This is a genomic window from Pseudoalteromonas sp. Z1A2 (assembly GCF_011378755.1).
In the GTDB taxonomy this organism is placed as follows: domain Bacteria; phylum Pseudomonadota; class Gammaproteobacteria; order Enterobacterales; family Alteromonadaceae; genus Pseudoalteromonas; species Pseudoalteromonas distincta.
Map to the genome: position 1 here is coordinate 1 of NZ_WTKX01000012.1, position 115,343 is coordinate 115,343.

99 protein-coding genes and 1 other RNA gene (1 of these 100 running past the window's edge) are annotated in these 115,343 nt (G+C 39.8%); 57 read left to right on the forward strand and 43 right to left on the reverse strand.

Features of this window, described 5'->3' with window-relative positions:
* Positions 1 to 111 precede the first annotated feature (111 nt).
* From GQR47_RS10000 to pspF, 7 genes are all read right to left on the reverse strand, one after another.
* Positions 112 to 582, reverse strand: a complete 471-nt coding sequence (locus tag GQR47_RS10000) for a VOC family protein (protein ID WP_024597287.1) — start codon at positions 580 to 582, stop codon at positions 112 to 114.
* Positions 583 to 670: 88 nt separating this feature from the next.
* Positions 671 to 1,432: an ABC transporter ATP-binding protein gene (locus tag GQR47_RS10005; protein ID WP_002958339.1), complete on the reverse strand. Its 762-nt coding sequence runs from the start codon at positions 1,430 to 1,432 to the stop codon at positions 671 to 673.
* Positions 1,432 to 2,424 (reverse strand): oligopeptide/dipeptide ABC transporter ATP-binding protein, encoded by a 993-nt coding sequence (locus tag GQR47_RS10010; protein ID WP_002958338.1) that lies wholly within the window; start codon positions 2,422 to 2,424, stop codon positions 1,432 to 1,434. The genes GQR47_RS10005 and GQR47_RS10010 overlap by 1 nt, the downstream gene beginning before the upstream one ends.
* Positions 2,425 to 3,318, reverse strand: coding sequence for an ABC transporter permease subunit (locus GQR47_RS10015; RefSeq protein ID WP_002958337.1), 894 nt, complete (start codon positions 3,316 to 3,318; stop codon positions 2,425 to 2,427).
* Positions 3,305 to 4,339: an ABC transporter permease gene (locus GQR47_RS10020; protein WP_002958336.1), complete on the reverse strand. Its 1,035-nt coding sequence runs from the start codon at positions 4,337 to 4,339 to the stop codon at positions 3,305 to 3,307. The genes GQR47_RS10015 and GQR47_RS10020 overlap by 14 nt, the downstream gene beginning before the upstream one ends.
* The gene (locus GQR47_RS10025) at positions 4,339 to 5,946 is read right to left on the reverse strand and encodes an ABC transporter substrate-binding protein (RefSeq protein ID WP_024596506.1); all 1,608 of its coding nucleotides are present in this window, start codon (positions 5,944 to 5,946) and stop codon (positions 4,339 to 4,341) included. The genes GQR47_RS10020 and GQR47_RS10025 overlap by 1 nt, the downstream gene beginning before the upstream one ends.
* A gap of 15 nt (positions 5,947 to 5,961) precedes the next feature.
* Positions 5,962 to 7,026: a phage shock protein operon transcriptional activator gene (pspF, locus tag GQR47_RS10030; protein WP_024596505.1), complete on the reverse strand. Its 1,065-nt coding sequence runs from the start codon at positions 7,024 to 7,026 to the stop codon at positions 5,962 to 5,964.
* Between the two features lie 186 nt (positions 7,027 to 7,212).
* On the opposite strand from pspF, the gene pspA reads away from it, so the two are divergent.
* From pspA to GQR47_RS10070, 8 genes are all read left to right on the forward strand, one after another.
* The gene (pspA, locus tag GQR47_RS10035; RefSeq protein WP_007376832.1) at positions 7,213 to 7,872 is read left to right on the forward strand and encodes a phage shock protein PspA; all 660 of its coding nucleotides are present in this window, start codon (positions 7,213 to 7,215) and stop codon (positions 7,870 to 7,872) included.
* Positions 7,873 to 7,944: 72 nt separating this feature from the next.
* A complete protein-coding gene (gene pspB, locus GQR47_RS10040; RefSeq protein ID WP_024596504.1) occupies positions 7,945 to 8,178 on the forward strand; it encodes an envelope stress response membrane protein PspB in 234 nt (77 codons plus the stop codon).
* Positions 8,175 to 8,576, forward strand: a complete 402-nt coding sequence (gene pspC / locus GQR47_RS10045; RefSeq protein ID WP_024596503.1) for an envelope stress response membrane protein PspC — start codon at positions 8,175 to 8,177, stop codon at positions 8,574 to 8,576. Before pspB ends, pspC begins: the two co-directional genes overlap by 4 nt.
* Before the next feature lie 63 nt (positions 8,577 to 8,639).
* Positions 8,640 to 10,058 (forward strand): YcjX family protein, encoded by a 1,419-nt coding sequence (locus GQR47_RS10050; protein WP_024603637.1) that lies wholly within the window; start codon positions 8,640 to 8,642, stop codon positions 10,056 to 10,058.
* Positions 10,055 to 11,080 carry a TIGR01620 family protein gene (locus GQR47_RS10055; protein WP_024603638.1) on the forward strand — a complete coding sequence of 342 codons (1,026 nt, stop codon included), beginning with the start codon at positions 10,055 to 10,057 and terminating at the stop codon, positions 11,078 to 11,080. The genes GQR47_RS10050 and GQR47_RS10055 overlap by 4 nt, the downstream gene beginning before the upstream one ends.
* A 510-nt stretch (positions 11,081 to 11,590) precedes the next feature.
* Entirely contained in the window at positions 11,591 to 12,772 is a 1,182-nt protein-coding gene (gene megL, locus GQR47_RS10060) for a methionine gamma-lyase (protein ID WP_024596502.1), read from the forward strand.
* Positions 12,773 to 13,008: 236 nt separating this feature from the next.
* Positions 13,009 to 13,806: a phenylalanine 4-monooxygenase gene (gene phhA, locus GQR47_RS10065; RefSeq protein WP_024596501.1), complete on the forward strand. Its 798-nt coding sequence runs from the start codon at positions 13,009 to 13,011 to the stop codon at positions 13,804 to 13,806.
* Between the two features lie 37 nt (positions 13,807 to 13,843).
* Positions 13,844 to 14,188 (forward strand): 4a-hydroxytetrahydrobiopterin dehydratase, encoded by a 345-nt coding sequence (locus GQR47_RS10070; protein ID WP_002958326.1) that lies wholly within the window; start codon positions 13,844 to 13,846, stop codon positions 14,186 to 14,188.
* An 83-nt stretch (positions 14,189 to 14,271) separates the two neighbouring features.
* Here the strand turns inward: GQR47_RS10070 and GQR47_RS10075 are convergent, their stop codons facing one another.
* On the reverse strand, positions 14,272 to 16,302 hold the full coding sequence (locus GQR47_RS10075) for a BCCT family transporter (RefSeq protein ID WP_024606267.1): 2,031 nt from the start codon (positions 16,300 to 16,302) through the stop codon (positions 14,272 to 14,274).
* Between the two features lie 161 nt (positions 16,303 to 16,463).
* Between GQR47_RS10075 and GQR47_RS10080 the strand changes: the two genes are divergently transcribed.
* Complete coding sequence (locus GQR47_RS10080; protein ID WP_024596500.1) at positions 16,464 to 17,462, forward strand: DUF2971 domain-containing protein; 999 nt, start codon at positions 16,464 to 16,466, stop codon at positions 17,460 to 17,462.
* 110 nt (positions 17,463 to 17,572) lie between these two features.
* On the opposite strand, the gene dapD is transcribed toward GQR47_RS10080, so the two are convergent.
* Genes dapD through map form a run of 3 tightly spaced genes read right to left on the reverse strand, consistent with a single transcriptional unit; the run spans position 17,573 to position 21,844 of the window.
* The gene (gene dapD, locus GQR47_RS10085; protein ID WP_002958324.1) at positions 17,573 to 18,400 is read right to left on the reverse strand and encodes a 2,3,4,5-tetrahydropyridine-2,6-dicarboxylate N-succinyltransferase; all 828 of its coding nucleotides are present in this window, start codon (positions 18,398 to 18,400) and stop codon (positions 17,573 to 17,575) included.
* Positions 18,401 to 18,409: 9 nt separating this feature from the next.
* On the reverse strand, positions 18,410 to 21,028 hold the full coding sequence (glnD, locus tag GQR47_RS10090) for a [protein-PII] uridylyltransferase (RefSeq protein ID WP_002958323.1): 2,619 nt from the start codon (positions 21,026 to 21,028) through the stop codon (positions 18,410 to 18,412).
* Between the two features lie 30 nt (positions 21,029 to 21,058).
* On the reverse strand, positions 21,059 to 21,844 hold the full coding sequence (map, locus tag GQR47_RS10095; RefSeq protein ID WP_002958322.1) for a type I methionyl aminopeptidase: 786 nt from the start codon (positions 21,842 to 21,844) through the stop codon (positions 21,059 to 21,061).
* Between the two features lie 271 nt (positions 21,845 to 22,115).
* On the opposite strand from map, the gene rpsB reads away from it, so the two are divergent.
* The 14 genes from rpsB to GQR47_RS10165 all read left to right on the forward strand — a co-directional run bounded on the left by rpsB (position 22,116) and on the right by GQR47_RS10165 (position 35,670).
* A complete protein-coding gene (gene rpsB / locus GQR47_RS10100) occupies positions 22,116 to 22,844 on the forward strand; it encodes a 30S ribosomal protein S2 (RefSeq protein ID WP_024596499.1) in 729 nt (242 codons plus the stop codon).
* A gap of 104 nt (positions 22,845 to 22,948) precedes the next feature.
* A complete protein-coding gene (gene tsf / locus GQR47_RS10105; RefSeq protein WP_002958320.1) occupies positions 22,949 to 23,800 on the forward strand; it encodes a translation elongation factor Ts in 852 nt (283 codons plus the stop codon).
* Positions 23,801 to 23,958: 158 nt separating this feature from the next.
* Positions 23,959 to 24,708, forward strand: coding sequence for a UMP kinase (pyrH, locus tag GQR47_RS10110; protein ID WP_024596498.1), 750 nt, complete (start codon positions 23,959 to 23,961; stop codon positions 24,706 to 24,708).
* 13 nt (positions 24,709 to 24,721) lie between these two features.
* A complete protein-coding gene (gene frr, locus GQR47_RS10115) occupies positions 24,722 to 25,279 on the forward strand; it encodes a ribosome recycling factor (protein WP_002958318.1) in 558 nt (185 codons plus the stop codon).
* A 244-nt stretch (positions 25,280 to 25,523) separates the two neighbouring features.
* Positions 25,524 to 26,303, forward strand: coding sequence for an isoprenyl transferase (locus GQR47_RS10120; RefSeq protein ID WP_024596497.1), 780 nt, complete (start codon positions 25,524 to 25,526; stop codon positions 26,301 to 26,303).
* Positions 26,304 to 26,322: 19 nt separating this feature from the next.
* On the forward strand, positions 26,323 to 27,189 hold the full coding sequence (locus tag GQR47_RS10125) for a phosphatidate cytidylyltransferase (protein ID WP_024596496.1): 867 nt from the start codon (positions 26,323 to 26,325) through the stop codon (positions 27,187 to 27,189).
* A complete protein-coding gene (gene ispC, locus GQR47_RS10130) occupies positions 27,186 to 28,391 on the forward strand; it encodes a 1-deoxy-D-xylulose-5-phosphate reductoisomerase (protein ID WP_154903577.1) in 1,206 nt (401 codons plus the stop codon). The genes GQR47_RS10125 and ispC overlap by 4 nt, the downstream gene beginning before the upstream one ends.
* Before the next feature lies 1 nt (position 28,392).
* Positions 28,393 to 29,745, forward strand: coding sequence for a sigma E protease regulator RseP (gene rseP / locus GQR47_RS10135; RefSeq protein WP_002958314.1), 1,353 nt, complete (start codon positions 28,393 to 28,395; stop codon positions 29,743 to 29,745).
* Between the two features lie 100 nt (positions 29,746 to 29,845).
* Positions 29,846 to 32,317, forward strand: a complete 2,472-nt coding sequence (bamA, locus tag GQR47_RS10140; protein ID WP_024596248.1) for an outer membrane protein assembly factor BamA — start codon at positions 29,846 to 29,848, stop codon at positions 32,315 to 32,317.
* An 11-nt stretch (positions 32,318 to 32,328) separates the two neighbouring features.
* Positions 32,329 to 32,847, forward strand: a complete 519-nt coding sequence (locus tag GQR47_RS10145) for an OmpH family outer membrane protein (protein ID WP_002958312.1) — start codon at positions 32,329 to 32,331, stop codon at positions 32,845 to 32,847.
* A 7-nt stretch (positions 32,848 to 32,854) separates the two neighbouring features.
* The gene (gene lpxD / locus GQR47_RS10150) at positions 32,855 to 33,877 is read left to right on the forward strand and encodes a UDP-3-O-(3-hydroxymyristoyl)glucosamine N-acyltransferase (RefSeq protein WP_024596249.1); all 1,023 of its coding nucleotides are present in this window, start codon (positions 32,855 to 32,857) and stop codon (positions 33,875 to 33,877) included.
* A 26-nt stretch (positions 33,878 to 33,903) separates the two neighbouring features.
* Complete coding sequence (fabZ, locus tag GQR47_RS10155) at positions 33,904 to 34,356, forward strand: 3-hydroxyacyl-ACP dehydratase FabZ (protein ID WP_002958310.1); 453 nt, start codon at positions 33,904 to 33,906, stop codon at positions 34,354 to 34,356.
* Positions 34,357 to 34,358: 2 nt separating this feature from the next.
* Complete coding sequence (gene lpxA, locus GQR47_RS10160; protein WP_024596250.1) at positions 34,359 to 35,129, forward strand: acyl-ACP--UDP-N-acetylglucosamine O-acyltransferase; 771 nt, start codon at positions 34,359 to 34,361, stop codon at positions 35,127 to 35,129.
* A gap of 148 nt (positions 35,130 to 35,277) precedes the next feature.
* A complete protein-coding gene (locus GQR47_RS10165) occupies positions 35,278 to 35,670 on the forward strand; it encodes a septal ring lytic transglycosylase RlpA family protein (protein WP_024596251.1) in 393 nt (130 codons plus the stop codon).
* On the opposite strand, the gene cydC is transcribed toward GQR47_RS10165, so the two are convergent.
* Genes cydC through GQR47_RS10190 form a run of 5 tightly spaced genes read right to left on the reverse strand, consistent with a single transcriptional unit; the run spans position 35,653 to position 42,070 of the window.
* Positions 35,653 to 37,398 (reverse strand): thiol reductant ABC exporter subunit CydC, encoded by a 1,746-nt coding sequence (gene cydC / locus GQR47_RS10170; RefSeq protein WP_024596252.1) that lies wholly within the window; start codon positions 37,396 to 37,398, stop codon positions 35,653 to 35,655. The two genes, GQR47_RS10165 and cydC, sit on opposite strands and share 18 nt — an antisense overlap.
* A complete protein-coding gene (cydD, locus tag GQR47_RS10175) occupies positions 37,391 to 39,184 on the reverse strand; it encodes a thiol reductant ABC exporter subunit CydD (RefSeq protein ID WP_024596253.1) in 1,794 nt (597 codons plus the stop codon). Before cydD ends, cydC begins: the two co-directional genes overlap by 8 nt.
* On the reverse strand, positions 39,174 to 39,338 hold the full coding sequence (cydX, locus tag GQR47_RS10180; RefSeq protein ID WP_002958303.1) for a cytochrome bd-I oxidase subunit CydX: 165 nt from the start codon (positions 39,336 to 39,338) through the stop codon (positions 39,174 to 39,176). The genes cydD and cydX overlap by 11 nt, the downstream gene beginning before the upstream one ends.
* A gap of 12 nt (positions 39,339 to 39,350) precedes the next feature.
* Positions 39,351 to 40,490: a cytochrome d ubiquinol oxidase subunit II gene (gene cydB / locus GQR47_RS10185; protein ID WP_002958302.1), complete on the reverse strand. Its 1,140-nt coding sequence runs from the start codon at positions 40,488 to 40,490 to the stop codon at positions 39,351 to 39,353.
* Positions 40,487 to 42,070, reverse strand: coding sequence for a cytochrome ubiquinol oxidase subunit I (locus GQR47_RS10190; protein ID WP_024596255.1), 1,584 nt, complete (start codon positions 42,068 to 42,070; stop codon positions 40,487 to 40,489). The genes cydB and GQR47_RS10190 overlap by 4 nt, the downstream gene beginning before the upstream one ends.
* Positions 42,071 to 42,371: 301 nt before the next feature.
* On the opposite strand from GQR47_RS10190, the gene lpxB reads away from it, so the two are divergent.
* From lpxB to GQR47_RS10220, 6 genes are all read left to right on the forward strand, one after another.
* Entirely contained in the window at positions 42,372 to 43,529 is a 1,158-nt protein-coding gene (gene lpxB, locus GQR47_RS10195) for a lipid-A-disaccharide synthase (RefSeq protein ID WP_024596256.1), read from the forward strand.
* Positions 43,519 to 44,121: a ribonuclease HII gene (rnhB, locus tag GQR47_RS10200; protein ID WP_165723758.1), complete on the forward strand. Its 603-nt coding sequence runs from the start codon at positions 43,519 to 43,521 to the stop codon at positions 44,119 to 44,121. The genes lpxB and rnhB overlap by 11 nt, the downstream gene beginning before the upstream one ends.
* Before the next feature lie 2 nt (positions 44,122 to 44,123).
* Positions 44,124 to 47,615, forward strand: a complete 3,492-nt coding sequence (gene dnaE / locus GQR47_RS10205; protein WP_002958298.1) for a DNA polymerase III subunit alpha — start codon at positions 44,124 to 44,126, stop codon at positions 47,613 to 47,615.
* Positions 47,616 to 47,631: 16 nt separating this feature from the next.
* A complete protein-coding gene (gene accA, locus GQR47_RS10210) occupies positions 47,632 to 48,588 on the forward strand; it encodes an acetyl-CoA carboxylase carboxyl transferase subunit alpha (protein ID WP_002958297.1) in 957 nt (318 codons plus the stop codon).
* 83 nt (positions 48,589 to 48,671) lie between these two features.
* A complete protein-coding gene (gene tilS / locus GQR47_RS10215; protein WP_024596258.1) occupies positions 48,672 to 49,976 on the forward strand; it encodes a tRNA lysidine(34) synthetase TilS in 1,305 nt (434 codons plus the stop codon).
* On the forward strand, positions 49,977 to 50,330 hold the full coding sequence (locus tag GQR47_RS10220; RefSeq protein ID WP_024596259.1) for a hypothetical protein: 354 nt from the start codon (positions 49,977 to 49,979) through the stop codon (positions 50,328 to 50,330).
* Between the two features lie 30 nt (positions 50,331 to 50,360).
* Here GQR47_RS10220 and GQR47_RS10225 read toward each other — a convergent pair whose 3' ends face one another.
* Positions 50,361 to 51,257: a GGDEF domain-containing protein gene (locus tag GQR47_RS10225; RefSeq protein ID WP_024596260.1), complete on the reverse strand. Its 897-nt coding sequence runs from the start codon at positions 51,255 to 51,257 to the stop codon at positions 50,361 to 50,363.
* Positions 51,258 to 51,390: 133 nt separating this feature from the next.
* On the opposite strand from GQR47_RS10225, the gene GQR47_RS10230 reads away from it, so the two are divergent.
* Positions 51,391 to 53,364 (forward strand): monovalent cation:proton antiporter-2 (CPA2) family protein, encoded by a 1,974-nt coding sequence (locus GQR47_RS10230; protein ID WP_024596261.1) that lies wholly within the window; start codon positions 51,391 to 51,393, stop codon positions 53,362 to 53,364.
* A 15-nt stretch (positions 53,365 to 53,379) separates the two neighbouring features.
* Here the strand turns inward: GQR47_RS10230 and GQR47_RS10235 are convergent, their stop codons facing one another.
* The gene (locus GQR47_RS10235) at positions 53,380 to 54,525 is read right to left on the reverse strand and encodes a patatin-like phospholipase family protein (protein WP_002958292.1); all 1,146 of its coding nucleotides are present in this window, start codon (positions 54,523 to 54,525) and stop codon (positions 53,380 to 53,382) included.
* Positions 54,526 to 54,764: 239 nt separating this feature from the next.
* On the opposite strand from GQR47_RS10235, the gene GQR47_RS10240 reads away from it, so the two are divergent.
* The 3 genes from GQR47_RS10240 (at position 54,765) to GQR47_RS10250 (ending at position 59,313) form a co-directional block, all read left to right on the forward strand.
* The gene (locus GQR47_RS10240; RefSeq protein ID WP_024596262.1) at positions 54,765 to 55,640 is read left to right on the forward strand and encodes a DUF3014 domain-containing protein; all 876 of its coding nucleotides are present in this window, start codon (positions 54,765 to 54,767) and stop codon (positions 55,638 to 55,640) included.
* A gap of 139 nt (positions 55,641 to 55,779) precedes the next feature.
* Positions 55,780 to 55,876: signal recognition particle sRNA small type (gene ffs / locus GQR47_RS10245), an RNA gene on the forward strand.
* A gap of 677 nt (positions 55,877 to 56,553) precedes the next feature.
* Positions 56,554 to 59,313 carry a response regulator gene (locus GQR47_RS10250; RefSeq protein WP_165723759.1) on the forward strand — a complete coding sequence of 920 codons (2,760 nt, stop codon included), beginning with the start codon at positions 56,554 to 56,556 and terminating at the stop codon, positions 59,311 to 59,313.
* A gap of 26 nt (positions 59,314 to 59,339) precedes the next feature.
* On the opposite strand, the gene GQR47_RS10255 is transcribed toward GQR47_RS10250, so the two are convergent.
* Both GQR47_RS10255 and zigA read right to left on the reverse strand, forming a co-directional pair.
* Entirely contained in the window at positions 59,340 to 60,029 is a 690-nt protein-coding gene (locus GQR47_RS10255; protein WP_024594779.1) for a DUF1826 domain-containing protein, read from the reverse strand.
* The gene (zigA, locus tag GQR47_RS10260; RefSeq protein WP_165723760.1) at positions 60,029 to 61,228 is read right to left on the reverse strand and encodes a zinc metallochaperone GTPase ZigA; all 1,200 of its coding nucleotides are present in this window, start codon (positions 61,226 to 61,228) and stop codon (positions 60,029 to 60,031) included. Before zigA ends, GQR47_RS10255 begins: the two co-directional genes overlap by 1 nt.
* Positions 61,229 to 61,451: 223 nt before the next feature.
* Here zigA and GQR47_RS10265 point away from each other — a divergent pair, with 223 nt between their 5' ends.
* Positions 61,452 to 63,587, forward strand: coding sequence for a TonB-dependent siderophore receptor (locus GQR47_RS10265; protein ID WP_024595619.1), 2,136 nt, complete (start codon positions 61,452 to 61,454; stop codon positions 63,585 to 63,587).
* A 34-nt stretch (positions 63,588 to 63,621) separates the two neighbouring features.
* Here the strand turns inward: GQR47_RS10265 and GQR47_RS10270 are convergent, their stop codons facing one another.
* The 7 genes from GQR47_RS10270 to GQR47_RS10300 form a co-directional block, all read right to left on the reverse strand.
* Entirely contained in the window at positions 63,622 to 64,716 is a 1,095-nt protein-coding gene (locus GQR47_RS10270; RefSeq protein ID WP_165723761.1) for a mechanosensitive ion channel family protein, read from the reverse strand.
* A gap of 95 nt (positions 64,717 to 64,811) precedes the next feature.
* Entirely contained in the window at positions 64,812 to 65,213 is a 402-nt protein-coding gene (locus tag GQR47_RS10275) for a DUF6691 family protein (RefSeq protein WP_002958285.1), read from the reverse strand.
* A gap of 3 nt (positions 65,214 to 65,216) precedes the next feature.
* Positions 65,217 to 65,630, reverse strand: a complete 414-nt coding sequence (locus GQR47_RS10280; protein WP_076914943.1) for a YeeE/YedE thiosulfate transporter family protein — start codon at positions 65,628 to 65,630, stop codon at positions 65,217 to 65,219.
* 2 nt (positions 65,631 to 65,632) lie between these two features.
* Complete coding sequence (locus GQR47_RS10285; RefSeq protein ID WP_024595186.1) at positions 65,633 to 66,892, reverse strand: outer membrane protein transport protein; 1,260 nt, start codon at positions 66,890 to 66,892, stop codon at positions 65,633 to 65,635.
* 379 nt (positions 66,893 to 67,271) lie between these two features.
* A complete protein-coding gene (locus GQR47_RS10290; protein ID WP_024603633.1) occupies positions 67,272 to 68,702 on the reverse strand; it encodes a sugar porter family MFS transporter in 1,431 nt (476 codons plus the stop codon).
* A gap of 36 nt (positions 68,703 to 68,738) precedes the next feature.
* The gene (locus tag GQR47_RS10295; RefSeq protein ID WP_154903564.1) at positions 68,739 to 69,842 is read right to left on the reverse strand and encodes a FecR domain-containing protein; all 1,104 of its coding nucleotides are present in this window, start codon (positions 69,840 to 69,842) and stop codon (positions 68,739 to 68,741) included.
* Positions 69,835 to 70,407: an RNA polymerase sigma factor gene (locus GQR47_RS10300; RefSeq protein WP_002958279.1), complete on the reverse strand. Its 573-nt coding sequence runs from the start codon at positions 70,405 to 70,407 to the stop codon at positions 69,835 to 69,837. The genes GQR47_RS10295 and GQR47_RS10300 overlap by 8 nt, the downstream gene beginning before the upstream one ends.
* A gap of 346 nt (positions 70,408 to 70,753) precedes the next feature.
* Here GQR47_RS10300 and GQR47_RS10305 point away from each other — a divergent pair, with 346 nt between their 5' ends.
* The 4 genes from GQR47_RS10305 to GQR47_RS10320 all read left to right on the forward strand — a co-directional run bounded on the left by GQR47_RS10305 (position 70,754) and on the right by GQR47_RS10320 (position 77,166).
* Complete coding sequence (locus tag GQR47_RS10305) at positions 70,754 to 74,047, forward strand: TonB-dependent receptor (protein WP_080945051.1); 3,294 nt, start codon at positions 70,754 to 70,756, stop codon at positions 74,045 to 74,047.
* A 71-nt stretch (positions 74,048 to 74,118) separates the two neighbouring features.
* Positions 74,119 to 75,675, forward strand: coding sequence for a tryptophan halogenase family protein (locus tag GQR47_RS10310; protein WP_002958277.1), 1,557 nt, complete (start codon positions 74,119 to 74,121; stop codon positions 75,673 to 75,675).
* Positions 75,676 to 75,713: 38 nt separating this feature from the next.
* Positions 75,714 to 76,454, forward strand: a complete 741-nt coding sequence (locus tag GQR47_RS10315; RefSeq protein WP_024603300.1) for a SapC family protein — start codon at positions 75,714 to 75,716, stop codon at positions 76,452 to 76,454.
* Positions 76,447 to 77,166 carry a DUF6445 family protein gene (locus tag GQR47_RS10320; RefSeq protein ID WP_024595481.1) on the forward strand — a complete coding sequence of 240 codons (720 nt, stop codon included), beginning with the start codon at positions 76,447 to 76,449 and terminating at the stop codon, positions 77,164 to 77,166. The genes GQR47_RS10315 and GQR47_RS10320 overlap by 8 nt, the downstream gene beginning before the upstream one ends.
* Positions 77,167 to 77,174: 8 nt before the next feature.
* On the opposite strand, the gene GQR47_RS10325 is transcribed toward GQR47_RS10320, so the two are convergent.
* Positions 77,175 to 77,669, reverse strand: coding sequence for a dual specificity protein phosphatase family protein (locus tag GQR47_RS10325; protein ID WP_024595482.1), 495 nt, complete (start codon positions 77,667 to 77,669; stop codon positions 77,175 to 77,177).
* An 89-nt stretch (positions 77,670 to 77,758) separates the two neighbouring features.
* Here GQR47_RS10325 and GQR47_RS10330 point away from each other — a divergent pair, with 89 nt between their 5' ends.
* From GQR47_RS10330 to GQR47_RS10340, 3 genes are all read left to right on the forward strand, one after another.
* Positions 77,759 to 79,960, forward strand: a complete 2,202-nt coding sequence (locus GQR47_RS10330) for an exonuclease domain-containing protein (RefSeq protein WP_154903563.1) — start codon at positions 77,759 to 77,761, stop codon at positions 79,958 to 79,960.
* Between the two features lie 131 nt (positions 79,961 to 80,091).
* On the forward strand, positions 80,092 to 80,973 hold the full coding sequence (locus GQR47_RS10335; protein WP_024603447.1) for a hypothetical protein: 882 nt from the start codon (positions 80,092 to 80,094) through the stop codon (positions 80,971 to 80,973).
* 62 nt (positions 80,974 to 81,035) lie between these two features.
* Complete coding sequence (locus GQR47_RS10340) at positions 81,036 to 81,989, forward strand: hypothetical protein (protein WP_165723762.1); 954 nt, start codon at positions 81,036 to 81,038, stop codon at positions 81,987 to 81,989.
* Here the strand turns inward: GQR47_RS10340 and GQR47_RS10345 are convergent.
* Positions 81,973 to 83,319, reverse strand: coding sequence for a S8 family serine peptidase (locus GQR47_RS10345; RefSeq protein ID WP_165723763.1), 1,347 nt, complete (start codon positions 83,317 to 83,319; stop codon positions 81,973 to 81,975). The two genes, GQR47_RS10340 and GQR47_RS10345, sit on opposite strands and share 17 nt — an antisense overlap.
* A 139-nt stretch (positions 83,320 to 83,458) precedes the next feature.
* Between GQR47_RS10345 and GQR47_RS10350 the strand changes: the two genes are divergently transcribed.
* From GQR47_RS10350 to GQR47_RS10360, 3 genes are read left to right on the forward strand one after another with little or no spacing between them, the layout of a single operon-like run.
* The gene (locus GQR47_RS10350; protein ID WP_165723764.1) at positions 83,459 to 83,950 is read left to right on the forward strand and encodes an RNA polymerase sigma factor; all 492 of its coding nucleotides are present in this window, start codon (positions 83,459 to 83,461) and stop codon (positions 83,948 to 83,950) included.
* A complete protein-coding gene (locus tag GQR47_RS10355) occupies positions 83,947 to 84,705 on the forward strand; it encodes a hypothetical protein (RefSeq protein ID WP_165723765.1) in 759 nt (252 codons plus the stop codon). The genes GQR47_RS10350 and GQR47_RS10355 overlap by 4 nt, the downstream gene beginning before the upstream one ends.
* A 3-nt stretch (positions 84,706 to 84,708) precedes the next feature.
* Entirely contained in the window at positions 84,709 to 85,221 is a 513-nt protein-coding gene (locus GQR47_RS10360; protein ID WP_165723766.1) for a hypothetical protein, read from the forward strand.
* A 32-nt stretch (positions 85,222 to 85,253) separates the two neighbouring features.
* Here the strand turns inward: GQR47_RS10360 and GQR47_RS10365 are convergent, their stop codons facing one another.
* Positions 85,254 to 86,138 (reverse strand): DMT family transporter, encoded by an 885-nt coding sequence (locus GQR47_RS10365; RefSeq protein ID WP_165723767.1) that lies wholly within the window; start codon positions 86,136 to 86,138, stop codon positions 85,254 to 85,256.
* 103 nt (positions 86,139 to 86,241) lie between these two features.
* Between GQR47_RS10365 and GQR47_RS10370 the strand changes: the two genes are divergently transcribed.
* Positions 86,242 to 86,766, forward strand: a complete 525-nt coding sequence (locus GQR47_RS10370) for a sel1 repeat family protein (RefSeq protein WP_165723768.1) — start codon at positions 86,242 to 86,244, stop codon at positions 86,764 to 86,766.
* 2 nt (positions 86,767 to 86,768) lie between these two features.
* Here GQR47_RS10370 and GQR47_RS10375 read toward each other — a convergent pair whose 3' ends face one another.
* Genes GQR47_RS10375 through dinG form a run of 6 tightly spaced genes read right to left on the reverse strand, consistent with a single transcriptional unit; the run spans position 86,769 to position 91,606 of the window.
* Entirely contained in the window at positions 86,769 to 86,921 is a 153-nt protein-coding gene (locus GQR47_RS10375) for a DUF2496 domain-containing protein (RefSeq protein WP_076914928.1), read from the reverse strand.
* Complete coding sequence (locus GQR47_RS10380; RefSeq protein WP_002958257.1) at positions 86,905 to 87,186, reverse strand: late competence development ComFB family protein; 282 nt, start codon at positions 87,184 to 87,186, stop codon at positions 86,905 to 86,907. The genes GQR47_RS10375 and GQR47_RS10380 overlap by 17 nt, the downstream gene beginning before the upstream one ends.
* A 51-nt stretch (positions 87,187 to 87,237) precedes the next feature.
* The gene (locus tag GQR47_RS10385; RefSeq protein ID WP_154903561.1) at positions 87,238 to 88,131 is read right to left on the reverse strand and encodes a histone deacetylase; all 894 of its coding nucleotides are present in this window, start codon (positions 88,129 to 88,131) and stop codon (positions 87,238 to 87,240) included.
* 13 nt (positions 88,132 to 88,144) lie between these two features.
* On the reverse strand, positions 88,145 to 88,753 hold the full coding sequence (locus GQR47_RS10390) for a primosomal replication protein (RefSeq protein WP_002958255.1): 609 nt from the start codon (positions 88,751 to 88,753) through the stop codon (positions 88,145 to 88,147).
* A 1-nt stretch (position 88,754) separates the two neighbouring features.
* Positions 88,755 to 89,531, reverse strand: coding sequence for a TSUP family transporter (locus GQR47_RS10395; RefSeq protein WP_002958254.1), 777 nt, complete (start codon positions 89,529 to 89,531; stop codon positions 88,755 to 88,757).
* Positions 89,531 to 91,606 (reverse strand): ATP-dependent DNA helicase DinG, encoded by a 2,076-nt coding sequence (gene dinG / locus GQR47_RS10400; protein ID WP_154903560.1) that lies wholly within the window; start codon positions 91,604 to 91,606, stop codon positions 89,531 to 89,533. Before dinG ends, GQR47_RS10395 begins: the two co-directional genes overlap by 1 nt.
* Positions 91,607 to 91,666: 60 nt before the next feature.
* Here dinG and GQR47_RS10405 point away from each other — a divergent pair, with 60 nt between their 5' ends.
* The 5 genes from GQR47_RS10405 to GQR47_RS10425 all read left to right on the forward strand — a co-directional run bounded on the left by GQR47_RS10405 (position 91,667) and on the right by GQR47_RS10425 (position 101,660).
* Positions 91,667 to 94,021: a DNA polymerase II gene (locus GQR47_RS10405; RefSeq protein ID WP_154903559.1), complete on the forward strand. Its 2,355-nt coding sequence runs from the start codon at positions 91,667 to 91,669 to the stop codon at positions 94,019 to 94,021.
* 405 nt (positions 94,022 to 94,426) lie between these two features.
* Positions 94,427 to 97,081, forward strand: coding sequence for a TonB-dependent receptor (locus tag GQR47_RS10410; RefSeq protein WP_154903558.1), 2,655 nt, complete (start codon positions 94,427 to 94,429; stop codon positions 97,079 to 97,081).
* 125 nt (positions 97,082 to 97,206) lie between these two features.
* Positions 97,207 to 99,147: a S9 family peptidase gene (locus GQR47_RS10415; RefSeq protein ID WP_154903557.1), complete on the forward strand. Its 1,941-nt coding sequence runs from the start codon at positions 97,207 to 97,209 to the stop codon at positions 99,145 to 99,147.
* Between the two features lie 334 nt (positions 99,148 to 99,481).
* Complete coding sequence (locus GQR47_RS10420; protein ID WP_002958250.1) at positions 99,482 to 99,784, forward strand: H-NS histone family protein; 303 nt, start codon at positions 99,482 to 99,484, stop codon at positions 99,782 to 99,784.
* A 124-nt stretch (positions 99,785 to 99,908) separates the two neighbouring features.
* Positions 99,909 to 101,660 (forward strand): DEAD/DEAH box helicase, encoded by a 1,752-nt coding sequence (locus GQR47_RS10425; RefSeq protein ID WP_154903556.1) that lies wholly within the window; start codon positions 99,909 to 99,911, stop codon positions 101,658 to 101,660.
* A gap of 44 nt (positions 101,661 to 101,704) precedes the next feature.
* Here the strand turns inward: GQR47_RS10425 and GQR47_RS10430 are convergent, their stop codons facing one another.
* A complete protein-coding gene (locus tag GQR47_RS10430; protein ID WP_007378192.1) occupies positions 101,705 to 102,040 on the reverse strand; it encodes a ribonuclease E inhibitor RraB in 336 nt (111 codons plus the stop codon).
* 214 nt (positions 102,041 to 102,254) lie between these two features.
* Here GQR47_RS10430 and GQR47_RS10435 point away from each other — a divergent pair, with 214 nt between their 5' ends.
* From GQR47_RS10435 to GQR47_RS10445, 3 genes are read left to right on the forward strand one after another with little or no spacing between them, the layout of a single operon-like run.
* Entirely contained in the window at positions 102,255 to 103,982 is a 1,728-nt protein-coding gene (locus GQR47_RS10435) for an autotransporter assembly complex family protein (protein WP_154903555.1), read from the forward strand.
* Positions 103,982 to 107,671 carry a translocation/assembly module TamB domain-containing protein gene (locus tag GQR47_RS10440; protein WP_154903554.1) on the forward strand — a complete coding sequence of 1,230 codons (3,690 nt, stop codon included), beginning with the start codon at positions 103,982 to 103,984 and terminating at the stop codon, positions 107,669 to 107,671. Before GQR47_RS10435 ends, GQR47_RS10440 begins: the two co-directional genes overlap by 1 nt.
* A 32-nt stretch (positions 107,672 to 107,703) precedes the next feature.
* A complete protein-coding gene (locus GQR47_RS10445; protein WP_154903553.1) occupies positions 107,704 to 108,609 on the forward strand; it encodes a peptidylprolyl isomerase in 906 nt (301 codons plus the stop codon).
* Positions 108,610 to 108,813: 204 nt separating this feature from the next.
* On the opposite strand, the gene queF is transcribed toward GQR47_RS10445, so the two are convergent.
* Positions 108,814 to 109,659 (reverse strand): NADPH-dependent 7-cyano-7-deazaguanine reductase QueF, encoded by an 846-nt coding sequence (queF, locus tag GQR47_RS10450; protein WP_008169292.1) that lies wholly within the window; start codon positions 109,657 to 109,659, stop codon positions 108,814 to 108,816.
* A gap of 59 nt (positions 109,660 to 109,718) precedes the next feature.
* Here queF and syd point away from each other — a divergent pair, with 59 nt between their 5' ends.
* Positions 109,719 to 110,258, forward strand: a complete 540-nt coding sequence (gene syd, locus GQR47_RS10455; protein ID WP_154903552.1) for a SecY-interacting protein — start codon at positions 109,719 to 109,721, stop codon at positions 110,256 to 110,258.
* Between the two features lie 66 nt (positions 110,259 to 110,324).
* Here syd and GQR47_RS10460 read toward each other — a convergent pair whose 3' ends face one another.
* The 3 genes from GQR47_RS10460 to GQR47_RS10470 all read right to left on the reverse strand — a co-directional run bounded on the left by GQR47_RS10460 (position 110,325) and on the right by GQR47_RS10470 (position 111,711).
* A complete protein-coding gene (locus GQR47_RS10460) occupies positions 110,325 to 111,098 on the reverse strand; it encodes a Zn-ribbon-containing protein (RefSeq protein ID WP_002958242.1) in 774 nt (257 codons plus the stop codon).
* Positions 111,099 to 111,111: 13 nt separating this feature from the next.
* On the reverse strand, positions 111,112 to 111,378 hold the full coding sequence (locus GQR47_RS10465; RefSeq protein WP_007378199.1) for a hypothetical protein: 267 nt from the start codon (positions 111,376 to 111,378) through the stop codon (positions 111,112 to 111,114).
* A gap of 96 nt (positions 111,379 to 111,474) precedes the next feature.
* Positions 111,475 to 111,711: a DUF2789 domain-containing protein gene (locus GQR47_RS10470; RefSeq protein WP_002958240.1), complete on the reverse strand. Its 237-nt coding sequence runs from the start codon at positions 111,709 to 111,711 to the stop codon at positions 111,475 to 111,477.
* A gap of 153 nt (positions 111,712 to 111,864) precedes the next feature.
* On the opposite strand from GQR47_RS10470, the gene GQR47_RS10475 reads away from it, so the two are divergent.
* Positions 111,865 to 112,518, forward strand: a complete 654-nt coding sequence (locus GQR47_RS10475; protein ID WP_154903551.1) for a GNAT family N-acetyltransferase — start codon at positions 111,865 to 111,867, stop codon at positions 112,516 to 112,518.
* An 851-nt stretch (positions 112,519 to 113,369) separates the two neighbouring features.
* On the opposite strand, the gene GQR47_RS10480 is transcribed toward GQR47_RS10475, so the two are convergent.
* Complete coding sequence (locus tag GQR47_RS10480) at positions 113,370 to 113,669, reverse strand: DUF3301 domain-containing protein (protein WP_002963032.1); 300 nt, start codon at positions 113,667 to 113,669, stop codon at positions 113,370 to 113,372.
* Positions 113,670 to 114,698 (reverse strand): DUF3549 family protein, encoded by a 1,029-nt coding sequence (locus tag GQR47_RS10485; RefSeq protein ID WP_002963031.1) that lies wholly within the window; start codon positions 114,696 to 114,698, stop codon positions 113,670 to 113,672.
* Between the two features lie 104 nt (positions 114,699 to 114,802).
* Between GQR47_RS10485 and GQR47_RS10490 the strand changes: the two genes are divergently transcribed.
* On the forward strand, positions 114,803 to 115,123 hold the full coding sequence (locus GQR47_RS10490; protein ID WP_002963030.1) for a YqcC family protein: 321 nt from the start codon (positions 114,803 to 114,805) through the stop codon (positions 115,121 to 115,123).
* Positions 115,116 to 115,343 carry the start of a tRNA pseudouridine(65) synthase TruC gene (gene truC / locus GQR47_RS10495; RefSeq protein WP_002963028.1) on the forward strand. It continues 537 nt past the right edge of the window, so 228 of the gene's 765 nt are visible here — the first part of the coding sequence; it begins with the start codon at positions 115,116 to 115,118; its stop codon lies off the right edge, out of view. The genes GQR47_RS10490 and truC overlap by 8 nt, the downstream gene beginning before the upstream one ends.

Below are 115,343 nucleotides of genomic sequence, written 5' to 3' on the forward strand. Positions count from 1 at the left end.
TTTGAAGATCTGATCATGACATTGAGATTTAGTTCAAAAAAATCCCCGCTAATTTCTTAGCAGGGATTTGTGTATAAGAGACAGCTTTTAAAGCGCCTTTTTTATTGTCTTTTAATTACCTCTGGCAATAAACTCAATCCGATTGCCGCTAGGCTCTCTTATCATCATATGTTGGGTTGGGCCGCTACCTAAGTTTTCGGGTGCAAACTCTATAATAATATTATTTTGCATTTTTAAGTGTTCATGTAGCTCGCTTAACTTTTTGATACTTTCAACACTGAGTGCTAAATGGTGTAAGCCCACATTTTCTGCTCGATTAAACTCCACACGTTTTGCATCGTTTTTCACGCGCCATAATGTAATGGTTATTTTATTGTTTGATAAAAAATAAGCAGGATAGACTGGGTCATTCCCTAGCGTTTTAAAGCCAAGTACATCAGTAAAAAATGCTTTGGATGCATCTAAGTTTGATACGGTTAAACCTAAATGATCAACGCCACCAACCCAATTTGTATCAGCAATAGCTGAGGCTGATAGAAGGAGTAATGGGGAAAGGCTAAGTAGTAACTTTTGTTTAAGCATGAGATCTCTTGTTAATTAAATACAATTAACAAGAAGACCTAGTTAAATACGGTTACCTTACAAAAAAGTTAGGTATTTATAATCTGCTTTAGCAGCTTAATAAACGCTGCGTTACTTTTGATTGAGGGTTTTGAAAAACATCTTCAGTAGGACCGTATTCAACCACTTCGCCTTTATCAAGTACAACTACAAAATCACTAATGTGACGTACTAAACTTAAATGATGAGTGATCATCACATACGTAAGGCCTGTATCGCGCTGCAGCTTAAGTAACAAGTTTACTATTTGCGCCCGTATAGAGGGATCTAAAGATGAAACAGCTTCATCAAGTACAATCACCTTAGGATCTAAAATTAATGCACGAGAAAACGCTACACGCTGTAGCTGCCCCACACTAAACATATGCGGGTAGTAGTGTTTATGATCAATTAACAAACCCACCTTAGAAAGCGTTGCATCAATCTTTTCAGTGCGTTCACTAGCATCAAGCTCAGTATTATATTGCAGGCAATCATCAAGCATTTCGCCAATGGTTAACCCCGGGTTGAGCGATGCAGCTGAATCTTGAAAAATCATACGAATATGGCGACATTGATTATCGCGTACGCCATTATCTTCGATAATATTATTCTCGAGCAAAATTTGCCCGCTATCAGCGCTATCAGCTCCTGAAAGTAGTTTTGCCAACGTACTTTTACCTGCGCCTGTTTCGCCAATTATGGCAATGCTTTCACCTTTACCTACGCAAAATGAAATGTTTTTAAGGACTTCAAACTTTTTACGTGAAAAAAGCCCAGCTCGCACATTAAAGGTTTTACAAAGTGCTTGTACTTTTAACAGTGGTTGCATTACTTCATGTCCTTAATTAACGGGAAGTGACACGCATAACTATGGCCATGATGCTTAGTTAGGGCTGGTGTAACCACACAGGCTTTTTGTGCTTGCGGACAACGCGGCCCAAGGCGACAGCCAATGGGCAAATGTTGCAGGGTAGGGATAGTCCCTTTAAGCGCATAAAAAGGTTCTTTATGTGCTAAGCCTTGCTCGTAGTCTGGCAAGCTTTTTAGTAATGCTTGCGTGTATGGATGGCGAGGCTGTTTAAATATTTCATGGGTTGGGCCTGCTTCAACCATTTGCCCGCAATATAAGACATGAATGCCATGCGACCAATGTGCAATCTCTTCCAGTTCATGAGAGATCATCAAAATAGACATGTTTTTAAGTTGATTTAAGCTTTTTAGTAACCTAAATACTTGTGCGCGAGTTGTGCTCTCAAGCGCTGTAGTGGGCTCATCAGCGATTAAAAGTTTAGGCGTGCGAGCAATGGCCATCGCAATCATTACTTTTTGACATACGCCTTCAGAGAGCTCATGAGGGTAACTACTTAGTACCGCTTCGTGGTTTTTAATACCCACCTTATGAATAAGCGCTTTTACTCTGTCTTTTCTCTCTCGGTTGCGTTTTAAAAAGAAACCTTTAGTTGCGACCTCTGGGAGTGTTTCGGCAATTTGGTCAAATATTTTAGCGGTTGGGTCAAGGCAGCGACTTGGGTCTTGATAGATCATCGCTATATCTTGGCTTACTATTTTACGGCGTTTCTCTGGGCTTAAACGCATTAAGTCTACGCCGCGCCAATGAATACGGTCGGCAGTAATATCCCAGCGCTCGTTTAATACACCAATAATCGCTTTTGCTATTAAGCTTTTGCCAGAGCCAGACTCGCCCACAAGCGCATGTACTTCACCTTCTTTTAAGCTAAAGCTCACTCTGTCTACAGCTCTAATTACAGTTTCAGAGGTACGTAGTTCAATTGTTAAGTTACGAACATCGAGTAATTGCATTTAATCAGCCTTACGTGCTTTTAGCACTTGTCGCAGGCCATCGCCTACTAAATTAGTAGATAACACGGCTAAAAATAACAGTACACCAGGTAGCGCTACAGTCCACGGCGCTAAATAAATAAGGCCTAGATTTTCGGCTAATATTGCGCCCCATTCGGTCGTTGGTGGCTGAGCCCCTAATTTTAAAAATCCCAGTGCTGAAATATCTAATATCGCAGTAGAAAGCGCCATCGTGAATATAACCACAATATGCTCATAAATATTAGGGAAAATACCACGCGATATTATATGCCAATTAGATGCGCCATCGAGTCTAAACGCAGTAATGTAATCTTTACTTAATTCATCAACAATTAGGTTGCGCACCGAGTGAATAAATTGCGGTAGTAACGCTAAAATAATTGCCCATACGGTATTCATTAAACCAGGACCGAGTATGGCGATTATTATTATGGCCAATAACAAAGAAGGAATAGAAAGTGTTATATCAAGTAAATGATTTAAAAAGCTTGAACGCAACCCTTTACTAATCCCTGCAAAAGTCCCCACTAATACACCAAACAGGGTCGTGATTAGGGCAGCTACAACAGAAAGTCCAAACGTATATGTTGCACCATTCATTAAGCGCGAGAGTACATCACGGCCTAAATCATCGGTGCCTAAAATAAAGCGTACATCGCCCATTTCTCGCCATGAGGGCGGTATGAGTAGTGCATCACTATGCTGTTGGTTTACGCCATAGGGCGCTAAAAAAGGAGCTGTGGCGGCCAATAATGCAAACGCCATAAATATCCATAAACCAACCAAAGCTGGGTGATTGTTTTTAAATTTGCGCCAAAATCGCGCAAGTGGCGATTTATTCGACTCTTCAGAAAATAAATTAAACTTTGCCATGGGCCTGATTCCGCGAGAGTGGATCGAATAAAGTGTAAGTAAGCTCAGCTGTAATAGAGGCTAAAATAACAAATAAAGACACCGCCATTAATCCGCCTTGAATTGCAGGAAAGTCGCGCTGATAAATACTATCGATTAACCATCGGCCAATACCCGGCCAAGAAAAAATAACTTCAGTAATCATCGCAAGTGTTATCAAGGTGCTAAATTGCAAACCAATTTGCTTAATTACCGGTAGTAGAGCATTACGCAGTGCATGGTGCATGATAAGTTGACGGCGGTTAAGGCCTTTTGCCCTAGCTGTTTTAATAAAGTTTTGATCCATTACCTTAAGCATAGACTCGCGAGTAAAGCGCACTAATACCGTGGTTGGATACATGGCCAATACAATAGTAGGGAGTGTTAAATGACGCAGCGCATCAACAAAGGCCATCCCTTTATATGGAAATCCAGCTAGAGCAATATCAATTAATATAAACCCTGTACTGGCGGGTATTTCGTAAAGGAGGCCCATTCTGCCCGACATAGGAAACCAGCCAAGCTTTAATGAAAAAACCATTATTAACAACAATGCGAGCCAAAACACAGGCATTGAATAACCTACCATAGTGACAGAGTTTATAAGTTTGTCGGGCCAGCGTTTATGATAGCCAGAGCCTAAAATGCCAGTAGGTACACCAATAACAACCGATACAATTAATGCATATACGCTTAGCTCTAAAGTAGCCGGTAGTAAGTCAATAATATGGCTAAACACGCTGTTACCAGAGGCAAATGAAAGCCCCCAATCGCCTTGAAATATTCTCCCTAAAAAGGCAATGTATTGCATAAAGTAATTGCTGTTGTATAAATATTTATCCTCAAGCTCACTATGCTGTGCAAAGTTACCACTTGGTATGCCACTTAAATTACTTAGCGGATCACCGGGAAATAAATACGCCAGTGAAAACGTAAATACGCTGAGCATTAGTATCATAAAAAAGAACAAACCAAGGCGACGTAAAATATAATCTAAGATCATTATTTTTTCCTCGCATTAGCAAGCGAAATAGCACCAAACGGGCCAAGTGTTATGCCTTCCACATCAGCGCTACTTGCTTGAAAGCGCAAGCCATGAGCAATTGGTAATAACGGCAACTCTTTAATAATTAAGCTTTGTGCATCTTCGTAGTATTTTTTACGTTTGTTTAAATCAGTGGTGTCTAGTGCTTTAGTAAGCAATAAATCAAATTGGGGATTACACCAGTTTGCAGGGTTTTTGCCACTAAAAGTAGCGGTGCAACTCAGCAGCGGGCTAAAAAAGTTATCAGGGTCGGGTGTATCTGCGGCCCAACCAAGTAATACACTGTCGTGCCTATGCTCGCCAATACGTTGAATAAACGTATTCCACTCATATTCTACAATACTGACGTTAACGCCTACTTTGCGTAAATCACTTTGCATAAGCTCAGCCATTTTACGTGCGTTGGGATTATAAATACGACTCACAGGCATAGCCCATATCGTCATATCAAAGCCATTAGGCAACCCTGCTTCAATAAGTAATTTTTTAGCAAGTTCTGGATCAAACGTAGGTATATCTTCTTGTGGCTCAAATGCCCAAGAGGTTGGCGGCAAAATAGATTGTGCGCGAGTACCGTTACCGTAATAAACCGCCTGCATTATTTTATCTACATCTATTGCGTGCGCAAGCGCTTGGCGTACGCGTAAGTCGTCAAACGGAGCACGCTCTGTATTAAATGCCCAATAACCTATGTTTAAGTTTGTTTCTTTTTCGACGTTTATATCATCACGTTGCGCTAAAATGCTCAATTGCGCACTACTTGGATGAGCCGTTACATCGCACTCTTTAGTCAGCATTTTTGCTATGCGCGTAGTGCCGTTAGGGGTTATATCGTAAACCAATTGCTCAAGTGCAACGTCATGCTTCCAATAAAGTGGGTTACGGTAAAAGCGCACAAGATGATCTCGGCGGTATTCTTTATAAATATACGGGCCGGTGCCAATAGGGTACTGATCAAATAAGTTCTTTTGATTATTTTTCTTAAGTTTCATGGCGTATTCTTCTGAAAGCACCACGGCAAAGTCGGTAGCCATATTAGCTAAAAAACTACTTTCAGGATTAAACAATTCAAAACGGACTTGGTAGTCAGACACGCGCACAATTTTGCGAATAAGTTGATCAATTCCTACACTTTGAAAATACGGGTAATCGGCATCGCCCACAAAGTGATATGGATTATATACATCGAATAATCGGCTAAAGGTGAATATAACGTCGTCGGCGTTAAAGTCCCGCGATGGGGTAAAATAAGAAGTTGTATGAAACTTTACATCTTTACGCAGGGTAAAGGTAACCGATTTACCATCTTTGCTAATTTTCCAATCGGTCGCCAGCTCACTTTGAAACTCTGCCGTAACAGGGTCAATGCTAATTAAGCGGTCGTATAATTGGTTAGCAATTATATCAATAGTTGAACCGGTGGTCGTGACTTGCGGATTAAACGACACAGGGTTAGCTTCAGCGCAATAAACTAAGCCTTGGTTTTTTTCTTCTATGATTTCTTCTTTGCTATCAAGGCAACCAACTAAAGTGGTGGTAAGCAAAACAAGTAATAATTTATGCACCCGCATAACCTCTGACTATTGTTGATCCAACAAGTTGTATTTTTTAAGATAACCACGTAATTGATGATACGTTAAACCAAGTACTTCTGCAGTTTTCTTTTGATTAAATTGGCTATGTTCGAGTGCTTTATTAATCATATTTATTTCAAAGTCGTTTGAATGCTCTTTTAAGCTGCACGGAAATTGAATATCAACGGCTGAATCATTGCTTGCTTGAGTAACCGGCGGCGTAACAACAATAGGCTCTGCATTAACCGTTTGAGCCGCTACAGGTGCTTTAATACGCGCTTTTGGTCTAAATGGGCTATCGAATGGGTCTAAAATAATCTGGTGAACGGGAATATGTTCACTACCGTGGCGATACAAACTGCGTTCAACCACATTTTTAAGTTCACGAATATTACCAGGCCAATCATAACTAAGCAGTGTTTCTGTTGCGCTTCGGGTAAAGCCGCTAAACAGTTCCCACTCTAAATCGCGCGCCATGTTCATCGCAAACTGCTCAGCAAGAAGCATAATATCGTCTTGGCGTTCGCGCAGTGGTGGTAGGGTAATTACATCAAAGGCAAGGCGATCGAGTAAATCACTTCTAAATTCACCTTGCTCGGCCAAATAAGGAAGATCTTCGTTTGTCGCACACACTAAGCGGGTATCTACTTTTACAGTTTGTTTGCCTCCAACACGTTCAAACTCACCGTATTCTATAACGCGCAGCAGTTTTTCTTGTACCATAGCTGAGGTATTAGCTAATTCATCTAAAAACAGTGTGCCGCTGTTAGCGCGTTCAAAACGACCTTCGTGACGTTTACTTGCCCCCGTAAAAGCACCGCTTTCGTGGCCAAATAACTCACTTTCGAGTAGGTTTTCGTTAAGCGCTGCACAGTTAAGCTTTACGTAGTTTTGATCCCAGCGTTTTGATAAAAAGTGTAAGCGTGCTGCTATTAGCTCTTTACCTGTGCCGCGTTCACCAATAATAAGTACCGGTTTATCTAAATTAGCCAGTTGCGATACCTGATCTAATACAGACAGAAAGCTATCTGATTGGCCGAGTAAATTATCCTGTTGGCGATATTGGCTCATATTTCCTAACTCTTGGTCATTTTTACTAACAGTTAGTGTATTTCATAATTAGGGATAACTAAAGAAATTTGTATATTTAGTTTAACGTAATGAAAATAAAGTGTATTTTAACTTTTAAAAAGTTGGCAAGCATATTGATACTAGTTATAGCAGACTAACTAAGTTTTAATTACAGAGGTAAATGTTATGGGAATTTTTTCACGTTTTGCAGATATTGTTAATTCTAATATCAACGCCATTTTAGATAAAGCAGAAGACCCAGAAAAAATGGTTCGTCTGATTATTCAAGAAATGGAAGATACGCTTGTTGAAGTACGTTCTACATCAGCTAAAACATTGGCTGAGAAAAAAGAAATTGTACGCCGCTTAGATACACTTAAAGCGCAGGTAAGTGATTGGCAAGATAAAGCCGAACTGGCTTTAAGTAAAGACCGCGACGATTTAGCGCGTTCAGCCTTACTTGAAAAGCAAAAGTCGGCAGATGCAGTTGCTTCAGTAGCGAGTGAGCTTGAACATGTAGAGTCTCATATTGAGAAATTACAGCAAGAAGTAACGACGCTACAAGAAAAGCTAGCAGATGCTAAATCTCGTCAAAAAGCGATTATACTTCGCCAACGTTCGGCTGAGTCGCGCCTTGAAGTGAAAAAGACACTTGATAGCTCAAAAGTAGAAGAAGCACTTAACCGCTTTGAACGTTACGAAACCAAAATTGATGGACTAGAATCTCAAATTGAGTCGTACGATTTAGGTAAAAAGACGTTAGCGGATGAAATTGCTAATCTACAAAAAAATGAAAAGATAGATGATGAGCTAGCCGAACTTAAAAAGAAGTTAGCTGATAAATAATTACATATAAAAATATATGGGGCCCTTGTGCCCCAGCTTAAAAACATCAAAACGGATTGTCAGGAGAGGATTATGTTTGATCCAGAGATATTAGTTGCACCATTTATCTTGTTTATGATTTTTGTTGCTCCGCTGTGGCTAATTTTGCACTACCGTAGCAAGAAACAAGTAAGCCAAGGTTTAAGTGAGCACGAACATCGCCAATTACTTGAGCTTGCACACAAAGCTGAAAAAATGGCTGATCGATTAGAAACACTTGAAGCATTGCTTGATCAAGAGTCACCACAATGGAGACGCAAAGTATGAGTGCCAAACGCGAATTATTAAGAGACCCACAACGCGGTAAAATAGCCGGTGTATGTGCGGGATTAAGTGACTACTTTAATATGGAGTTATGGTTAGTTCGCATTATATTTGTTAGTGCGGTACTGCTAACGGGTGGCCCATTATTTGTGGTAGCGTATATTGCAGCCTGGTTCATTTTAGATAAAAAAGAGCCCGCAACAGCGCAAACAAAAAGCTCAACTAAAACTGATGATCCGCTAGAAGTAAAATTTAAAGTATGGCAAAAAGGCGAGCCGCCGCGCCGCGCATTGCAAGATTTAAAAGAGCGTTTAACGCGTGTAGATACTCGCCTTCAAGATATGGAGCGCCATGTAACTTCAAGCGAGTTTACGGTGAGCCGTGAAATTAACAAACTTTAAAGGATTTAATAGCACCTTATTTGCAGCGTGATAAATTACGGCAAATTAGGTGCAAGACACTTTATGAGCCAATCATTTGCAAAAAAGACCTTTAAAAGCATTAAAGGCAAAGCACAAAAAGCCCTTCATCGCAGTTTAGACCAACACGTAAAGCTTGCCGTAACTGGCCTAAGTGGTAGTGGTAAAACTGCCTTTATTACCGCGCTTGTTAAACACTTAACAACCCAAGCGGACGATAAAAACTTACCTTTTTTTGATGTAATGCGCGAGCACCGCCATGTGGCCACTAAAGTTGTGCCGCAAGAGGCGTTAAAAGTCCCTACGTTTAATTACCCTCGAGCACTCAATACTTTATTACCCAGCGATGGGATGCCTACATGGCCTGCATCTACCGAGCGTATTAATACGCTGCGCTTGGCAATAAAGTATCAAAGTAATGCAGGGCTGCGTGGGCACTTTTCGCCGCAATCAACGCTTTATTTAGATATTATTGACTACCCGGGTGAATGGCTCCTTGATTTACCTATGCTTGAGCAAAGCTATTCTCAATGGTGCGAGCAGCAATATCCGTTATTAACTCAGCCTTCGCGCGTAAACACATCAAGTGACTTTTTAGTGGCCGTTGATCAACTTGACTTAAACGCCCCCGTTGATGAAAACGCACTTGCCCATATTGCTCAGCTTTATCAAAGCATGTTAGTCGGGCTTAAAAAAGACACCAAACTTGCCATGTTACAACCTGGGCGCATGCTAATGCCTGGCGACCTACAAGGCGCGCCATTGTTATTGTTTTTTCCGGTATCGGGTGAAATAAACAGTGACGATGTCGTTGCGGGTTCTAATTTAGCGCATTTAATTAAGCGTTTTAACGCCTATATAAAAGAAGTTGTAAAACCATTTTATAATGAGCATTTTAGGCACTTTGATCGCCAAATTGTACTTGTAGATGTACTTAGTGCATTAAACGAAGGGCACGAAACACTCCAAGAGCAAAGCAGTGTAATAAACCAATTACTCGCACATTTTAACTATGGCGAGTCGGGCTTTTTTAAACGTTTATTTAAGCCCAACATAGACAAAATATTATTTGCAGCTAATAAATCAGATCACATAAGTGCTAAGCACCATAAAGATTTAGCACTGCTACTTGATTCGCTCGTGCATGAGCAAAGTAATCATTTAAAGTTTGATGGTGTAAAAATAGAAACCATGGCCATGTCGTCAATTACAGCAACGCAACCGCGCCAAATTACCGACAAAGGCCAAACGCTTGACTGCATTTACGGTAAACCATTACACGAGCCTGATTGGCTTACGTATCTACCGCCGCAACCACCCTCGCGGATGCTTAATAAAAATGAGTGGCCAGCACAGGGATTTGAGTTTTTATCGTTCTCTCCAATGCCGAGCCCCGATAAACAACTAAAACATATTCGATTAGATCATGTCATGCAGTACCTGCTAGGAGACAAATTAACATGAGTGAGTCAAACCAAACATTTCAAGCAGGGCGTCGTATAGATACGCAAAGCATTGAGCAAAACGAACCCGTTTTAGCACCTGCAAAAATTATTCAGCACGGACAAAGTGATTACGAAGAACTTGAAGATGAAGCACTAGAGCCAGAAATAGATCTGGAACCTGTGTACAAAAAGTCAAAGTGGCAAACGCTTAAAGGTGTTTTTGCTATTAGTTTTATAGTACTGGTGCTTTTAGAGTTTGCGTACTCGTTATTATTTGCTTTCGAGCAGTCAATTATTTTAGGCAGTGTTTATTTAACTGCGGTTGTAAGTGGCGTGCTGCTAATTGGGCGCTTATTGTGGCGAGAGTACCGAATGCTGCGCAGTTTAAAGCGGAACCAACTGCACCGAGTTGAAGCCGACAGGCTTTTAAACAGCGAGCAAGTAGGCGGTGCATTACCTTGGCTCGAAAAGCTTAATAAACATCAGGAGCTTGATAACTTTGAAACCTTTAAAAACCAAGTAGCGATGCATCACAGCGACAAAGAAATAATGACGCTGTACGCCAACAGTTTATTAATAACCCAAGACACCAAAGCTAAAAAGCTTATAAATCGTTTTGCGACTGAATCTGCACTGCTAGTTGCCCTAAGCCCGCTTGCGCTGGTGGATATGATGGCTGTGCTTTGGCGTGGTACTAAGTTAATTGAACAAATTGGTAAAATTTACGGCATTGGTTTTGGCTACGCGAGCCGTATAAAGTTATACCGCATGTTGATAAAACAAGTAATGTTTGTTGGCAGTGCAGAGCTTGTATCTGACCTTGCTGCAACTGCACTAAGTGCTGAGCTTTTAGGTAAGCTTTCGGGACGAGCTGCGCAAGGGGTCAGCGCCGGTATTTTTACAGCGCGTATTGGTTACAAAGCAATGGAGCTTAGTCGCCCATTACCACGGCTTGAAAACAAACGCAGCTTACTAAAAGGCACTGTGCAAAGCATCGCAGGTAAAATTATGAGCCGTAAAAAGGCGGAGTCAACGCAGTAAAATACGAGGGCGTGTTTATCTTTGATGGTTGAATTTGCAGCAGTCTGTTTGGTATTTAGGCAAGGCAGAGCCTATGTAGTGTGGTTATTCCCCATAAATAGGTGATAACGTAGCATTAATGCCAAACAGGCGCTGCCCAAAGGGTTCTTCCTAGGGGCTATTTACTCTTTGTTGCCTACATGGATGTAGGTAAGGGGCGTGAGCAGGACGCGGAAGCTTTGCTCGGTTTTACTTATTCTTACATGGATGTAAGCCAGTAGGGTAACGCAGGAGCAGTTACCGAGCCCACTAGGTTACAAACCTCGCGCCGCGATTTAATCTTCCTTGGATTGAACAAATTTCAATCCGCAAAGGTCAACACGCCCTGGTGGCAATATTTGTGTACAAACGTGCGCTGCACGGTTTTTACACAAATAGCCATCTGAGCATCCGGCATGCTTGCTGTTTGTAAGCGCATACGTTTTGATTGTTGAATCGCAAAAACATAATAATCAAAAAAATGAGCCTACAATGAGCAAGCATCATATAAACACCCAGTGTATTCACGGACCACAAAAAGCAAACGACCCGCACGGCGCACTTACTTCTCCTTTGTATCAAACCTCGACCTTTCATTTTGAAAATGCCGCACAAGGTGCTGCGCGTTTTGCAGGCGACGAACCTGGCTATATTTATACGCGTTTAGGAAACCCCACAACCACAGAGCTTGAACAAAAAGTTGCTCAACTAGAGAGTTGTGAAGCAGCAGCTGCAACCGCAACAGGTATGGGGGCTGTATCTGCCTCAGTACTGAGCTTTTTATCGCAAGGAGATCATCTTGTTGCCTCAAGTGCTTTATATGGTTGTACCTTTGCGTTTTTCTCGCATATGTTGCCGCGCTGGGGAATCGAAGTCACTTTTGTTGATATGACCAACGAGGACGAACTACGCGCTGCCATCAAACCTAATTCAAAAATGATATTTGTAGAAACGCCAATCAACCCCACTATGGCGGTTATTGATTTGGCACTTATTGGCGCAGTTGCTAAAGAGCACAACTTAATTAGTGTGGTCGACAACACCTTTTTAACGCCGCTACTGCAATCGCCTAAAAAATACGGTATCGACATTATAATGCACAGTGCGACCAAGTACTTAAACGGCCACGGAGATGTAGTTGCCGGTATTGTATGTGGATCGTTTGAGCACATAACACACATTAAAATGACCGTACTAAAAGATATTGGTGCAACCATAAGCCCACACGATGCATGGCTAATTAATCGAGGCCTAAAAACACTCGCTATTAGAATAGAGCGCCATTGTCAAAGCGCACAAACAATAGCGCAATATCTAGAGGCTCACCCACAAGTAAGCACCGTATATTACCCGGGGCTTAAGTCGCACCCAGGTTATAAGTTTATTGGTAATCAAATGAAAGCCGCTGGTGGTGTTATTGCGTTTGAAATAAAAGGCACGCTACAAGATGGCGCACAATTTATTGATAGTATGAAACTTTGTACACTTGCAGTAAGCCTCGGCGACGCTGAAACACTGATTCAGCATCCTGCATCTATGACTCACTCGCCTTATACGCCAGAGGAGCGAGCTGCCGCTGGAATAAGTGATGGGCTGATCAGACTCTCGGTTGGGCTTGAAGATGTTAACGACATTATTAGTGATTTAGACCAAGCTTTTACTAAAATTGGTTAGGTGTATTTAATTATATACACTAAAAACAAGGTGTAGGCCTTTGTTTAAAGGCCTGTATTTTTAGTGTGCCATAGCTGTAATTTTAACTTTACAATGTAAGTGATCGCGCTAAATACTGATGTTAGCCTATCTATTAAACTTTTCTTCACTTTTGCATAGTATGGGGCCATTCGATATTCATTAGGTTTGAGTATCACACTGACACCGATTTAGGGCTCACACCCAAGAAGGTACTTATGGCTAAAGCAAGTAAATACACATCCAAAACACCAGACGAAAATGGTGTTATACATTGGAGTGATGAAGAAAATAAAATTTGGTCTGAGCTTGTAGCGCGCCAACTTGCATGCATTGAAGGCAAAGCCTGCGATGAGTACATGCAAGGGTTAAAAAAGATTAACCTGCCGCACGACCGCATTCCGCAGTTAAGCGAACTAAACGAAGTGTTACTAGCCACAACCGGTTGGCAAGTTGCACCAGTACCTGCGCTTATCGACTTTGATGAGTTTTTTAGATTACTGGCAAACAAGCAGTTTCCGGTAGCTACATTTATTCGTAGCCGCGAAGAATTTGACTACCTACAAGAGCCTGATATTTTTCATGAAATATTTGGCCATTGCGCCATGCTAACTAACCCTGACTTTGCCGAGTTTACGCATAAGTACGGGCAATTAGGTTACGCAGCGCAGAAAAAAGACCGTGTATACCTTGCGCGTATATACTGGTTTACAGTCGAATTTGGTTTAATGCAAACCGAACACGGTCTGCGTATTTACGGCGGTGGTATTTTATCAAGCCCAGGGGAGACTCAGTACGTATACTCAAACACGCCAGAAATCAGCCCAATGAATGTTCTAGATGTACTGCGTACGCCGTACCGTATTGATATTATGCAACCACAGTACTACACCATAAATTCGATTCATGATCTGTTTGATATATCACAAATGGATATTATGACTTTGGTTGAGCGAGCTAAAGAGCTTGGTTTGCACGACCCAAAATTTCCACCAAAAGAAAAATTAGCCAGTTAAACATTAATGCTACAAAAGCTAAAAGTAAGGATTTAGAATGTCTTCATTAAGTGCACAAAAATGCGAAGCCTGTCATGTAGATGCGCCAAAAGTATCTGACGAAGAGTTAGCACAATTAATTACTAAAATCCCAGATTGGGTACCAGAAGTACGTGACGGCATTATGCAGCTTGAGCGTGTTTATAAATTTAAAAACTTCAAACAGGCTATCGCGTTTACTAACAAAGTAGGCGACATGGCAGAAGACGAAGGCCATCACCCAGGTTTATTAACCGAGTGGGGCAAAGTAACGGTTACATGGTGGAGCCATTCAATTAAAGGCCTACACAAAAACGATTTTATTTGCGCAGCTAAAACAGACGACGTATTTAACGCGCTGTAGTTAAAAATTAATTGAGCGAACTAAAAAGGCACTTTTCAGTGCCTTTTTTATTGCAATAATTGTGTATTAAATACGATGCTTATTTAAGGTTTATCGCTATTTAACATGTCATCGTGTTCGGCCATATCCCAAGGTAGTTCACCTGGGCTGTTACCTAAAAAGTGTAAGTAATTCTCAAATTGATCAAGAATATCCTTCACAATATCATCTTCACTGTAACCATACACATCGTAAGATTGCCCACCACGGCGTAAGAAAACATCAGCCTTGTAATACATTTCGATGTTATCAATCTCAGGTTTCAGCTCAGAATAGGCAAAGCTTGGCATAGGGTGTTCGGTTAGACGAATGTCATACACAAAATCAACATGCTCATGGCGTAGCACAGTTAAATGAGCACGGCCTAAGTCGGTATCAAAATCAACCTCTGCATGCCATTGTCGCGCTTTTAATTCAGCCTGAACGGCTTGCATTGCTTGTACTACCACACTACTAATGAAGGTGTGTACTTTTTCTTTATTGGGGTAATTAACCATGGCGGCTAAACGGCGCTTCCAATGAGATAAGTTAATATTACGGCCATTAAGCGCATGTGCTTGTAAACTAGTATCGCGATGGCCTTCAATGGTGAGTGCTCGCCAAAGCCCAGCGGTGGCAATAAGCATAATAATCGCAAAGGGTAAGGCACTGGCTATAGTCATAGTTTGTAGCGCACTTAACCCACCTGCCACTAATAAAACAGCAGCCACCGCGCCCTCTAGCACAGCCCAAAACACGCGTTGCCATGCGGGTGTATTAATATTACCTCCAGAGGCGAGAGAATCAATAACTAATGATCCTGAGTCAGACGAAGTAACAAAAAAGGTAATGATTAGAATAACGGTAAGTAGCGAAATAATAAATGATAACGGTAACACCTCAAATAACTGAAACAATGCAACAGCTTGGTTTGCTTGAACATCAGTAATTAAAGTATTGAACCCTTCATTCATTATTAGATTTAACGCGGTATCACCAAACACAGAAAACCATAAAAAGGTAAAAATAGTCGGGACTAGCATCACGCCAACAACAAATTGCCTGATGGTTCTGCCGCGGCTAATTTTAGCGATAAACATGCCAACAAAGGGTGCCCAAGCAATAGTCCAGCCAAATATAAATAGGGTCCAGTTACCAATCCAATCACTACGGCTGTACGCCTGTAAATTAAAAGTACGCTCAACAATACCGCTAAGGTAGCTGCCGGTATTTTGTAAAAACGATTCAAGAATATGAATAGTAGGGCCAATAAAAAATACAAAGGCCATTAACGACACTGCAAGAGTCATGTTTACAATAGATAAGCGCTTTACACCTTTATCCATCCCAGCCACTACTGAGAGAGTAGCTGCTGCGGTAATAATGGCAATAGCAGTAATTTGTACTGTGGTATTAATAGGGATACTTGGCCACAAATAATGCAGCCCAGCATTAATTTGGGTAACGGAAAGTCCTAACGTTGTGGCAATGCCAAATAACGTGCCTAATATGGCAAACACATCAACAGTGTGACCAATAGGACCATATATTTTATCACCAATAAGTGGATACAACGCTGAGCGAATCGACAGTGGGAGGCCATGACGAAATGCAAAATACGCAAGGACTAAACCGACAATCCCATAGATTGCCCATATGTGAAAACCCCAATGAAAAAATGCAATTTGCATAGCTTGCTTGGCAGCGTCGACGGTTTCTGCTGCGCCTGCGGGCGGAGATGCATAATGGAGCACGGGCTCTGCTACACCAAAATAAAGTAATGCGACTCCGTAACCGGCCGAAAATAGCATAGCAAACCATTCAGCGAAACTGTATTGCGGCTGCGCATGATCAGGGCCCAGCTTGATATTTCCCCAGCTGGAGGCTGCTACACAAACAATGAAAACTAAGAAAATAGCGACTGATAACATATAAAACCAACCAAAGGTTTCTGTTATCCACTTGAGGGTAACGCTGAATACTTGCCCTGCGAGTTCAGGGTTGCTAATTGTACCAATTACCAAGAGCAGAATAATAACCACTGCAGGTAAAAATACCGGTAGCAAAATAGTTGAGCGTAAAGCAGTTTTTGTCATATTAATCCTTAATATTAATTGCTAACTTTCAATTATACTTTACTACCTTATTATATCTTGGGTGTGTTGGCTAATTCAGTCTCTTGTTTAAGATTATCAAATTTTATTGTTGCCACTTATCAAGGTTAAACTAAAGATTAACATTACTTGGGATTTTAAATATGGAATATGTTTATCATTACACTTCTGCAGATGGTTTAAAGGGAATTTTAGAGAGCAAAAGTTTATGGGCTACTAACGCAGAGTATCTAAATGATTTTAGAGAAATAAAGCAAGGTATTGATAGAATAAAATCACTCAGAGGGAGTTTGTCTGAGTTTTCACAAATCAAACTCGAAGAAATTTATGCCAAACACAAAAATATACCTTTAGATGTTACCCAAAAAGAAATGCGAAGTAAGGACGTGCATCTCGCAAATCATTTTTTAAATTTTCTATGGAATATAATTGATAATAATACCATTGATGAAATTTATACCACTTCATTTACAACTAAGCGTGATAGCCTAAACCACTGGCTAACTTACGGGTCAGAGCAAACTTCATATTGCATAAAGTTTAATAAAGAAAAGCTATTTGATGATGAGTACTTTAGGCAAAGAAAACTTTTGAGTGGCTATGATGATGTTGATTACCAACCAACTGAGGAAATGCTTCATTCTTTAATTGAAGAACACTATCTGCCTGAGGTTTTAAGTTATGTGTTAGATCCAAATTTAAATGGAAATGACCTAAATGAAAAATGTGCTATTGCTGCAATTGAAATTTTTAATGAAGCGATTTTTAAGATTGCTAGCATAAAAGATCAAGCGTTCGAATATGAAGAAGAGTATCGTTTTACTCTTTTTTACCCTGGTTTAGTCTCATTAAATGAAAATACTGAAAAGGGTTATTTTGATTTTATAGACTCCTCTAATATTGATTTTATAGAGCTTGAAAATGGAGTGAAAGAGTTTTTTCCTTTATGCTACAGAACCCTAAAGTCTGGCATTATAGCCCCATATAGAGCGATACCTTTTCCTAAAAATTCAATTGATGAAATTATAATAGGACCATCAGAAAATAATGAGTTAGCTGTTAAAGGCTTAAAGTCTTTTTTGAGTTCATTAAATTTTGATGTAGAAGTGTCTAGTACTAAAACTTCATTTAGAAGAATTTAAAAAAGCTCCAAACCAAAGGGCTTAGAGCTTTCTATATATAATTAAAGTTTAGCTAAAACACTTAACTTCAACGTATCGTTGGGTTTCGTTTCACTCAACCCAATCGACTATTACTCATCAATTGAGCGTAGTAGGGCGTTGATGCCTACTTTTTCACGTGTTTGTTTGTCTACTTTTTTAACGATGATTGCAGCGTAAAGGCTGTGGGTGCCATCTTTTGACGGTAGTGCGCCTGGAACAACTACTGCCCCTGCTGGTACGCGGCCGTAGTGAATTTCGCCGGTTTCGCGGTCATAAATACGAGTGCTTTGGCTGATGTAAACGCCCATTGAAATTACTGCGCCTTCTTCAACAATTACGCCTTCAACAATTTCAGAACGTGCGCCAATAAAGCAGTTGTCTTCAATGATAGTTGGATTAGCTTGTAGAGGCTCTAAAACGCCGCCTATGCCTACGCCACCTGATAAATGTACGTTCTTACCAATTTGTGCACATGAGCCTACAGTCGCCCATGTATCAACCATGGTGCCGTCGTCAACGTATGCGCCAATATTTACGTACGATGGCATAAGTACGACGTTTTTACCTACAAAGCTGCCTTTACGTGCTACTGCGTTTGGTACTACGCGCATACCACCTTGCTGAAATTGCTCTGGCGTGTAGTCGCTAAATTTAAGTGGTACTTTGTCGTAAAACTGGTTTACGCCGTCGTTCATTGGTTGGTTGTCGCGAATACGAAACGACAGTAAAACGGCTTTTTTAAGCCACTGGTGTACAACCCATTCACCTGATATTTTTTCAGCAACGCGTGCTGCGCCGCTATCAAGCAAATCAAGTGCATCAATAATGGCTTGTTTTACGTCGCTTGATACTGTGCTTGGGCTAATACTATCGCGGTTGTCCCATGCGTTTTCGATCATCGTTTTTAAATCTGACATGTGTGTCCTCTATTCTGTTTCGGCGTTGAATTTTTTACGTAATGCCTGATGAATTTTTGCTTGCTCTTCATCAGTCAGCGCTTGGTATTCGTTATTAGATACAACAAAGAAATCCTCTGCACGTTCACCTACCGTTGTAATACGGGCAGCGTGAATGTGTAGTAAATGCGCTTGGAAAACTTCGGCTATTTTGGTTAGTAAACCTTGTATATCGACGGCTTGAATTTCTATTAAGCTACGGTCTTTGCGTGCATGTGGGCGCAACACAATTTTAGGTTTAATATTAAAATCTTTAAAGCGTTGAGAGCGGCTCTTTTTAAAGCGAATTTTTTTACGCGGATCGCTAAGTGCTTGCTCAAGCCCGCGTTTAATTGATTGCGCTCGACCACTTGCAATAGGGTCGCCACTTACTTCAAGTATTACAAAGCTAAACAGGACGTAACCATCTTTTGTGGTCAGTACTTGCGCGTGCTGTATTTGTGCTTTTTTAGAGCCAATTACACTCACTAATCTCGCAAAAAGCGCACCAGAGTAGGGGCTGTATACAAATACTTGTGTACCCCCATGCATTGCTTTGTTAGATACAATGACACTGGGTTGGCTTAAATCGGTGCTAGTTAATAAATGCTCACTTTGCCACGATATTTGCTGTTCGCTAAAGGCGGTAAAGTAGTTGGCTTTAAAGCGACTCCAAATTAAATCAATTTTATTCTCAGGGTAACCTAAGTTGAGTAGACGTTGTTTAGCTTGGTGCTTTTTATCGCGAATTTGGTCGCGCTGATCCATTGGGTTTTCAAGCCCTAAGCGTAATGCGCGCTGCGTGTGCAAGTACAATTCACGCAGTAGGGTGTTTTTCCAATCGTTCCATAAGTTGTCGTTGGTTGCACGGATGTCGGCAACGGTTAAACAATATAAATAGTCGAGTTGGCGCTCTGTTTTAATACGTGTTGCAAAGTCTTTTATTACAGCAGGGTCGTTAATATCTTTACGCTGCGCGGTAACCGACATAAGTAAATGGTTACTTACAAGCCATGCTACTAATTTTGCGTCAGAGGATGAAAAACCATGTAGTTTAGCAAAGGCTATAGCATCAACAGCGCCAAGTTCTGAGTGATCTCCCCCTCGTCCCTTAGCAATGTCGTGAAATATACCGGCTAAATAAAGTAGCTCTGGTTTGTCCATTCGAGTGACTATTTCACTACAAATAGGAAACTCGCTAATGCCAGTTTTATCAAAGTATTCGTAAATATTTTTGATTAATTTGTGAGTATGCTCATCTACGGTGTAGGCGTGAAACAAATCGAACTGCATTTGTCCAAATATATTACGCCACTGCGGTAAGTAGGCGGCAAGCATGCCGTGTTTGTGCATTAACGTAAATGCGCGGCCCATACCATTAGGGTGTTTAACTAAGCGTAAAAAAGCTTCACGACAGGCTGCATAATCTTGTAAATCCCCCAATAAACGGCGGCGTACTTGGCGGATTGTACGAATAGTGCTTGGGTAAATATGCGTTATTGCAGGGTTGTCTGCTATGTGCTCAAACAATACAAAAAGTTGGTCACGTCTAAAAAATACAGATGGATCTTTTACGCGTATTTGATGGCCCACTTGCTCAAAGTTTCTGTCGAGTACTATCACCGTTTTTTCACTACTTTCGGGCATGATACTTTGCTCAAAGTATGAAAGTAGCATTTGGTTAAGTTCGCGCACGCGGCTCATTATTCTAAATAAGCGCTTCATCATACGCTCAACAGAGGCTTTACCGTCGCTACCAAAACCTAAAATTTCGGCGGCTTGTGGTTGATGATCAAACAATAAGCGGTTTTCAGCCCGACCTGCGGCTAGATGCAGTGCAAAGCGAATATTCCATAGGTTCTCTAGGCACTCTGAAAGCTCTTGAAACTCTTCATGGGTTAAGTAGCCGTGACTTATTAACTCTTGCAGGGTTTCGGTTCTAAAGTGCTTTTTTGCGACCCAAATAATGGTTTGCAAGTCGCGCAGGCCACCGGGGTTTTCTTTAATGTTTGGCTCAAGATTATACGCGGTGCCATGGCACTTTTTGTGACGTAAGTTTTGTTCTTGAACTTTGGCAGTAAAAAACTCACCGGAGCGCCATACGGGGGTTTCTAGAATATGCGTTTTGAGTTTTTCAAACTCAATATGATTACCAAAAATAAGGCGGCTTTCGAGTAAACTGGTGGCAAAAGTAACGTCTTCACGTTTTTGCTCAATGGCTTGTTCTATCGTGCGCACGCTGTGGCCAATCTCTAAGTTGAGATCCCATAGCATGGTGACAAACTGGCCTATTTTTTCGCATATTTCTTCGCTTGGTGGTTTAGTTACAAGCAATAAAAAATCGATGTCGGAGTAGGGATGTAGCTCGCCACGTCCGTATCCGCCTACTGCTATTAGTGCTAAATCAGGTTCGCGCGCTAAGTCGTAAACATGAAAAAGCTTAATTAGTAGGCGGTCAATAAACTCAGCCCGGGCATTAATTAAATTCCCAACCGGTTGTTTAGAAAATTCGTTATGTAACCATTTATAAAAATAGCTAGAACAATCGCGATAATCACTAAGTTGCTCTGCATCGCTGAGCAACTTTTTTACTTTGTTGGGTAATGCCACGTGGGCTGGCTCCTAATTTCTTATTTATTATTAGTGTTCTATGATCCTGTCGATAGTATCATCTGATCGTAGCGTTAAAATTTCAACACCATTTTCAGTCACTAATAAAGTATGTTCCCACTGTGCAGACAAGCTGCGGTCGCGAGTTACTACAGTCCAATCATCTTTAAGTAGCTTACATTGGCGTTTACCCGCATTAACCATTGGTTCAATTGTTAAGCACATGCCCGCTTTTAAAGTTTCGCCAGTACCCGCTTTACCGTAGTGCATTACTTGTGGTTCTTCATGAAATCCTGCGCCAATACCGTGGCCGCAATATTCACGAACAATAGAGTAATTAAAACTTTCTGCATATTTTTGAATAGCAGAGCCAATATCACCTAAGCGCACACCTGGTTTTACCATTTTAATAGCAAGGTATAAGCTTTCTTGTGTTACTTCTGCAAGACGCTTAGCTTGGATGTTTGGTGTACCAACGTGGAACATTTTAGAAGTATCGCCGTGGTAGCCATCTTTAATGACAGTTACGTCAATATTTACGCTGTCGCCTTCTTTTAATGCTTTGTCATTTGGAATTCCGTGACAAATAACATGATTAACTGACGTACAAACTGATTTTGGAAAGCCATGATAATTTAACGGAGCAGGGATTGCTTGTTGCACATTAACAATATAATCATGACAAAGTGTATTTAGCTCATCGGTGGTAACACCCGGCACTACATGAGGGCCGATCATTTCAAGTACATCGGCCGCTAAGCGCCCAGCTACGCGCATTTTCTCTATTTCTTCAGGGGTCTTGATAATAGCGCTCATTGAGGCTCCAAAGTTGAGTTTCTAACATTTATCGCCGAACAAATTTTGCACGCGACGTTGAGTATTTAATTTTAATATGGTATAAAGCGCGCCGTCTTTTTACAAATAAATTCTTAAATGATTTTTTGTATTTAAGGCAAACACAATTTTATTTTAACACACACACGTATCGTCACATACACTTGGGTGCATTTGAAGTTTAATTACTTCGGTGTTGGTGCTATGGGATATGTGGAGGCCTAACCCTAAACAACTATAGAGGATCTATAAAATGGCAAACGTTTCAATGCGCGATATGCTTCAAGCTGGTGTTCACTTTGGTCACCAAGCACGTTACTGGAACCCTAAGATGAAGCCTTTCATCTTCGGCACACGTAACCGTGTACATATCATCAACCTTGAGCAAACTGTACCAATGTTCAACGACGCACTTAAGTTTTTATCAAGTGCTGCAGCTAACAAAGGTAAAGTTCTTTTCGTTGGTACTAAGCGCGCAGCAAGCGACGCAGTTAAAGCAGCTGCTTTAGAAAGCGATCAGTTCTTCGTAAATCACCGTTGGTTAGGTGGTATGTTGACTAACTGGAAAACTGTACGTCAATCAATCAAGCGTCTTAAAGACCTTGAAGTACAAAGCCAAGACGGTACTTTCGAGAAATTAACTAAGAAAGAAACGTTAATGCTTAACCGCGAAATGGAAAAGCTTGAAAAGAGCCTTGGTGGTATCAAAAACATGGGCGGTCTTCCAGACGCGCTTTTCGTTATCGATGCTGACCACGAGCACATTGCTATCCGTGAAGCAAACAACCTAGGTATCCCTGTTGTTGCAATCGTTGATACTAACTCTAACCCAGACGGCGTTGATTACATCGTTCCTGGTAACGATGATGCTATCCGTGCTGTAAGCCTTTACACTAGCGCTGTTGCAGCTGCTATCACTGAAGGTCGCGAGAATAACATCGTTGCTCAAGCTGAGAAAGACGATTTCGTTGAAGCTGAGTAATTAGCTATCATCAAGTCTTCATCTTTTTAAGGTGAAGACTTGTTATTCTTGTAGAGCGGGTAACCCGCTTATCTAAACCAGATTTCAGATTTGAGGATTTACTAATGGCTGTAACTACTGCCCTAGTTAAAGAATTACGCGAGCGCACAGGCGCTGGCATGATGGATTGTAAAAAAGCGTTAACTGAGACTGATGGCGACATCGAGTTAGCGATTGAAAACATGCGTAAAAGTGGCGCTGCTAAAGCTGCTAAAAAAGCAGGTAACATTGCTGCTGAAGGTACTATCATCATCAAGCAAAACGCTGGTGTTGCAGTACTAGTAGAAGTTAACTGTCAAACAGACTTCGTTGCAAAAGACGTAAGCTTTTTAGCATTTGCTGATAAAGTTGCTGAAGCTGCAATTGCTGACACTCTTACTATCGAAGACTTACAAGCTAAGTTTGAAGAAGACCGTGTTGAGCTAGTAACTAAAATTGGCGAAAACATCAACGTACGTCGTCTGCAGTACATCGCTGGTGAAAACCTAGTTGAGTACCGTCATGGCGACCGTATCGGTGTTGTTGTTGCAGGTGTTGCTGATGAAGAAACACTTAAGCACGTTGCAATGCACGTTGCTGCTTCACGTCCAGAGTACTTAACTCCTTCTGACGTACCAGCTGACGTTGTAGAAAAAGAAAAGCAAGTACAAATCGAAATCGCGATGAATGAAGGCAAGCCTGCTGAAATCGCTGAGAAGATGGTTGTTGGTCGCATGAAAAAATTCACTGGTGAGGTTTCTCTTACTGGTCAAGCTTTCATCATGGAACCTAAAAAATCTGTTGGCGATATTCTTAAAGAGAAAAATGCAACAGTTACTGGCTTTGTACGTGTAGAAGTTGGTGAAGGTATCGAGAAGAAAGAAGAAGATTTTGCTGCTGAAGTTGCTGCTCAAATTGCAGCTGCTAAAGGTCAGTAAGATTAACTATTTGTGATGCAAAAGGAAATTAGATGCAATTAAAGTACTATTTGGTTTTGCTTCACAGCTAGAAATTCTTTAAAATAACCGCGCTTTTATGTTTAACATAAGCGCGGTTATTTTTTATCCATAATTCAATAAAAGTTGGCCCCTATACTATGACTATCAATCGCAAACCTATTTTCAGACGTGTTCTTCTCAAATTAAGTGGTGAAGCTTTAATGGGAGACGAAGGCTTCGGCATCGACCCTAAAGTTTTAGACCGTATGGCACAAGAAATTAAAGAGCTAGTAGAGCTTGACGTAGAAGTGGGTTTAGTTATTGGTGGAGGTAACTTTTTACGCGGTGGTTCACTTGCAGAAGCAGGTATGAACCGCGTAGTAGGCGACCACATGGGTATGCTTGCAACGGTTATGAATGGCCTTGCAATGCGTGATGCGCTACACCGTGCATTTGTAAACTGTCGCTTAATGTCGGCTATTCCGCTAAATGGTGTATGTGACGCTTATAACTGGGCTGAAGCAATTAGTTTATTGAAAACTGGCCGCGTTGTTATTTTTGCAGCAGGCACCGGTAACCCATTTTTTACTACCGATTCTGCAGCGTGTTTACGCGGTATCGAAATTGAAGCGGATACAGTAATTAAAGCGACTAAAGTGGATGGCGTGTACAGTGATGATCCTGTTAAAAACCCAGAAGCGACGCTTTACAGCCACTTAAGCTACAATGAAATCATTGAAAAAGAATTAAAAGTTATGGATTTAGCGGCATTTACTCTAGCCCGCGATCACAATATGCCATTGAGCGTATTTAATATGAATAAATCAGGCGCGCTAAAACGCGTAATTATGGGTGAAGAAGAAGGAACACTTATTTCTTCACAAGCCTCAGATGAAATAATCAAATAATTAGGATTAAACCGTGATTAACGATATTCAAAAAGACGCGCAAGCGCGCATGCAAAAAAGTGTAACTGCACTAGGTAGCCAATTATCTAAAATTCGTACTGGCCGTGCACATCCTGCAATCCTAGATGGCATTATGGTGTCGTACTACGGTGCACCAACGCCTTTAAACCAAGTTGCTAACGTAACAATTGAAGATTCTCGTACACTTGCTATTGGTGTATTTGATAAGTCTTTAGCGCAAGCTGTTGAAAAAGCAATTATGGCGTCTGACTTAGGTTTAAACCCTATGTCGGCAGGTACTGTTATTCGTGTACCTCTTCCTCCACTTACAGAAGAGCGTCGTAAAGACCTAATCAAAATTGTACGTGGCGAAGTTGAAGGCGGTCGTGTTGCTATTCGTAACATTCGTCGTGATGCTAATGGCGATGTAAAAGGTTTATTAAAAGATAAAGAAATATCTGAAGATGAAGCGCGTCAATCAGATGATGCGATTCAAAAACTTACAGATAAGTTTATCAAAGAAATGGATACTCTATTAGCTGCTAAAGAAGCAGAGTTAATGGAAATCTAAGTAAGTCCCTGTTTATCTTTTGAGGTTAAATTTGCAGTAGTGTGTTTGGCTTTAAGGCAAGGCAGAGCCTACGTAGTGTGGTTATTACTCATTATTAGGCGATAGCAATGCATAAAATCTAAAAACGCGCTGCCCAAAGGGTTCTGCCTAGATTGAATAAATTACAATCCTGAAAGGTCGACAGGACCTATTAAAATTATTAGTTTTGAAACGCCGTCTAGGGTATACTAGGCGGCGTTTTTTTATGGAATACTCGATATTTATGGTTCTAGATGCTGACACAATTTCACAGCAATGTTTACCCAAACATGTTGCTATCATCATGGATGGGAACGGACGTTGGGCACAAGCTAGAAATAGACCTCGTGTGTACGGGCATAAAAAAGGCGTAGACGCAGTTCGTCAATCTGTTCAGTTTTGTACTAAATTAGGGATACAATCGCTAACCTTATTTGCTTTTAGTAGTGAAAACTGGCGCCGCCCTGAAGACGAAGTAAACACTTTAATGGAGCTTTTCTTATTTGTTTTAACAAAGGAAGTTAAAAAGCTTCATAAAAACAATGTAAAACTGACCATTATTGGAGACTTATCACGATTTTCTGAAGGATTACGTAGCAAGGTAGACGCTGCGCATAAGCTGACTGAAAATAATACCGGATTGCGCTTAAATGTTGCAGCTAATTACGGTGGTCGTTGGGATATGGCTAACGCGGCTAAACAACTTGCTTTGCAAGTTGCGCAAGGCACACTCAACGCAGAAGATATTACAGAAGAGCGCTTAGCACAGCATATGAGCATGGCAGATCAGGCAGAACCTGATTTACTTATTCGCACTGGTGGCGATGTTCGTATTAGTAATTTTTTACTATGGCAAGTTGCTTATGCAGAACTTTACTTTACCGAAACACTTTGGCCTGATTTTAATGAAGCAGCATTTGCTGAGGCTATAGCGTGTTACGTTGCCAGAGAGCGACGTTTTGGTTGTACGGGCGAACAAATAAAACAATTACTCGCTCAAACCTAAATAGAATAAGGGTCACATTTTGTTAAAACAACGAATTTTAACCTCACTTGTGCTTGCACCATCGGCATTAGCTTTGGTTTTTTATACACCGCTTACGTTATTTAGTTACTTTGCCGGTGCAATAGTATTATTAGGCGCATGGGAATGGTCTGCGTTTATGGGTTTATGCGATAAGCTCAAACGTGGTGCTTTTGTTGTATTGATTGCAGCCTTACTTGGCCTGCTTAATTTACATTGGCCTATTGAATCACTATGGGAAAGTGGCAAGCTAGTAGGTGATGCGAATTACTTATTTACGCTTTCGTTTGCTTGGTGGATTGTTGCTAGTTATTTAATTTGGCGCTATCCAGAGATGGCTAAAGCGTGGAATGAAGGTCTAGTAATGCGCGGCATTGCAGGTTTATTAACACTTGTGCCGTTATGGCTTGCACTAAATACGCTGCGCAGTGCGCAATATGCTGAATCAACACATTTTGGCTCTGTACTTATTTTAGTCGTATTGGGTATTGTGTGGAGTGCAGACGTTGGTGCTTATTTTTCAGGTAAGAGCTTTGGTAAGCATAAACTTATGCCAAAAGTGAGCCCTAATAAAACAATTGAAGGGTTAGCAGGCGGTGTAGTCGCTTCTATCATTTTTGTTTTAGCATTTTGTCACTTTACCGATGTTGATTTAGGTGTTTGGCCTATCTACGCGATAATGACTGCATTTATTGCATTGTTCTCTGCGGTAGGTGATTTACTTGAAAGCATGTTTAAACGTGAAGCTGGTTTAAAAGATAGCGGCCGTTGTTTACCTGGGCACGGCGGTATTTTAGATCGCATTGACAGCTTAACGGCTGCAGCTCCAATGTTTGTAATGTGCTATGCGTGGACTCTTAGTTTATGAGCCAAAAGCAATTGCTGGTTATTTTAGGCGCAACAGGTTCAATTGGTTTAAGTACACTAGATGTTGTATCGCGCAATAAAGAGTTATTTGATGTTTTTGTTTTAGCTGCAGGGCAAAACGCAAAAAAAATGGCTGAGCTGTGTATTGAACACGAACCACTTTATGCGATTATGGCTACCCAGCAAGCCGCTGAGCAGTTATCTGCTTATTTAGCTAATACACCATGCCAAACGCTTGTTATGCACGGCGAGCAAGCAATGTGCGACTTATGTGCTCACCCAGATGTTGATGTCGTGATGTCGGCAATTGTAGGTGCCGCTGGTTTACTGCCAACATTAAGTGCAGTAGAAGCAGGTAAAAAAGTACTCCTTGCTAATAAAGAATCGTTAGTTATGTCAGGTCAGTTGTTTATTGATAAAGTTAAACAACATAAAGCGACCTTGCTGCCAATTGATAGCGAACATAATGCTATTTTTCAATGTCTACCTTCTTCGTTACAAAGTGCCAAAGGCGATCAAAATTTACAGCAACATGGCGTAAGTAAAATTTTGCTTACCGGTTCTGGTGGCCCGTTTTTAACGCGCGATATAAACACACTAAAAGATGTAACTGTAAGTGAAGCCGTGGCGCATCCTAACTGGTCGATGGGTCAAAAAATATCAGTAGACTCGGCCACTATGATGAATAAAGGCTTAGAGTTTATTGAAGCTAAGTGGTTATTCAATTGCGACACCAGTGATATAGACGTAGTGATTCATCCACAAAGTATTATTCACTCAATGGTGCAATATCATGACGGTTCTATTTTAGCGCAAATGGGTAACCCTGATATGCGCACGCCAATTGCCCATGCACTTGCATACCCTGAGCGAATTAATGCAGGCGTTAAACCGTTAAACTTCTCTGATATATGTGATTTCTCATTCACCAAGCCTGACTTTTCTCGCTATCCAAATTTACAATTAGCGATTGATGCGTGTAGTGCAGGGCAGGGCGCGACTACAACGGTTAATGCTGCAAATGAGATAGCAGTAAGTGCATTCTTAAACGGTAAAATTGGTTTTACTGATATATACAAAATAAATGCACAAACGCTTGAATCTGCAACGTATACCAATGTACAAAGCTTAGATGAAATTTTAGAGTGCGATAAATTAGCGCGTATTAGCGCTTCAGAATTTATAACAAAAGTGGCGCATTAATATGTTTGATTTTTTTTGGAATCTTGGCTCATTTATTTTAGCGCTTGGTATTTTAGTGGCCATACATGAATATGGCCATTTTTGGGTTGCACGAAAAATGGGCGTTAAAGTGCTGCGTTTTTCAATTGGCTTTGGTAAGCCACTATTAAAATGGCACGATAAATATAATACCGAATATGTGATTGCGGCTATTCCATTAGGCGGTTATGTAAAAATGCTTGATGAGCGTGTTGATGACGTGCCGGCAAACCAACGTCATTTATCGTTTAACGCTAAATCTGTACAAGCACGTATTGCCATAGTTGCAGCGGGTCCAATGGCCAACTTTTTGTTTGCCATTTTTGCTCTTGCTGTAATGTATATGGTGGGTGTGCAGTCGGTAAAGCCTGTGGTAGGTAGTATTACCGAGGGTAGCCGAGCAGAGCAAGCGGGCATTATGCCTTCTCAACATATTATAAAAATTGGTGATGATGATATAACGACCTGGCAAGATGCCACGTTTGCACTTATGTCTAATTTAGGTGAAGAAAGCGTTGAAGTGATAGTGCGCGATAAAAACCTTCAACCACGTGTTAAAACGCTTAATTTAGAGGGGTGGAAACTAGATCAGCAAGACGTGCCACCATTAAGCTCGTTAGGTATTGTACCGTTTAGACCTCAAGCAACTTTAACAATTGCCGCCGTAACTAAAGACTCAGCTGCAGAACACGCTAATTTACAAGTTAATGACACAATTTTGGCTGTAAACGGTGAAACAATAAGCAATTGGCAGCAATTAGTTAATCTTATTACGCAATCAGCTAACAAATCTTTACAATTTAGTGTAAAAAGACAAGATACTATAAAAGCCATTACAGTAACCCCTAAAGGGCGCATTGATAATAACGGTATTGAGCAAGGCTTTTTAGGTGTTGCTCCTGTTGTACAGCAATGGCCTGATGGTTATGTAGAGACTAGACATTACGGCCCGCTCGATAGTATCGTGCGAGGCACAAAAGAAACGTGGCGCTTAATTACACTCAGTTTTGACATGATTGGTAATTTAATTACAGGCCAGGTTTCGGTTAAGAATTTAAGTGGCCCTGTGGGCATTGCAGTAGGCGCTGGAACTAGCGTAAGCTATGGGTTAGTGGCCTTTTTAAGCTTTTTAGCCTTAATAAGCGTTAACTTGGGTGTATTTAATTTATTACCCTTACCAGTACTTGATGGTGGACACTTAATGTATTACATAATTGAACTTTTTCGTAAAAAGCCGGTCTCTGAAAAGACACAAGAGTTTGGTTTTAAAGTGGGCGCCTTGTTGCTCATTTTTCTAACATGTTTCGCTTTGTTCAATGATGTATCGCGTTTGTAGTTTTACAGCGTGGCAAATTACTAATTAGAACACGATTGTAAAGCACCACTTTAGTAGGGTGTTATGCGGTAATACAGTTGTAAAGGATAAAGATAATAAAATGGCTATAAAAAAACATTTGGCAGTAACAAGTTTATTGGGTGCAAGTTTTGCAGCCCTAGGCCAAAACTCCTTTATTGTTGAAGACCTGAAAGTTGAAGGTTTACAGCGTGTAGCACTTGGTGCAGCGCTAACACATATTCCTATTAACGTAGGCGATAATGTTGATGACTATACGATTTCAAAAACAATAAAGTCACTTTATCGTTCTGGGCACTTTGATAACATAAAAGCCCTTCGTGATGGCAACAACGTTATTTTTAAAGTAACGGAACGTCCTACCATCAGCTTCATTGAGTTTGAAGGCAATAAAGACATTAAAGACGAGCAGCTTAATGAGTCTCTTGATCAGCAAGATATTCGCCAAGGTGAACCACTTGATAAAACCGTTATCGATAGTATCGAAAAGGGCTTAGTTGAGTTTTTCCACAGTATTGGTAAATACAACGCTAAAGTAGATATCAGTATTACTAAGTTGCCTCGTAACCGCGTTAAACTTAAATTAGAGTTTGATGAAGGTGATGCAGCTTCTATCCGACAAATTAACTTAGTGGGTAATGAACTTTTTTCTAATGAAGAGCTTCTTAAACTTGCTGAATCGCAGCAAGATTTACCTTGGTGGCAGTTTATGGGTAGCGATCGCTACCAAAAGCAAACCATTGAAGGCGATTTAGAAAAAATTCGTAGTTATTATTTAGACCGTGGTTACCTACGTTTTAATATCGATTCAACGCAAGTATCAGTGAGCCCTGAACGTGAATCAGTTTACGTTACAGCTAACTTAACCGAAGGCGTAAAATATACCGTTAAAGGCTTTGACTTTATTGGTGACTTGCTTGGCCGTGAAGACTTAATTAAAAGTGTTATCCCACTTAGAGCGGGTGAGCTTTACAATGGCTCAGTCGTTACTTCGTCAGAAGAATTTATTAAAAGCTACTTAGCACGTTTTGGTTACGCTAATGCTGAAGTGCGTACAATTCCAGAAATTGACGACGAAAAGCAAGAAGTACAACTAACACTATCGGTTAATCCAGGTAAGCGTGTATACGTTCGTCGTATTATTGTTGGTGGTAACCAAAATACAGCTGATGAAGTACTTCGCCGTGAAATGACACAACTTGAAGGCGCCTGGTTATCTAATCAAAACCTTGAGCGTTCAAAACTACAAATTCAACGTTTGCCTTATATGGAAACTGTTGATTTTAACGTAGTGCCTGTACCAGGTGTGGATGACCAAGTAGATGTAGACTTTACTGTAAAAGAGCAATCAGCGGGTAGCTTTAATGCTGGTCTTGCTTATGGTTCTTACTTAGGTCTGCAGTTTAATATTGGTGTAACAGAATCTAACTTTTTAGGCACAGGTAACCAAATTGGTTTAAACCTTAACACGTCTACAGGTTCTGAAAGCTTAAGCTTATCGTACACAGACCCATACTTTACGCCAGATGGTGTATCGCAAGGCAGTAGCATTTTTTACAGAAACTACGATGCAAGTAAATTTAGCCTTGTTGAGTACAAATCAAAAAGTTATGGTTTAGGCACAAATATTGGTTTTCCAATTGATGCTGTAAATCGTGTTAACTTTGGCGCCCGTTGGATTAAAGAAGAGCTTTCGGATATTGCAGAGTACGAGCAAACGCGTGTACTTCGTGAAACATTCTTAGATCCAGACAACCCAGATGCAGGCTTTGACTTTACTAAGTATGAGCTGAGTGTTGGTTGGTCGCGTATTACAGTTAACCGTGGTTTATTCCCAACAGCGGGTTCGCGTCAAACTCTAAACTTAACAGCAACAACGCCTAACTCAGATCTTCAGTACTTTAAACTGAATTACGATTCGCGTTTTTACTGGCCTATATCAAATGACCACCGTTGGGTATTCTCAACGCGTGCAGCGCTTGGTTATGGTAATGGTTATGGTTCTACAAACGGGTATGAGCAAACACTTCCATTCCAAGAGTACTTCCGTATAACGGAAATGGAACTTCGTGGCTTTGACCGTAATACAATATTACCACGTGCTGTATCGCGTATACCGCAGTCTATTCCAGGTACGCCAGGTGCAGACGGTACTACAACCGGTAGCATTGGTGGCGCATCAGAATTTGATATTCTAGTGCCGCAAGGCCGTATTGGTGGTAATGCTAAAGCAGTGGCAGGTATGGAGCTAATTGTTCCTACGCCATTCTTAGATGAAGAAAATACCAGCTCTGTACGTACTAGCTTCTTTGTTGATGCTGCAAACGTATGGGATACTGAGTTTAACGTAGACCGCTATCAAAACTTAGGCGTTGATGAACGTGCTAAATTAGATGACTATTCAGACCCAATGCGCTTTAGGGTTTCAACCGGTCTTTCATTACAATGGATCTCTCCAATGGGTCCAATGCTGATCAGTTTTGCGTATCCATTGCAAAAAGAAGAAGATGACGATACGAAAACCATCAGCTTTAACATTAGTAACACTTTCTAAAGGAGTTTTTTGTGAAAAAATTATTTAAATCAACAGCTGTAGCAGTTTTAGCAACTTTAATGATGGGTACTTCTGTGAATGCATTTGCACACAAAGTAGGTATTGTTGATATGCAGGAAATCTACAAGCAAATTCCTCAAATGGCTAAAATTGAACAGTCTTTACAAACTGAGTTTGCTGAACGTCGTCAAGAGCTTGAAAAGTTACAAGGCGATATTCGTTTTGAAGCTGAAAAATTTAAACGCGAAAGTACAACTATGAGCCAAGCTCAAAAAGATGCACTACGTGATAAAATCCAAGGCATGCAAAAAAATCTTGCTGAACAAGGTCGTCCTTTAGAGCAAGAAATCAAAGCGCGCCAAAACCAAGAACTTGCTAAAGTTCAAGGTGTAATAATCAAAACAATTGAAGAAATTGCTAAAGACGGCGACTTCGACGAAGTTAAAGTAAAAGACACAACAATTTACTTTAATCCTAAAGAAGTAACTGATCTTTCGTCTAAAGTTGTAGCTGCAGTTAGTAAGAAATAATCACTCTATGCAAAATTATACGCTTTCGCAAATTGCGGAACTTCTAGGCGCCGAACTTCAGGGTGATGGCGCTTTAGAAATAAAAAAAATAGCGACACTTGCAAATGCCCATTCTGGGCATATTGCATTTTTAGCGAACTCAAAATATCGCTCGCAACTTGAGACTACTCAAGCTAGCGCTGTAATAGTAAGCCAAGCCGATGCTCAGTACTTTAGTGGTAGCAAAGTTATTGTTGCGAATCCGTATGTAAGTTACGCAAAATTAGCGCAATTTATGGATACAACACCACGCTCAGCCTCGACGGGTATTCATCCAAGTGCCACGGTTCATTCAACAGCGATTGTTAGTGACAGCGCCGCTATAGGGGCTAATGCAGTCATTGAAGCTGATGCGGTGATAGGTGACAATGCGCAAATTGGTCCGAACAGTTTTATCGGAGAACGTGTTAAAATAGGCTCTGGCACTAAGCTTTGGTCTAGTGTGACTATTTATCACGATGTTGAAATTGGTTCAGATTGTTTGTTTCAAGCAAATAGTGTTGTAGGTAGTGATGGGTTTGGCTATGCGAACGAACGCGGGCAATGGGTAAAAATACCTCAGCTTGGTTCAGTGATCATAGGTAACAAAGTTGAAATTGGTGCAAGCACGACAATTGATCGTGGCGCACTGGACAATACCATTATCCATAGCAATGTTATTATCGATAATCAGTGTCAAATAGCGCACAACGTTGAAGTTAATTCAGGCACCGCAATCGCGGGCTGCACCGTACTTGCAGGAAGCGTTACCATTGGCAAAAACTGTCAAATTGGTGGCATGGTTGCAATTAATGGTCACATGTCTGTATGTGATGGTGTTATAATTACCGGCATGAGTATGGTGACAAAATCAATCACCGAACCAGGTATTTACTCATCTGGTATGCCCCATACAACAAACAAAGAATGGCGTAAATCAATAGCTCACTTGCGTAACCTTTCAGACATGAAATCTCGTCTTAAAGCGCTGGAAGCATTGGCTAAGTCATAACGTTGAACACTAATAAGGATGCTATTTTGGCAAACGAATTAAATAGCCTTGATATTCAAGAAATTTTAAGTTTATTACCGCACCGTTACCCGATGCTATTAATTGATCGTGTTATTGATTTTACACCTGGCAAATCTTTACATGCTATTAAAAATGTTTCTATAAACGAACCTATATTTACTGGCCATTTCCCAAATCAGCCAATTTTTCCTGGTGTGCTAATATTAGAATCAATGGCGCAAGCCACGGGTTTATTAGGTTTTAAAACAGTAGAAAATCGTAGTGAAAACGAATTATATTTATTTGCTGCTGTTGATAACGCACGTTTTAAACAGCCAGTGATCCCAGGTGATACAATGCACCTTCATGTTGAGTTTTTAAAAGAACGTCGCAACATTTGGAAGTTTGCAGCAGAAGCTAGAGTCGACGGCAAAGTAGTGTGTAGTGCCGAAATTATGTGTGCGAGAAGAGAGTTTTAATAGTGATCCATTCTACAGCAATAATCGAACCTGGCGCTAAACTAGGTAACAATGTCTCAGTTGGTCCGTATAGTTATATTGGCAATGATGTTGTTATCGGTGATAACTGTATTATTGAGTCTCATGTTGTTGTTAAAGGGCCATCAACTATTGGCTCTGGCAATCATATTTTTCAGTTTGCGTCTGTGGGCGAAGCCTGCCAAGACAAAAAATACAACAACGAGCCAACCACATTAGTCATGGGTGATAACAATGTTATCCGTGAATGTGCCACTATTCACCGTGGTACAATTCAAGACCAAGGCGTTACTAAAATTGGTAGTAATAACTTATTTATGGCTTATACACACGTTGCACATGACGCGGTAATTGGCGATAACGTAATTTTTGCTAACAATGCAAGTGTGGCCGGCCATGTACATGTAGGCGACTGGGTTATCTTAGGTGGTAATTCGGGAGTTCATCAGTTTTGTAAAATTGGTGCACATGCCTTTATTGGTATGTATTCAGGTGTTAACAAAGATGTACCACCTTTTGTTACTACCATTGGTATGCCAGCAGGCCCTGCCGCTATCAATAAAGAAGGCATGAAACGTCGTGGTTTCGAAAGTGATGAAATTATGGCTGTACGACGTGCATACAAAGCGTTTTACCGTAAAAGCTTAGGTGCAGACGAAGCGATTGAATCGCTTAGTGAAGATGCTGAAAAGTACCCTGCTGTGAAATTGATGGTCGACTTTGTTAAAAGCTCAGAGCGCGGCATTGTAAGATAATTCGCGCGTTTTGCTCTAAGCATAAAAAAACCACCCTAGATGATAAATCGAAGGTGGTTTTTTATTGCCCACGGTTTAGACCTAATTCAGTTAATACTCAGCGAGCTCAAGTTAGGATGCATCTAATTTGTATAATAAAAGTCATCCTATGCGTTTACCTAAGTTAGTTGTCACTCTTTTTATTACTTCAGCGTTAGCCGCTTGTAGTAGCCAACCTATTGTTAAATCATCTACTGGAGAGGTTACTCAAGTTGGTAAAGCATCTTTTTATGCTGACAAATATCACGGGAGAACAACTGCCAACGGAGAGCGCTTTAGCCAACAAGCCGCCACAGCAGCCCATTTAGAGTTCGACTTTGGCACTAAGGTCGTTGTTACCAACCTCGCTAATAATAAATCAGTCACGGTAAGAATTAACGATAGAGGCCCGTATGTGCGAGGTCGTATTATTGATTTATCAAAGAGTATGTTTGAAAAGATAGCCGACCCTAAAGTCGGCGTTATTGATGTATCAGTAACGGTTTTAAAACCGGGTAGTTAGCGCAATATAGTCGGGATAAGTGCTACTGAGCTCTTTATGAGAGCCTTGTGCGACTACTTTACCGCCTTCTAACCATACAACATTATCCATTTGAGCAAGTAGAGCGGGATCGTGCGTAATTGTCAGCACGCTGGCGTTATTCATAACATGCATTATTGCTTGCATTACCCCTTGCTTAGATTGATTATCAAGACCTTCTGTTGGTTCATCAAGAACTAAAATAGTAGGGTTTTTAAGTAATGCTTGGGCAATGGCTATACGCCTAGATTGACCTTGCGACACGTTACGCCCGCCAGTGCCTAATCGTGTTTTTAAACCTTCTTTTAGCTCATTAAACCATGGGCTCAATTGAGCTAATGAGAGCGCTTCAATCATTTGCTCTTTAGTTGCATTTGGCGCGGCATAACGTAAGTTTTCACTTAATGTGCCATCAAAAATATGGTGCTGCTGGGCGAGTATATTTATAACATTTGCGCGTATATCATTATTTAACGAATGTAAGTCAACAACGCTATTTTGATTGTTTAGCGTTATGCTGCCTTGTTGCAAAGGCCATAAACCAGTAAGTAAATTTACAAGCGTCGTTTTACCGCTGCCGCTTCTACCTACAATCGCTACTTTTTGCTGAGGCATTAGTTCAAAACTGATATTAGTTAGCGCTGTTTGTTCACCATATTGGTAGCTAATATTGTTAAGTACTAACGTGTGATTTTGCGCGCTAAAGTTTTCATCAATGTCTACATGTTTACTTTTAATTTGCGTACTAGCTGCTTTATCTTCAAGTGTAAACAATCGCTCTGCTGCTTTTAAAACATTTGGAAGCTCTATAAACGCGTTGGGTAGTAGTAATACGCTTTCAAAGCTTGCCAGTACAAATAAACTTAACATAGCAAGTTCTACATTTACCATACTGCTTGCGTAAACCAGCGGCACAATGGTTACTATGCTAGCAAGCATGGCTAATTGAACAACCAACAAGCTTAATCCATCTGAGTTTGCCAGTGCTTTGTGGCAAATAAATAATTGCTGATTGTACTGCTCGCTTAATTCGTCGCACTTATTAAGTTGCTGCGAACGGGCTTGATAAATACTAAGCTCTCTAAGGCCTGTAAGTGTATCTGAAAGCTCAGAGCGAAGTTGTGCACTAAGTTGTGCTTCTTTATGGCTGTTTTTAGTGAGCTTTATGCTGAGTAGGGCAGGTATAACCACACCAATAAGTATAATGCCAGTAAAGCAAATAAGGGCGACGTTGCCATTATAGGCCGACATAAACAGCATGATGATTGGCACACTTAAAAGAGCGACCAGCATAGGAAGTAAAACGTTTAAATAAAATTTGTCGAGTGCGTCTACATCGTTTTGTAATCGGTTAACTAGATCAGCGCTGCGGCTCATTGCTAAATCAACATTGTTAAGCTTGCTTAACGTTGCAAATACATTGGTACGTATTTCACTTAGTAATAAAAACGTGGCGTTATGAGTAACTAGGCGTTCGCCATAGCGCGATGCTGTTCGCACAATAGCTAAAAAACGAATCGTGCCGGCAGGAGTAAAATAATTCATTTGTACGCCCGCAATACCAGCAGCGGCCATTGATGCTAAAAACCAGCCAGATATAGCCAACAGGCCCACATTAGCTAATACCGTAATCGTCGCTAAAAATGTACCCAATAGCATAGCTTTGTAATGAGGAGCACAAAGTTTTAATAAACGAATAAAATTACGCATGCACCACCCCTTGTTCAGCCGTTTTTAGTAAGTCAGCAAATGCACCATTTTGCGCTGCAAGTGTTTCAAAGTGACCTTGCTCAGCTATTTTTCCATCGTGCATCACAATGATATTGCTGGCATGTTTAACGGTATTTAATCTATGGGCAATAACTAATACTAAGTTGTTTTTAGTATATTCATTAATAGCATCTTGAATAAGCAGCTCTGTTTGACTATCAAGGTGCGCAGTGGGCTCATCAAGCACTAAGACTGGTGCTTGTTTTATAAATGCGCGAGCCAGTGCAATACGTTGTTTTTGACCGCCAGAAAGCCCTTCACCTTGCTCACCTATCTGGGTGTTAAAACCATCGGGTAGGGTATTAATAAATTCAAGCACACCAGCTTGTTTTGCCGCGTGTTCAAGCTCTTGCTGTGTGGCAGTGGGTTTGGCCAATTTAATGTTGGCAGCAATGGTGTCGTAAAATAGCGTCGCTTGTTGTGGTATCCATGCAATATTATTTTGCAAGTAAGTAATATCGGTTGTACTTAAACTCTGATCATTAATAGATAGGTTGTTAATCACCTCAGGGTGAAACCCTAATAGACAATCAAACAACGTACTTTTACCTGAGCCACTACTGCCCACAACTGCAATTAAGCCTTTATTTGGCAATGTTAAATTTATATTTTTAATCCCTTCGTTACTACCAGGGTATATAAAATTAAGGTCGGTAATACTTATTGAATTAATTGTATTTAAAGTTAAATTGTTTTCAGGTGCGCTTGTAGTTACTGACGCATTTTCGTCACTTGGCAGTGGGGCATTTAAAATCGCAACCATATCGGCCGCCGCACTAATACCTTGTAAACGTGCATGGTAATGACTACCTAGTTGGCGCAGTGGTAAATAAAATTCAGGCGCTAAAAGTAGCACCACAAAGCCAGTGGCAAAATCAAGAGTGCCAAAAAATAGTCTAAAACCAATAATTACGGCAACGAGTGCCACGCTAATAGTGGCTAAAAACTCAAGTGCAAATGATGATAAAAACGCGATTTTTAAAACATCGAGTGTCGCGTGTCTAAAATCATCTGAAATTTTAGCTATTTGTTTAAGCTCGGTACATGTTGCATTAAATAGTTTTAGCTGAGTTAAACCTTGCACGCGGTCAAAAAAGTAATTGCCCAGTACAGCAAGTTGCTTCCAGCGTTTTTGGTTTAAAGCTTCGGCTTTAGAGCCTACTAAAATCATGAAAAAAGGAATAAGTGGGGCGGTTAATAAAAATATCAGCCCAGCTTTATAATCTGTCGGAAAAATAACTACCAATATTGCCAGCGGAATAAGCGCGCTGTAAGCAACACCTGGCAAGTATTTAGCATAATAGTCGTGAAGTGCTTCAACGCCATTATGCAGGGTATTTAATGTAGCGCCTTGGCCGTGTTGTTCTATATAACTAGGCCCAAGTAAGCTGAGCTTATGGAGAAGTGTTTGGCGCATAGCCGATTTTATTTTAAGCGCAGCAAATGCACTTAAGCGCTCACTTAACGCTAAAAACACCGCGCGCAATAAAATAATGCCTGCTAAGGGCCATAATAAATGAGTGACTTGGGCTAAATTATTACCTTCAAACATTACATTATGAATAGCTTGAGCCAGTAAATAAGCACCTGCAATCATCAGTAATGCGTTAAAAGTACCCAGTGCAATGCTTAACTTTAACCACACTGCAGCGGGTTTACTTTGACGCTTTAAAAAAGCGCGCAGTGATTGCTGCTGCGCGCGGTCTGGTCGGGGGTTAGTCGTCATCTTTTGTGTTGTTAGCATCATTTAATAAATCGTGCATGGCTTGTTCATCATCAGCAATGCTGTTTTTATTTTGATGAAATTCGTACCACATTACATTTATTACACCTAAGGTACAGGCCAAAAGTACACCTAAAATCCAAGCGAAATACCACATTGTTTAGTCTCCTTAGTAGCTACCATGAGTGTTGTTTTCAATTTCTTCTACCGTTACTCTGCGCCACATTTTTACGTAACACCAAGTGGTGTAGGACAATATTAGTGGTACAAAAATACACACTGCAACAAACATTATATTGAGCGTTTTATGGCTCGATACCGCATCCCAAATTGTTAAGCTAATATTAGGGTTATTACTTGATGGCATAATAAATGGGAACAGAGAAACACCGGCCGTCATAATTACGCCAATTAACATTAAGCTTGTTGAAATAAGTCCAAGTGCAGGTTTATTTAATTTTGAAAACACAAGTGCACTTAATGCCATTGCAAAGGCTAAAATAGGGAAGGTCATTGTCCACGGACGAGTGCTGTAATTACTTAACCAAGCACCTTGCGCTGTAGTGACTACTTTAGCTAAAGGGTCTGCATGACTTTGTGTATCAGCCATAGATACAACTTGGTAACCCGTTAAGTTAGCCACCCAAAAACCAGCTGCAGCAAATAACACGATAAACACAATAAGAGAATAGCGACCATATTGACCCGAACGCTCTGCGACCACACTTGCTGTTCTAAGTTGTAACCACATACCCGCATGCGCAACTAACATGGTAATACTCACTAAACCTGCAAGTAATCCAAATGGGTTAAGCAAGCCAAAAAATGATCCTTGGTAGCTTACACGCATAAGGTTATCAATATTAAACGGTACGCCTAAAAATAAATTACCAAACGCAACACCAAATACTAATGCTGGAATTGCGCTGCCTGCAAGCAAGCCCCAATCCCAGTTATTGCGCCAGCGTTTTGAGTCTACTTTACTGCGGTAATCAAATCCAAGTGGTCTAAAAAACAAAGCAAAGAGTACTAGCATCATGGCAAAGTAAAAGCCCGAAAATGCAGCTGCATAAACCATAGGCCACGCCGCAAATAACGCGCCGCCTGCAGTTATAAACCATACTTGGTTACCATCCCAATGCGGGCCAATTGTGTTTATTACTGTGCGGCGCTCTGAATCTGTTTTACCAACGAGGCGGAGCAACATAGCAACGCCCATATCCATACCATCGGTAATAGCAAAACCAATAAGCAGCACACCAATGATCAACCACCAAAGCATTTTTAACGTTTCATAATCAAAAATCATGATTGCTCTCCTTCAGTTTTATCAGCTTTGCTTGGTAATTCAAAATGATACTTACCAGTATGTAGCGAGCTTGGCCCTTGCTTAACAAAGCGGATCATCAGCCAGCCTTCCACAATGGCTAAACCAGTATAGAAAACAATAAACCCAGTTAAGCTAATTAAAATATCGTTTACTGTTAGTGACGACGTGGCTAAAAAGGTCGGCAGTATTTCAGATATAGCCCAAGGTTGACGACCATACTCGGCAACAATCCAGCCAAACTCAATCGCTATCCAAGGTAGTGGAATACTCAATACGGCAGCCCATAACAACCAGCGTTTTTGCTCAATAACGCGGTGTGCGTTGTAGTAAAATGCCAATATAAATACACCTAGCATGGCCACACCACAGGCAACCATAATCCTAAATGACCAAAACATAGGGCCTACTTTAGGAAAAGAGTCTTTAACAGCTTTTTGAATTTGTTCTTCAGTAGCATCTACAACATCAGGTGTGTAGCGCTTAAGTAGCAAGCCATAGCCTAAATCATCTTTTAGAGTATTAAATTTGGCGATATTATCTGGCGTATCTTCACCGTCTCTAAGTTTTGTAAGGTATTCATAAGCAATCATACCGTTGCGAATACGTACTTCATGTTGTTTTTCTAGGTCGTTAATACCCGTTACTTGCTCATCTAGTGAGCGCGTAGCAATTAACCCAAGTGCGTAAGGTATTTTAACCGCCGCATGTGTTACTTGCTCTTCTGAATCAGGAAAACCAAATGCGGTAAACGCAGCCGGAGCTTCTTCTGTGTGCCATTCGGCTTCAATTGTGGCAAGTTTTACTTTTTGGACTTCGCCTACTTCGTAGCCTGATTCGTCACCGAGTAAAATTACACACAAAATTGACGCTAAACCAAAGCCTGATGCGACTGAAAAAGAGCGTTTAGCAAATGCTAAATCACGACCCTTCAATATGTACCAGCTACTAATACCAAGCACAAACATAGACGCTGCTACATAACCTGCCGATACAGTATGAATAAACTTAACTTGGGCTACAGGGTTAAACACAAGCTCTGCAAAACTGGTCATTTCCATGCGCATGGTTTGATAGTTAAATTCAGCGCCTACTGGGTTTTGCATCCAACCGTTGGCAATTAAAATCCACAGCGCCGACATGTTAGTACCAATGGCCATTAAAAAGGTCGCGCCTAAATGTTGGCGTTTAGAAAGCCTGTCCCAGCCTAAAAAGAACATACCCACAAAGGTCGATTCTAAAAAGAATGCCATTAAACCTTCAATAGCCAGGGGAGCCCCAAAAACATCACCTACGTAATGGGAGTAATAAGACCAGTTAGTACCAAACTCAAATTCCATGGTAAGGCCTGTTGCCACACCAATAGCAAAGTTAATACCAAACAATTTTCCCCAAAACTTAGTCATATCACGATAAATTTCGCGACCGGTCATAACATAAACCGATTCCATAATAACTAAAATCCAGGTCATACCTATCGTTAACGGTACGAATAAGAAATGAAAGAGAGCGGTAACAGCAAACTGTAATCGCGATAGATCCACAAAGGTTTCATCTATCATTATTGGCTCCTTGAGAGTGACGGATTAACAGGGCAACATTTTATTGGCAAAGTTAAGATTTAATGAACTTTCAGTAATTACTGAAAGTTTGCAATAGTATTTACGTTTGTGCAATTTTTGTCAACATACATATTAGTAAAACTTAATATATATTTCCTATGCTACATCAGTATTAAAAACAAACAACATAAAGCCTTAACTTACGTGATAAAAAACCAGTTATTTAAAGCGTTTAACCAAACAGTAAAACACGGTAAACTAACAAGCATGAACGCCTGGTTTACTTGTGAAATAAAATCAAATGAATAAAGATAAAAAACAACTACGAATTGGTATTGTGGCAGGTGAACTGTCGGGCGATATTTTAGGTGAAGGCTTAATTAAAGCCCTTAAGAAACACTTTCCGGACGCTATTTTTGAAGGAATAGCAGGACCTAAAATGCAAGCGCAGGGCTGTAAAACACTTTACGACATGGATGAGCTTTCGGTTATGGGGCTTGTTGAGGTGCTAGGGCGTTTACCACGTTTGCTTAAAATACGTAAACAACTCGTGCAGCATTTTGTAGATAACCCACCTGATGTATTTATAGGTATTGATGCACCGGATTTTAACTTACGTGTAGAAAAGCCACTTAAAGATGCGGGTATTAAAACCGTACAGTATGTAAGTCCGTCTGTTTGGGCGTGGCGCGAAAAGCGCATTCATACAATAAGTGCAGCCACTAACTTAGTGTTAGCATTATTACCATTTGAAAAAGAGTTCTACGATAAGCACCAAGTGCCATGTACATTTGTGGGGCATACCTTGGCAGACGACATAGCACTTGAGCACGACGATACTAAAGCACGAGAAGAACTCGGCTTAAGCCTTGATGACAAAGTACTGGCGCTGCTACCTGGTAGTCGAGGCTCTGAAGTTGGTTTGCTAAGCGAGACTTACATTAAAACAGCCGCGGAGCTGCAAGCTAAAAACCCCAATCTTAAAATTGTGGTGCCGTTGGTTAACGAAAAACGCAAAGCGCAGTTTAGTGATATATTAAACGCTACCGCACCAAACCTTAATGTTAACCTGCTTGATGGGCAATCAAAATTAGCGATGCAAGCTGCTGATGCTATTTTATTAGCCTCGGGCACAGCAACACTTGAAGGTATGCTTTATAAAAAACCAATGGTTGTGGGCTATAAAATAAAGCCTTTGAGCTATTGGATTTTTAAAACTTTATTTACGTTTAATATTAAGTACTTTTCGCTGCCTAATTTATTAGCTGACGAAGAGCTAGTGCCTGAGTTTTTACAAACCGAGTGTAATGTGACTAACTTAACAAACGCACTTACCCCTATGCTTGACACAGATAACAAAGAGCTAAAAGCACGCTTTTTAGCTATTCACGAAAAAATTAGATTAAATGCCAGTGAACAAGCAGCCAATGCTGTGGCGGAGTTAATAAATGCAAATTGATAGACCCAATGTATCCTTAATTGCTGGTGTAGATGAAGTAGGGCGCGGCCCGCTTGTTGGTGATGTAGTCACTGCCGCCGTCATTTTAGATCCCACTAAACCAATTGCAGGTTTAGCAGATTCTAAAAAATTAACGGATAAAAAACGCCAAGCACTTGCAGTTGAAATAAAAGAAAAAGCATTGTGCTACGCGTATGGACGCTGCAGTCCAACAGAAATTGATGAGTTAAATATTCTACACGCAACGATGCTTGCCATGACTCGCGCAGTAGAGGCATTAAGCACACAACCTGAATTTGTATTTATAGATGGTAATCGATTGCCAAAACTCACTATGCCAGCACAAGCTGTTGTTAAAGGTGATAGCTTAGTGGCCGAAATTTCAGCAGCGTCTATTTTAGCTAAAGTAGCGCGCGATGACGAAATGCTTGAACTTGATGCACGCCACCCAGAATATGGTTTTGCAGGGCACAAAGGGTATCCCACTAAAGCGCACTTTGCAGCACTTGAACAATACGGTGCAATTGACGAGCATCGTAAAAGCTTTAAACCTGTGCAGCGCGTTTTGGCGCAAGCCAATGGTGAGGGCTAAGCATGGCTGCTCCTGATTTTGTTCATTTAAGAGTTCATTCAGACTTTTCGATGGTTGATGGCCTTGCTAAAACAAAGCCAATCGTCGCAAAAGCGCAAGAGCTGCAAATGCCAGCCATTGCAATTACCGATCAAATGAACTTTTGTGGTTTAGTGCGTTTTTATGGCGCCACGCATAATGCAGGTATTAAACCTATAGTGGGTGCTGACTTTTGGGTTCGTAGCCCAGAGTTTCCTGATGAGCCAAGCCGCTTAACTATATTAGCCAAAGACAACGACGGCTATAAAAATATTACCTTGCTGATATCTAAAGCTTATCAGCGTGGGCATGTATTTCATCGCCCTGTGATTGACCGCGAGTGGTTAGTTGAGCTAAAAGCAGGCTTAATTATTCTCTCAGGCGCTAAAGACGGTGACTTAGGTAAAGCATTATTAAAAAATAATCCGACTGTAATTGAATCGGTTGTTAGTTTTTATAAGCAGCATTTTAGCGATAACTACTACCTAGAGCTTGTTCGCACCAATCGACCGCTTGAAGAAGATTACTTGCACATGGCGGTAGAGCTTGCTGCTAAAGAGCAACTACCGGTTGTAGCGACCAACGAAGTGGTGTTTTTAAAGCCCGAAAACTTTGAAGCGCACGAAATTCGTGTTGCTATTTTTGACGGTTACACGCTCGATGATAAGCGCCGCCCTAAACGGTTCTCTGAAGAACAATATCTAAAAACACCTGAGCAAATGGCTGAGTTGTTTAGCGATATTCCAGAGGCACTACAAAATACCGTAGAAATCGCTAAGCGTTGTAATGTAACTGTGCAATTAGGTACTTACTTTTTACCTGATTACCCAACCGGCTCGCTTAAAATTGAAGACTTTTTAGTTAAAGTGTCACAAGACGGCCTTGAAGAACGACTACAGTTTTTATTCCCCGACGAAGAAGATAGAAAAGTAAAACGTGTTGAATACGATGAGCGTCTTGCAATTGAGCTCGGTGTAATCAACCAAATGGGATTCCCAGGTTACTTCTTAATCGTAATGGAGTTTATTCAGTGGAGTAAAGATAATAATATTCCAGTTGGACCTGGTCGTGGTTCAGGTGCGGGTTCGTTAGTTGCGTACGCGCTTAAAATTACCGACCTTGATCCACTTGAGTTTGACTTACTCTTTGAGCGATTCTTAAACCCTGAACGTGTATCAATGCCCGATTTCGACGTCGATTTTTGTATGGATAGACGAGACGAAGTAATTGATCACGTGTCGGCTTTGTATGGTCGGGATGCGGTTTCGCAAATTATTACCTTTGGTACCATGGCTGCAAAAGCGGTAATACGCGATGTAGGGCGAGTGCTTGGCCATCCTTACGGGTTTGTTGATCGAATTTCAAAATTGATTCCGGGTGACCCCGGTATGACACTTGCCAAAGCGTTTGATGTAGAACCGCGCTTGCAAGAAGCCTACGATGGCGACAATGAGGTAAAAGACTTAATTGACATGTGTCGCATCCTTGAAGGGTGTACACGTAATGCCGGTAAACATGCGGGTGGCGTAGTAATATCGCCAACCACTATTACCGACTTCGCTGCGCTTTATTGCGATGACGAAGGTAAGTTTCCAGTAACACAGTTTGATAAAAACGATGTAGAAACAGCAGGCTTAGTTAAGTTCGATTTCTTGGGTTTACGTACACTGACTATATTGCAGTGGGCGGTCGATATGACCAATGTGCGCATGAAGCGCCAAGGTAAAGACCCCGTTGATATAAACACCATTCCACTGGATGATAAAAAAAGTATTGAGTTGCTACTTCGCGCCGAAACGACCGCTGTATTCCAGCTAGAGTCGCGTGGTATGAAAGACCTAGTACGCCGCCTTAAGCCCGACTGCTTTGAAGATATGATTGCACTTGTGGCCTTGTTCCGACCAGGTCCGCTGCAATCAGGCATGGTAGATAACTTTATCGACCGAAAACTGGGCCGAGAAGAAATCTCATACCCAGATGCGCAGTATCAGCACGAAAGCTTAAAACCAATACTTGATCCAACTTACGGCATTATTTTGTATCAAGAACAAGTAATGCAAATTGCGCAAGTACTGGCAGGTTACACGCTAGGTGGCGCCGACATGCTGCGTCGTGCAATGGGTAAGAAAAAACCCGAAGAAATGGCAAAGCAGCGTTCAACGTTTGAAGATGGTGCAAGAAATAACGGCATTGACGGCGAGCTTGCGATAAAAATCTTCGACTTGGTAGAAAAGTTCGCAGGTTACGGTTTTAACAAATCTCACTCAGCAGCTTACGCACTCGTATCGTATCAAACATTGTGGATGAAAACGCATCATCCTGCAGAGTTTATGGCTGCGGTAATGTCGGCCGATATGGATAACACCGACAAAATAGTTATTTTGGTGGATGAATGTGAAAACATGAAGCTCACCTTATTACCACCAGACGTAAATGCAGGTGAGTTTAAGTTTACAGTAAACCTTGAAGGTGAAATTGTTTACGGCATTGGCGCGATAAAAGGCGTGGGTGAAGCACCGGTTGATGCAATCCTAGAAGCGCGTGCAAAAGGCGGCCCATTTAAAGATTTATTTGATTTTTGTGCCCGTGTTGATTTAAAACGCTTAAATAAACGTGTTACCGAAAAATTAATTTACGCGGGTGCTTTGGATCAATTAGGACCAGAGAAAACCCAATCTGGGCGTGCTACATTACTAGCCAGTTTAAAAGATGCTATGCGTGCGGCCGATCAACACAACAAAGCTGAGCAATTAGGACAAAGTGACTTATTTGGTTTATTAGCCACTGAGCCTGATGAAGTTGAACAAGCTTTTATTAAAGCCACAGGGCTTACTGATAACGAGTGGTTAGATGGCGAAAAAGAGACGCTAGGCCTTTATTTAACTGGGCATCCAATAAATCAGTACCGCCGTGAGCTTAGGCATTACACTAGCGGAAAAATAGTTGATTTACAGCCAACTAATCGTGATGTGTTTGCAACGGCAGCTGGTTTAGTTATTGCTTCTAGAGTATTAATTAATAAAAAAGGAAATCGTTGGGCCTTAGTAACTTTAGATGACAAGAGTGCACGGATTGATGTACGCTTGTATTCAGACGAGTTTGAAAAGTACCAAGATATGCTCCAAGTTAACAATATCTTGGTAATATCTGGACAGGTCAGCTTTGATAACTTCTCCGGTGGTATTACAATGACCGCCAGAGAAATAAACACCATTGCTCAAGCGCGTGAAAAGCGTATTAAAGCGATTAAAATGACGCTGAACATGGTGCAAATCGAGGCAGGTTTCTTCGATAAATTACAAAAAGTACTCGAACCCTATAAAATGGGAACGTGTCCGATCAAGGTTTATTACCAACGTCCAGATGCGTTGGCGCAATTAACTCTTGGGATCGAATGGTGTGTTACGCCAAGTGACGACTTAATCCATAAGTTATCACTAATGGCTGCGCAAGATGTAGAACTAGAATTTAACTAATTAGGTAGTTTAGAGCATGAGCCTCAATTATCTTGATTTTGAGCTTCCAATTGCAGAATTAGAAGCAAAAATTGAAGAATTACAAAGTATCAGCCGCGCTGGCGAATTAGACCTTGAGTTAGAAGAGGAAGTCAGCAAATTAAAAGAAAAAAGTGCCAAACAAAAACAGGAGATTTTTTCTAATTTAGGCGCTTGGCAAGTATCACAGTTAGCACGTCATCCGTTGCGTCCTTACACTCGAGATTATATCGAGCGCATTTTCACGGAATTTGACGAGTTTGCTGGCGATCGTACTTTTGCTAACGATCCAGCTATTTTAGGTGGCATTGCGCGTTTAGATGGCGAACCGGTAATGGTTATTGGCCAACAAAAAGGTCGTGATACTGCTGAAAAAATTAAACGTAACTTTGGTATGCCAAAGCCAGAAGGTTACCGTAAAGCATTACGCTTAATGGAAATGGCTGAGCGTTTTAAAATGCCAATCATGACCTTTATTGACACACCAGGTGCATACCCAGGTGTTGGCGCTGAAGAACGTGGTCAATCTGAAGCAATCGCACGTAACTTAAAAGTAATGGCGTCACTTAAAGTGCCGACAATATGTACGGTTATTGGTGAAGGCGGTTCAGGTGGTGCATTAGCGATTGGTGTTGGCGACAGAGTTAACATGTTGCAGTACAGCACTTATTCTGTAATTTCGCCTGAAGGTTGTGCGTCTATTCTTTGGAAAAGCGCTGACAAAGCACCGCTTGCAGCAGAAGCAATGGGTGTAACCGCAGAGCGCGTTAAAGAGCTAGACTTAATCAACAACTTAGTTGATGAGCCACTAGGTGGTGCACATCGTAATTACGATGCTATGGCACGTAACTTAAAAGTACGCCTTAAGCGTGACCTAGCAGACTTACAAGCACTTACGCTTGAAGAAATGCTTGATCAACGTTACAAACGTTTAATGTCGTTTGGTTATTGCTAAACACATTAATTGTTAAAAAAAAGCCGCTTATGCGGCTTTTTTGCTTTAAAATGTTCAGAGTTTTTATATAAAAGTGCGGCCATATGCATACAACAGCAATTTATCAGCAATTAAAAAAATCACTAAATAGCTATATTGAGCAAGGTAACACTGTTTTTACTGTGGCGCTTTCTGGTGGTGTTGATTCTGTGGTGTTGCTGCATTTAATGCGTGCTTTAAGAGCCGATAACCCTGCAATTGATGTATCGGCTATTTATGTTCACCATGGCTTGAGCCAGTATGCCGATGACTGGCAACGCTTTTGCAAAAATGTATGTATTGAGCTTGATGTGCCTTTTAAAGTCGCAAAAGTTGTAATTGAGCAGCAGTCGCGTACGAGCCTTGAAGCCCAAGCTCGCGATGCACGTTACAAAGCACTTGATGAGCTAAGCCCACAAGGCAGCATTGTTTTATTGGGCCAACATTTAAACGACCAAGTAGAAACGTTTTTACTGCGCTTAAAGCGTGGCTCGGGTTTAAAAGGGCTTGGCGCCATGCACCAAGCGCGTTTGCTGCAAAGTGGCCGTGTATGTTTTAGGCCATTGTTAAACGTAAAGCGAAGCGATATAGAAGCGTTTGCGGCACGCTTTAGTATTAACCACATAACTGATGACTCAAATACAGATGAAAGTTTTGACCGTAACTTTTTACGCTCAAAAATAGTACCTGTGTTAGCCGAGCGTTTTACTGGGTTTGAACAATGTACAGCACGAAGTATTGAGCTACTACAACAACAGCAAACACTACTTGATGAGTACACTCAGCTTGATTTAAATAAGTGTATTAACGAGTACCAAGCACTGTGCATTAGCCAAATAAGCGAATACAGCTCAGCGCGTATTGCAAATATAGTACGTGCGTGGCTTGCATTATTTACACAGGTCATGCCATCGCAAAAGCAGCTTGAGCAAATTATTAATCAAGCAATGTGCGCAAAAAACGACGCGCAAATGCGTATTGATTTGCTCTATGGGCAAATACGTCGTCATCAAGGTTATTTGTATTTTGTAACACCAAGTGAAGTATTAACAGATATTGAGCTAAATCATTCGCAGCTAAAACTTGCAGACGGGCGCTTATTAATTAAAAGCATTGGTTTTGGAGTAAGACCTCCACACTCAAATGAGCAAGTAATAGTGCGCTTTAATTGCAATAGCGCACGTATTAAACCACTTAAAAAGCCTGGTAGTAATACAGTTAAGCATTGGTTTAAAGATGCAAAAATAGCGCCGTGGCTACGCGCCAGTGTGCCACTTATTTTTTATAATGATGAATTAGTTCAAGTGGTTGGTTGTTTTATAAGCGCTAAGCATGTTGATGAAAAAGGTATTTTTTGGGAGTGTAAATAAATGAGTAAACAGCCGCATGTTGGCTTATCGTTAGTAAAAAAAGCGCCAATGGGTATGCTAATAACAGCGCTTATTGCTGTTATCGCTAATGTTTTACTTGAGTTAAATATAGTTACGTTAGGTTATGCAGTCGCTGGTGGGATTGCATCTGCAGTACTTTTATTAGCTTATTGGTTAGGTAAAGGTGGATTGTTTTTTATTTTAGGCGTGAGTCTGCCACTGCTTTTAGTATTATTTACACCGCTTGCGACTATTACTGCATTACTTAATTTAATTAGCGGGTTCTTTTTTGGTTTTTGTGCTGCGTTGTTTATTTATAAATTGGTATGTGCAAAGCCTAGCGGGGGAAGCTAGGCTTTTTTATTTAATGCAGTTAAGTAAAGGCTAATATGCTTTTGCGCAGTTTCTACCTGATGCCTTTGCTTTGTATAAACCTTTATCGGCTCGAGCAAATATCTCAGTTTCGCAATCTTGGCTGTTAGCTAAAGTAAAACCAATACTGGTTGTTACTTTATACTTAGACATTAATGGCGATTTTCTTACTAAGCACATTATACGCTCAGCAATCACTTTATTAGTTGTAAACTCAGGGTCTTCAATAAGTAAAGCAAACTCATCACCACCAAATCTAAATACCGAATCAGTGCCGCGTATACTGCTACACAGTACTTTTGAAAATTCTTTAAGTGTATCGTCACCAATTTTATGGCCGAAGTTGTCGTTAACTTGTTTAAAGTTATCTAAATCAAGCAACATTAAACTAAATGGGCGTTGATAACGGCGACAGTTTTCAAGCTTTTGAAGTAAAAAGTCATTAAATTGACTACGATTATTTAAACCGGTTAACGCATCCTTTGTGGCAAGCTTTAGTACGCGGCTATACATCATCGCATTACGAAGTGGATAAACCAGAGCAGTATGTAATGTATGTAATTTTTTCTCAATTGCGTGACCAAGCGGGAATTTACTAAAATAAATTAGCTGCCCTAAGTGGTCTTTATTAATCGCTAAATCAAAAATATAGGGTGTACTATTTGTATCACTTTGTGATGTTTGAGCAGTACCTAAAGTTGATTGAAACTGCAATCCAGAAAAATTGAGCAATTGTTTTGCAAATTTAGCGTAAATAGCCAGAACATCCTCGATCACTAAGCTTGTTTGTAGCTCTGCGACGAGTTCATGCGTTTCAGTTATTTCATTTGTAGGTGAGTGTTCAGCCGAAAACGGCAAAAAATCACCGCGACCAGACACACGCTGCGTCAAAATATGGACGTTTTCCATTAAATTCTCCCCCGAGGGTGTTACTTTGCAATAACTAAGCTATTTTTGTGCCATATTTTAAAATTGCATGAAAAACATATGGTTGTTATATTTACTTACAAGCTACTAGTTTAATTTAAACGCGAGGCTGCATTTGCAAAGTATTAATGCTCAAATTTTTGGCTTATTAGTCGCGGCAGTTCTTTTTGTGTGGTTTTTTAAGCGCATTGGCTTGCCGCCTATTTTAGCGTACCTAGCAACGGGGGTTTTAGCCGGTAGTCATGGTATTGGCTGGCTTGCACAATCTCACGAAATAGAGTTTGTAGCTGAACTGGGTATTGTGTTTTTGTTATTTAGTTTAGGGCTAGAATTTTCTATTTCTCGACTAATGGCAATGCGCAACCTAGTATTTGGTTTGGGCTCATTACAAGTAGGTATAACCAGTTTACTCTTCATTATTATTCTATATTGCTTAAACTTTTCATTACTCACCAGTTTTACCATCGGCACAATTATGGCGCTTTCTTCAACCGCTGTAGTAGTTAAGCTATTAAAAGAAACGGGGGAGCTCAATCAGCGCCGTGGGCAATTAGCCGTTGGTGTTCTACTTTTTCAAGATATTGCTGTTGTTCCTCTATTAATAATACTTCCTTTATTTGCATCAAGTGACTCTCAAAGTATTGGCTGGGCTTTAGCGTTTGCCCTAAGTAAAGGCGCATTTGTATGTGTGCTTCTTTGGGCAATTGGTAAATGGGTATTGCCCATTGTGTTTAAAGAAATAGCGCAAGTACGAACCGATGAGTTATTTGTACTTACCACCATATTAGTCGCGTTGTTTGCAGGCTTTTTAACGTATATGTTTGGCTTGTCTATGGCGCTAGGTGCTTTTTTAGCCGGAATGATGTTAGGTGAGAGCCATTACAGGCATCAGTTAGAGGCCGATATACGCCCATTTCGCGATATTTTAATGGGGCTATTTTTTGTTACTGTAGGTATGCAGCTAGATATTTTATTTGTACTGGGGCATATCGTAATAATTATTGGCGCCTTGCTGGGTTTACTGGTGTTAAAAATTGCAGTGGTAGCCTTTAGCGCGCGGCTAATGCATGAGCGAAACCAAGATTCACTCGCCTGTGGCATTATGCTGTGGCAAATGGGGGAGTTTGGCTTTGTACTTATTGCACTTGCTGGCCAGCATCAATTATTAAATTCAGAGCAAGCTTCATTTTTAATTGCCCTTGGTGTGCTTTCAATGGCATTTACCCCATTTTTGATTGATAAAACGCCATTTATTTTAAAGCGTTTAGGCATACTCGATCGCCCAAGTTTGGCGCTCGAGAGTGAGCCACAAAGTAGTACGCTTTATAGTGACCATGTTGTTATTTGTGGTTTTTCGCGAGTTGGGCAAACTATAGCGCGTTTTTTAAAGCCCGAAGCAATAGACTATGTTGCGATTGAAAGTAACCCAATTTTAGTACAAGAAGGCAAAGCGGCGGGTGAGCCTGTCATATTTGGCTATGTTAAACAAAAAGATATTTTAAAGTGCGCAGGAGTAGAGCGAGCTCGCTTGGTTATTATTACTTTTACAGAGTTTGATCATGCACAGGTTGTTATTGATGCCATAAAGCAAATAGCACCCAATGTTAAAATACTCATTCGTACCCGTGACGATAGCCAGCTAGATTATTTAAAAGAGCTAGGTGTAACCGAAGTAGTACCTGAGTCGTTAGAGGCAAGCTTAATGCTCGTGTCGCATGTGTTGTCTATGTCGGGCGTACCGATGACGCGTATTGTGCGAAGAGTAAGTAAAGAGCGTCGTAATCGTTATCCGTTAATGCAAAGCTTTTATGCAGGCTATTTTAAAGATAATGAAGATACATCAAGTGACCGGTTAGAGTACTTACATGTGGTTGCTCTGCCTGATAAAGCTTATGCAGTTAATAAAACAATCGAAAATCTAAATTTAGAAAAGCGTCGGGTACTGGTAAAAGCGCTGCGCAGAGAAGGGGCCGAAATAGACACGCCATCAGCACAAACAACCTTATTGGCTAATGACGTTTTAGTGTTACAAGGTAAACCAAGGCGTGTTGAGCGGGTAGAGCACTACCTGCTCGACGGAATAGAATAACGTTTCTGTTTGAGCTTAATCTAGTTCTAAAAACTTGCGTATCTCCGGTAATTTTTTCATACCGTCTTCATAACCAATTTGCATTAAATGCTGGGTGTAGCGTTTTTCAAACAATAGATAACTGGTTAAGCTCGATTGCGAATGTTTTTTAACACCTATGGTACGTAGCAATACTTTTATAGCCCAAGGCATATCATCGTAATACTGCGCTGCAATAGCATTAAAGTTTTGCGATGGGTTAATTACAAAGGTATCTATTTGTTTAAGTTCTTGATGTTTATCACGAGCGGGTAATAGCCCTAATGTGCGGTTAACACGAGCCAAACGCTCTAAATCCGATTGCATAGTGTCGGTAAATACACTGTCTAGTAAATGCCCCGCAACAGCAGATAGTCCAGGATAATGTGGCGAATAACCCGGTGGGTGTAATTCTTTAGGTTGGTCTACCCCAATAATAAATATTTTTTCAGCGCCTAAATGAATCGACGGACTCAGCGGAGAAAGTTGATGTATAGATCCATCACCAAAGTAATGGTTATAAATATTTACACTTGGAAACACCATAGGAATGGCACTTGATGCCATTAAGTGCTCAACATTAATACGAGTTGCGCGGCCTTCGCGTTTAGCACGTTGCCAAGATGTTTGCGTATTAGATTGAAAAAATGCAACCGAGTCACCCGTTGTATAACTTGAGGCTGTAATAGACAGCGCATCTAAATAATTACGGTGTAAATTGCGCTCAATGCGGTGTAAATCTAAAATCTCGTTTAATAAACTACGCAGAGGGCGGTTATTTAGTAAGCTCGCTGGTGGGTGGTTAATATGCTCTGACTGAAAGCTCGTTAAGATATTGCGAGCAATATGACCAAACACGCTTAAAAAGTCACTTTTATAGACCATAGAGGTTGAAAAGTTTTTCCAAACTGATTCGAGCTTTCGTACAGCCAAATGCGCACAAGAAGCGTAACATGCCAATGCAGCAGAGTTAATAGCGCCAGCGGAGGTGCCATTTATTACTCTAAATGGCAATGGAGCAGTACGAGGCATACTATGAGCTAGCGCTTTTAGCACACCGACTTGATAAGCAGCTCGTGCGCCACCACCTGTAAGTAATAAGGCAGTTTTAGGTTTTTGTGGATCAACTTGCTTGATTTTCATATTGGTGGTTAAACTGTTCTACGTCTTTACTTTATTTATTAACTGTAAGTCTTTAAGCTAGAAGAATCAAAGGATAACTGCCCTAATGCTTATTACATTATTTAATCACCCAATTTAGTAGGTAACTTACTTTGCTATAATTGCCGTATTATAAAATGTCATAGTATTTGTGTAAGAATGAATTTAATCCACTTAGCGTACTCTAAGTGATATCGCATTTTAATTTTTATGGAGTTCGTATGTCAGATAAACCAGAAGCATCAGATGTTCAAAAACGTCCACCTAATAACAATATTCTTTTCGCCGTTATTATTTTAATAGTCGTAGCATGTGCGGCCGCCTTCGTATTGCTCACACCAAGTGACGAGCAAGAAACACGCACTGAGGTAGAGCCCGCAGTTAAAGAGCAACCTATGATGGAGCTTAAACCCGAGAACGACCCAGTGGTAGACGCGCCATCTGTAATGCCAGAAAAACCAGCCGAGCTTGAAGTACCAGTACAAAGCCCGAGCGAGCCGGAGCATGAAGTAGAGCCACTACCAACACTTAACGAAAGTGATGCAGTTGTGGTTGCTAAAATGGATGAGTACCTAAGCGACTCAGTAATGAGCCTAATGGTGACCGACGATGTAATTCGCCGTGGTGTTGTATTTGTAGATAACCTAGCTAAAGGTAAGGTAGCTAAAAAGCACACGCCTGTTGTACAGCCAGAAGAGAAATTTAGCGTTAATGAAGGGGATATCCTCACAATTAACCCTAACAGCTACGAGCGTTATACCCCGTATGTGAAAATATTTACCAGTATGAGTGCAGCGCAAGCCGTTCGTATGTACGAAGAGTACAAGCCACTTATTAATAATGCATACAGTGAAATTGGTTATGGCGATGATGAGTTTAATCAAACGCTAACCGATGCAATCGATTTATTACTTGATACGCCAGAGCCTGAAGGTGACTTGCCGTTACTTCGCGATTCAGTGACGTATCAGTATGCGTTTTCGGAGTGGGAGCAATTACCTGCTGCGCAAAAACAGCTTTTACGTATGGGTCCAGAAAACATGAAAAAAGTAAAAGCAGCACTTCGTAATATAAAAGCGCAGTTAGAGAACAATTAATACGCACTAAAACAGCTAAATATGCCGCGATTGTATATGAAGTATGCAATCGCACTTTCTTTTTTGATTATCCCTTGAATAACAGAGTAAAAGTAGAGATAATCCCTCCCGCGCCAACCAAGGCCCTCAATGGTAGTCTTATTGGTCCTCTCGCAACACTAGCAGGCGAACCTGGTCAGGCCCGGAAGGGAGCAGCCACAGTTTGTGACGTGTGTGCCGAGATGTGGCTGGTAAGACTGCCACCCAAATTCCTCATTTGGGTGTTGTTTGAAGTATAAGTTGACATATTTGTACTAAAAGATGGCATAAACCAGAAGCATAAGATGACATAGTTTAGTATTAACCAAATTGTTAAATGGCTCACTCACATTTGCACTTCGGCTTTTTGCCTTTTCCAATAACTTGATAAAGGCTACCACTGACTGTTTTGATTAGCTGGTTCTGAGGTGATATTTCCACTATTCTTGATGTGCTAATATAATCGTTTGTTGTGAATCGGTACGTCATGTCATCGACATAGATATCCCATAAAATTTATCCAATCATTTTCTTCACCATCAAAAATTGAAACTTAACGGTGTTTAAGTCTTAATGAGAAATATCTATTTCTACTAAATTAATCGGAATTTTTTAGCATTAAAAAACTGGCTTTGGTATCAGGAGCTTTTAATTTAAGAAAACCAGTCACTTTATGCCATTTTATGATTCAACTCTATGCCAACTTATACTTCAAGCAACATTGGGTGTATATCGCTAACTCCTTAATATTTATATTTTTTCACTAAATTAATCCATAATACCTAATAGTTTCCAGCTCCTTTTCTCGCTAGACAACTTTTAACTTGTACGCAATAATGTAGCAATTATATTAATTTAACACTGCGTGTTAACAAAGTACTCTAGGGTTGAAGTAATGCCTCAAAGAAGTAAGTGGACACTCGCTGTTTTATTAGGGTTGCTAGGGGGTTTAGTTAACCTCTCGCCGTTATATTTTTTCGACAGTTCTGAGTTTTTATTTGGGCAAGTATTTGTATTATGTAGCTTAGTGTTTATTGGGCTGCGTTATGCGTGCTTAAGCCTTGCGATCGTATCTGGCTTTTTACTTTATAGGTGGGGGCATTGCTGGCCGAGTATTGTTTATTTACTCGAGCTTTTTTGGCTTTACACTTTTTGTTTACGCCGCTCTAAACCCATACTCCCTCTTGGTACTGTTTTTTGGCTGTTAGTTGGTTTACCTATAATTTGGGGAATAGGGCAGTTTCTTATTGGTCTGCCATGGTTAACGCTAGTTGTTGCAATATCAAAGTACCTCATAAATGCGTTAATTAGCTTAGCTTTAGTTGATTTATTTAGTGTATTTGTACCCCACGCCAGCCGTGCCTATCAGGGCAGGCCTCTCGCTCGCATTCTTAGCTATGTTGTAAGCGTTATTATTATATTGGTTATACTGCTTACCAGTGTAATTTTAGTGAACGATCACCACTCTCGGTTAGAGTATGAGGTAGACGCCCAGCTTGAAGAAAAAGCCAAATATATAAGCACTCAATTAAGTGATTATTTAACGTTTCATAAAAATGCTATTGTAATGAGTAGCGACGCCATAAGCGCGGGCACAGATAGTGAGCAGCAGTTAAAAAGGCTAATGAATCTATTTCCTGGGTTTGCTACAAGCTTGTATGCAAACCCTAGCGGCTACGTCGAAATAACGTCGCCTAATAACCTTATAGCGGGGTTAACTAAGGCGCAGCGTAATGTCACTGATCGCGAGTACTTTAATCAGGCTAAGCAATATCCTCTCGGTTATAGCGGTGGTGTGTTTCAAGGACGAGGGCTTGGCAATGAAGCCATTGTTGCGCTGTCGGCACCTATTTATCGTGATGGTGAGTTTTTCGGCGTAGTAGAGGGGTCGTTAAAGCTTGGACGATTAGAGCAGTTTATTCCTAATTTATTTGAAAATACTGGCGAGTTAGTTGTACTGGATGATAAACAAAAAGTGGTTTTTAGCTCGCTTGAGCAGTTTAAAATATTAACCGACTTTAACGAAGATGGTTTTAATACGCCTAATATGGGCGATAAAAATTTATTTCGCTCCAATAATAATGAGGTTTACCATAGTTCTAGATATGTTAATCCGCAGAGCAAATGGCAAGTAATCACTTTTTATAATCGTAAACATTTGAGTATGGCTGTAGCCAAAGCATGGCTGCCAAGTATCTTGCTAGGCGCTATGCTAATTATTATGGTGGTGCTGTTTGTACGCCAACTTGCAAACTTATTAGTGCAGCCAATTAGTGGTTTAACTAATTTAATGCAAAGCTTTAATAAATCAAAAAAACATACTTTTAATACAGATTCAAGTTGGCAAGAAGTATTGCAACTACAACAGCAGTTTGAAATGCTAGCCACTGCGCTGCAGCATTCAATAGAAAACCTGCAAGCGTCAAATATAAAAAACCAAGACCTAAACAAACAACTCAGTGAGTTTAACCAGCAGCTAGAAAAACAAGTTGCTGAGCAAACTAACAAGCTTAAGCAAGCAGTAGAGCGTGCTAATTTAGCTAATGTGGCTAAATCGCAGTTTTTAGCAAATATGAGTCATGAACTACGCACCCCAATGAACGGTATTTTGGGCATGGGTGAAGTATTGCTGCGTGATAGTTCGTTAACCGACGAGCAAAGAGATCTTTTAGATACGCAACAAAAAAGTGCTCAAAACTTATTAAAAATCTTAAACGATATTTTAGATTTTTCTAAAATTGAGGCTAATGCAATGCAAATTAGCCCGCGCCCAACAAACTTAGCGCCGTTTATCGAAAATATTAAATCGTTGTTTTCACCCATTGTAAGCTCTGACGATGTGCAGTTTATAGTTCAGTGTAGTAACACCTTGCCAGATTGTATTAACGTAGATGATTTACGCTTAAGCCAAGTTATTATTAATTTATTATCTAACGCGTATAAGTTTACTGAGCGCGGGTTTGTGCGTTTATCGTTTGATTACAGTGGCCAGCAATTATTTGTGAGTGTGTCTGATAGCGGCATAGGCATAGAAAAAGATCAGCAATCGTTATTGTTTAGTGAGTTTACTCAAGCTGATGTAGGTGTTGCGCGTAAATATGGCGGTACTGGGCTAGGTTTGGCCATTAGCCAAGGGTTAATTAAAAAAATGCAGGGTGAAATATCTTTAAATAGTGAACCCGGTAAAGGCAGCATGCTCAAGTTTTACATTAATGCGCCTAAAGCTGAGTTTATAGAGCCCACAGACGCAGTAAAGTCGCAATCAGTACCTGATCTTGGTAGCAAAAAATTACTATTGGTAGAAGACAACCCCATAAACCGCCAAGTAATTGCAAAAATGTTAGAGCCAACTCATATACAACTTACAATGGCTAACGATGGAATTGAAGCGTTAAAAGTGCTTAAGGGTAACACCTTTGACTTAATTTTAATGGATTGCCAAATGCCAAATATGGATGGTTACGAATGTACACAAACAATACGTGCTAACGAAGCAAACACTAAGGCACATGTGCCCATTATTGCAATTACCGCTAATGCCTACGAAGACGATAAACAGCGCTGTTTAAGTGTGGGCATGGACGATTTTGTATCTAAACCTGTAAATACACAAGGTTTGTACGAAGTAATCGCTAGGGTGATAAACGCGCACTAGCTTAGCGTTTATCACCACAACAAATTTTAGATAAAATCGAGCGTAAGTAATAAGCGTTGCTCGTTTGCAGCCACCGCTGGTGAGCGATGTACAAGCCCTGCACCTTCGTTTTCATCCCAGTACTCGCCTTTAAGCAGGGCAACATCACCTTGCTTGAGTTGATTAATATTATTTAGGCTTTTAAATAAGCCAGACTCTTCATCGGGTTTACCTAAATTACCAGTACCTAGCTTTGAGCGGTTTACATCGCTGTGATTTAACCACTGCGTAGCAACACCTTGATAGGTAGTAACTAGCCGGCACGGAATTTTGTCTACATGAAAACGCGGGCACATGGGTTTATCTAATATTTTTAGCCTTAAACCGGCGCGTTTTAAATCAAACAGGCAGCAAAACATTTCAACCAACAGTGCAATATCTTCACACAGCGCTTTAACTTCATCGCGGTTATTATCTTCTGGCTTAAGCGTTTTTATTAATTGATCAAACGCATCATCGGGCGATACCGCAAGCTCTAGTGGCTTTAAAGCATTTGCGCTAATGAGAGTATTAACTGCATTTGTTAATGTTTGCTCAAGGTCTCTTTGCCAAATAACAATGTTAGTGTCTTGGTTATAAATTTGTGGCAATACATCGGCGTCACACTCTTTAGCTGCTTTTCGGTACAGCGGTTCCGCAGGCTTTATTTGCGCAGTTATTGGGGCTAGGGCATTCATTACTCTTCCTCCCAAATAGGAAACGGGTCGTTATAGGTTCTCCAAAAGTCTTTACCTTTAAGTACGGCATCTTCTGGTAGTAGGCAGTCATCAAGCGCTTTAATCATCGCTTGTTTATTTAATGATTGACCAATAAACACAAGCTCTTGGCGCATGTCACCAAAGGGTTCTACCCATTTATTATTTATGTCAGCAAGCAGTTCAGGCTCTGTAGGCCAGTCTTTTTGGGGGATGGCTTTAAAAAACATACCAGCAAATCCGTAATGAGCTATACCGCCTGCTTGGCTCCACTGCGCGCAAAATAAAGGGCGTGTTGCTAACCAAAAATACCCTTTTGAGCGAATAAGTTTGCCAAATTGTTCGGTGCTATGAAGAAAGTTATAAAACTTTTCTGGGTCAAATGGGCGGCGCGCAGTGTAATTAAAGCTGCTAATACCATACTCTTTAGTCTCGGGAATATGTTCACCACGCATTTCTTTAAGCCACCCCGGTGCTTGTTGGGCACGTTCAAAATTAAATAAACCCGTGTTTAGCACTTCGTTAATATTAATATGGCCGTCTGAAATAGGAATAATGTTAGCTTGAGTATTAAGCGTATTTAAAATGGCAGTGAGTTTATTTAATTCATCGTTTGTAATTAAATCAGTTTTACTAATTAAGATTACATCGGCAAATTCAACTTGGTCAACAAGTAGGTCGGCTACGCTTCGCTCGTCGTCTTCTCCTAACGATTCGCCAGTATCTTGTACATCATTTGCTTGTTCGTAGTCGTTTAAAAAGTTAACGGCATCAACCACCGTTACCATAGTATCAAGGGTGGCAATATCACCCAGTGATACGCCATTTTCATCGGCAAATGTGAAGGTTTCGGCTACAGGTAATGGCTCAGAAATACCGGTTGATTCAATAACGAGGTAATTAAAACGCCCATCTTTGGCAAGTTTGCCCACTTCAACAAGTAAGTCTTCTCGTAGGGTGCAGCAAATACAACCGTTGCTCATTTCAACGAGCTTTTCGTTACTGTGATTGAGCGATACATCGTTTTTAATAGTGGCTGCATCGATATTTATATCGCTCATATCGTTAACTATAACAGCCACTTTTTTACCTTGCCTGTTATTAAGAATATGGCTAAGTACAGTGGTTTTACCAGCCCCCAAAAAACCTGATAACACTGTGACGGGCAGTTTATTTATCATTTAATAATCTTACTAAATTACAATCAAAGGTATGTTATATTATATCAATTTCGTATTCCAGTAATGCTAATTAATTTTTTTAATGCTGAGCTGCAAATTTAGTGTGTTACTCAAAAACTCTTCATTCGAAAAATAAGGATGAATATGAAATTATTTACATTGCACACGTTAATGATAGTCGTTATCATTCGCAACGTTTTATAAACCTCTTCTCTGGATCAATATGTTTAACCAAAAATATTTGGCGCTCAGTATTGCTGCGTCTTTTTCTGCTTTTTCTAATGTGGCATTTGCCGAGCAAAATAACGATATTGAAAAAATAGAAGTAACTGGCCGTGCCCAGCAATTTTACCTAGAAACCGAAAGTAAAATTGGTACCAAAACTAATTTAGATCTTATTAAGCTTCCGCAATCGGCTCAGGTGTTAACCGAGCAACTTATTATTGACCAAGCCGCGCGCGACATTACCGATTTATACCGCTCTATTGCGGGTGTCAGTGAATACAGCTACTCAGGCGTAACTTTTCGTGGTTTTAGAGACGATGCCAATGTATTTTATGATGGTGTGCGTGGCGACCCATATTCGGGCTTTGGTGTACCGCAGTTATTTAATGTTGAACGTGTTGAAGTATTAAAAGGGCCTGCCTCTGCTTTGTATGGCGGTGGCGAACCTGGTGGGATGATTAATTACGTAACCAAAAAGCCAAGCTACACACAAAAACGCGAACTAAAGCTTACTTTGGGTAACTACAACACCCGTGGTGCATCACTTGATATGACCGGCGGTTTAAGCGATACAATGGCTTATAGATTGGGTGGTTACTATGAAGAGCAAGACAGCTTTCGTAACAATGCAGACTCAAAAAACACCGAGCTGACAGGCGGATTGTTATTTGATTTAACAGATTCAACAACCTTAACCACAAGTGTTGACTACATTAAACAAGACCTAGGCGGAAACCGCTTACGTGGCGTACCGGTAGATGACAACGGTAACTTTTTAGTTGACCCAAGTTATAACGCGAATGAGTCGTTTGATTATCAAAATATGGAAGCTTTGGTGCTTCAAGCAGAACTTAGCCATTATTTTAATGATGATTTTTCGTTAAGTACTACGTTTCGTTACATGGATAACGAGCGAGACCAAGCCTACCATGAGTCGCAAAGCTGGGTAGATGTAAACGGTGATGGCGTTGCCAATATTGACGATGAAACGATTAAGCGTGAATACCGTAAGCAATTTCGTGCCAATAAAGAGGCAAGTGTAACCACCGACTTTGTTTATAACTTTGGACAAGGACAATTAACCCATCAGTTTTTATTTGGTGGTGATTACCACACCGTTGATACCGAATATGACTACTTTCGCGCCCGATATGAGGCCGATGGCGTCGCTAATTTAAATATTTTTAATTTAAACTACGGTGAAACCGATCCAAGTACTTATAACCTTACCGACATGAACCGCGATGGCGTAGATACCGACCGATTTGGTGTATACGCGCAAGACGTAATTAGCATAGGCGAGCAGTGGACAATAATTGCAGGTTTGCGCTATGACCATTTTAAAGAGTTTAATCAAGAAACAGGTTTTAGTTACTCAGATAACGATATAACGCCGCGCGTTGCTGTTACTTATCAGCCAGTAGAAAACACATCGGTATATATTAATTACTCAGAGAGCTTTAACCCTACATCATCAGCCGACCAAGAAGATGTAGAAGGCGAAGGTAATTTAGAACCAGAAACCGGTAAGCAAACCGAGCTGGGTATGAAAAACCAATGGCTCGACGGCAAAATAATGAGCACCTTTGCAATTTACCAAATTAATAAAGAAAACGTGGTAATGAGCAACCCTGACGATACGGGAGCGGGGGATGGCATTGCTGCACTTTTAAATATAGGTGAAGTAGAAAGCCGAGGATTTGAAACAACTTTAGTCGGCGATTTATCAGCGCACTGGACCGTAACGGCTAACTACGCTTACAACGATACGCAAGTGGTAGACGGCGTAACGGGTGATACGCTTTCAAATACATTTGGAGACGGTTCGCGCTTTGCTAATGCACCACGCCACCAGGCAGGTTTATGGACTCGCTACGCTATCGATTCAATTGACTCATCAATTGCATTTGGTGCAAATTACGTAAGTGAGCAACTGAGTACCAGTGGTCAAAAAGTAAAACCATTTACTGTATTTGACATGAGCTGGACGAGTCGCTTTGACGACGTATTGCTGAGTGTAAATATTAATAACCTATTTGATAAAGAATACGCGGTTAGTGGATTTAGTGAACGAAACGGCCACTTTCCTGGCAGCCCTCGTGAAATTATTGGGCAAATAACCTACAAGTTTTAATACTTATTAGCGCGAGAGTTACTCGCGCTTTGTTTTACGTATCGCCTTGCACCTTTTTATCACTATTAAATTTAGCGGCTTCTTGAGTCGTGTTAATAGCCGTAATAGGGAAGGGGATTACAATACCTTCTTTTTTATAGCGTTTATGCAGGGCTTTTATAAAAGCAGATTTAACCCAAAAGCGATTAAAGTATTCTTTAGCTCTAAGCATTACCGTAAAGTTAATGCTTGATCTATCAAAGGTATGAAAAACCACAAAGGTATTGTAATCATCAACGCCCCATTCGTGTGAAATAAGTATTTCACGAGCTACTTCAAGTGTTACTTGTTCAACAAATTCTAAATCTGAATCGTAATGCACGCTTATATCAACAGGCACGCTTAGCTCTTTTTCAGGGTAAAAGTAATTAATAATACGCGATTTAGATAATTGGCTATTAGGTATAATAATCATATTGTTAGGTAGAATTTTAACCCATGTAGATCGCCAGCCAATATGATCAACAAAGCCTTGCTCCTTAGATTCAAGCTCAATAAAATCACCCACCCTTATAGGTTTATCTATTACTAGCTGCACGCCAGAAAAAAAGTTTTCAAGGGTAGGTTGCAAAGCAAGGGCAACAGCTAGTGATGTAATACCTAACGAGGCAATAATGGGCGTAATAGAAATACCTAACGTGCCCATTAATACCAGTAATCCCACTGACGATAATGTAACGCGTATCACGCCTTTAATTATGCTTTTTGAATTAAAAACCACGGCAGATTGTTTACCATAGTAATTAATAGTGCCAATAATAAAGCGGTCTAAAAACATAATAAGTGCAAGCAGAGCTAATACAATATTAATGCTATTAAAAGGAATCTGTTGAGAAATAGAAGTACCAATAATGAAAGTGTCGTGCTCTAAAATGGTGAGTAGCACAATAATTGTGCACAGTGTTAGCGGCTTAGATATTGACTCTATTAGTAAAGTATCGAATATAAATTTGGTTTTTGAAGTCCATTTTTTTAGCCAGTACATTACAAAAAAACGAATTAAAAACAGTAGTATAGCTATAAGTGAAAGGGAGGACGCTGCGCCTAACCAAGGTGTGTTGTTAGAAAATTCCAGCGCTTTATTTAGCATAACTTAAACCTGTTCAATATAGTTTTATATATTGCAGCAAGTTATGTACCTTTGTTTGGGTAAAAGTAGCTGCCGAGTTTAGTCGGCAGCAAATATTATACTTTTTTGGCTAACCACATACCGCCTAGCACGGCTGCAAAAAACAATAAAAACTCCATTTTAAGAGATACTAATTGAACCAAGCCCGGGCCTGGGCATATACCACTTAAACCCCAGCCTAAACCAAAAAGTACCGAGCCGATAATTAAGCGCGCATCAATTTTTTTTAAATCACTTAAATTAAACGTTCCTGAAAGAAGTGGCTTCTCTTTTTTTGCAACCCATAACCATGTAAGCATCATTATTAGCATGGCAACAGCCATCACTATAATTAAGCTTGCGTCCCATTGGTTTCCATACGTAAGAAAGTTAATCACTTTAGCAGGGTTTGTCATCCCGCTAATAATAAGTCCTAAGCCAAATATAAAGCCTATAACAACCATCATAATTGCTTTCATTATTTATCCTACAAGGTTTGCTGTAATGAAGGCGACAAGCATAAATGTGCATGTTGCAACCCAAGAGCGAGTAGAAAAGCGCGACATGCCGCACACACCATGGCCACTTGTGCACCCATTAGCTAACGTTGTACCAGCGCCAACTAAAAGCCCTGCAACAACAATAAGCCAAGGCGGTAATTGCAATTCGCCTTCTAATAAAGATGGCGCAAATACCCTTACAGCCACTCCTGCCAACAACAACCCTAAAATAAAGTATAACTGCCAACGAGAGTCTGAATTTGCTTTAGCGAATACAGACTTAACAATGCCTGATATGCCCGCAACTTTTCCGTATAAAACCAGTAATAACGTACACGCTATACCTATTAATGCCCCGCCTATTGCAGCCGATACTGGGGTGAATTCTGTTATCATTTTTAAATTTCCCAAACAATAGAAACGCCTAAACCGGTTTGTTTCATTTCGATTGATAATTGTTGATTAGGCGCTAAGTAGTTAGCACCCGTTACTTTTTTTGCTGGCGAATAAAAAGCCATAGCGTTTAATTGTACCTTGTTGGTAAAAGAATGGCTAAAGCCAGTAGTAAAATGCCACTCTTGAACGCCCGGGGCTAAAATATTAAGCAAAACGTTTGATGAAGGAATAGGTTGCTCGGTATAAGATACCCCAAAACGAATTTTTTGTTGCGATGTACGTTGCCACTGATAGCCAAGCTTATAAATAGTCATATCGTTCCAGCCAAACCCAGCGCCGGCGTTAGCCCCTAAAGGTGCTGACACCAAGTTACTGATTGGATTTGCAATACTTTTTACTTCGCTGTAATTTATTTTTTGCCAATCAAATACAACCTGATTACTTGGGGTAAGCTTGTAGGCTGCGCCAAGTTGAAACGAACTTGGTAGATCAAATCCGCCTTGCTCTGCAAACAAACCTTTATAGCTATCAAACTCTTGCATAGACACTGATGAGCGGTAACTTGCCCCCCAGCTTAATGACGAATTTATATCTTGGCTAATACCTAGTTGAATGCCTAAGCCTGTGCTTGTATCGGTGCCATTATTTGTAAGCGCTTGGGGTGATTGCGAAAAAGGAGCAAAGTTTCCAAGCCCTTGCGCTTCAAACTGTTGCACCACGTAAATAGGAGATACACCAAGGCGTGTTTGTTCATTCAACTCATAGCTTACTGTTGGGCTAATAAAGAGTTGTTTTAAATCAACGCCCGTTGTACCAGCGTAAAAAGTCCCCTCAGGAGAGGATTCTGCGCCGTACTCGGTATTCATACCGCCGTTGCCATACACTAATAAGCCAATATTTACTTTTTCATTTAATTGATGGCCAATAGCAAACTCTGGAATTACAAATACGGTGTTGTCGCTTTTTTGTGTTTTTGCTTCAAGATAAAATGCGCCAGGGTAAAAAGTATCTACTTTTGATGCAGTATATTTTCGTTCAGGTGAAAAAAGCTCTAAGCCCAGTGATAGCTCTGTTCCATTAGGTAAAAAGGTTGCTGGATTATTAGCGCCAGACATTAACTCTTCTGACAGCGCTACACCTGCGCCAGCCATGCCTTTGTGGGTCATGCCATAGCCGTGAGTAAAATAACCATTAGTAGCAAATGCACTGAACGAACCTAACGCACACGTTAAAGCTAAGCCTGAAATTAACTGTTTTTTCATTTTAGTAAATACATAAAGTTGGAATGGGCGGACAATAGCTAATTTTTGATATTCTAAAAAGGAATTTAAATAGATTAGTAATAATAAAAGGTAATACGGCAATGGTTATAAAGTTAAAATAAATGAGCGTAGATTGCTATTCAACCTTAACTTAAGTTAAAAGTTTCGCTAACGTATTGAGCTGTAGTGATATTTAAGTATGCAATCGGTAGCTATAAACTTTGGTAGTAAAAGCTTGCTGGTAAAAGGAGCGTTTACGTATTAACAGCAGTTTAAAATATATTTATTAATTAACGTTGAGCTCATCCAAACAATCACTCTTAAATAACGCCATTGTATGTAAAAGCAAAGCGGTGATTAATATCACCGCTTTTAAAAATTACATAGATTCGAGCGTTTTACCGCGTGTTTCTTTTATGTATTTAACAACAAAAAATATGCTTATAAGTGCCGATAACGCATAAAAGCCATAAGCACCGGCAAGGCCAATGTTAGCCAGCATAACAGGGAAGGTCATGGTAATGGCAAAGTTAGCAATCCATTGTGCGCTAGCTGCAACAGCAAGGGCTGCACCACGAATACGGTTATTAAACATTTCGCCTAATAATACCCATACAACAGGGCCCCAACTTAAGCCAAAAAATACCACAAATAAGTTAGCCATAATCAGTGCAAACGTACCCATGTTATCGCTAAGGGCAAGTTTGCCTGCTTCATCAAGGCCTGCACTACCAAATATATAAGTAAGCGCGCTTAAGCTGATAAACATACCAATACTGCCTACTAAGAGCAGCGGTTTACGGCCAATTTTGTCAACAAGGGCAATAGCAATAAAGGTCGATACAATATTAGTCGTACCCGCTAATACATTTATAAATAGCGATTGCGACTCGTCAAACCCAGCGGCTTGCCACAGCTCTGAGCCGTAATAAAACACCACGTTAATACCCACAAATTGCTGAAATACACTCAGCGCAACACCCACCCAAACAATTGGGTGTACTTTTTTACTGTTATCAATAAATAAATCGCGAATACTTGGCTTTGTGTCGCTATGCAATGAGCGTTTTACATCGCTTATTTGTTTATCTGCATTGTCGTCTGAAATTTTGCTAAATACCGCTTTTGCATCATCCACTTTACCTTGCGCCACTAAATAACGAGGCGACTCAGGAATAAACAACACACCCACTAAAAACAGTATTGCAGGCACAAGCTCAGCCCAAAACATCCAGCGCCAAGCGGCTGTATCAAGCATTAAAATATTTTGCGCGCTGCCTGCTGCATCAGCAATTAAGTAGTTACTTAAAAACGCAGCAAATAAACCCAATACAATAGCGAGTTGTTGTAATGTAGCTAAACGACCACGTAGTGCTGGTGGCGCAACTTCAGCAATGTAAGCTGGCGCCAATACCGATGCAGCACCAATACCTAAACCGCCAAATAAGCGGTAAAAAATAAATTCAGCTGAGCTTTCGCTAATGCCCGAACCAAATGCACTAATGGCAAAAATAATCGCGGTGATGATCATAATTGCACGGCGACCAAACTTATCAGCCAGCGGCCCCGCAGCAAGCGCACCTAGGGCGCAGCCAAGTAACACAGACGCTACGTTAAAGCCCGTAGCCACACTGCTTGAATTAAATGCCTTACCGAGTGCCGACACCGTGCCGTTAATAACACCTGAGTCAAAACCAAATAAAAAGCCACCAATAGCAGCCACGGCAGAGATAAAAATTACGTAAAAAAGTGAGCACGTGTTTGATGTGTGCGCCGAGCTATTATTCCTCGGCGATAAAGATGATGTCATGATTGTGTGTCCTGATTTTTATTATTGTGTACTGTACTATATTGAAGCGCTTGGATCTGCGTAATTTAAACGAATTTTATCTGGGCTAATTCTTTCATAACTAATATTAAAATTATTATTTAATACTTCTAATAAGCCCTTAACATCGCCTGTTTTAAACATACCAGCGACTTGTACCCTTGTTAAACGCTCATCATCAGAAAGCTCAAAGTCTATATTCGTATATCGACTAATCTCGGCCATGGCATCGGCAAGAGATTCGCCTCTAAAAATAAGGCTTCCTTTACGCCAAGAAAGACTAGCCGCTACGTCTATAGGGTCTACTTTTTCAACGTGCTTAGCTATTTTACCTTTGAAACTTAAATCGAGCTTTTCACCTTTAGAAACTGCTGTAGAGTTATTTGATAAAAATTTACCAAGCTTATTTGTTCCATTTTTTTGGAGGCTTGATGGTTGCGAACTACTTTGTTCGGCAACAAGCACTTTTCCATCAGTGACTATTAATTCTATTTGTTTTTCACCCACTTCAACATTAAACGCAGTGCCTACTGCCTGAATAACTTTATCACCAGCAATAACACTTAAAGGCCGTGCCTTATCATGCGCCACATTTATATGTATCTCCCCCCGCAGTAAGTTAATTACTCGAGAGTCTCGGGTATATCTTATTTGTACAAAACTATTAGTGTTTAATGTAATTTCACTTTTATCTGGCAAAATTATGTCTTTGCTTTCACCTACACCCGTTTGAAAGTTAAGTTGCTTAGCGACAACAGCTGACCGATTAACGGGATAAAAAAATGAAAAATTAAATGCTTCTTGAAAAAAGCTAAGTGCAACAGCCAATAAAACAGAAGCGGCCGTTGCACCTAACCACACAGGGAGGCGTTTTTGTCTAGATTGTGATTGCGGGAATAGATCAGATAAGCGGCTGAGTTCACCCATCTTGTCCCATAGGTGTGCAACTTCAAGTAATACTTCGACGTTTTTATATGACTGAGCTAACCAGAGCTGCAATGCGTCTTTTTCGGGTTTAGTTAAACCTCTATCGAGCTTAGCAAGCCATTCACTTGCACAATCAAGGCGTGCGTCTTCGACTGCCTTATTATTTCGTTCGTCTATATGGTGGACATTACTCATGACTACCCCCTGCACTTTTTTGTGAAGAAGAGTTAGGTTTGCCATACACACTTTTTTCAGATTGTCGCATAAACTGCGTACAACGTTTTACGCCGGTTGCTATATGTTTTTCCACGGTACTTTCACTAAGGTTTAATTGAGCAGCAATTTCTCGCTGCGAATAACCATACACTTTTTTTAATACAAACACTTTACGGCATTGAACAGGCAAAAGCCTGACAGCTTCACAAAAATTTGAAAATTCGCAATCGGTAAGCGCATTTTCGTACATTTCGTCTTTCTGATGTTCCGTTAAGAGTTGCTCTAATGCTTCCATGTTGTCGATACTATCGACTAGTCGTATATTGGCTTGCTTTTGATAATCGAGCGCTAGGTTACGCGCCGTTTTATAAATAAAAGATTTTGGTGAGCAAATGTTTTCAGTGTTTTTTATTTGACAAATTCGCACGTAAGTTTCTTGCACAATGTCTTCAATTTCATGTGGAGGCACTATGCGTGCCACTACATTTGAGAGACCTTTGCGCGAGGCCAGATAAGCCTTATAAAATAGTGTGTCTTTTGTCATTGAGTGTGTGTCTCGTGTGTGTGTGGTTTTGGCAATTGTTGTTATTGTTTTGCCATTACAGCTTAAGACGATTGGTAATAAAAAATCCGCTACTCAATTTTAAAATAAATTGTTTTTCTATTTGTAAAATTGCAGGCACTATCAATCCTTGTTGTTAAAAGCTTGTAATTTGAATACCAAGTGTACTACAGTTTTTCAAATTATTAACACGTATAGGCTAGCTCTATAATTATACGTGTTCATATAACCAATTAATTAATATAAAAATATATTTAACTTTTTTAGTTGAAACCCCACAACATTTTTTTGCACACCAAAAAATAATAAAGGTTTAGTAATAATAAGTATGGCTAGTCAAAAAAATAAATTATTTGAAAAAAATAAAAAATATTTATGGAGGAAAATAAAAAGTCACTCGTCTTCATCCTGTGTATGGCCAAAAACTATACGCATGGAATGTATACATTTGCCACTTTGTTTACCGCTATATGTGCTTGTTTTTAGCTTAGTCACCACAGAGGTGAAAGCGGGCTCGGTGGACGAAAAAGCAATGTTTAACATTCCTCGACAAAGGGCCGATTTATCGCTAATAAACTTTGCCGAGCAAGCCGATATTACTTTGCTTTTTCCGTTGGATAAAATTCAACAGTTACAAACAAATACTATTACTGGCGAGTATTCAATAATAAATGCATTACAGACTTTACTCGACAGTACCGGCTTGCAAATGCAAGTTAGCGAAGATGGGCAAATTTCTATTTTAATAGACCCTAGCTTCGAGAGAACTGACAACATGGCTAACTATAAAAAAAATGGCGTGTCCAGTGCAGTACTTGCTGTACTAAGCACAATGACAACGCTCCCTGCATTAGCAGAAACAGCAGCACAAGAACCAGAAATAATTGAAGTACGCGGAATTAGAGGCTCGCTTGGTCGAGCCATGGATGCAAAAAGAGAAGCCGGTGGCGTGGTTGACTCCATTTCAGCAGAAGATATTGGTAAATTTCCTGACACAAATTTAGCCGAGTCTTTGCAACGTATTACTGGGGTTTCAATAGACCGTTCAGGCGGCGAAGGGCAGCTTATTACGGTGCGTGGTTTTGGCCCGCAGTTTAATACTGTACTAGTAAACGGACGCCAAATGGCATCAGAGAATCAAAGCCGTGCATTTAGCTTTGATACCATTGCATCAGAATTGGTTAAAAGCTTAGATGTATTTAAAACCTCAACAGCCACTATGCAATCTGGTGGTATTGGCTCAACAGTAAACGTTAATACGGCACGTCCATTTGCGATTAGTGGCTTTAAAATAGCGGGTAGTGTTAAAGGTATTTACGATGAAAATAGTGAAGAAACCACACCTGAGATTTCTGGCTTAATTAGTAATACATTTAATGATGACACACTGGGTTTGTTGTTTGCCGTTTCTCGTCAAGAACGCGAAACACGCTTAAATCAGGCACAGGTAGACGGCTGGTTAGAAAACGTGGGCGTCCCAAATCCTCAAACTCAAAGCGGGCAAGCATACACCGGTAATATTTTCTCGCCACGTAATTACGATCATAAAGTTACTACAGAGACACGTACACGCACTAATGCAAATTTAGTTATACAGTATGCACCTTCAGATGATTTAGTTATCACTGCTGATGCGCTCTATTCAGATTTTGATGTAGAAGCAGACACAACGTCTTACGGGCACTGGTTTACAGCGCCAAACTTAGAAGGCTTTGGTGATGCTGCAGGCCCAACCGTTGATGAAAATGGCACTGTGGTTGATTTATATCAAGAGGTAGGTCTTGCCACCGATATGCACGCTAAAAAGTTTGATCGTTTAACCAACTCTAGCGCATTAGGTTTAAACTTTGATTGGCATGTAAACGATAACTTAAATATGAAGTTTGATTTGAGCCACTCAAAAGCCAAGCGTGAGGCTAATAATGGCGGTGGCGATCAGCTATCGTTGATTGGCTATGCTAACCGAGTTCGATTTGAAGTGGATGGCGGTATCTTACCTTACGCGAGTGAGTTTGCCTCTGCTAACCCTAACATTTATAGCGGCCAGCAAGAGCTGGACGGTGTTGCTTATAACCCTGCAGTTGCACCTGATGGCGTATCAAATCATTTAGATACAGCCAACAGCCGTGCACACGTAATGCTTCGCCGTGGTTGGGCTGTAGAAGATACTGTGGATCAGTTTCGTTGGGATAGCATTTGGCATAACGATGGCAGCTCAGGCCTAGTTTCGGTTAAATTTGGTACTATGTATTCAACTGAAACTAAAAACCTTGATCGTTGGGACAACGAAGGCGTAGGTATTCACTGTACCTTTTGTGGTTACCCAGATGACCCAAGTATGGATGGCTTAGCGCAATTTGTATTTGACGCAGGAGATGACTTTTTAGGTGATGTGAGCGGCAGCGGTCGTATGCCAACGTCATGGCTTGCACATGATGGAGAGGCAAACTTTGCGTACCTTGAGCAAATAGCTGCGGCGAATGGTCAGCCTATTAGTTTTGATGCAGTTAAACGTAATAAGTCGTTTGAGATAACTGAAGATACTTTCTCGTTTTATACAGAATTTGATTTTGAAGCTGAACTTGCAGGCATGCCTTTATACGCAACAGCGGGCTTTAGATATGAAAGCACCGATGTAAAAGTAAAGGGCACAGATGAGCCGGTTAGCGCGTTAACTATCTTAGATAAAACAGAAATGCTTGCTAATTTCGGCGCCGTAGAAAATATTTCAGCAAGTTCAGATTACGAAGCGATTTTACCTAACTTTAGCGTAAAGCTTGAAATAAGCGATGAGCTAATAGCACGTGCTGCTGTATCACAAACAATTACGCGACCAACACTCGATAGTATGTCGCCTGTAACAGTAATTGAAACAACGCGCCAAGGGGGCAATTTAACATCAAGCTCTGGTAACCCTGCGCTTGAGCCATTTACCTCTGATAACTTAGATTTATCATTAGAGTGGTATTACGCTGATGCCAGTTATTTATCCGCTGGTTACTTTAGAAAGAATGTTGCTAACTTCATTATCAATACCACTGAAGATTTAACCTTTGAATTGTCTGACGGCGGATTGTTGACTGACCCCTCAACAGGTAACGATGTAGATAACCCTGACGCTGCTGACTCGACGGCTGTATTTACAAACACATTACCAAATAATAGCGAATCGGCGATTGTTGATGGCTGGGAAATAGCCTTACAGCATAGTTTTGATAGTGGCTTTGGTTTTATGGTTAATGCAACATTTGTTGATAGTGATGCAGAACTAGACCCTGCAGATATAACTCAAGTATTTGCATTAACAGGCTTAAGCGACTCTTATAATGTGGTTGGCTTTTATGAGAATGGCCCATTTCAGGCGCGTTTAGCCTATAACTGGCGCGATAGCTTTGTACAGTCACTAACACAGTTAAATGGTGATGGTGTGACGATAGTTGAAGACTATGCACAATTCGATGCCAGTGGCAGCTATGATATTACCGAAAATGTATCGGTGTTCTTTGAGGGTATAAACTTAACCGAAGAATACGTACACAAACGTGGTCGCTTCTCTAATCAATTACTAATGGTTGAAGATAGCGGGCGACGTTTTGCGTTAGGTGTTCGTGGAAGTTTCTAACTTAAATAATAAAAGTGGCTTTTACATTTAGTAATAGCCACTTTTTAAATATGCCTTTATAGGTAACAAGCATGAACCAGCAAAATAAAGAAATAAAAACAGTGGTTGTCGTTGGTGGTGGTATAGCAGGCTGGCTAACAGCTGGTCGATTAGCGGCGGACCATAAAAGTAATACCCCCGATGGTCTTAATGTTGTGCTAGTTGAATCTCCAAATGTACCAATTATAGGTGTTGGTGAAGGCACTTGGCCTACCATGCGTAGTACATTAATAGCACTTGGTATTAGCGAAACCGATTTTATACGCGAGTGTGAAGCAAGCTTTAAGCAAGGAGCAAAATTCGCCAAATGGGTGGATGGCAGCGATGATGATTTTTACTATCACCCATTAGTTCTGCCGCAGGGCTTTTCAAAAACCGATATGGCAGGGCATTGGTTAAATAACACAGCAGAGTCAACGTCTTTTTCAAACGCAGTGTGTTACCAAGAAGCTATTTGTGAGCAAGGGCTTGCCCCTAAAACAATTCGTACACCAGAATATGCTGCTATAGCCAATTATGCCTACCATTTAGACTCTGCAAAATTTGCCGTTTTTTTACAAAAACATTGTACGCAGCAGCTAGGCGTTAAACATATTTTAGCTGATGTAACGCAGGTCAATAGTGCTAAAAATGGCGATATTGCAAGCGTTACTACAAAGCAACAAGGTGAAATTAGCGGTGATTTATTTATCGATTGCACTGGTTTTTCATCATTGTTATTAGGCGAGCATTATAAGGTTCCTTTTCAGCCCTGCGATGATGTGCTGTTTATTGATACCGCCTTAGCAGTGCAAGTCCCTTATGAAGATGAAAATGACAGTATTGCATCTCACACAATTTCAACAGCGCAAGAAGCGGGCTGGATATGGGATATAGGATTACAGCATCGCCGTGGGGTGGGCTATGTGTACTCCAGTAAGTACAGTACCGAGTCGCAAGCAAGGGAAAAGCTTAGAGAGTATGTAGGCGATAAAATAGAGTCGTTAACAATTAGAAAAATCCCTATTAAAAGTGGCCACCGCTCACATTTTTGGCAAAACAACTGTGTTGCGGTTGGGCTTTCGGCTGGTTTTTTAGAGCCACTAGAAGCTTCTGCATTGGTATTAGTAGAAATGTCAGCACAAATGATCAGCGAACAACTTCCCCATACCCGGGATATTATGGATATTACCGCCAAACGCTTTAATGAGACGTTTACCTATAGGTGGGGAAAAATAATCGACTTTTTAAAGTTACATTATATTTTATCTACCCGTGACGATAACGCATTTTGGAGCGATAACAGAGACCCTAAAACGATTCCTCAAAGCTTACAAGATCTAATGAAACTATGGCAATACCGCGCCCCTGCTGATCACGACTTTACAAGTAACAATGAGGTGTTTCCAGCTGCGAGTTATCAATATGTTTTATATGGTATGGGCTTTAGAAGTGACTACAGCACAACTGCCTATATGCTTGAAGACACTGTTTTTGCTAAAAGTCAGTTTGATAAAAATAAGAGCATGATAAACCAAGCTGTAACTAACTTACCTAGTAACCGAGAATTATTAAATAAAGTTAAGAATCATGGTTTTAGCACTATTTAGCTTAAAAATTTACACATAAAAACAATAAAGAGACACACATGGAAAATTTAGTCGCATTAGAACAAAGTGCTCATCAGCACATAAAAATAGACACACAAAAGGCACAATCACACGCAGAAAACATTAATATGGTTCCTGTTGTTATGGCAGAACTTAATCAAATTGCTGTTCAGCAGCCTATAGTTTTTGCAAAAAACTCAGAAACAGGGGAGTTTACACTCAATGCTTTATTAGGCTTTGAGCAACATGAGAACTTGTTTTATCAGAACTCGCAGTGGCAGGGTGTGTATTTACCGCTTCAATTACAGCGTCAGCCATTTTTTGTTGGTGATACTCATGCGCAGCAAACTCAATACCCTGTGTGTATTAATTTAAATAGCCCAGCAGTCGTTAATAATCGATCGCAAAGCCAGAATAATTTAGAACCAATTTATACCCAAAGCGCAGAAGAAAGTAGCTATTTCAAACAAATAAAGCAGTGTTTAGGGCATTTACTACAGGGCGAAATAGACAATAAAAAGTTAATTGATACCTTGTTACAGCATGATCTACTGCAGCCATTATCGCTTGAGGTAACGTTTCAGAACAGTCAAAAAACAAAGTTAAACGGCCTATACACTATTAACCAAGAAAGACTCGCACAACTTAATAGTGATCAAATTACACTTTTACATCAAAGCGCTTTATTACCCGCTATTTATACTGTTATAACCTCACTTGGCCAAATATACCCATTGATAGAGCGTAAAAATGCAGTGCTTAATTTAACCGATGATTGATTTTAAACTAAACGAAAATATGGCGTTACACATACATACTGTAGGGGAAGAGAAAACCCCTATTATTGTTATTGATGATTTCGTAAATAATGTAGATGCGCTTATTAATTTTGCTGTGTTTTCTCAAAATGCGAGGGAAACATTTTGCGCACAAGAAAGTGATTTTTACCCAGGAGTAAGAAAAGCAGCACCGCTTAGTTATATCGAGCGGTTAAAAGCGCTTGCGCCAATTATTAATTCACACTTTGATATGGCGGATAAAAGCGAGTTCGATGTAATTCTTTCTGCTTTTTCAATTGCATGCACTGAGCCTGATAAGCTCAGGCCAATACAAATGCTCCCTCATTTTGATACACCTAATATAAATCAACTTGCTATAGTGCACTTTTTATGTGATGAAACTCATGGTGGCACTTCATTTTATAAGCATAGAGCCCTAGGGTACGAACGTATAACAAAAGAGCGGCTTATGCTTTATAGGCAAGCTATTAAGCAACAAGCCATGGCGCAAAAGCTTCATAAAAATCCACAATATATAAATGGAAGTACAACTTTGTTTGAGCAAGTTTACAGTGTAGAGGCAAAGCTAAATCGCGCAGTTATATACCCAAGTAACTTATTGCATTCCGGTAATATAAACGCGTCTAATGGTTATGCCTGTGACCCAGTTAATGGGCGTTTAACTATCAGTAGCTTTGCTGTTTTACGCTAGCTTTTTTATTACCGACTAAAACTCTCAAAGTACTCTTTTTGCAATTCTATAGTAAGCGCTTTAGGGCGAATGTATTGTACTAGGCTGTATACTTCTTCTTTTGTGTAACCTGCCGAATTTAAAATAAGCGCAGCGACCAAACCTGTGCGGCCTGTACCGCCTTTACAATGTATGGCAATGGTTTGTTTGTGTTGTATGGCCTGTAATATGTCGGTTTTGTGGGTGTTCCAGCTTGATGTAAAAGGCTGTTTGGGTGCTTCGTCGTCATTTATAGGTAAATGAAACCAGGTTATATCGTGCTTATTGCACTCACTATTAATTGTTTGTACGTTGTTTTTTTCAAGTTCTTTTTGCGGCATAAGTGAAAGCAGCATGTGAGTGCCAGCAGTTTTTAATGTGGCGATTGAATCCGCTAAGTTTTGTGTTTTTGTGCCAGGGCAGGGCGTAAAAATAATATTTGCGCCGTTATTAAGTGATAAAACATCGTATGGGTGCGCGCTCATGGTAAGTCCTTTATTTTTAATGAATTTGCTTTAATAAGCTCACTATAGCGTGTTTTAGTTACAAGTTTAAGATTGAATAATAAGCATAAATGCTGGATACTGTTTTTATATACAGTTATGGCGATATTATGAAAAAAGAATTACCAGCAAAATACTATTTAGCGCATTTTAGAGAGCTTATTGAGTTTGTAACTAGTAAATGTATGCATTTACTTGAGCCCAAACACAGCGAATTTATTAGTAAAATTAACCAGCTAGATGAGCAAAGCCAATGCATGTTGGCGCGTGTGTACTCGCGAAAGCCTTATTTAGTGCAGGCGCAATCGCTTAATTATGAAGAAATAACCTCGCCGCATCAGGCTATTTATACGCTAAAAAAAGCCGGTATTTTATTTGAGCCAAACGAGCAGCATTATTCGCAGCTTTTAGCGCACTTAACTAAGCCTTCTTTGGTTGAGTTGCTAAGTAATTACAGTGAGCAAATAAGTTTTAAAAAGAGTGCCGCTAAAGGCGCGCTGGTGGATATTGCGCGTGAGTTTTTTAAAGCACGCCCACAAGAGCTTGCGCCACTTTATAGCCAGTATGTAATTAATAACCGCAGTGATTACTACGAGTATTTTGAGTTTTTATTTGCAGGTAAACTAAGCAGTGGAGATGTGAATCATCAAAACCGTTTTGTAATGCGAGACTTAGGCTTAACCGCTACGCGCGAAGGACACAGCGAGAGCTTGTCGCGTTTTGAAACACTTGACGAAGCGCAATCAAACTATTTATTAAACCGTTACCGGTTAGCATTTAAAAATATTACAGATGAGAGCGACTATGTTGCTTTAGCGTCACAGGTTTTAGTGCAAGCTGCACATGGTGCAATTGCCGTTGTATTAAAAAACAAACTATTAGTTAGGCTTTATAGGCAGCTAAAAACAGTTGATAGCGAACTTGCTTTTAGTTTACTTGAAGGGTGCGTGGATGATAGCGAAGCACAAGAAATTCAAATAAGAGAGCAATACAGGCTTGGCAATAAAGAGTGGGTAAAAGCACGGTTAGAAGCCATTATCGAAAACCCACTTACTGATGATTTACTTTATTTTGCTGACGATTTTTTAATGCGTAAGTTTAATAAAAAAACACGTTCGCGTTTAAGTGCCATGCTTGCCGACACTCAGTGCGTGCTAGAAATAGATGAATTGTACCGAGGTGAAGTAGAGCAGGGCGTAAACGATTATTATACTCGCGAAGGTATGGCTGTATTTAATACCGAAAACACGCTTTGGCAAAGTTTGTTTGGTTTAGTATTTTGGCACGAGTTATTTGTGGAGTCGCCTTATCCGCCATGCAATGAGTTTGATATTTATCCGCAAGTATTAAGGCTTGGTAATTTTTATGAAGCGCAGCAAACACAGATAAACGAGCGCTTAGCTCAGTGCCAAACGTCGCAAGCATTACTTAATTTAGTATGCAAAAATGCAGCGCAATACTTTGATCAGCCCAATGGCTTATTTAGATGGCGCAGCAATTTATTAGAGCCACTAGAGGCGCTTATTTTAAACAGCCCACTTGAGGCACTAATTGCGCACTTAGCAGCCATGAGTAAACATTATTTACAGCTAAAAGACGGTTACCCCGATTTAATGGTCATTAATAATGGCCAAGTACACTTTGAAGAGGTAAAAGCCCCAGGCGATAAGCTTAGGCGCAACCAATTAACCACCATAGATAATTTAAAAAATGTGGGCTTTACGGTACATATTGCCGCAGTTAAGTGGTTTGTAGACCCAAACCGTGTTTACAGCGTAGTTGATATAGAAACCACGGGCGGCTTAAAAGGCGGCAACCGAATTACCGAAATTGGCATTGTTAAAGTGCAGCACGGTAAAGTCATTGATACTTGGACAAGCTTAGTTAACCCCGAGCGCCATATACCTGGTTTTATTACGTCATTAACCGGTATTAGCGACAGTATGGTTTACAACGCGCCTGTATTTGCCAATATAGTTAAGCCGCTATTAGATATACTCGCAGGCAGTATTTTTGTAGCCCATAACGTTAATTTTGACTACGGCTTTATTAAAAAAGAGTGCGAGATGGCAGGGCACTTTTTTAAAATGCCAAAAATGTGCACCGTGGTTGAATCGCGCAAAGCGTTTAAAGGCTTAAAGTCGTATTCGCTTGGTAACCTTAGCGCGCATTTTAACTTAAATTTAACCAGCCATCACCGCGCATTGGCCGATGCAACCGCCACTGCCGAGCTGTTATTACTGATACAAAATAGTGAAACGCAAACGCAGTAGCGTATTGTTTTTTAACTATATGAAATTTAAATAAAAAGTAGTTTTATTGTAATTTTTTAATTTATTTTGGAATAAAGTGTTTTTGTAAATCGTCTTCTTTATGTCAATCCGACAAACTAGAGGACAAAACAATGATTAAATTAAATAAAATTGTAAGCGTAATGATGTTAAGCGGTGTGTGTACTTTTACAGGTGCAGTGCAGGCCGCTGATATTGAAATATCCCAGTCAACGTCGGCGCAGCAACAAACATCTACATCTATTGCGCTTTCACAAAACGGTTTAACAGCCAGTGGTAGCAATGACACAAACGCATCTAGCAATACACAAGTAACGGCTGATGACTCGCAAGCTACAGATTCAACGGCAAATAATACACAAACTTCAGCGCAAGAAAGCAGCGAGGCCGCAGAGCCTGCAAATTCATTAGTTGCATCTGCCAGCTCATCTTTAAATAACTCATTGAATGCATCGGCATCGTCTTTTAATGCCACAGGCAATACCACAGTCAATACAGCACTTGATGCAACCGCGCAGTTAACCTCATCGGCGGGTAATTTAACGACTGCAGTGAGCCAATCGTCATTACTTTCTGTTAGCTCTGATCAAGGCGCTCAGCCTGATACTACTGATACACCAACAGATGCCTCTTTACTTTCAAATGTGGGCAGCGCTACCGATTCAGTAATACAAGCTGATGCAGCGAGAGCGCTTAATGCGGGTGAGCTTACAAACCAATTAGCAATTACTAATACGGCTGCAAACTCAGTAAGTTCTGCACTGCAGGTAGGTGATGCAATTAATACCAGTAATGAAGTTGTAAGTAGTGTTCAGCAATCTTTAATTGCCAGTGTGCAAGATAGTACGGTTAGCAGTTTACAAAGCACGGTACAACAAAGTGTTAGCGGGCAGGTGAGTGCAGCGGTTACTGATCAAATTAGTAACGATGTAGCACTTAGCACCGCAAGTGAAGTAGTAACCAACATTACTAACGACTTAGATCTAGGCCTTTAATACGCCGCGTGTTTGCACAAATGCCGAATAGGGAAACCTATTCGGCCTGTTGGAGAATAAATATGAAAGCAGTTATAACCGCCACATTGTGTGTTTTTAGTGCCCAAGCGGTGCTTGCACAAACCAACCACGTTAAAACACCTGAGCAAAATAAACCCTTTAAAAGTAGCTTTGAGCTAAATGCAGATGCTGAAGTTGGGGTATTAAGCAATTCAGCGCTCTCTGTTCAGGAGCTTGACGATATTTCGTCACAAAGCGACAGTGGCATAAAAACCGCAGCCGGTGTTAATGCAAAATGGCAATTAACCAAAGGCGCCAAATTAACCTCAAGCTATCGGTTTGAACAACAAGACTACGATGAGTTTGATCAATACGATTTAGAGCTTCATCAATATGGTTTAGATGGCAGCTATACCTTTAGTAATCACGAGGTAGGGGTTCGTTACGATGGTGCAAAAGCAAATGTAGATGGCGATACATTTTTACATTTTAATCAAGCCAGCGCCTACTATGGCCATTTTTTAAACCCGTATACGTATTTACGTATGAGCATAAAAACCAAAACTAAACGTTTTGCTAATGCAAAAGCACGTAATGCCGATGGTGTAGGTGCCGATGTAGCGCTTTATCATTTTATAAATAATGGCCAAACCATGCTAATGACAGCGCTAAGTGCCGATAAAGAAAACGCCGACGACAACCAATACGACTTTAACGGCTACGGTTTTACTACTAAAGTTACGCACAAATTTACGGCCTTTAATATGGCTAACAAAGTGGGGGCAGGTTGGCGTTATCAAAATAAAGATTACGATGAGCAAACAACGGGTGATTTTTTTGAGCAAATACCGTCGCGAGATGAGCACAGAAATGTCGTTAATGCGTTTTATAACCTAGCTTTATTTGAGCACGTAACACTCATAGCCGAGGCTGAATATGGCGATTATCAATCAAAGCTTAGTAGCAATACCTATACGCAATCTGTTTTATCGGCGTCAGCTAAAGTGCACTTTTAGGTGGGTAAATGGCGCCATAACCAAAGGTGGTATCTTTGCCTTGCTCGCCTAAGTCGACGGCCAGCGATGTAAGCTCGTTTAGTGCTTTGGTTTTATTATTACCATGCTTTAACAATAAACAACTTAATGCCGCGCTTACATGCGGCGCCGCCATTGACGTACCCGACTCCCTTCCAAATTTTCCATTGCCTTGGCTTGTAACAACATTTACACCAAGGGCTGCAAAGTCTATGTAATCGCCTTTATTTGACCATCTATAAATGTGGTTTTTTGAATCAATAGCACTTACCGCTATCACGCTTTTATACGCGCCTGGGTATAACGGCTGCGACGCCGGCCCTTGGTTACCCGCAGCAGCTACAATTAATACCTTTTGTTTTATTGCTGCAGTAATACTTGCTTCTAAAATTGCGTTATTTGGCCCTGTTAGGCTCATATTTATTACGGGGATTTTATTACTAACTAGCCAGTTAAGTGCCTCTACTATGGCAAATAATGTAGCCCCTTGTGCATATTCAGATTGCCTATAAAACACCTCGGCACTGTAAAGCTTGGCACTGCTTAAAAGCGGGCTGAGCATTACTCCTTTACCTGTAATTAACCCCGCTATGGCGGTGCCGTGTAAATTTGGCGAGCTTAACCCTTTAGGTAAAAAGCTTTGCGTGGTGATATTTGCGCCTTTAAAAGCGTTGTGTTTGGTATTAATTGCGCTGTCGATCATGCCAATTTTTACGCTTTGTGTGCAGTAAGGAGCAACAGGCTTATTTGGTGTTACTTTCACGCTAGGCTCGCCTGTTTGCGCTTGGTAAATGTGGTTTCGGTCAAGTATTGCAGACTCATCTAAGTTAAGTGCTTTTAATAACTCACTTTTAGAGTTAACACCTTGGGGTACATTAAAGCGCACTAAGCTCATGTTAAGTGCGTTGTAATTTTTTACCGATACAATGGTTACATTTTGCTGCTTTAGGGTATTAAGTTGTTGGCTATTTGCCATTAATAACCATTGGCGCTCTATTGCTCTAAAGCCGCTTTCAAGCTCTACTTCAACAAATGCGGTGTTTTGGCTATTTATATTAATGTTAAGCACATTGGGTAAGCTGCTAATTGGCTCACTAATTTGCGCTTTTAGTTCATCAATCGATATTTGTGGAACAGGCACCGGAAGCGGCAGGCGCTGTGCTCGCTCTATAGTTTGCTCAATACGCTGCTCTATTGGGTTTAGCTGCCCAAGCACCTGATCGACTCTTACTATATTGGCTGAACTCGTTGCGCTAAATATACAAAGCGAAGCGGTTATTATGTGTTTAACGCGTGTGTTTTTAATATTCATAGTGGGTTACTCTATTAAATTTATCATACTGGTTAGTTAACGTTTAACACATAGAAATATTTCATTATTTAAATTATTTTGATTATTTGGGAATAAATGTTTTTTTGAATCGTCTTCTTTATAAAAGGGGTAAAAATTAATGAACGAAACTATAAAAACCTTATTGCCCATACTTAGGCGTTTTGCCTATTCGCTAACGGGTAGTAAAGCAGATGCAGACGATGTAGTGCAAATAACAATTGAAAAACTATTAGTAAAAGGCATTCCGGTTGACGTTGAGCCTGCTAAATGGGCATTTAAAATTTGCCGCAATGTGTGGATAGACGAATACCGCTCACGCAAGGTAAGGCAAAATACGGCCCAGGCCGATGTTTTACCAGAGCCAATTACAAGTAATGAACATCAAACACTCGAAAACAAACAAATGCTTAAAAATGTAAATACAGCACTTGGGCAATTACCCGAAGAGCAACGCGCCATAGTAGCGCTAGTGGCAGTGCAGGGCATGGCCTATAAAGAAGTCGCACATACGCTAGATATACCTATAGGCAGTGTAATGAGTAAATTATCGCGAGCACGCAGTACACTTTATAACTTAATAAAACCCGACTTTAAAAAGGAGCAAGTATGAACATTAACGACGAAACACTTAGCGCCTTTTTAGACTCAGAACTCAGCGAGCACGAAATGGAGCAAGTGCGTAAAGCCCTTGAAACCGATGATGAGCTAGTAATGCGACTTGCAGAATTTAGCGAAGTAGACATGTTAGTAAAAGAGCACGCAACAAGTATTGACGACGCACCACTTAGTGACTCATTAGCTAAAACGGTTGCAAAGCTTGATACAGCAACGCCTAAAAACACGTCGAATAGCAATGTAGTGGCTTTAACGCCTTGGCAAAAGGCTAAGCACTCAGCTAATAAAAGCTTAGCAATAGCTGCAAGTGTTGCCGTGGTATTTGGTATTGCAATGACTAGTTATTTACAAACCAATGAGTCGCAAAATTTAGTAGCCAGTAGCATAGCCTCAGCCCTTAATACACAGCTAAGTAGTGGAGACTATGAGCAAATTGATGGCTCAGTATTTAGCGCGCAGCTTAGTTTTAAAAATCAGCAAGGTGAGCTTTGTAGGCAGTATGCACTAAGTTCAAACAACACAACGCAAACAAGTATTGCATGTAAAACGCAAAGCGGTTGGCAAATTAAAGCGCAAACAGCCACGCAGCAAAGTAATAATGGCGCGCAATATCAAGCGGCGTCTAATAACAGTGAGTTAGATGCTGTTATAGACAGCATGATCAGCGGCGCACCACTCGATAGAGCGCAAGAGCAGCAAGCAATTAGTGCAAAGTGGCAGTTAAATAATAATGTGTATAAAACGAGGTGAATTATGAAAACATCTATTTTAATTATCAGTATTTTACTTATGGCGGGTTGCGCATCTAAACCTGATTACCGCGCCGCGAATAATGGCTCACAAGGTTACAGCGAGCAAAAAATTAGCGACGATCAATACCGAGTAGAGTTTAAAAGTGTGTCAAACAACGTAGCCGATGCCGGTGACTATGCATTATTACGCGCGGCTGAGCTTACACAAGCACAAGGCTACGACTGGTTTGTTGTAACTAATAAAGAAACCTTTGTTGAGTCTAAATCGCAAGCTCCCGCGTCATCTATTAGTGCGTCACACAGCCAGCAATATGAGCGAAACTGTGGTTTATTAACCTGCGAAACTCGTGCACGCCCAACAAGCAGCGTAGGCGTACAGGTAAGTAACAATGATAAACGCAAAGAAGTGCACACCTTAATTGATATTAAAATGGGCAAAGGTATAAAGCCAAGCGACAACAGTTTTAGCGCCCAAGACTTAATTGAAAACTTAAGAAAAAAGGCGCAAAAGTAAGCTTTTTTGGTAAAAGCGCTTGATATAAGCACTTAGCTTGTTTTAGCTAAGTGCTTCTTTCGTGGTAAGAAACCAGTAACCAGCATAGTGCCCACAATGACAAATAATGCGCCTAATAATGTATTTGGCCCAACTTGCTCATCTAAAATTAAATGCCCCCAAAAAATGCCAAATAGCGGAATTAAAAAAGTGACTGTTAACGCCGAGGTAGGGCCTATATCTTCGATTAATTTAAAAAATAAAATATAAGCAAGTGCGGTGCACATTACTCCTAATACGAGTACACCTAGCATAACGTTGGTGCTTGGTATTTCTCGTATTGGCATAAATAAGATAAGCGGTAATACCATAAAGCTTGAAGCCCACATTGAGCCATGGGCGTTATCGAATGGGGGCAGTTTAGGCGCGTTTTTAGTGTAATGCGATGCAATGGCATAGCAAAGTGATGCGCTTAATGCTGCTACTATGGCCAAAATTGATTGGCTATTTAACACAAAATGATTTTGCCCAACCAAAATAACTACGCCAATTAAACCCAGTAGTAAACCAATCACCATACTTTTATTGGGCTTTGTTTTTGTCCATAAAATTCCGACAACAACACCCCATATTGGTGTTGTAGAATTTAAAATTGAGAGTGTGGATGCGCTAATAGTTTGGGCTGCGTAAGCAAAAAATAAAAACGGCAGAGCAGAGTTAAACGCGCCTATTATAAAAAAGTGTTTTGTGTGCTCAGTAAACGCCAAGCGGCGTTTTAAGTACAGCGCCACAATAAAGAGGGTGAGTGCGGCAAAGCCAACTCTAAATTCTATTAACACCGCTGGGCCTAAGCTGTTAACGGCCATTCGCAAAAATAAAAATGACGCGCCCCAAATTGCAGCCAGAAAAAATAACCGAAGTAAACTTGCTAAGCTCATGATAGTATTTTAATTATACAAATTGGATTACACAATAGCAGGCTTTGCAAAGAGTGTAAGCCAGATTCGGTACTCGCATATAAAAAATAATAAAGGACTAGTTATGGCTAAATGTATATCGGTTGCAGCAATTTTGGCTGTAGGTTTATTAGGTGGGTGTGGGTCGACCCCTGTTAGCCTATACAGCGATAATACAATGAAGAAAAAAGAATACAATGGTATTAAAGCGTATAAAAAGGGGCTATACGAGCAAGCTTTTTATGATTTAAAAGAGCCGGCAGCACTTGGCTATAAAAGTGCACAATATACGTTGGCATTCATGTTTTTAAAAGGCCAATACTTGGAGCAATCTACTAAACTCGGAATGGGCTGGCTAGGTGTTGCAAAAGAAGCAGGGGTTGAGAACTGGTCTGCGCAATACGATGCATTTTACAGTGCGGCGACTACGCAGCAAAAACAACAAATAGACGAAACAGTTGAGTTGTATATAACGCAATTTGGCGTTAAAGCACAAAATATGACCTGTCGACGCTCAACTTCGCCTAGGCGTACATTTGGTGAAGTTAAAATTGATTGCACTAAGCACGAAGGTAGCGTTACCGAGCACGACATACAAATAATAGAATAGAGTTATGACTTTTCTAGCTTCTTTTCAAAGTCGCTTTTAACTATTTCAAGTGCTTTAAGTACTTCTTCTGGAGCAACATCGTGTTGCTCTAGTATCATAATTAAATCTACTGCAAGTTTCATATGTGTAGGGGCTTGATCAAGTGGACTTGTCATTTAACTCTTTCTTTTTTGATATTTGGCTGATGGCAACGTTTATTGCGGTTTGTACACGTTGTTCCATATGTATGCGTTCTGATTGCGGTAAATAAAACGCCATATCTACATCGTAGCGAATATATCGTGGCGGGAGCTGATTTAGTACCGTACAACAAAAGTCAGCCATTACATCTTCATCATATTTTTCATCAAGTTTAAGTTTGATAACTTCCTCGACTACAATCTTTTCGTAATAGTTGTGTATGTCTTCGTGTAATCGCATATTCCCACCGCTTTAAAATAATCAGTTTAATTGAGTCTATACTATGGCTTGCTATAAATCGATAGCGGCTTTAAATAGTTGTTTATGAACATTAATTAGTGAGCTCAAATTACGCTGATAACCTCCGCCTAGGCCGCACATTAGTGGGGTTTGGTGTTGCTTACAAAAGTTGAGAGTAAAAAAGTCGCGTTTATATACGCCATCTAGTGATACTTCAAACAAGCCTAACTCGTCTTTTGTGTAAATATCAGCACCTGCATTATACAAAATAATATCGGGGTTATGAATACGCACGCAAAAATCGAGTGCTTGCTCTAATGTAGCAAGGTACTCAGCGTCGGTTGTTTTAGCGGGCAATGCAAAATCGTAGGTGGACTCTTGCTTATTACGAGGAAAATTTTGTTCACAATGAATTGAGCAGGTAATAATTTGGTCATGGTTTTGAGTGATTTGTGCTGTGCCATCGCCTTGGTGTACGTCGCAATCAAAAATTAAAACAGTGTCGGCTTGCTCTGTATTTATTAAATGTGCTGCTGCAATAGCTAGATCGTTAAAAATACAAAAACCGCTGCCGTAATCACTGTATGCATGATGATAGCCACCACTTAAATTAGCCGAAAAACCATGTTTTAGCGCGTGTTCACTACTTTGGATGCTTGCCCCAACTGATAGTAATGTGCGCTCTACCAATTCATTTGAATAAGGAAAGCCCATTTTTTTTATGGCTTTATTGCTAAGAGTCCCATTTAAAAAGTCATCTATATAACGTTGGCTATGACATAGCGAAAGTTGAGATTTGGTTGCTTTTTTAGGCTCTTGAAAGTGAATAGCCGAAACACCTAGGTTTTCTATTTCTGTTTTAAGTAACTTATACTTTTGAATAGGGAATCGATGACGTTCTGGGAGTATAAGGTCTGAATACAATGGATGATAATAAAGCTGCATAGTAAAGTGCGCCTTAACGCAGCTGCTGTTTTTCTACTTGTTGAATTTTATCTTCGGTGGCAGAAATTGCTTTTCTGCAGCGGCCTAATCGAGCGTGTGTGCTTAATATTTCAAGGTTAAGCTTTTGTGCTTTAGCAGGCGAGGCTTTATCCATTTGCATTTTTCGCTCTTCAATCATGAGCACTAAACGGCGTTCAAACTCATGGTTTTGTTTTAATTCGTCGTAAAGCTCATGGGATGATTGCATTATTTTTTGCACAGCTTGCTTATAAACGGTTTGCTTAGGGCGTGGTTTATAATGGCTTTTGTTTTCTTTAACCCAAATAGGCGTTGATTTAATAACATTGAATACAGCTTGTATTTGAGCTGCAATACGTTCAAGCGCGTAGGTATAAGCATGGCGATGCTCGCTTGGCGGTAACCTTGAAACTTCGTCTTCTATTTCTATTACGTAATCGACTAGGTTCATGCTTTTGGTACTAAAAACTGCGCGGTCAAACAAGCTAGGTTGTGCTTGCATGTAACGATTTTTAGAAAAAAGTTTAGCTTTATCAAATTGCTCAGCTTGTTGTTTTAGCGTTGCAACTTGTTGGCGTAGTTTATCTAAAGCCATTGAATGCATATTAAAAGTAAGCCTCGTAAATTAGTTTTAATGCTAAAAGTATAACCATAGTATTAAAAACTGGGCGAATAAATTTGCTACCAAAACGTATTGCTGAATGCGCCCCAAACCATGCGCCTAGCATAATAAAAAAGCCCATTGTTATGCCAAGTAAAAAGTTTACATGGCCGAGTGCAACAAAGGTAATTAAAGATATAAAGTTAGACACAAAATTCATTGAACGCGCTAAACCACAGTTGAGTAGCAGGTTCATTTTGTAAAGCATGCCATTAGAAGCAGTCCAAAATGTACCCGTACCTGGGCCTGCTAAACCATCAAAAAAGCCTAATGCTAAACCTTGTAGCCATTGTTTTATTTTCATCGCTTTGTTTAGTTTAGGAAGTTCATCGCCTTCGGTGGTGCTTAAATTACCAAATAAGCTATAGCCAGCAACTAAAATAATAATAATGGGGAGTAGTTTGTTTAAAAAATCGATACTTAAATGATCAACAATAACAGTACCTATCAATGCACCTATTGCGGTAGCAATAATGGAGGCTGCCCAAAACTTAGGACTAAATAAGTTCTTTTTATAGTATGTATAGCTTGCCGTTAACGAGCCAAAGCTAGCCGCTAATTTATTGGTGCCTAATGTTAAATGTGGAGGTAAGCCAGCAGTTAATAAAGCGGGTACAGTTAACATGCCACCGCCACCGGCGATAGCGTCTATAAAACCTGCGGCAAGTGCAACAGCACATAAAACAGCCCAGGTTGTTGGATCGAGTGCGAGTTCAAACATTAATAATCTATTTGTCTTTTAAAAGGTGGTAGGGTGTCGAGCATGGCTTTACCGTATCGCTTAGTAACTAAGCGTCTATCGAGAATAGTAATACAGCCTTCATCACTCTCTTTTCGCAGCAGTCTACCACAGCTTTGTACCAATTTCTTTGCGGCATCTGGCACGGTAATCGTTAAAAACGGGTTACCACCTTTGCTTTGTACAAATTCTGCTTGCGCTTCTTCTATTGGCGAAGTAGGTACAGCAAACGGAATTTTAGTAATTATTAGGTTCTCTAAATATTTACCTGGTAAATCAAGACCTTCCGAAAGGCTCTGGGTTCCAAATAAAATACTGCCTTTGCCTTCGTCTACATTTTTAGTGTGTAATTTAAGCAATGCTTCTCGCGACATCTCACCTTGTACTAATAAGTTAAAACCTTTTGTTCTAAGAAACTTTGTTACGTGGTCCATTTGCCAGTAAGAAGCGAATAGTACAAGGTTCGCTTTTTTATCATTTAGGTACTCTGGTAAAGTTTTAGCTAGGTGATCACTAAAGTCTTTATCGGTAGGTTCTACTTTAGATACCGGAATACGTAAAGTGGCTTGTTTTGGGTAATCAAAAGGAGAAGGTACTTTAATAAATTTAACGCCTTCTTCTTTAGCAAGTCCTGTTTCGTAAGCAAAGTGATCAAACGAGCCCAGTGCACTTAATGTCGCAGAGCACAAAACAGCGCCCGCGCATTCTCGCCACAATTTATCTTTTAGGTAATAACCGACCTCGATAGGGCAGTCGCTTAATAAGTGGTCGTGATGGCTTTTATATTCAAGACGTTTTATCCACCGTGCATGGGGAGCACCTTCGCCTTTTTTTGCGTAACTAAACCATAGTTTGTTTAGTTGCTCTAAGCGGTTTATGTATTGACCGCTTTCGCCTAGTATTGGGTCGGCAACGTAAGGTTTTATGTCGCTGTCGCTTACATCTTGGGTAAGGGTGTCGTGCATTTTGTTTAAACAGCGCAGCGCATCTTGCGTGGCTTCGCTTATGTCTTTTGCTTTACTGTGCAGCGATTGTGGAATTTCACCGTGCTCAAAGCGATAAGTATCGTCTTTCGAATATTCAAAGTCGGCATTATCAAGAATATCGCGAACTACTTTTAAGTCTTTATTTGCGTCGTTAATACTGTCGCAAAGTTTAAAGTTTTGCCCAATGGCTCTTTGCCCTACTAAAACCTTCGCCATTTTCCCGCTAAACTTAGTGAGCTTATCAAGCCATTCTATTGTACCTTTGATTGTGGCAGCAGCAGATGAAAAATCGCGTGTTATATGTGCTAAATGGTGCGCTTCATCAATTACATAAATGGTATTGTCGGGCTCGGGTAAAATTTTACCGCCGCCTAAATCTAAATCAGCAAGTAGTAATGAGTGATTAATTACCAGTACGTCCATTTGCATCAATTGATTACGAGCAAGCTGAAACGGACACGTTTGATGGGCCTTCATTTGGCGCTGACACGAATGTTTATCGCACGCTATTAAGTTCCACACTCTATCGGGTACGGTATCGGCCCAGCTGTCTCTATCGCCTTGCCATTTTTTATTCACATAGGCGTTATATAGCTCATTTAAACACTTGGTTTCCATTGCGCTCAATGGTGAAGTAAGTGTTGGCATAAAGTCCATTTGTGTTTGACTATCGCCGTTTACAGCATTATGTAATTTGTGAGCGCAAATATAACGATGGCGACCTTTTACCAAATCAAATTTAAAGTCGAGGCCTGAATGCTTTTTAAAAAATGGGAGCTCTTTTGCTATTAATTGTTCTTGCAGTGCAACGGTCGCGGTAGAAATAACTAGCTTCTTTTTTTGTGCTAAGGCAAGAGGCAACGCGCCTAAACAATAGGCAAGAGACTTACCGGTACCAGTGCCTGCTTCAATTACGCAAATGCGCTGCTTTTTATGGTATTCGCCAGCAAGTGTTTTTGCTATTTCGGCTACAAGATAATTTTGACTGCTACGAGGGCGATAATCTTTTAGGTTACTAGCCACATGCTGGTGTACTTGCCTAATTGTTTTTTTTAGTGAGTCAGAAAGCATGGGATGATTTACCTAAAGTATGTATATAATTACAGTGTATATATTAAGTGGGATCGTACATTGACACAAGCAATCTATCAGGGCTTTATTTTATCAAGGCAACAATACTCGTCTAAGAGTAAGCGTGGGATCACACTTTGCTACTGGCTCGTATCTGACAATGGCCCAATTAAAGTACTAATTGAAAACCAGCAAGCTGTTTTTTTTATCCCACAAGATGAACACAATTTTGCACAAAGCATACTAAATAAAGAAAATATAAGTGTTAATTTTAAAACGGTAGAAATGCGCCATTTTAGTGGTGTTGTGTGCATAGGCTGTTATTTTAATGATGTAAGTAACCTTTACAAAGCACGCACATTACTTGAAAAGCACATAAGTATATACGAAGCGGATATACGCCACAGCGATCGTTTTTTAATGGAACGTTTTATTAAAGGTGGTGTATGGGTTACGGGTGAAGTATCTCAAAAAAACGGCTTTATTTTAATTAGCAATGCTAAATTAAAAGCGAGCCCTGAATATACACCCACGCTGAAATCGCTTTCATTAGATATTGAGTGTAATGGTGAGGGCGTATTGTTTTCGGTTGGGCTGGTAGGAAATGGCCTTGATACTGTATTAATGATTGGTGAGCCTCAACAGCATAATCAGCCATTTAATATTGATTGGTGCTTTGACGAGATTAATCTACTACAAAAGCTACAGCAGTATATCAATAATAATGATCCTGACATTATTGTGGGTTGGAATGTCATTGAATTTGATTTTACAGTGTTAAACTCTCGGGCAGAGGCACTAGGGGTAACGCTTAATTTTGGCCGAGATCAGCAGTCTTTAAATATAAAAACAGGGCATTACACTCGCCTCACCTTACCTGGGCGAAGCGTTATAGATGGCATTGATACCTTAAAAAATGCCACTTATCACTTTGATAACTATTCGCTTGCGAATATTTCTTATAAAGTCCTTGGTGAATCTAAACTAATTCAGGCAGATAATCGTTTAAGTGAAATTGTTCGTCAATTTAATGAAGATAAGCTCAACTTAGCAGCTTATAACCGACAAGATTGTATACTCGTTAAGAGGATTTTTGCAGAGTTACAACTCTTTGAATTTGCAATAGTGAGGACTCAGTTAACCGGTCTTGAGCTTGAGCGAATGGGCGGCTCGGTTGCTGCATTTACTAATTTGTATTTACCCTTATTGCATCGCAGCGGCTATGTAGCACCAAATTTAGGTGATCACGGTTTATCTTTTGAAAGCCCTGGTGGGTATGTAATGGAGTCAGTGCCTGGGCTTTATAAAAATATACTTGTTTTAGATTTTAAAAGCCTATATCCCTCAATCATGCGAACTTTTTGTATTGACCCTCTTGGGCTCATTAAAGGATTAGATTCACCTGAGAATGCAATTGAAGGGTTTAACGAAGCCGTTTTCTCACGAAATGAACACCACTTACCGTCGTTAATTAAGCATTTAACACATACACGGCAAAGGGCAAAAGACACAAATCAGCCAATGTTATCGCAAGCTATAAAAATAATAATGAACAGCTTATACGGCGTACTTGGCTCTAAAGGGTGTCGATTTTATGATCCAAGATTATCGAGTTCAATAACATTACGTGGGCATGAAATTATGCAAACAACCCGTAAGTGGATTGAAAAGTTAGGTTACGAAGTAATTTATGGCGATACAGATTCTATTTTTGTAAAAGCTGACGATCAGCTAAGTGCTCTGAGTTGCAATCAAATAGGCAAAGATTTAACGACCTATATTAATAATAAATGGAGCTGCGATATTAAAGACTGCTTTGAGCTTACTAGTTATTTAGAAATAGAGTTTGAAACCCACTATAGCCCATTCTTTATGCCAACAATAAGAGGTAAAAAAACGGGTTCAAAAAAACGTTACGTAGGACAAATTATAAAAAATGGGATACCTGAACTTATATTTAAAGGAATGGAAACCGTACGCAGCGATTGGACCGAATTTGCACAAGAGTTTCAAAAAGAGTTATTCAAAACTTTATTTAATGAAAAGTTTGAAATAAAACAACTTCACGAGATTATAAGTGACTACACCAAAAGATTGTTCGCAGGTGAATTCGATGAAAAGTTAATATATCGTAAAAAGTTAGGACAAAATCTAAATGATTACGTAAAAAATGTTCCTCCCCAAGTGCAAGCGATTAAAAAGTATAAAGCTAGTAATCCTGATTTTGAAATTAAACGGGGTCAAATTATTGAATATGTTTATTCTGATGATGGGGCGCAATTATACAATGGTTCAAATAACTTAAATTATTCGGTTTACATACAAAAACAGCTAACACCTATCGCTCAAATGGTACTTGATGCCTTGAATTTAAAAGAAATTGAATGTCAAGGGGCTCAACTTTCATTTTTATAATTACTTTACAGTTTTCGTATTTAAATAGTCATATTTTTTGTATGAAATTTAACCTACTTTGATGTGGGATGAAGTGTTTTTCTCTTTTTTTGTTAAAATTTATGATTCCCTCATGTTATTTTGTTAATAATTCCCTATTTTATGTAATTTAAATTGAACCTTTTTACTTGTTTTTTTCTGCTTTTAAAACAGTTGGTTATGTATTTTTGTCTTTCTAAGTGATTGATATTTAATTGTGTGTCTAAGTTTTTTTTGTAATTTAAAAGGGTTTAAGGTTAATTGATTGTTGACGTTGTTGTTTCACTGGTATTATCATTCATCACACAATTGTAGCGTTTGGTAACACTTTGCCATCACGTTAGATTGAAAATTATAATTAATAAAATGTATTCTAGGGAGAATCAAATGTTAAATAACAAAGTTTCAAAAGCAGTTCGCTTAGCGATCGCTTTCGGTGCAGTATCAACAGCTGCATTTTCGGCTAGTTCATTCGCAGCTGAAGAAAGCGCAGATAAAGTAGAACGTATTCAAGTAACTGGTTCTCGTATTAAACAGGTTGATCTTGAAAATAGCTCTCCAGTAACAGTTATTACTGCAGCAGATATTAACTTGTCAGGTGAGCCATCTGTAGGAGATGTACTTAATAATTTATCTTCAAACTCATTCGGTTCTTGGACTGGTGTTTCTGGCTACGGCGCAGGTTCTTCTGCAACTTCAAGCATTAACTTACGTGGTTTAGGTTCTGATGCGACTCTAGTACTATTAGATGGCCGTCGTATGCCTGGAACAAGTACTTCTTCTGGTGCATCTGCAGATACTTCTCTAATTCCAATGGCTATCGTTGAGCGTATCGAAATCTTACGTGATGGTGCTTCTGCAGTGTATGGTTCTGCAGCGGTTGCTGGTGTAATTAACATCATCACTAAAAAAGATTTCGACGGTTTAAATCTTAAATATGAATTTAATCAACCAAGTGTTGACGGCGGTGATAGCAGTACTTTCTCTGTATCGTCAGGTTTTACTGCTGAAAAAGGTAATATTGTTTTCACTTTCGAACACTCTGAAAGCGATGCTATTTACGATAGAGATATCTGGGCACTAGATGATGAAACTTACGGTGCATACAGCTCGTACAGCCCAGTATCTAACTATTTAGATAGCACAGGCTACCATGCAAATTCAGATCTATGTGATGCAGAACCTAATACTGTAAATACTATTGATGCTGATGGTAATGGCCGTTGTACATATAGCTACGGTGAAGTAACTAAGTTTTACCCTGATACAAACAAAAACTCATTTTTGTCTAACTTCACTTATGAACTAACAGACAATATTCGTTTCATTGGTCGTGCGATGGCTAGCTTCAATGAAACAGATGCACGTTATGCTGGTACACCAGTATCTACTACGCCTATTTACATGAGTGCAGATAACCAATATAGCCCATCAGATGAAGATGTACGCATTTTTACTCGAGCTGTGCCAATTGGTAACCGTGATACAACAACTGAAGTTACAACAACAGATATTTTAGTTGGCCTTGAAGGTTTTACCGACCTTGGTAATGGTCTTGATTGGGAAGTAAACTTCCAAAACAGTGTTTCAAAAACTAACTCATTTGGTAAAAACCTAGTTAATGACGTTGCCTTCCAAGCGGCAATTGATAGTGGTGAGTACGATGTGTTTAACGTATCAGGCATGAGTTACGATGACTGGAGCACAAGTATGGGTGAGCTTTATCAACAAGCAAATCATACAGGTACTTATGAAGGTCGTTACGAAAGTAAACAAATCGATGGTCTAATTTCAACGACATTACTAGATGACGGTGAATTTATAGTTGCCGGTGTTGTTGGTGGTGAATTTGAGCAAATTGATTTTACCCAAATCAGTGATCCAGAATCAGCGAATGGATTTATTTCTGGTGGTTCAGGTGGTGATGATGTTTATGCAGATCGTGACCGTACAGCTGCTTACTTTGAAGTACAAGCTTCTTTCCCACATGATGTTGATTTGACAGTTGCTGGTCGATACGAAAAGTATGAGCAAAGTGGTACAACAAATCTTGGTAAAAAAAGTACTACGTTTGACAAATTTGTACCAAAAGTTGGTTTAACTTGGCGTCCAACAGATACTTTATTACTTCGTGGTTCTTGGGGGGAGTCATTCCGTGCTCCAAACATGGGTGAGATGTTCCAATCTTACGCATTAAGCTTCCCAACTGTTCGTGATACAGCATGGTGTTCTGCTAACCCAGGACAAGAAACTGATGGTTATTGTGCTGATGCAGGTGAGCAAGTTGCAACGTGGTTTGGTGGTAATACTGAACTTCAAGCTGAAACAGGTGATTCTACAACGGTAGGTTTCGTTTGGGATGCAGTTGAAAACCTTTCGCTTGAATTAACATATTACTCAATCAATTACGATGATAAAATTGATAGTGTAGGTAATTCAGAACTTCTTCGCCTTGAAATTGAACAAGGTGGTTTAAACTCTACTCCAAATGCAATTGAGCGTAATGCTGATACAGGTAAAATTGATTACATGTACACTGGTTACGTGAACAAGAGCTCGCTATCTACTGACGGTATAGACTTTACAGCTAGATACCGTTTTGATACTGACTTTGGTAACTTTACGAGCACATTAAATGTATCTCGAGTTTTATCATTTGAAGAAGTAGCTGATTCAGAATCTGATGCATTTGATTACGCTGGCTTACAAGATTATCCAGAATGGAAATCAGATTTAGCGGTTAACTACGCTTATGAAGACTTCTCAGCTACGTGGACTATGTTCTATGTTGGTAGTCAAGATTCAGGTAATGAAGAATACGGCGTTGATTACCTTGCTGATATTCCTAGCTATTTCAAACATAACGTTCAAGTAAGCTATGTTGCACCTACAAATACCAAAATTGCTTTAGGTGTAAATAACTTATTTGATAAAGTTGCACCTAGCTTCTACGATGGCTTCCGTGATTACCGAGACTCTAACTGGTCTCTATATGATCAAACAGGTCGTTCATTGTACTTACGTTTAGAGCAGTCGTTCTAAGCATTATCTAATTTAGTTACAAAGAATAAAGCCCTGCTATTTAGTAGGGCTTTTTTATTTACTAATAAGTGAAGTCTCTCTCAACAAGCTGTTGTTAGTAAGCACTTAATTTATTTGGAAGTATTATGTCAGCAATATTTAAGTTAATAGTAATTTCTTACTTGTGTATTATTTCTTTTGAAATCAATGCTCAGAAGGCACAACCAAAAATTGAAGATTTTTTTAAAAATCCTAAGTTCTCTAATCTTCAGCTTTCCCCAAATGGTAAGTATTTAGCAGTACTATCTCCAATAAATGAGAGAAAAAATATTGTTATACTTGAAACTGACGGGTTAAAAAATGCAAAGGCGGTAACAAAGTTTGATGATCAAGATATTAATGATTTTTCATGGGCTAATGATGATGAAATTGTTTTTAAGCTTGATAGTGATGGAAATGAAGCTTTTAGCCTTTATAAAATCAATGTAAACGCTAAAAAAGCGAGAGTTATTGAGTTAGTTGGCTCTAAAGTAGGAGCCTCAGGTATCCGTTCTGCAAGCATTGTCCATATGCTACCTAATGATCCAGAGCATATTGTTATTCAATATAATGGAAGAAATATTAAAGCTCCGGATCTTTATAAATTACCTCTTAATAGTAAATGGGATAGAAAGCGAGAAAGAAATTTTAAAATGAAGATTCTGGCTAAGAATCCAGGTGATTTTCAGGGTTGGCTTTTAGATCATGATGGTGAAGTGAGAGGTGCTGTTGCTATCAATGGCTTAAAAGGTAAGTTTTATTATAAGAATAAAGGTGAAAAAGAGTTTCGTATATTACGTGACTATAACGTTGAAGAAGAAAATATTACACCTCTGGCTTTCGATTTTGATAATAAAACACTATTTGTAGCTTCAAATATTAATAGAGATACGTCAGCTATTTATTATTTTCATCCTGATAAAAACGAGTTAGGTGAATTAATCTTTGGAATGCCAGAAGTTGATGTCTCTAATTTAATGTTATCGACTAAACGTAAAAAGCTAATCGGAGTCAGGTATTTAGATGAATACCCTGAAGTAGCTTATTTTGATAAAGAAACCGCCGAGATGATGGCCTCATTGAAGAGCGCTTTTAAAGATAAAGTTGTTAATGTAGTTAGCAGCTCAAAAAATGAAGCACTGAACGTTGTATATGTTGGTAGTGATACAGATCCTGGTCATTATTATTTGTTCAATAAATCAAAAAATACGCTCAAATCATTAGTTTCACCTATGGGCTGGATTGATAAAAGTCAGTTATCACCTATGAAACCAATTAAGTTTAATAGCCGTGATGGTTTAACTATTCGTGGCTATTTAACAATACCAAAAGATAGCAACGGTAAAAATTTACCTTTGATTGTTAATCCACATGGCGGCCCTTATGGTATTAGAGACGCATGGGGTTTTAATTCTGAAACGCAATTTTTTGCGAGTCGGGGCTATGCAACAGTTCAAGTCAACTTTCGTGGTTCAGGTGGTTATGGGCGAAAATTTCAACAAGCAGGCTATGGCGGTAAATGGGGCGCCGAGATGCAAAATGACTTAACCGACGCTATTGAGTACTTGGTAGGTGAGGGGGTTATAGATCCAAAAAGAGTATGTATTTATGGTTCTAGTTACGGCGGTTATGCAACTATGGCCGGTCTTACTTTTACTCCAGAGCTTTATAAATGTGGTATTAATTATGTAGGTATAACTGACGTTGAGTTACTTTTTGACTCGCTTCCTAAGCACTGGGAACCACAAAGAGAGCTTCTAGAAAAGCAAATTGGTAATCCAAATGATAAGGCTTTAATGAAAAAAATGTCTCCACTTCATCATGTAGATAAAATAGTAGCGCCATTAATGATTGTGCAAGGAGCCAAGGATCCTCGTGTTGTAAAAAAACATGCACTCGATTTAAGAGATTCTTTAGAAGAGCGCGGAATTATATTATCTGACGATGAGTGGATTATGAAAGATAACGAAGGACATGGATTCCAAAAAGAAGAGAATAAAATAGAGTTGTATACTAAAATTGAAAAGTTTTTAGCTAAACATCTATAGTTATTTACCATTTTATTAATACATGTATATAAAGTTAAATAATTTTAATATTGTGATTTTTATATGCATGTACTATTTAATAAATAGGCTAAATATGAACTTAGTGTTTTTAGCCACGGTAAAAAAGGGTAATCTCTAGTTATTGAGTCTACTCGGTTAAAAGTATTGCATTGTCATTTTATAGCCTCTAGATTTGATAATTATACTATTGTAAAAGTATTTTTTTATAAAGCTTAAAGCAGCAGGTGTCTTTGAATGGTAAAAATAACTACTTGGCATTATACTAAGTAGGAATAATTAAATAATTCCAATCACACAATTTAGCGAGATATAGATGAAAGAAGTCCGATCTTTTATTAAAACAGCATCATTAACAGAGCTTGAAAAAGCTCAACAGCTTATCAATGATGCAATTTCAAAATATACCCAGCAGCAAAAAGCGAAACAGGAAGTTTTGGATCTTTTAAAAGAAAAAGGACTTACGCTAGAAGATTTACAAGATGGAGCATCAGACAAGCGCACCAAAGTTAAGCCTAAGTACCGCATGGAACTTAATGGTGAGACTATTGAATGGACTGGCCGTGGCCGTCGTCCTAAAGCGTTTGAAGGTGTTGAGCTTGAAAAGTTTTTAGCTTAAAGCTAAATATAAGAGAAGCTTCGGCTTCTCTTTTTTGTTTACCCCTCAATAAAATATAATTAAAGTTTAAAACTCCCAGCTATTATTTGCTAAAATCTCTTCACTCAAACCTATTTGTTTTCCCATGAGCTATAAACTAAGACCTTACCAACAAGAAGCCGTAGAACGCACCGTTTTACACTTTAGAAAGAGTAATGATCCTGCCGTTATTGTACTACCAACCGGCGCAGGTAAGAGTTTGGTTATTGCTGAACTTGCGCGTATAGCTAAGCAAAAAATATTAGTGCTTGCTCATGTAAAAGAGCTGGTAGAGCAAAATTCACAAAAATATAAAAGTTTTGGTTTAGAGGCGAGTATATTTTCAGCAGGCTTAAAAGAAAAGTCATTAAACCATCAAGTAACCTTTGCCAGTGTGCAATCACTTTCTCGTAATTTAAATAAATTAAATGAGCATTATTCATTACTTATTATTGATGAATGCCACAGGGTAAATGGGGATAAAAAAAGTCAGTACGGTAAAGTAATAAACAGTTTAAAAGAGTATAACCCTCAGTTAAAAGTATTGGGTTTAACAGCAACACCTTATCGGTTAGGAATGGGGTGGATATACCATCATCATTATCATGGTTTTGTTAAGGGTACTCAAGAAAGTCCGTTTAAAAGTTGTATTTTTGAATTGCCGCTCAGGTATATGATCAAACATAATTATTTAACGCCGCCTAACGAAGTTGATGCAGCAATTAGCCATTATGATTTTTCGTCCTTAGATAGCAATGCATTTGGGCAATATACGACTGATGACATGAATGCGCTTTTAAAAAACAGTGAGCGCGCAACGCAGGCTATATTACAGCAAGTAATTCAATACAGTGAAGAGCGCGAAGGGGTTATGGTTTTTGCCGCCACGGTAATGCATGCCCAGGAAATATTAAGCTACTTGCCAGCTCATCAAAGTGCACTAATCACAGGTGATACGCCAAACACTGAGCGCGATAAAATCATTAAGCAATTTAAAGCTAAGCAATTAAAGTATCTAGTTAATATATCGGTACTAACAACCGGCTTTGATGCGCCACATGTCGACTTTATTGCTATTTTAAGACCTACTGAATCAGTTAGTTTATATCAACAAATTGTGGGGCGAGGTTTAAGGTTATCTGAATCGAAAACGGATTGCTTAGTAATAGATTATGCTGGCAATGGTTTTAATTTATTTCACCCAGAAGTAGGTGATAAAAAAGGCGATAGTGATAATGAACCTGTACAGGTACTTTGCCCAGGTTGTGGGTTTGCGAATATATTTTGGGGCAAAACAGACTCCACTGGCAAAGTAATAGAGCACTTTGGCAGGCGCTGTAAAGGGCTGTTAGAAGATGATGATGGGCATAAAGAGCAGTGCGATTATCGTTTTAGGTTTAAAGAATGTGAGCAGTGCGGTGCCCAAAATGATATTGCTGCACGTAAATGCCATGATTGCGGCGCGGTAATGACCGACCCTGATGATAAGTTACGTAATGCATTAAACTTAAAAGACGCACTTGTGCTTCGATGTAGTGGGTTATCGGTAACTCTAATTAAAGATGAACTTATTAAAATAACGTATTTTGATGAAGATGGTGCAAGTTGCGATGAAGTATATAACCTCGCAAATAAAGGCGGGCAATTTATATTTAATAAGCAATTTGGTCTACGAGTAGGACTTGGACAAACACCTATTAATTTTAAAACTGCAGCGCAAGTAGTAAACGCACAATTTGAATTAGTACCACCGGATTTTGTTATTGCACGAAAAAGCAAAAAGTATGGTTGGAAAGTGGCTGATAAGCTATTTGACTATAAAGGCAATTTTAGGAAGGCAAATCAGTTAAGCCGTTAAGCTTAACTGATAGAGTACATTGAACTAATACAATTAAAAGGCAACTAAGCCTCGTCACCGTCCATTAATCCCCAGCCGTCACCATATCCATTAAAGCTATTAGCAATGCTTTCAATGTATTGCTCAGCTTGGCCTAAAAGGGTGTGCTCTGGCACCATTTGTACTTGAGTGATTACTTCCCAAACGCCAGTGTCTTTACATTTTTCAAGCTCAGCATTTTGAACTAATGCATCAGAGACTATTTCTTTAGCAAATTTTTCAGCATCGGCTTCTTGTTCAAATAAAATAAAAAAATCGACTTGGTGCATTTTATTTAAATCAATGCCAGCAGCGGCTATTTCGGCTAAAAGTTGGCCGTTATCATCATCAGGGAATTGCATTAAAAACTCATTTAAAATTAATTTTTTATTCGTAGGCACTATTGTAACTAAAATATTGTCTTAACGCGTACTAATTTTAATTATGCTGATACTTATTCAAAGTTAAATTTACGCGTTAGATTGTCATTAAGTTAATGTGTTGCTCATTATGGCTATGCTAATATGCGCGTAATCAGCCAGTTTTATGTAAGATATTAAAAGTAAGGATATTTACTTGTTTATTAAGTTTTTACGTTGCATATGTGTTGTGAGCGCTTTAATTGCGACAAATTGCTATGCTGCAGAAAAAGTCATAGAAGATTACGAAATTAAAGGGTTAAGTGGCGATTTAGAAAATAACGTAGCCCTTTATCTCAAGCAATTAATTGGTGAAAAACCAACCCGTACACTTCGTCGTTATGCCCAAAAGCAAGTACAAAATAGCATTAAAGCACTTGGTTATTATAGCCCGACCGTCGAGGTTATTTATGATAAAGACGACAGCGAGTTAATTGTTAAAGTTGAGCGAGGTCCTGCAACTCGCATAGAAGCAATTAATATTACGCTAAACGGCGATGGCCAGAATGATCCACAATTACAGGCATTAATTAAAAATACCAACTTAAAACAAGGTGATGTTTTAAATCATGGTAGATATGACTCTGCTCATAAAAAAATAGAATCTATGCTATTGGAGCTTGGCTATTTTGATGCAAAGTGGCCAGCGCGCAAATTAGAAGTGTCACTTAAGAAAAATAGTGCTGTTATTACTTTTGTAATTGATACTGGGGTTAGATACCAGTTTGGTGATATAAAAATAGCTAGTAATACGGCTGCTGAAAAATACATACGCTCGCTTGCGCCTTTTACTCAGGGCCAACCTTATAAATCAACACATATTGCTGACTATAATTTGGATTTATCAAGCACCCCTTATTTTGCAAGCGTGCGCGTTTACGCCGATATTGCTGCGCGTAAAAATAGCCAAGTACCTATTAAGGTAGATGTGTTGCACAAGCCTGCAAATAGCTATGAAATTGGCGGCGGTTTTAGTACTGACTTAGGGCCCAAAGTGCGTTTTAAATGGAGTAAACCGTGGATCACAGAAGACGGTCATTATCTCGAAACTAATTTAAATGTGGCGCAAAAGCAGCAAGATATTTCCATGGCTTATACCATTCCAGTTGATGATCCGAATGATGATTTATGGCGTTTTTCTGCTGGATATAAATTAGAGGATGAACTAACAAACGATACCTACAGTGAAATACTCACGGGGCAAATTCAGCGCCAATGGTTAACCGAAAATAAGTGGGTGCGTACTGCATTTTTACGCCGCGACCAAGAAACCTACCGCATCGGTGATGAAGAGGAAGAAAGTACCGAAATGTTAATGCCGGGCATTAGCTACGCCCGCAAAAAATCAAAAGGCGGCACGACTCCATACTGGGGAGAGCAGTGGCTTATATCTGCTGAGTTTGGCTTAGATGATGTGCTTTCGAGTACTAATCTGATTAGGGTACAAATGCAACATGCGTGGTTACGTACTTACTTAGAGAAGCATTTAGTGTTTTTAAAAGCAAATGTTGGTGCAATGCTTGTTGATGATATTGAAAACGTACCTTACTCACTGCGTTTTTACGCAGGTGGCGATCAAAGTGTTCGTGGTTTTGCGTACCAATCAATATCGCCGGAAAATGATGATGGCGATCTCATCGGTGGTAAATACTTACTAACCAGTACAATAGAGTACAACTATCAGTTTGCTCAAAACTGGCGCGCAGCTTTATTTGTTGACGGTGGTACTGCGACGAATGATTTTTCTGATGATTTTGAAGTAGGCGCTGGTTTTGGTTTTCGCTATTTAACACCCGTTGGCCCAGTGCGTATAGACCACGCTTGGGGATTAACAAAAGAAAGTAAAAGCACACGTTTAAGTATTACCATAGGGCCAGAAATTTAATGTCAGTATTAAAAAAGATAACAGCCGCCGTAAGTGCTATTTTTGTCACGTTAGTTGTCGCACTATTTTGTTTGTTATTTACCGCACCCGGTAATCAATTTATTGCTTATAGTGCAAACAAAGCGGTAGACGGACTACATATTGAAATTAAAGATGGCCGTTTTATTTATAATGATGCCTTTAATGTGCGCTTTACTAGCAACGGATTGGATTTTAATGCACAACAATTGAAAATTGATTTGTTTTGGTGGCAGTGCGATGGAGTTTGTATAGATAACTTAAGTGCTAAATCTATAAATTTAACATTACCAAAAACTGCAGAGTCACAAGAAGAAGCCGCTGCAGAGCCGCTTGAAAAAATCAGCTTACCTTTTAATATTGCTTTAAAAAACATTGCGATCAATAAATTTACTCTAGAGCACCCAAGTGCAAACGTAAGCGTTAATAACTTTAAACTCTCAGCAAAAGCAGAGGGTTCAAAGCTGACGGTTAAAAGCCTGAATATTCCCACCATACTTGTTGCTTTAAAAGAGCAAGAACAAGATGCGAAAACACAAACGGCGCAAAATACTCAAGCGCCTTTAACGCACCTACCCGCATTACCTAATATAGAATTTACTTCGCCACTTGACTTAGTTGTTGAAGACTTTGAAATAGCTAACATTACGATAGAGCAAAACGAAGCCCAGCATGTTATTGAAAACATCTCACTGCAATTAAGTGTGGAAGATGCTTTTATTAATTTAGAGTCATTCTCAGCAAAATATGAGCAGTGGCAGCTTAATACGCACCTTAACGCTGAGCTTGCAGGAAATTTGCCCGTAAAAGGGGATGTTGTTTTACAAAGTGATGAGCACCAAGCCAATTTGCAGTTGAATGGTGACTTATCAAATCTAAACTTAAATTTAGAAACGCAGGGGCAATATCCACTTAGTTTAACGGCAACGGCAAATTTAAAGCAAAAAAACTATCCGTTTGAGTTAAATGGCAAAATTAAACAGTGGCTTATTGATGCACAAAGTAATGAGCTTAAAGTGCGAAATGTAAGCCTCAATGCACAAGGTAATGCCGACGATTACCAGCTTAGCCTGCAGGGTAATAGCCAATTAGGCGCGTACCCAGCTGTTGACTTAAATACCCAATTAAAAGGCAGTCTCACCAAAGCAACTTTACAAGCGCTAAGCATTAAAGCAAACGAAAGCAGTGCAACTATACAAGCCAATGTTGATTGGCAAAAAGGCATACAGGCTAACTTTAATGGCACGCTTGCTAACTTAAAAGCGCAGTACTTAACTGATGCAGCTACCAGTGATATTTCAGGACAGTTTAAAGGCTCGTTTAATGCAGCTGACGACAAGTGGCAGCTACAAATGAATAATACAAAGTTAAACGGATTACTTAACGACGTGCCACTAGAATTTGCCTCAAACTTTAAGCTCGACAACACGTTAAAAGCTAATATTGATAGTTTTTATTTAAGTAGTGGCACCAATAAATTAGCACTAAGCGGGCAAGTTGATGACACTTGGCAAGTTGATGGCAAAGTAACGCTTAAAAGTGATGAAAAAGCTAATATTCCATTTACTGCTGATGGCAACGCAAATTTAAAAGTGAGAGGGGAAAGGTTAACGCCCTCTGTTGATTTAGCGCTAATACTCGATCGCTTTATTTTTGATGAAATAAACATTAATAAATTATCAGTAAAAGGGCAGTTAGATACCGCAGCCGATTGGCAAACCGATGTTTCGGTAAGTGTTGGATCGGCGCTTGTAGCCGAACAGCAAATTAATAGCGTTAAAATTGATATTAGCGGCGACAAAACAGATCACCAACTTACGGCATCTGTAGATGCTGAGCAAGGCAGTGTAGAGTTTGAAGTTCATGGCAAAATTAATAATACCACTTGGAATGGCGAGCTTAGTAATGTAACGCTCAGCGATAAAAAGCTTAGTTTTAGTAATACTAAAAATATTGCCATTATGGTTAATACGCAAAGTGGCGACTTTGATGTAAGTGCACATTGTTGGGCATCTGAGCAAAGTAAATTGTGCATAGACACCTTAGCCCAATCAAAAAACCTCGGTCAGCTAAATGCTAAACTAAGCAATTTAGCTCTTGAGGAGCTTAAGCACTTTTTACCTAATAGCCTTCGTACTCGCGGTAATATAACTGGCGATGTAGCACTTAATTGGCAAAGTGGTGCGCTTAAAACATTACGCGCAAATATCGATTCTAGCGACTTAGAAGCGGTGCTTACCTCGGAAGAAGATCGTTTTAAATTACCAATCGAAACTCTAACTGTTAGTGCATTTTCGGACTCTCAAGTTGGCAAGCTTGAAGCTAATTTAGAATCAAGTGTGCTTGGTAAAATAAACACACAAATTGATATTGACGACATACAAAATACGCAAGCGCTTAACGGCACTATTAATATTGATAAAATACTCCTTTCAGACTTACAACCATTTCTTGAAACCCTTGAGCAGTTAAAAGGTGATATTAGTGGAAAAGTCGCATTAGCAGGTACGTTAAAAGATCCATTATTAAATGGCGAGCTTAATGTGAGCGATATTAGTTTAGAGGGCGAGCAATTGCCTATAGCGCTGCAAAAATCAAATATAAATGTATTGTTTGATAAAACAACAGCCACAATAAAAGGCAACTTAAACGACAACCAGGGCGGTAAAATAAACCTCACCGGTGACGTTGATTGGCAAGGTGCGCAACCTGCTGTAAATGTGGCGGTAGTTGGCGATCAGTTTTATGTACGCGCGCAGCAAGGGGTTACTTTTAAAGTATCGCCGGATTTAAAAATAGGCTTGGCTAATAATGCACTCAAGCTTGCTGGTGAGGTAGTTGTGCCTTACGGTCGTATAATGATTGAAGAGCTTCCTGAGGGCGCAGTGCAAGTTAGCGATGATGAAATTATTGTTGATCAAAAAACCGAGGCCACAGAAACAGTTCCATTTGATTACGACATAGATTTAAAAGTGATTGTTAAAAACGATGTAAAAGTAGAATCGTTTGGCTTGGAATCAAAAGTTGCGGGTGATTTAGCGATAAAAATGAGTCAAGGTGCGCCAATTATAGCCACAGGTGAGCTTAACTTAATTGAAGGTACTTACTTAGCCTTTGGGCAAGATTTAATAATCAGCACCGGGCAAGTCGGTTTTAGCGGTTCAATTGAACAACCATTTTTAAATATTAAAGCAATACGTAACCCCGATACGACTGCAAATGGTGTGATTGCAGGGGTTACGCTCACAGGTAATGTTGAACAACCAACGCTCAAAATATTTTCTGAGCCTGCGATGGATCAAGCTCAAGCACTCGCATATTTACTTAATGGCCAGCCTTTAGGTGATGGAGAAAGTTCGTCAAGCGATGCTATGCTTACACAGTTATTACTTTCTCAAGGGGTTAGCCGCAGCGAAGGGGTTGTTTCTAAGGTAGGTGAAACCTTTGGTTTGTCAGATGTAAGTTTAAGCTCATCAGGTAGTGGTGATAGTACCAAAGTAGAAATATCAGGATACGTAGCACCCAGTTTGCAAGTTAAATATAGTGTGGGTGTATTTGATTCGCTCAGTGAAGTGGCTGTGCGTTATCAGTTACTTTCTCAGTTATACATAGAAATAACGAGCGGCCTATATCAAAATGTTGATGTGCTATATAAGTTTGATTGGGAATAACCAAAACTATTATAATTATAAGGATATAAGCGATGAGGAAAATTATATTGCCAGCTCTGCTTAGTGTTTTATTGAGCGGTTGTGCTCAACAACTTGGTAATGGTGTTGCTAAACAAGAGCTACCTTTATTGAGCGCGAGTGAGGTAATTGCTAGTGCAACAGATAATGACTGGCGAGTAGTGAACGCCCAAAATATTTTAAAGATAACGCTGCTAACGGGCGATGCGTATATTGAGCTTAATGAACAACTTGCCCCAAAGCACGTTCAAAATATTAAAAAGTTAGCACGAGAAGGGTTTTATAAAAATACCAGCGTTTATCGGTTTGTTGAGGGTTTTGTAGCGCAAGGTGGCGACAGCTTGGGTAAAAAGTTAATTAAAACGGCAGATAAAACAGTCCCTGCTGAGTTTTATTTAACAACAAACAAACCACTTTTAATTACTGAGCTAAATGGCGACGGATATGCACCAGTTACCGGCTTTTTAAACGGCTTTGCAGTAGCTCAAAACTCAGCACATACGCAAACATGGCAAGTGCATTGTAGTGGCGTGTTTGCCATGGCGCGCGACAACGATATAAACAGTGCGAGTACGGAGTTTTTTGTAACAATAGGGCAAGGCCCGCGCTACCTTGATAAAAATATTACGGTGTTTGGTCGAGTGCTCGAAGGTATAGAGCATTTTAACCGTTTAGCGCGTACACCAACTGAAGGAAAAGCATTTAACCCAATTACCAATATACAAGTACTTGGTGATGTACAAAGCGATAAAAGTATATTTAAAGTGATGAAAACAAACTCATCGGTGTTTAAAAACTTGATCAGTGCTCGTAAAAACCGTATTGAACCATGGTTTGTTAAATCACATAACTACGTTGATGTGTGTGGTATGCCTATACCCACTAAGCGCGAAGTTATACCAATTCCAATAAATAGCTGATCTATTTTACTTGCTAAAACAACCCATTTCTTTGTTGTAAATTTCGCAAAGGGAACAACCATTTACATCAATTTACGCCTAGAACTGAATTATTTTTTCTGCGTAAAATTTAGATCACATACTTAATGGAATTGGTATTAATTAAAGAATGAAAAAAGGAGCCTTGGCTCCTTTTTTTATACTCATATTCCAGTTTAAAATAACCTACTGACGATTAATTTTAACTGCAAATGGCGTATCGTTATAATGTGTAGAGCGATACGGGTTTATATCAAGCCCGCCGCGACGAGTATAACGCGCGTAAACTTCTAACTCTTTAATATTAAGTTGTGTTGTTAAATCGCTATAAATACGCTCAACACACTGCTCATGAAATTCGTTATGTGTTCTGAACGAAATTAAGTAACGCAATAACGACTCACGGCATATTTGCTCGCCTGTGTATCTTATGATCACACTTGCCCAGTCAGGCTGGGAGGTAATTAAACAGTTCGACTTAAGTAAGTGGCTGTAGAGCGTTTCTGTTACTACGTTATCATTCTTTGCTTTAAGTGAATTAGCATCAATATCGTAATTATTAATCTCAATATCTAAATCATCAATACATTCACCTGGCAGCGCTGTACACGGTAAGCAATTGTAATCATCAGGATTATATAAAGTCACTTTGACAGGGCTGTTAACCGCGTTTGATAAATCATCAATTAAATGCTGTTTTACTACATCAATGCTTTCAAATCGGGTTTGGTTAAAGCTATTTAAATAAAGTTTAAACGACTTTGACTCAATAATATGGCTGCTTTGGCATTCAAAGGTAAATAAGGCCACGGCAACTTGCGGTTTACCTTTAGTATTTAGCCATGAAAGCTCGTAACCTGTCCAAATGTCTTGGCCTTTAAATGGCAGCTCTGCTTCGTCAATATTTAAAGCATCACGATTTAATTTGCGCGCAATAGGGAAAAGCAAGCTTGGCGTGTACACATCTACATACTCAGTAGATTGGCCTAATACGCTACCTTTAAGGTCTGGAGAATTGCTGTAATCTGTCATGTTTGCTCTTAAATAGTTACAATGGGGACATTATATCTAATTTAAATGAGTTTCACAGTATGTCTGTTGCATTGCTTATAGAACAACTTCATCAAAAATTTAGCGAAAATACCCTTAAAAACACTGCAAAGTACCCACTTATTACACACGACGATCAATGGCCAAGCCCATGTGAAGTTGGTGAGGTTGACGAGCAAGGTAACATTCAATGGCAGGGGGCGCGTCAGCAACCTGCAGGTTCGCTTAATGATTTAGCCAGTGCACTTGAGCTTGAGTTTCCAAAAGCGCTTAGCGAGCTATACGGACATATGTACGGTGGAAGTATTTTAGCAAGTATTGATGGGCACCAGGTTGAATTACTACAAGCATGGAACGAAGAAGACTTTAATTTGTTACAGCAAAATATAACGGGTCACGTTTTAATGAAACGCAAGCTCAAGCAGCCAGAAACAGTATTTATTGGTTTAACAGATCAAGATGATTTACTAGTGAGTGTTTTGGTGCACACTGGTGAAGTATGTTTAGAGCATGTTGGCAAAAACACACACCATGTACTTGCTCCCAACATTAATGCTTTTTTAAAGGCATTAGAGGTTTAGAGTCTATTCAACAATCAGCTTGGTGCAGTTAGCACCAAGCTATTGTTGCTCATTAATTTAGTGTAACTACTGAAAATCCCACGATATATTAGACACTAAGCCACAGGGCTCACACCTAAAGTCGAATAACCCAAACCACGATTCAGGTAATTTCCAGTCGCCATTACAACTAGGGCACTTTCGTTCAAGTTCAGACGCTTTATCTACGCCGCCTACACGGTATAAATAATAATAGGTTGGCTTTTTAGTTAAAAAACTAATTCGCTTTGTTATGTCTTTTCCGCGTCTGTATAAGTCGCTTTGAATACTCGATATTTCTTCAAGCGCCGGAAACTCACAACGGGTTGCGCCATTAATCTGAATTTGATCGCAGGCTTGCCAATCTTCTTGCCATTTTATAAGCGTTTTATAGTCACCATTAGCAATTGCCGGAATACGAAATAGCGGCACAGGCAAAAAGTCATCACCACAATAAAGCGGGCTGCACGTATGCACATAGGTTGTATATAAAATATAACTTGATGGTTCTTTGCAGCAATCAGCGCCGTTGGAGTGAATATCTTGTCCGATCACTTTTACTTTTGGCGCAAGTAGCCCAGCACTATGTAACTTTTCGATACTGTGCTTAACAAACGGGCTGTTATTTAGCGGGTGCATTGCATCTTCAGTAGGGCACATTACGCGTGTAATAAAAAATCCATCTTTTAAAACGGTTGGAAATTCTTCTCCCATTATTTGACCATTAAAACGCAGTGCATTTACTAAGCGATTTATTGCTTGTTCGGCTTGTTCTAGGGTGGTGTCTTGGTAGCAATCAAAAGTTAAATCAACAACGAACATTTATAGTCTCAAATTATTTTTGTTCTAGCAGCGCAAGAAGTTTATCGAGTTTTTGCTCAATTCTATCTAATTGACTTGTTTTAAGCTCAGTATTATCTGACTGCTGTGGGTTTCTCATGAAGTTATTAATTGAATCAGGATTGTTTTTATATTGGCTTACTGCTGCAATAATCATCGGCATTGGAACCGGTTGCGCCAAACGGCTTTTAGTTAGTGCTACAGTAGGGGTTTTGCCTTCATCGAGAAGGGCTTTGATTGCATCAAATACAACTGAATTCATTAGATATATAACTCTTTAATAAAATAAATACGCAGCATATAAATGCTGCGCAGATGCTATGTTAGCAATAAATAAGGGAGGGTACATTAAATAAAATTACTTACTTTGACGAATGCGTACATCTAACTCGTCAATTACTTCACTCCAATCTCCGTCTTGTGCGAGGGATTCAGCTAAAAAGTGTTGTTGTGCCTCATCCCAAAAAGAAGCTTCTTGGAGTAGTGTTGTGTCTTCTAATTCATGTGAGGCAATAAATGCATCTATTTGCTCATCACTATTTGGTAATCCAAGCTGTGCAAAAAGTGTGTTAATGTCGTGTTTTGTCGTATCCATGATATTGCTCCTTTAAATGAATGAAAATTCATACTAGTACTTAACTGTACCTCCTGCTAGTTAAACTCTCGCTGAATTTACGGTTAATAATTTTAGGTATATAGTTAGGTTTAAAGTTAAACAGCCTATAGCTTAAATAATAAAGGAAATACAATGAGTGTAACCACACCAGCTGATACGTTCAGCGTACAGTATTTAGCTGCAGAAGATATTAGTACTGCAGCGAGCCTAATTTATCAGGCTTATCATGACGATCCTGTATTACTAAACATGCTTAGCTACAATGACGAAAATAAATCAGTTTACGAAAAAAAATTACGATCATTAATTCGCGAAGAACTCAGTAGTTTTTGGCAAGAAAAACAGCCATTAATTGGTTTATACCGCAACGATAAATTAAAAGCAGTAGCGTGTGTATTTGAATCTAATAGCCAATTACAAGCGCAGCGTTATTGGCACTGGCGTTTAAAATTAATGCTGAGTGCGGGATACTTACAAACAAATCAATTAATAGATAAAGAACAAACAATTAGAGACGCCCTTAAACAAAAAGGCAATTACTATTTTTTAGCTTTTATTGCCGTAGATCCGCATTTTCATGGACAAGGCTTTGGTCGTTACTTACTACGCGGGCTTGACGACTTAGTTAAATGCAACGCTGAGTCAACAGGGATGGCTGTATTTGTAACACGTAAGGAGCACATTGAATTTTTTAAAACTGAAAAGTTTGAAGCATTTAAACACCTTACTTTTAACCAAGTAGAGGGCGAGTTACTGTTTAAACCAATAATTGAGCCAACTATTTAAAATTATAATGTAAGCCAGTGCGCCCAAACGGACATAAGACCGTGAGATATATCTCACATCATCGTAAGCATTGTCACTTAAAGGCTGCTAATAAGTAGCCTTTTTTGTTCTAAGTTATTGTTCTTCAGTGTTTATTTTGTTTTTTCATTTTTGTGACGTTTATTTATTTAATGTTAAGTCCTATTTCTCCCCCCTGATTGCTTTAAACTTCTCTTCGTCAAGACGACATAGCTCAATGATTGAGTTACTGCCAAGGATACGGAATAGGCAACATAGCAGACGCTAGCAGGAAGCATAAAGGACAAGCTAAAACGGATACAAGGAAGAATAAGGAAGTGCATGAAGCACTTAGTAGCTAGGAGTTACTTTAGGATAATCACGGATGACGCTACAGGAAGTAGCAGGAGCGTTAGTTTACGCAGGACAGCCAAGATGGCAAGTGGACATTGCAGGATGCAAAAAGTGGCAGGAGCTACTTTAAAGGATTACCAGGGATGATGCTACGGGACGTAGCCAAACGATAGATTTCGTGGGTTTGCCAAGATGGCTATGGACATTGCAGGATGCAAAAAGTGGCAGGAGCTACTTAAAAGGATTACCAAGGATGATGCTACGGATGTAGCCAAACGATAGATTTCGTGGGTTTGCCAAGGTGGCCATGGATATTGCAGGATGCAATGTGAGGGTAAACAAGGTTGTTTACTCGTTCAGGGGATGATAATACGGATTTAAGATAATGGATATCTAGCAGGATGCAGTCCAATTGGGGCGTAACTTTAGTTACGCCTTAGTTTTTTGTGTTGAATTAAATTTATTAATTTAAGACACATACTCCTAAAGTATATTAAGTTTTATATTTTATGCGGTGGAACAACCACACTTTTCAAAAACTCATTTTCCATAATTAACACACCTTGATAAGCATTTTCACCATCGCTTGAAAATTCAAATATAAATTCACTTTTAATGCCTGGCTTGCCGTTCTTTAAAAAACCAAAGCGGCGTTTTGTGCATGCAACACTCATCAACTGCACCTGCAGTTGCTCACTTTGACGTTTAGCATGAACGTTCGCCGCTTCAGCAACCTTTCGGTTAAGCCAAAATAAGTAAATTACACTACCAATAAGTATGAACGTCCATAAACTTGCCATTTAAGAGAATAACCTTCCAATTGCACGCGCGAGGGTTTCGCTACGATTTTCTTTACGTAATAAGCCTAATAAATGCGGGCGAATAGTTGGTATTGCAACTAAGTCAGCAAAAATACTTGGAAACAATTCTTCAATTTTTTGATGATGCGCGCAATTATCCATAAATACATGTAAGCGTTCAGGGTTTTCTAATTGTTTAAAACACCGCCCTGCGATTGTTAGTAACACGTCAGAGTCGTGCTTCACTGGTGAGCTTAGTACAGTATCAACTAATTGAGCGCATAACCCTTGAGCTTGACCTTTTGAAACTGATCTTAGTGCTGCGGTTATAGCCACTGTGTCGTTGTTACTAATTGCACCCTGCGTGTAATCAACAAGTAACTCACTCATTGATGTTGGTATTTCAACGTGTTCAAGCATGGCACTGAGTGGTTGTAGTACTTCAATAGGTAAATGCGCCCATGCTTTTTGCAGATTACTTAAGTTTGTATCGCTGTCTAAGCGTAGTGCAAAATCGGCAATACCCTGTAGTGCAACACTTTGCCAATTATCAAAACCAATTTTACCGCTAAAGTACAGTTGTGCATGCTCGTAATACTGCGATGCAGGCTGTTTTAATAGTACTTTTACTTGGGCGTTAAATGCTGCTAATTTATTTGCGTTTGGTGTAAAAACATAAGGGTTATTATCAAGCTTTCCATCGGCTTGTTCGCCTGTAATTTCAGTGCCTAGCGCTTGAATAACCATATCAGCAAAGTGATCGCGACTAGCACTTACCAGCATACTTTGCTCATCAAGGGGGAATTTTAAAAACCATACATACGGTTCTTTACTGGCTTTAGTATCCCAAAATTGAATAGCGAGCCATGCATGACCAGCAAGTGGATAAGGGTAAGGCACTTGAGCTTGTTCAATAGCTAAAAATTGTTTTTTATCAAGCTTAGTAATGTGCCTGCCAATATCAAAAGCACGCCACTGAGTACCCGCACCATCTAAAAGCTGACCTAATGTAGCTATTTGATCACTCATTGTTTTCTCAACTGTTTTTACTGCAAAATTACATTAATTATACGTCATAGCCGCTTGTGAGGGAACAGGGTATAATTGCATTACATATATAAAAGAGGGTGGTTATGTACCAGCAAACCCAAACTTATTTAGTGCAGCTAACGGCACTTTTACAAAAACACGCGCTTTGGCAAAGTGAGCCAATAGACGCTGAGGCACTGCTTTCAAATACTCCTTTTTGTCACGATACAATGGCATTTGAGCAGTGGTTACAATTTGTATTTATTGAAAAAATACAGCAATTAATAACACATAGGCAACCACTGCCGCGTAACTTTGCTATTGCCCCTATGGCGCAAATGACACTTGTGAATAAAGCCGGAAGCGATGAAATTATTGAATTACTAACAGCCCTTGATACCTTTTTAGGAGAACCAAATGAGTGAGCGTCCAGCGCCTATTGAATATGGCGAGCTGACTATTTTGTATCAAGATGAAAACTATGTGGCTATAAATAAGCCTTCAGGTTTATTAGTGCATCGCTCGTTTTTAGATAAACACGAAACCCAGTTCGCTATGCAAATGTTGCGCGACCAGCTAGGGCAACATGTATTTCCAGTACATAGGCTCGATAGACCTACGTCGGGCGTATTGCTGTTTGCACTG

Excerpts from the sequence above, each read along its gene's own strand:
- GQR47_RS10330 (WP_154903563.1), top strand. The coding sequence starts at position 77,759 with ATGCTGGATACTGTTTTTATATACAGTTATGGCGATATTATGAAAAAA.
- megL (WP_024596502.1), top strand. The coding sequence starts at position 11,591 with ATGAGCAAGCATCATATAAACACCCAGTGTATTCACGGACCACAAAAA.
- GQR47_RS10225 (WP_024596260.1), bottom strand. The coding sequence starts at position 51,257 with ATGGAAAACGTCCATATTTTGACGCAGCGTGTGTCTGGTCGCGGTGAT.
- GQR47_RS10015 (WP_002958337.1), bottom strand. The coding sequence starts at position 3,318 with ATGGCAAAGTTTAATTTATTTTCTGAAGAGTCGAATAAATCGCCACTT.
- GQR47_RS10480 (WP_002963032.1), bottom strand. The coding sequence starts at position 113,669 with ATGGCAAGTTTATGGACGTTCATACTTATTGGTAGTGTAATTTACTTA.
- GQR47_RS10305 (WP_080945051.1), top strand. The coding sequence starts at position 70,754 with ATGGCTAGTCAAAAAAATAAATTATTTGAAAAAAATAAAAAATATTTA.
- pspB (WP_024596504.1), top strand. The coding sequence starts at position 7,945 with ATGTTTGATCCAGAGATATTAGTTGCACCATTTATCTTGTTTATGATT.
- GQR47_RS10460 (WP_002958242.1), bottom strand. The coding sequence starts at position 111,098 with ATGTTCGTTGTTGATTTAACTTTTGATTGCTACCAAGACACCACCCTA.
- GQR47_RS10000 (WP_024597287.1), bottom strand. The coding sequence starts at position 582 with ATGCTTAAACAAAAGTTACTACTTAGCCTTTCCCCATTACTCCTTCTA.
- ispC (WP_154903577.1), top strand. The coding sequence starts at position 27,186 with ATGAGCCAAAAGCAATTGCTGGTTATTTTAGGCGCAACAGGTTCAATT.
- dnaE (WP_002958298.1), top strand. The coding sequence starts at position 44,124 with ATGGCTGCTCCTGATTTTGTTCATTTAAGAGTTCATTCAGACTTTTCG.
- GQR47_RS10070 (WP_002958326.1), top strand. The coding sequence starts at position 13,844 with ATGTCTTCATTAAGTGCACAAAAATGCGAAGCCTGTCATGTAGATGCG.
- phhA (WP_024596501.1), top strand. The coding sequence starts at position 13,009 with ATGGCTAAAGCAAGTAAATACACATCCAAAACACCAGACGAAAATGGT.
- GQR47_RS10265 (WP_024595619.1), top strand. The coding sequence starts at position 61,452 with ATGTTTAACCAAAAATATTTGGCGCTCAGTATTGCTGCGTCTTTTTCT.
- GQR47_RS10250 (WP_165723759.1), top strand. The coding sequence starts at position 56,554 with ATGCCTCAAAGAAGTAAGTGGACACTCGCTGTTTTATTAGGGTTGCTA.
- GQR47_RS10375 (WP_076914928.1), bottom strand. The coding sequence starts at position 86,921 with ATGACAAGTCCACTTGATCAAGCCCCTACACATATGAAACTTGCAGTA.
- GQR47_RS10465 (WP_007378199.1), bottom strand. The coding sequence starts at position 111,378 with ATGAATTCAGTTGTATTTGATGCAATCAAAGCCCTTCTCGATGAAGGC.
- pyrH (WP_024596498.1), top strand. The coding sequence starts at position 23,959 with ATGACTATCAATCGCAAACCTATTTTCAGACGTGTTCTTCTCAAATTA.
- GQR47_RS10310 (WP_002958277.1), top strand. The coding sequence starts at position 74,119 with ATGAACCAGCAAAATAAAGAAATAAAAACAGTGGTTGTCGTTGGTGGT.
- lpxD (WP_024596249.1), top strand. The coding sequence starts at position 32,855 with ATGCAAAATTATACGCTTTCGCAAATTGCGGAACTTCTAGGCGCCGAA.
- dapD (WP_002958324.1), bottom strand. The coding sequence starts at position 18,400 with ATGTCAGATTTAAAAACGATGATCGAAAACGCATGGGACAACCGCGAT.
- tsf (WP_002958320.1), top strand. The coding sequence starts at position 22,949 with ATGGCTGTAACTACTGCCCTAGTTAAAGAATTACGCGAGCGCACAGGC.
- GQR47_RS10165 (WP_024596251.1), top strand. The coding sequence starts at position 35,278 with ATGCGTTTACCTAAGTTAGTTGTCACTCTTTTTATTACTTCAGCGTTA.
- GQR47_RS10075 (WP_024606267.1), bottom strand. The coding sequence starts at position 16,302 with ATGACAAAAACTGCTTTACGCTCAACTATTTTGCTACCGGTATTTTTA.
- GQR47_RS10325 (WP_024595482.1), bottom strand. The coding sequence starts at position 77,669 with ATGAGCGCGCACCCATACGATGTTTTATCACTTAATAACGGCGCAAAT.
- GQR47_RS10050 (WP_024603637.1), top strand. The coding sequence starts at position 8,640 with ATGAGCCAATCATTTGCAAAAAAGACCTTTAAAAGCATTAAAGGCAAA.
- GQR47_RS10365 (WP_165723767.1), bottom strand. The coding sequence starts at position 86,138 with ATGAGCTTAGCAAGTTTACTTCGGTTATTTTTTCTGGCTGCAATTTGG.
- GQR47_RS10370 (WP_165723768.1), top strand. The coding sequence starts at position 86,242 with ATGGCTAAATGTATATCGGTTGCAGCAATTTTGGCTGTAGGTTTATTA.
- GQR47_RS10285 (WP_024595186.1), bottom strand. The coding sequence starts at position 66,892 with ATGAAAAAACAGTTAATTTCAGGCTTAGCTTTAACGTGTGCGTTAGGT.
- cydX (WP_002958303.1), bottom strand. The coding sequence starts at position 39,338 with ATGTGGTATTTCGCTTGGATTTTAGGTGTACTTTTGGCCTGTACCTTA.
- GQR47_RS10120 (WP_024596497.1), top strand. The coding sequence starts at position 25,524 with ATGGAATACTCGATATTTATGGTTCTAGATGCTGACACAATTTCACAG.
- GQR47_RS10270 (WP_165723761.1), bottom strand. The coding sequence starts at position 64,716 with ATGCTAAATAAAGCGCTGGAATTTTCTAACAACACACCTTGGTTAGGC.
- GQR47_RS10295 (WP_154903564.1), bottom strand. The coding sequence starts at position 69,842 with ATGAGTAATGTCCACCATATAGACGAACGAAATAATAAGGCAGTCGAA.
- pspC (WP_024596503.1), top strand. The coding sequence starts at position 8,175 with ATGAGTGCCAAACGCGAATTATTAAGAGACCCACAACGCGGTAAAATA.
- GQR47_RS10345 (WP_165723763.1), bottom strand. The coding sequence starts at position 83,319 with ATGAATATTAAAAACACACGCGTTAAACACATAATAACCGCTTCGCTT.
- GQR47_RS10190 (WP_024596255.1), bottom strand. The coding sequence starts at position 42,070 with ATGATAGATGAAACCTTTGTGGATCTATCGCGATTACAGTTTGCTGTT.
- pspF (WP_024596505.1), bottom strand. The coding sequence starts at position 7,026 with ATGAGCCAATATCGCCAACAGGATAATTTACTCGGCCAATCAGATAGC.
- map (WP_002958322.1), bottom strand. The coding sequence starts at position 21,844 with ATGAGCGCTATTATCAAGACCCCTGAAGAAATAGAGAAAATGCGCGTA.
- dinG (WP_154903560.1), bottom strand. The coding sequence starts at position 91,606 with ATGCTTTCTGACTCACTAAAAAAAACAATTAGGCAAGTACACCAGCAT.
- GQR47_RS10470 (WP_002958240.1), bottom strand. The coding sequence starts at position 111,711 with ATGGATACGACAAAACACGACATTAACACACTTTTTGCACAGCTTGGA.
- GQR47_RS10360 (WP_165723766.1), top strand. The coding sequence starts at position 84,709 with ATGAAAACATCTATTTTAATTATCAGTATTTTACTTATGGCGGGTTGC.
- GQR47_RS10385 (WP_154903561.1), bottom strand. The coding sequence starts at position 88,131 with ATGCAGCTTTATTATCATCCATTGTATTCAGACCTTATACTCCCAGAA.
- GQR47_RS10055 (WP_024603638.1), top strand. The coding sequence starts at position 10,055 with ATGAGTGAGTCAAACCAAACATTTCAAGCAGGGCGTCGTATAGATACG.
- GQR47_RS10350 (WP_165723764.1), top strand. The coding sequence starts at position 83,459 with ATGAACGAAACTATAAAAACCTTATTGCCCATACTTAGGCGTTTTGCC.
- GQR47_RS10395 (WP_002958254.1), bottom strand. The coding sequence starts at position 89,531 with ATGTTTGAACTCGCACTCGATCCAACAACCTGGGCTGTTTTATGTGCT.
- GQR47_RS10255 (WP_024594779.1), bottom strand. The coding sequence starts at position 60,029 with ATGAATGCCCTAGCCCCAATAACTGCGCAAATAAAGCCTGCGGAACCG.
- pspA (WP_007376832.1), top strand. The coding sequence starts at position 7,213 with ATGGGAATTTTTTCACGTTTTGCAGATATTGTTAATTCTAATATCAAC.
- GQR47_RS10390 (WP_002958255.1), bottom strand. The coding sequence starts at position 88,753 with ATGCATTCAATGGCTTTAGATAAACTACGCCAACAAGTTGCAACGCTA.
- GQR47_RS10410 (WP_154903558.1), top strand. The coding sequence starts at position 94,427 with ATGTTAAATAACAAAGTTTCAAAAGCAGTTCGCTTAGCGATCGCTTTC.
- GQR47_RS10490 (WP_002963030.1), top strand. The coding sequence starts at position 114,803 with ATGTACCAGCAAACCCAAACTTATTTAGTGCAGCTAACGGCACTTTTA.
- GQR47_RS10355 (WP_165723765.1), top strand. The coding sequence starts at position 83,947 with ATGAACATTAACGACGAAACACTTAGCGCCTTTTTAGACTCAGAACTC.
- bamA (WP_024596248.1), top strand. The coding sequence starts at position 29,846 with ATGGCTATAAAAAAACATTTGGCAGTAACAAGTTTATTGGGTGCAAGT.
- GQR47_RS10010 (WP_002958338.1), bottom strand. The coding sequence starts at position 2,424 with ATGCAATTACTCGATGTTCGTAACTTAACAATTGAACTACGTACCTCT.
- GQR47_RS10005 (WP_002958339.1), bottom strand. The coding sequence starts at position 1,432 with ATGCAACCACTGTTAAAAGTACAAGCACTTTGTAAAACCTTTAATGTG.
- zigA (WP_165723760.1), bottom strand. The coding sequence starts at position 61,228 with ATGATAAATAAACTGCCCGTCACAGTGTTATCAGGTTTTTTGGGGGCT.
- GQR47_RS10415 (WP_154903557.1), top strand. The coding sequence starts at position 97,207 with ATGTCAGCAATATTTAAGTTAATAGTAATTTCTTACTTGTGTATTATT.
- GQR47_RS10220 (WP_024596259.1), top strand. The coding sequence starts at position 49,977 with ATGAGTAAACAGCCGCATGTTGGCTTATCGTTAGTAAAAAAAGCGCCA.
- GQR47_RS10080 (WP_024596500.1), top strand. The coding sequence starts at position 16,464 with ATGGAATATGTTTATCATTACACTTCTGCAGATGGTTTAAAGGGAATT.
- rseP (WP_002958314.1), top strand. The coding sequence starts at position 28,393 with ATGTTTGATTTTTTTTGGAATCTTGGCTCATTTATTTTAGCGCTTGGT.
- accA (WP_002958297.1), top strand. The coding sequence starts at position 47,632 with ATGAGCCTCAATTATCTTGATTTTGAGCTTCCAATTGCAGAATTAGAA.
- GQR47_RS10430 (WP_007378192.1), bottom strand. The coding sequence starts at position 102,040 with ATGCAATTCCCTGATGATGATAACGGCCAACTTTTAGCCGAAATAGCC.
- GQR47_RS10425 (WP_154903556.1), top strand. The coding sequence starts at position 99,909 with ATGAGCTATAAACTAAGACCTTACCAACAAGAAGCCGTAGAACGCACC.
- GQR47_RS10235 (WP_002958292.1), bottom strand. The coding sequence starts at position 54,525 with ATGAAAATCAAGCAAGTTGATCCACAAAAACCTAAAACTGCCTTATTA.
- cydD (WP_024596253.1), bottom strand. The coding sequence starts at position 39,184 with ATGACGACTAACCCCCGACCAGACCGCGCGCAGCAGCAATCACTGCGC.
- GQR47_RS10020 (WP_002958336.1), bottom strand. The coding sequence starts at position 4,339 with ATGATCTTAGATTATATTTTACGTCGCCTTGGTTTGTTCTTTTTTATG.
- GQR47_RS10300 (WP_002958279.1), bottom strand. The coding sequence starts at position 70,407 with ATGACAAAAGACACACTATTTTATAAGGCTTATCTGGCCTCGCGCAAA.
- GQR47_RS10315 (WP_024603300.1), top strand. The coding sequence starts at position 75,714 with ATGGAAAATTTAGTCGCATTAGAACAAAGTGCTCATCAGCACATAAAA.
- GQR47_RS10445 (WP_154903553.1), top strand. The coding sequence starts at position 107,704 with ATGAGGAAAATTATATTGCCAGCTCTGCTTAGTGTTTTATTGAGCGGT.
- GQR47_RS10275 (WP_002958285.1), bottom strand. The coding sequence starts at position 65,213 with ATGAAAGCAATTATGATGGTTGTTATAGGCTTTATATTTGGCTTAGGA.
- GQR47_RS10335 (WP_024603447.1), top strand. The coding sequence starts at position 80,092 with ATGATTAAATTAAATAAAATTGTAAGCGTAATGATGTTAAGCGGTGTG.
- GQR47_RS10280 (WP_076914943.1), bottom strand. The coding sequence starts at position 65,630 with ATGATAACAGAATTCACCCCAGTATCGGCTGCAATAGGCGGGGCATTA.
- lpxB (WP_024596256.1), top strand. The coding sequence starts at position 42,372 with ATGAATAAAGATAAAAAACAACTACGAATTGGTATTGTGGCAGGTGAA.
- GQR47_RS10340 (WP_165723762.1), top strand. The coding sequence starts at position 81,036 with ATGAAAGCAGTTATAACCGCCACATTGTGTGTTTTTAGTGCCCAAGCG.
- syd (WP_154903552.1), top strand. The coding sequence starts at position 109,719 with ATGTCTGTTGCATTGCTTATAGAACAACTTCATCAAAAATTTAGCGAA.
- GQR47_RS10475 (WP_154903551.1), top strand. The coding sequence starts at position 111,865 with ATGAGTGTAACCACACCAGCTGATACGTTCAGCGTACAGTATTTAGCT.
- GQR47_RS10240 (WP_024596262.1), top strand. The coding sequence starts at position 54,765 with ATGTCAGATAAACCAGAAGCATCAGATGTTCAAAAACGTCCACCTAAT.
- GQR47_RS10440 (WP_154903554.1), top strand. The coding sequence starts at position 103,982 with ATGTCAGTATTAAAAAAGATAACAGCCGCCGTAAGTGCTATTTTTGTC.
- queF (WP_008169292.1), bottom strand. The coding sequence starts at position 109,659 with ATGACAGATTACAGCAATTCTCCAGACCTTAAAGGTAGCGTATTAGGC.
- cydB (WP_002958302.1), bottom strand. The coding sequence starts at position 40,490 with ATGATTTTTGATTATGAAACGTTAAAAATGCTTTGGTGGTTGATCATT.
- rpsB (WP_024596499.1), top strand. The coding sequence starts at position 22,116 with ATGGCAAACGTTTCAATGCGCGATATGCTTCAAGCTGGTGTTCACTTT.
- GQR47_RS10290 (WP_024603633.1), bottom strand. The coding sequence starts at position 68,702 with ATGACATCATCTTTATCGCCGAGGAATAATAGCTCGGCGCACACATCA.
- GQR47_RS10380 (WP_002958257.1), bottom strand. The coding sequence starts at position 87,186 with ATGCGATTACACGAAGACATACACAACTATTACGAAAAGATTGTAGTC.
- GQR47_RS10320 (WP_024595481.1), top strand. The coding sequence starts at position 76,447 with ATGATTGATTTTAAACTAAACGAAAATATGGCGTTACACATACATACT.
- GQR47_RS10420 (WP_002958250.1), top strand. The coding sequence starts at position 99,482 with ATGAAAGAAGTCCGATCTTTTATTAAAACAGCATCATTAACAGAGCTT.
- rnhB (WP_165723758.1), top strand. The coding sequence starts at position 43,519 with ATGCAAATTGATAGACCCAATGTATCCTTAATTGCTGGTGTAGATGAA.
- tilS (WP_024596258.1), top strand. The coding sequence starts at position 48,672 with ATGCATACAACAGCAATTTATCAGCAATTAAAAAAATCACTAAATAGC.
- cydC (WP_024596252.1), bottom strand. The coding sequence starts at position 37,398 with ATGCGTAATTTTATTCGTTTATTAAAACTTTGTGCTCCTCATTACAAA.
- GQR47_RS10485 (WP_002963031.1), bottom strand. The coding sequence starts at position 114,698 with ATGAGTGATCAAATAGCTACATTAGGTCAGCTTTTAGATGGTGCGGGT.